At 65.0% G+C, this 112,975-nt stretch carries 103 protein-coding genes, 5 tRNA genes and 1 pseudogene (2 of these 109 cut by a window edge); 66 read left to right on the forward strand and 43 right to left on the reverse strand.

Annotation, left to right across the window (positions count from 1 at the left end; translation table 11 throughout):
- Together ADADO0_RS13545 and ribA are read right to left on the reverse strand one after the other, a co-directional pair.
- Positions 1-721: the 5' portion of an SDR family oxidoreductase gene (locus ADADO0_RS13545; protein WP_511305677.1), read on the reverse strand. It extends 26 nt beyond the left edge of the window; 721 of the gene's 747 nt are visible here — the first part of the coding sequence; its start codon is at positions 719-721; its stop codon lies off the left edge, out of view.
- A gap of 119 nt (positions 722-840) precedes the next feature.
- The gene (gene ribA / locus ADADO0_RS13550) at positions 841-1,962 is read right to left on the reverse strand and encodes a GTP cyclohydrolase II RibA (protein ID WP_511305678.1); all 1,122 of its coding nucleotides are present in this window, start codon (positions 1,960-1,962) and stop codon (positions 841-843) included.
- A 230-nt stretch (positions 1,963-2,192) separates the two neighbouring features.
- Here ribA and ADADO0_RS13555 point away from each other — a divergent pair, with 230 nt between their 5' ends.
- On the forward strand, positions 2,193-2,870 hold the full coding sequence (locus tag ADADO0_RS13555; protein WP_511305679.1) for a RibD family protein: 678 nt from the start codon (positions 2,193-2,195) through the stop codon (positions 2,868-2,870).
- Positions 2,871-3,214: 344 nt separating this feature from the next.
- Here ADADO0_RS13555 and ADADO0_RS13560 read toward each other — a convergent pair whose 3' ends face one another.
- From ADADO0_RS13560 to ADADO0_RS13575, 4 genes are read right to left on the reverse strand one after another with little or no spacing between them, the layout of a single operon-like run.
- Complete coding sequence (locus ADADO0_RS13560) at positions 3,215-4,060, reverse strand: class I SAM-dependent methyltransferase (protein WP_511305680.1); 846 nt, start codon at positions 4,058-4,060, stop codon at positions 3,215-3,217.
- Positions 4,057-5,163, reverse strand: a complete 1,107-nt coding sequence (locus ADADO0_RS13565; RefSeq protein ID WP_511305681.1) for a glycosyltransferase family 4 protein — start codon at positions 5,161-5,163, stop codon at positions 4,057-4,059. The genes ADADO0_RS13560 and ADADO0_RS13565 overlap by 4 nt, the downstream gene beginning before the upstream one ends.
- Positions 5,163-5,558 (reverse strand): 6-pyruvoyl trahydropterin synthase family protein, encoded by a 396-nt coding sequence (locus ADADO0_RS13570; RefSeq protein ID WP_511305682.1) that lies wholly within the window; start codon positions 5,556-5,558, stop codon positions 5,163-5,165. Before ADADO0_RS13570 ends, ADADO0_RS13565 begins: the two co-directional genes overlap by 1 nt.
- Before the next feature lie 59 nt (positions 5,559-5,617).
- Positions 5,618-6,640, reverse strand: coding sequence for a zinc-dependent alcohol dehydrogenase (locus ADADO0_RS13575; protein ID WP_511305683.1), 1,023 nt, complete (start codon positions 6,638-6,640; stop codon positions 5,618-5,620).
- 77 nt (positions 6,641-6,717) lie between these two features.
- Here ADADO0_RS13575 and mdoH point away from each other — a divergent pair, with 77 nt between their 5' ends.
- Positions 6,718-8,514, forward strand: a complete 1,797-nt coding sequence (gene mdoH / locus ADADO0_RS13580; protein ID WP_511305684.1) for a glucans biosynthesis glucosyltransferase MdoH — start codon at positions 6,718-6,720, stop codon at positions 8,512-8,514.
- 22 nt (positions 8,515-8,536) lie between these two features.
- Here mdoH and ADADO0_RS13585 read toward each other — a convergent pair whose 3' ends face one another.
- Positions 8,537-9,034: a DUF2165 family protein gene (locus ADADO0_RS13585; RefSeq protein ID WP_511305685.1), complete on the reverse strand. Its 498-nt coding sequence runs from the start codon at positions 9,032-9,034 to the stop codon at positions 8,537-8,539.
- Positions 9,035-9,163: 129 nt separating this feature from the next.
- Between ADADO0_RS13585 and thiM the strand changes: the two genes are divergently transcribed.
- Complete coding sequence (gene thiM / locus ADADO0_RS13590) at positions 9,164-9,961, forward strand: hydroxyethylthiazole kinase (protein WP_511305686.1); 798 nt, start codon at positions 9,164-9,166, stop codon at positions 9,959-9,961.
- Between the two features lie 365 nt (positions 9,962-10,326).
- Positions 10,327-10,911 carry a GIY-YIG nuclease family protein gene (locus ADADO0_RS13595; protein ID WP_511305687.1) on the forward strand — a complete coding sequence of 195 codons (585 nt, stop codon included), beginning with the start codon at positions 10,327-10,329 and terminating at the stop codon, positions 10,909-10,911.
- A 170-nt stretch (positions 10,912-11,081) separates the two neighbouring features.
- On the opposite strand, the gene ADADO0_RS13600 is transcribed toward ADADO0_RS13595, so the two are convergent.
- The 4 genes from ADADO0_RS13600 to ADADO0_RS13615 all read right to left on the reverse strand — a co-directional run bounded on the left by ADADO0_RS13600 (position 11,082) and on the right by ADADO0_RS13615 (position 15,165).
- A tRNA-Thr gene (locus ADADO0_RS13600) sits at positions 11,082-11,156 on the reverse strand.
- A gap of 177 nt (positions 11,157-11,333) precedes the next feature.
- On the reverse strand, positions 11,334-13,007 hold the full coding sequence (locus tag ADADO0_RS13605; RefSeq protein ID WP_511305688.1) for an MFS transporter: 1,674 nt from the start codon (positions 13,005-13,007) through the stop codon (positions 11,334-11,336).
- Between the two features lie 424 nt (positions 13,008-13,431).
- Positions 13,432-14,283 (reverse strand): 23S rRNA (guanosine(2251)-2'-O)-methyltransferase RlmB, encoded by an 852-nt coding sequence (gene rlmB / locus ADADO0_RS13610; protein ID WP_511305689.1) that lies wholly within the window; start codon positions 14,281-14,283, stop codon positions 13,432-13,434.
- A 75-nt stretch (positions 14,284-14,358) separates the two neighbouring features.
- On the reverse strand, positions 14,359-15,165 hold the full coding sequence (locus ADADO0_RS13615) for a molybdate ABC transporter substrate-binding protein (protein ID WP_511305690.1): 807 nt from the start codon (positions 15,163-15,165) through the stop codon (positions 14,359-14,361).
- Between the two features lie 236 nt (positions 15,166-15,401).
- On the opposite strand from ADADO0_RS13615, the gene ADADO0_RS13620 reads away from it, so the two are divergent.
- From ADADO0_RS13620 to ADADO0_RS13680, 13 genes are all read left to right on the forward strand, one after another.
- A tRNA-Tyr gene (locus ADADO0_RS13620) sits at positions 15,402-15,486 on the forward strand.
- A 56-nt stretch (positions 15,487-15,542) separates the two neighbouring features.
- Positions 15,543-15,616, forward strand: a tRNA-Gly gene (locus ADADO0_RS13625).
- 166 nt (positions 15,617-15,782) lie between these two features.
- Entirely contained in the window at positions 15,783-16,973 is a 1,191-nt protein-coding gene (tuf, locus tag ADADO0_RS13630) for an elongation factor Tu (protein WP_511305691.1), read from the forward strand.
- Positions 16,974-17,183: 210 nt separating this feature from the next.
- Positions 17,184-17,260, forward strand: a tRNA-Trp gene (locus ADADO0_RS13635).
- Positions 17,261-17,432: 172 nt separating this feature from the next.
- Positions 17,433-17,630 carry a preprotein translocase subunit SecE gene (secE, locus tag ADADO0_RS13640; RefSeq protein WP_511305692.1) on the forward strand — a complete coding sequence of 66 codons (198 nt, stop codon included), beginning with the start codon at positions 17,433-17,435 and terminating at the stop codon, positions 17,628-17,630.
- A gap of 8 nt (positions 17,631-17,638) precedes the next feature.
- Positions 17,639-18,169, forward strand: coding sequence for a transcription termination/antitermination protein NusG (gene nusG, locus ADADO0_RS13645; protein ID WP_511305693.1), 531 nt, complete (start codon positions 17,639-17,641; stop codon positions 18,167-18,169).
- A 435-nt stretch (positions 18,170-18,604) separates the two neighbouring features.
- The gene (gene rplK / locus ADADO0_RS13650) at positions 18,605-19,054 is read left to right on the forward strand and encodes a 50S ribosomal protein L11 (protein ID WP_511305694.1); all 450 of its coding nucleotides are present in this window, start codon (positions 18,605-18,607) and stop codon (positions 19,052-19,054) included.
- Between the two features lie 5 nt (positions 19,055-19,059).
- Positions 19,060-19,767 carry a 50S ribosomal protein L1 gene (gene rplA / locus ADADO0_RS13655; protein ID WP_511305695.1) on the forward strand — a complete coding sequence of 236 codons (708 nt, stop codon included), beginning with the start codon at positions 19,060-19,062 and terminating at the stop codon, positions 19,765-19,767.
- Positions 19,768-20,402: 635 nt separating this feature from the next.
- Positions 20,403-20,921, forward strand: a complete 519-nt coding sequence (gene rplJ / locus ADADO0_RS13660; RefSeq protein WP_511305696.1) for a 50S ribosomal protein L10 — start codon at positions 20,403-20,405, stop codon at positions 20,919-20,921.
- 51 nt (positions 20,922-20,972) lie between these two features.
- Entirely contained in the window at positions 20,973-21,344 is a 372-nt protein-coding gene (rplL, locus tag ADADO0_RS13665; RefSeq protein WP_511305697.1) for a 50S ribosomal protein L7/L12, read from the forward strand.
- 237 nt (positions 21,345-21,581) lie between these two features.
- Complete coding sequence (gene rpoB, locus ADADO0_RS13670; protein ID WP_511305698.1) at positions 21,582-25,718, forward strand: DNA-directed RNA polymerase subunit beta; 4,137 nt, start codon at positions 21,582-21,584, stop codon at positions 25,716-25,718.
- Between the two features lie 121 nt (positions 25,719-25,839).
- Positions 25,840-30,018 (forward strand): DNA-directed RNA polymerase subunit beta', encoded by a 4,179-nt coding sequence (gene rpoC, locus ADADO0_RS13675; protein ID WP_511305699.1) that lies wholly within the window; start codon positions 25,840-25,842, stop codon positions 30,016-30,018.
- Positions 30,019-30,156: 138 nt separating this feature from the next.
- Complete coding sequence (locus ADADO0_RS13680; protein WP_511305700.1) at positions 30,157-31,392, forward strand: S1 family peptidase; 1,236 nt, start codon at positions 30,157-30,159, stop codon at positions 31,390-31,392.
- Between the two features lie 53 nt (positions 31,393-31,445).
- On the opposite strand, the gene ADADO0_RS13685 is transcribed toward ADADO0_RS13680, so the two are convergent.
- The 4 genes from ADADO0_RS13685 to ADADO0_RS13700 all read right to left on the reverse strand — a co-directional run bounded on the left by ADADO0_RS13685 (position 31,446) and on the right by ADADO0_RS13700 (position 36,456).
- On the reverse strand, positions 31,446-33,506 hold the full coding sequence (locus ADADO0_RS13685) for a DUF4114 domain-containing protein (protein ID WP_511305701.1): 2,061 nt from the start codon (positions 33,504-33,506) through the stop codon (positions 31,446-31,448).
- A gap of 306 nt (positions 33,507-33,812) precedes the next feature.
- Positions 33,813-35,198, reverse strand: a complete 1,386-nt coding sequence (locus tag ADADO0_RS13690) for an ATP-binding protein (RefSeq protein ID WP_511305702.1) — start codon at positions 35,196-35,198, stop codon at positions 33,813-33,815.
- Positions 35,195-35,914 (reverse strand): response regulator, encoded by a 720-nt coding sequence (locus ADADO0_RS13695; protein ID WP_511305703.1) that lies wholly within the window; start codon positions 35,912-35,914, stop codon positions 35,195-35,197. The genes ADADO0_RS13690 and ADADO0_RS13695 overlap by 4 nt, the downstream gene beginning before the upstream one ends.
- Positions 35,914-36,456 (reverse strand): MarR family winged helix-turn-helix transcriptional regulator, encoded by a 543-nt coding sequence (locus ADADO0_RS13700; RefSeq protein WP_511305704.1) that lies wholly within the window; start codon positions 36,454-36,456, stop codon positions 35,914-35,916. The genes ADADO0_RS13695 and ADADO0_RS13700 overlap by 1 nt, the downstream gene beginning before the upstream one ends.
- A 210-nt stretch (positions 36,457-36,666) precedes the next feature.
- On the opposite strand from ADADO0_RS13700, the gene ADADO0_RS13705 reads away from it, so the two are divergent.
- The gene (locus ADADO0_RS13705) at positions 36,667-37,554 is read left to right on the forward strand and encodes a branched-chain amino acid aminotransferase (RefSeq protein ID WP_511305705.1); all 888 of its coding nucleotides are present in this window, start codon (positions 36,667-36,669) and stop codon (positions 37,552-37,554) included.
- An 84-nt stretch (positions 37,555-37,638) separates the two neighbouring features.
- Here ADADO0_RS13705 and ADADO0_RS13710 read toward each other — a convergent pair whose 3' ends face one another.
- The 7 genes from ADADO0_RS13710 to ADADO0_RS13740 form a co-directional block, all read right to left on the reverse strand.
- Positions 37,639-38,142, reverse strand: coding sequence for a GNAT family N-acetyltransferase (locus ADADO0_RS13710; RefSeq protein WP_511305706.1), 504 nt, complete (start codon positions 38,140-38,142; stop codon positions 37,639-37,641).
- A gap of 629 nt (positions 38,143-38,771) precedes the next feature.
- The gene (locus ADADO0_RS13715; protein ID WP_511305707.1) at positions 38,772-39,593 is read right to left on the reverse strand and encodes a DsbA family protein; all 822 of its coding nucleotides are present in this window, start codon (positions 39,591-39,593) and stop codon (positions 38,772-38,774) included.
- A gap of 54 nt (positions 39,594-39,647) precedes the next feature.
- Entirely contained in the window at positions 39,648-43,475 is a 3,828-nt protein-coding gene (locus ADADO0_RS13720; protein WP_511305708.1) for a YncE family protein, read from the reverse strand.
- Positions 43,475-44,779, reverse strand: a complete 1,305-nt coding sequence (locus ADADO0_RS13725; RefSeq protein WP_511305709.1) for a hypothetical protein — start codon at positions 44,777-44,779, stop codon at positions 43,475-43,477. Before ADADO0_RS13725 ends, ADADO0_RS13720 begins: the two co-directional genes overlap by 1 nt.
- A 177-nt stretch (positions 44,780-44,956) precedes the next feature.
- Positions 44,957-45,355 carry a hypothetical protein gene (locus ADADO0_RS13730; RefSeq protein WP_511305710.1) on the reverse strand — a complete coding sequence of 133 codons (399 nt, stop codon included), beginning with the start codon at positions 45,353-45,355 and terminating at the stop codon, positions 44,957-44,959.
- A gap of 212 nt (positions 45,356-45,567) precedes the next feature.
- Positions 45,568-45,699, reverse strand: coding sequence for a hypothetical protein (locus tag ADADO0_RS13735; RefSeq protein WP_511305711.1), 132 nt, complete (start codon positions 45,697-45,699; stop codon positions 45,568-45,570).
- A gap of 69 nt (positions 45,700-45,768) precedes the next feature.
- Entirely contained in the window at positions 45,769-47,943 is a 2,175-nt protein-coding gene (locus ADADO0_RS13740) for a primosomal protein N' (RefSeq protein ID WP_511305712.1), read from the reverse strand.
- Positions 47,944-48,080: 137 nt separating this feature from the next.
- Here ADADO0_RS13740 and obgE point away from each other — a divergent pair, with 137 nt between their 5' ends.
- The 20 genes from obgE (at position 48,081) to ADADO0_RS13840 (ending at position 65,787) form a co-directional block, all read left to right on the forward strand.
- On the forward strand, positions 48,081-49,115 hold the full coding sequence (obgE, locus tag ADADO0_RS13745) for a GTPase ObgE (protein ID WP_511305911.1): 1,035 nt from the start codon (positions 48,081-48,083) through the stop codon (positions 49,113-49,115).
- Positions 49,116-49,154: 39 nt separating this feature from the next.
- Positions 49,155-49,373 carry a hypothetical protein gene (locus ADADO0_RS13750; RefSeq protein ID WP_511305713.1) on the forward strand — a complete coding sequence of 73 codons (219 nt, stop codon included), beginning with the start codon at positions 49,155-49,157 and terminating at the stop codon, positions 49,371-49,373.
- A 44-nt stretch (positions 49,374-49,417) separates the two neighbouring features.
- Positions 49,418-49,795 (forward strand): type II toxin-antitoxin system Phd/YefM family antitoxin, encoded by a 378-nt coding sequence (locus ADADO0_RS13755; RefSeq protein WP_511305714.1) that lies wholly within the window; start codon positions 49,418-49,420, stop codon positions 49,793-49,795.
- Complete coding sequence (locus ADADO0_RS13760) at positions 49,792-50,187, forward strand: type II toxin-antitoxin system VapC family toxin (RefSeq protein WP_511305715.1); 396 nt, start codon at positions 49,792-49,794, stop codon at positions 50,185-50,187. The genes ADADO0_RS13755 and ADADO0_RS13760 overlap by 4 nt, the downstream gene beginning before the upstream one ends.
- Before the next feature lie 73 nt (positions 50,188-50,260).
- Positions 50,261-51,391, forward strand: coding sequence for a glutamate 5-kinase (gene proB, locus ADADO0_RS13765; RefSeq protein ID WP_511305716.1), 1,131 nt, complete (start codon positions 50,261-50,263; stop codon positions 51,389-51,391).
- A gap of 126 nt (positions 51,392-51,517) precedes the next feature.
- Complete coding sequence (locus ADADO0_RS13770) at positions 51,518-52,846, forward strand: glutamate-5-semialdehyde dehydrogenase (protein WP_511305717.1); 1,329 nt, start codon at positions 51,518-51,520, stop codon at positions 52,844-52,846.
- Positions 52,846-53,496 carry a nicotinate-nucleotide adenylyltransferase gene (locus ADADO0_RS13775; protein WP_511305912.1) on the forward strand — a complete coding sequence of 217 codons (651 nt, stop codon included), beginning with the start codon at positions 52,846-52,848 and terminating at the stop codon, positions 53,494-53,496. The genes ADADO0_RS13770 and ADADO0_RS13775 overlap by 1 nt, the downstream gene beginning before the upstream one ends.
- A gap of 162 nt (positions 53,497-53,658) precedes the next feature.
- Positions 53,659-54,021, forward strand: coding sequence for a ribosome silencing factor (gene rsfS / locus ADADO0_RS13780; RefSeq protein ID WP_511305718.1), 363 nt, complete (start codon positions 53,659-53,661; stop codon positions 54,019-54,021).
- Between the two features lie 41 nt (positions 54,022-54,062).
- Positions 54,063-54,545, forward strand: a complete 483-nt coding sequence (rlmH, locus tag ADADO0_RS13785; protein WP_511305719.1) for a 23S rRNA (pseudouridine(1915)-N(3))-methyltransferase RlmH — start codon at positions 54,063-54,065, stop codon at positions 54,543-54,545.
- A gap of 81 nt (positions 54,546-54,626) precedes the next feature.
- A complete protein-coding gene (locus ADADO0_RS13790) occupies positions 54,627-55,943 on the forward strand; it encodes a murein hydrolase activator EnvC family protein (protein WP_511305720.1) in 1,317 nt (438 codons plus the stop codon).
- Positions 55,940-57,289 carry a S41 family peptidase gene (locus ADADO0_RS13795; RefSeq protein ID WP_511305721.1) on the forward strand — a complete coding sequence of 450 codons (1,350 nt, stop codon included), beginning with the start codon at positions 55,940-55,942 and terminating at the stop codon, positions 57,287-57,289. The genes ADADO0_RS13790 and ADADO0_RS13795 overlap by 4 nt, the downstream gene beginning before the upstream one ends.
- Before the next feature lie 295 nt (positions 57,290-57,584).
- Positions 57,585-58,373, forward strand: coding sequence for a transporter substrate-binding domain-containing protein (locus ADADO0_RS13800; RefSeq protein WP_511305722.1), 789 nt, complete (start codon positions 57,585-57,587; stop codon positions 58,371-58,373).
- A gap of 178 nt (positions 58,374-58,551) precedes the next feature.
- Complete coding sequence (locus tag ADADO0_RS13805; RefSeq protein WP_511305723.1) at positions 58,552-59,226, forward strand: amino acid ABC transporter permease; 675 nt, start codon at positions 58,552-58,554, stop codon at positions 59,224-59,226.
- Positions 59,223-59,882 carry an amino acid ABC transporter permease gene (locus ADADO0_RS13810; protein ID WP_511305724.1) on the forward strand — a complete coding sequence of 220 codons (660 nt, stop codon included), beginning with the start codon at positions 59,223-59,225 and terminating at the stop codon, positions 59,880-59,882. Before ADADO0_RS13805 ends, ADADO0_RS13810 begins: the two co-directional genes overlap by 4 nt.
- Positions 59,860-60,585: an amino acid ABC transporter ATP-binding protein gene (locus tag ADADO0_RS13815; protein WP_511305725.1), complete on the forward strand. Its 726-nt coding sequence runs from the start codon at positions 59,860-59,862 to the stop codon at positions 60,583-60,585. The genes ADADO0_RS13810 and ADADO0_RS13815 overlap by 23 nt, the downstream gene beginning before the upstream one ends.
- Before the next feature lie 263 nt (positions 60,586-60,848).
- Entirely contained in the window at positions 60,849-61,403 is a 555-nt protein-coding gene (locus ADADO0_RS13820) for a F0F1 ATP synthase subunit delta (protein ID WP_511305726.1), read from the forward strand.
- Positions 61,403-62,932 (forward strand): F0F1 ATP synthase subunit alpha, encoded by a 1,530-nt coding sequence (atpA, locus tag ADADO0_RS13825; protein WP_511305727.1) that lies wholly within the window; start codon positions 61,403-61,405, stop codon positions 62,930-62,932. The genes ADADO0_RS13820 and atpA overlap by 1 nt, the downstream gene beginning before the upstream one ends.
- 29 nt (positions 62,933-62,961) lie before the next feature.
- Positions 62,962-63,831, forward strand: coding sequence for a F0F1 ATP synthase subunit gamma (locus tag ADADO0_RS13830; RefSeq protein WP_511305728.1), 870 nt, complete (start codon positions 62,962-62,964; stop codon positions 63,829-63,831).
- Positions 63,832-63,863: 32 nt separating this feature from the next.
- The gene (gene atpD / locus ADADO0_RS13835) at positions 63,864-65,300 is read left to right on the forward strand and encodes a F0F1 ATP synthase subunit beta (protein ID WP_511305729.1); all 1,437 of its coding nucleotides are present in this window, start codon (positions 63,864-63,866) and stop codon (positions 65,298-65,300) included.
- Between the two features lie 67 nt (positions 65,301-65,367).
- Entirely contained in the window at positions 65,368-65,787 is a 420-nt protein-coding gene (locus ADADO0_RS13840) for a F0F1 ATP synthase subunit epsilon (RefSeq protein ID WP_511305730.1), read from the forward strand.
- Between the two features lie 441 nt (positions 65,788-66,228).
- On the opposite strand, the gene ADADO0_RS13845 is transcribed toward ADADO0_RS13840, so the two are convergent.
- Together ADADO0_RS13845 and ADADO0_RS13850 are read right to left on the reverse strand one after the other, a co-directional pair.
- A complete protein-coding gene (locus ADADO0_RS13845) occupies positions 66,229-66,819 on the reverse strand; it encodes a protein-S-isoprenylcysteine O-methyltransferase (protein WP_511305731.1) in 591 nt (196 codons plus the stop codon).
- Positions 66,816-68,051: an alpha/beta fold hydrolase gene (locus ADADO0_RS13850; RefSeq protein WP_511305732.1), complete on the reverse strand. Its 1,236-nt coding sequence runs from the start codon at positions 68,049-68,051 to the stop codon at positions 66,816-66,818. The genes ADADO0_RS13845 and ADADO0_RS13850 overlap by 4 nt, the downstream gene beginning before the upstream one ends.
- Positions 68,052-68,175: 124 nt before the next feature.
- Between ADADO0_RS13850 and ADADO0_RS13855 the strand changes: the two genes are divergently transcribed.
- Both ADADO0_RS13855 and dxs read left to right on the forward strand, forming a co-directional pair.
- Positions 68,176-69,021 (forward strand): glycosyltransferase family 2 protein, encoded by an 846-nt coding sequence (locus tag ADADO0_RS13855; protein WP_511305733.1) that lies wholly within the window; start codon positions 68,176-68,178, stop codon positions 69,019-69,021.
- A 336-nt stretch (positions 69,022-69,357) separates the two neighbouring features.
- A complete protein-coding gene (gene dxs, locus ADADO0_RS13860; protein WP_511305734.1) occupies positions 69,358-71,280 on the forward strand; it encodes a 1-deoxy-D-xylulose-5-phosphate synthase in 1,923 nt (640 codons plus the stop codon).
- Between the two features lie 12 nt (positions 71,281-71,292).
- On the opposite strand, the gene ADADO0_RS13865 is transcribed toward dxs, so the two are convergent.
- Together ADADO0_RS13865 and ADADO0_RS13870 are read right to left on the reverse strand one after the other, a co-directional pair.
- A complete protein-coding gene (locus tag ADADO0_RS13865; RefSeq protein WP_511305735.1) occupies positions 71,293-71,751 on the reverse strand; it encodes a hypothetical protein in 459 nt (152 codons plus the stop codon).
- Between the two features lie 88 nt (positions 71,752-71,839).
- Entirely contained in the window at positions 71,840-72,367 is a 528-nt protein-coding gene (locus tag ADADO0_RS13870) for a hypothetical protein (protein ID WP_511305736.1), read from the reverse strand.
- A gap of 244 nt (positions 72,368-72,611) precedes the next feature.
- On the opposite strand from ADADO0_RS13870, the gene ADADO0_RS13875 reads away from it, so the two are divergent.
- The 3 genes from ADADO0_RS13875 (at position 72,612) to ADADO0_RS13885 (ending at position 75,226) form a co-directional block, all read left to right on the forward strand.
- A complete protein-coding gene (locus tag ADADO0_RS13875) occupies positions 72,612-73,340 on the forward strand; it encodes a TlyA family RNA methyltransferase (RefSeq protein ID WP_511305737.1) in 729 nt (242 codons plus the stop codon).
- Entirely contained in the window at positions 73,340-74,560 is a 1,221-nt protein-coding gene (locus ADADO0_RS13880; RefSeq protein ID WP_511305738.1) for a class I SAM-dependent RNA methyltransferase, read from the forward strand. The genes ADADO0_RS13875 and ADADO0_RS13880 overlap by 1 nt, the downstream gene beginning before the upstream one ends.
- 99 nt (positions 74,561-74,659) lie before the next feature.
- On the forward strand, positions 74,660-75,226 hold the full coding sequence (locus ADADO0_RS13885) for a DUF4142 domain-containing protein (protein WP_511305739.1): 567 nt from the start codon (positions 74,660-74,662) through the stop codon (positions 75,224-75,226).
- 16 nt (positions 75,227-75,242) lie between these two features.
- Here ADADO0_RS13885 and ADADO0_RS13890 read toward each other — a convergent pair whose 3' ends face one another.
- From ADADO0_RS13890 to aroC, 3 genes are all read right to left on the reverse strand, one after another.
- On the reverse strand, positions 75,243-76,076 hold the full coding sequence (locus tag ADADO0_RS13890; RefSeq protein WP_511305740.1) for a DUF1194 domain-containing protein: 834 nt from the start codon (positions 76,074-76,076) through the stop codon (positions 75,243-75,245).
- A 181-nt stretch (positions 76,077-76,257) separates the two neighbouring features.
- On the reverse strand, positions 76,258-77,568 hold the full coding sequence (ribB, locus tag ADADO0_RS13895) for a 3,4-dihydroxy-2-butanone-4-phosphate synthase (protein ID WP_511305741.1): 1,311 nt from the start codon (positions 77,566-77,568) through the stop codon (positions 76,258-76,260).
- A gap of 55 nt (positions 77,569-77,623) precedes the next feature.
- Complete coding sequence (gene aroC, locus ADADO0_RS13900) at positions 77,624-78,748, reverse strand: chorismate synthase (RefSeq protein WP_511305742.1); 1,125 nt, start codon at positions 78,746-78,748, stop codon at positions 77,624-77,626.
- 143 nt (positions 78,749-78,891) lie between these two features.
- On the opposite strand from aroC, the gene ADADO0_RS13905 reads away from it, so the two are divergent.
- A complete protein-coding gene (locus tag ADADO0_RS13905; RefSeq protein WP_511305743.1) occupies positions 78,892-80,211 on the forward strand; it encodes a hemolysin family protein in 1,320 nt (439 codons plus the stop codon).
- Positions 80,212-80,244: 33 nt separating this feature from the next.
- Here the strand turns inward: ADADO0_RS13905 and ADADO0_RS13910 are convergent, their stop codons facing one another.
- The 4 genes from ADADO0_RS13910 to fabI are packed head-to-tail and all read right to left on the reverse strand — an operon-like array spanning position 80,245 to position 82,565.
- The gene (locus ADADO0_RS13910; RefSeq protein WP_511305744.1) at positions 80,245-80,826 is read right to left on the reverse strand and encodes a histidine phosphatase family protein; all 582 of its coding nucleotides are present in this window, start codon (positions 80,824-80,826) and stop codon (positions 80,245-80,247) included.
- A complete protein-coding gene (locus ADADO0_RS13915; RefSeq protein WP_511305745.1) occupies positions 80,823-81,230 on the reverse strand; it encodes a hypothetical protein in 408 nt (135 codons plus the stop codon). Before ADADO0_RS13915 ends, ADADO0_RS13910 begins: the two co-directional genes overlap by 4 nt.
- On the reverse strand, positions 81,227-81,724 hold the full coding sequence (locus ADADO0_RS13920; protein WP_511305746.1) for a hypothetical protein: 498 nt from the start codon (positions 81,722-81,724) through the stop codon (positions 81,227-81,229). Before ADADO0_RS13920 ends, ADADO0_RS13915 begins: the two co-directional genes overlap by 4 nt.
- Positions 81,725-81,737: 13 nt before the next feature.
- Positions 81,738-82,565, reverse strand: coding sequence for an enoyl-ACP reductase FabI (gene fabI / locus ADADO0_RS13925; protein ID WP_511305747.1), 828 nt, complete (start codon positions 82,563-82,565; stop codon positions 81,738-81,740).
- 142 nt (positions 82,566-82,707) lie between these two features.
- Between fabI and ADADO0_RS13930 the strand changes: the two genes are divergently transcribed.
- Together ADADO0_RS13930 and ADADO0_RS13935 are read left to right on the forward strand one after the other, a co-directional pair.
- Positions 82,708-82,784 (forward strand) — tRNA-Pro (locus ADADO0_RS13930).
- A 341-nt stretch (positions 82,785-83,125) separates the two neighbouring features.
- Complete coding sequence (locus ADADO0_RS13935; protein WP_511305748.1) at positions 83,126-84,172, forward strand: FUSC family protein; 1,047 nt, start codon at positions 83,126-83,128, stop codon at positions 84,170-84,172.
- Between the two features lie 104 nt (positions 84,173-84,276).
- On the opposite strand, the gene ADADO0_RS13940 is transcribed toward ADADO0_RS13935, so the two are convergent.
- The 3 genes from ADADO0_RS13940 to ADADO0_RS13950 form a co-directional block, all read right to left on the reverse strand.
- Positions 84,277-84,789 carry a hypothetical protein gene (locus tag ADADO0_RS13940; protein ID WP_511305749.1) on the reverse strand — a complete coding sequence of 171 codons (513 nt, stop codon included), beginning with the start codon at positions 84,787-84,789 and terminating at the stop codon, positions 84,277-84,279.
- A 138-nt stretch (positions 84,790-84,927) separates the two neighbouring features.
- A complete protein-coding gene (locus tag ADADO0_RS13945) occupies positions 84,928-86,076 on the reverse strand; it encodes an MFS transporter (protein ID WP_511305750.1) in 1,149 nt (382 codons plus the stop codon).
- Entirely contained in the window at positions 86,073-87,431 is a 1,359-nt protein-coding gene (locus ADADO0_RS13950; RefSeq protein WP_511305751.1) for an HdeD family acid-resistance protein, read from the reverse strand. The genes ADADO0_RS13945 and ADADO0_RS13950 overlap by 4 nt, the downstream gene beginning before the upstream one ends.
- A gap of 169 nt (positions 87,432-87,600) precedes the next feature.
- Between ADADO0_RS13950 and ADADO0_RS13955 the strand changes: the two genes are divergently transcribed.
- Positions 87,601-87,852: a hypothetical protein gene (locus tag ADADO0_RS13955; RefSeq protein WP_511305752.1), complete on the forward strand. Its 252-nt coding sequence runs from the start codon at positions 87,601-87,603 to the stop codon at positions 87,850-87,852.
- Between the two features lie 22 nt (positions 87,853-87,874).
- On the opposite strand, the gene ADADO0_RS13960 is transcribed toward ADADO0_RS13955, so the two are convergent.
- Positions 87,875-88,516: a carbonic anhydrase gene (locus tag ADADO0_RS13960; RefSeq protein ID WP_511305753.1), complete on the reverse strand. Its 642-nt coding sequence runs from the start codon at positions 88,514-88,516 to the stop codon at positions 87,875-87,877.
- 473 nt (positions 88,517-88,989) lie between these two features.
- Between ADADO0_RS13960 and urtA the strand changes: the two genes are divergently transcribed.
- The 14 genes and pseudogenes from urtA to ADADO0_RS14030 all read left to right on the forward strand — a co-directional run bounded on the left by urtA (position 88,990) and on the right by ADADO0_RS14030 (position 102,506).
- On the forward strand, positions 88,990-90,282 hold the full coding sequence (urtA, locus tag ADADO0_RS13965; RefSeq protein ID WP_511305913.1) for an urea ABC transporter substrate-binding protein: 1,293 nt from the start codon (positions 88,990-88,992) through the stop codon (positions 90,280-90,282).
- A gap of 121 nt (positions 90,283-90,403) precedes the next feature.
- The gene (gene urtB, locus ADADO0_RS13970) at positions 90,404-92,041 is read left to right on the forward strand and encodes an urea ABC transporter permease subunit UrtB (protein WP_511305754.1); all 1,638 of its coding nucleotides are present in this window, start codon (positions 90,404-90,406) and stop codon (positions 92,039-92,041) included.
- Positions 92,038-93,165, forward strand: coding sequence for an urea ABC transporter permease subunit UrtC (gene urtC, locus ADADO0_RS13975; protein WP_511305755.1), 1,128 nt, complete (start codon positions 92,038-92,040; stop codon positions 93,163-93,165). The genes urtB and urtC overlap by 4 nt, the downstream gene beginning before the upstream one ends.
- Positions 93,166-93,170: 5 nt before the next feature.
- Entirely contained in the window at positions 93,171-93,941 is a 771-nt protein-coding gene (gene urtD / locus ADADO0_RS13980; protein ID WP_511305756.1) for an urea ABC transporter ATP-binding protein UrtD, read from the forward strand.
- Positions 93,942-94,128: 187 nt separating this feature from the next.
- The gene (gene urtE / locus ADADO0_RS13985; protein ID WP_511305757.1) at positions 94,129-94,824 is read left to right on the forward strand and encodes an urea ABC transporter ATP-binding subunit UrtE; all 696 of its coding nucleotides are present in this window, start codon (positions 94,129-94,131) and stop codon (positions 94,822-94,824) included.
- Complete coding sequence (locus tag ADADO0_RS13990) at positions 94,799-95,638, forward strand: urease accessory protein UreD (RefSeq protein WP_511305758.1); 840 nt, start codon at positions 94,799-94,801, stop codon at positions 95,636-95,638. Before urtE ends, ADADO0_RS13990 begins: the two co-directional genes overlap by 26 nt.
- A gap of 26 nt (positions 95,639-95,664) precedes the next feature.
- Positions 95,665-96,285, forward strand: a complete 621-nt coding sequence (locus tag ADADO0_RS13995; protein WP_511305759.1) for an urease subunit gamma — start codon at positions 95,665-95,667, stop codon at positions 96,283-96,285.
- Positions 96,285-96,638 (forward strand): GFA family protein, encoded by a 354-nt coding sequence (locus ADADO0_RS14000; RefSeq protein ID WP_511305760.1) that lies wholly within the window; start codon positions 96,285-96,287, stop codon positions 96,636-96,638. Before ADADO0_RS13995 ends, ADADO0_RS14000 begins: the two co-directional genes overlap by 1 nt.
- Positions 96,639-96,648: 10 nt before the next feature.
- The gene (ureC, locus tag ADADO0_RS14005; RefSeq protein WP_511305761.1) at positions 96,649-98,361 is read left to right on the forward strand and encodes an urease subunit alpha; all 1,713 of its coding nucleotides are present in this window, start codon (positions 96,649-96,651) and stop codon (positions 98,359-98,361) included.
- Positions 98,362-98,392: 31 nt separating this feature from the next.
- Positions 98,393-98,884 (forward strand): DUF29 domain-containing protein, encoded by a 492-nt coding sequence (locus tag ADADO0_RS14010; protein WP_511305762.1) that lies wholly within the window; start codon positions 98,393-98,395, stop codon positions 98,882-98,884.
- Positions 98,881-99,600, forward strand: coding sequence for an urease accessory protein UreE (ureE, locus tag ADADO0_RS14015; protein WP_511305763.1), 720 nt, complete (start codon positions 98,881-98,883; stop codon positions 99,598-99,600). The genes ADADO0_RS14010 and ureE overlap by 4 nt, the downstream gene beginning before the upstream one ends.
- A 304-nt stretch (positions 99,601-99,904) precedes the next feature.
- Complete coding sequence (locus tag ADADO0_RS14020) at positions 99,905-100,492, forward strand: urease accessory protein UreF (RefSeq protein ID WP_511305764.1); 588 nt, start codon at positions 99,905-99,907, stop codon at positions 100,490-100,492.
- Entirely contained in the window at positions 100,489-101,115 is a 627-nt protein-coding gene (gene ureG, locus ADADO0_RS14025) for an urease accessory protein UreG (RefSeq protein ID WP_511305765.1), read from the forward strand. Before ADADO0_RS14020 ends, ureG begins: the two co-directional genes overlap by 4 nt.
- A 141-nt stretch (positions 101,116-101,256) precedes the next feature.
- Positions 101,257-102,506, forward strand: a pseudogene (locus tag ADADO0_RS14030) (MFS transporter).
- A 13-nt stretch (positions 102,507-102,519) separates the two neighbouring features.
- Here ADADO0_RS14030 and cydB read toward each other — a convergent pair.
- The 4 genes from cydB to efp all read right to left on the reverse strand — a co-directional run bounded on the left by cydB (position 102,520) and on the right by efp (position 106,237).
- Positions 102,520-103,521, reverse strand: a complete 1,002-nt coding sequence (gene cydB, locus ADADO0_RS14035; RefSeq protein WP_511305766.1) for a cytochrome d ubiquinol oxidase subunit II — start codon at positions 103,519-103,521, stop codon at positions 102,520-102,522.
- A 12-nt stretch (positions 103,522-103,533) separates the two neighbouring features.
- On the reverse strand, positions 103,534-104,928 hold the full coding sequence (locus ADADO0_RS14040) for a cytochrome ubiquinol oxidase subunit I (RefSeq protein ID WP_511305767.1): 1,395 nt from the start codon (positions 104,926-104,928) through the stop codon (positions 103,534-103,536).
- A gap of 207 nt (positions 104,929-105,135) precedes the next feature.
- Entirely contained in the window at positions 105,136-105,558 is a 423-nt protein-coding gene (locus ADADO0_RS14045) for a response regulator (protein ID WP_511305768.1), read from the reverse strand.
- Between the two features lie 109 nt (positions 105,559-105,667).
- The gene (gene efp, locus ADADO0_RS14050; RefSeq protein WP_511305769.1) at positions 105,668-106,237 is read right to left on the reverse strand and encodes an elongation factor P; all 570 of its coding nucleotides are present in this window, start codon (positions 106,235-106,237) and stop codon (positions 105,668-105,670) included.
- 141 nt (positions 106,238-106,378) lie between these two features.
- Here efp and epmA point away from each other — a divergent pair, with 141 nt between their 5' ends.
- A complete protein-coding gene (gene epmA / locus ADADO0_RS14055) occupies positions 106,379-107,431 on the forward strand; it encodes an EF-P lysine aminoacylase EpmA (protein ID WP_511305770.1) in 1,053 nt (350 codons plus the stop codon).
- A 6-nt stretch (positions 107,432-107,437) separates the two neighbouring features.
- On the opposite strand, the gene ADADO0_RS14060 is transcribed toward epmA, so the two are convergent.
- Positions 107,438-108,580, reverse strand: coding sequence for an alpha/beta hydrolase (locus tag ADADO0_RS14060; protein ID WP_511305772.1), 1,143 nt, complete (start codon positions 108,578-108,580; stop codon positions 107,438-107,440).
- Here ADADO0_RS14060 and ADADO0_RS14065 point away from each other — a divergent pair.
- Entirely contained in the window at positions 108,579-109,799 is a 1,221-nt protein-coding gene (locus ADADO0_RS14065; RefSeq protein WP_511305773.1) for an NUDIX hydrolase, read from the forward strand. The genes ADADO0_RS14060 and ADADO0_RS14065 overlap by 2 nt on opposite strands.
- Before the next feature lie 20 nt (positions 109,800-109,819).
- On the opposite strand, the gene ADADO0_RS14070 is transcribed toward ADADO0_RS14065, so the two are convergent.
- Positions 109,820-111,274 carry a hypothetical protein gene (locus tag ADADO0_RS14070; RefSeq protein ID WP_511305774.1) on the reverse strand — a complete coding sequence of 485 codons (1,455 nt, stop codon included), beginning with the start codon at positions 111,272-111,274 and terminating at the stop codon, positions 109,820-109,822.
- A gap of 289 nt (positions 111,275-111,563) precedes the next feature.
- On the opposite strand from ADADO0_RS14070, the gene ADADO0_RS14075 reads away from it, so the two are divergent.
- The 3 genes from ADADO0_RS14075 to ADADO0_RS14085 all read left to right on the forward strand — a co-directional run.
- Positions 111,564-111,842, forward strand: coding sequence for a PqqD family protein (locus ADADO0_RS14075; RefSeq protein ID WP_511305775.1), 279 nt, complete (start codon positions 111,564-111,566; stop codon positions 111,840-111,842).
- The gene (locus ADADO0_RS14080; RefSeq protein ID WP_511305776.1) at positions 111,842-112,279 is read left to right on the forward strand and encodes a lasso peptide biosynthesis B2 protein; all 438 of its coding nucleotides are present in this window, start codon (positions 111,842-111,844) and stop codon (positions 112,277-112,279) included. Before ADADO0_RS14075 ends, ADADO0_RS14080 begins: the two co-directional genes overlap by 1 nt.
- An 80-nt stretch (positions 112,280-112,359) precedes the next feature.
- Positions 112,360-112,975 carry the 5' portion of a phosphoenolpyruvate carboxykinase (ATP) gene (locus ADADO0_RS14085; RefSeq protein WP_511305777.1) on the forward strand. 227 nt of this gene lie beyond the right edge of the window, so only the first 616 of its 843 coding nucleotides appear in the window; its start codon is at positions 112,360-112,362; its stop codon lies off the right edge, out of view.

Raw genomic sequence — 112,975 nt, forward strand, 5'->3', positions numbered from 1 at the left:
TGGTGGCCATGACCGTCATGAATTGCACGTTCGCTGACAGCGGCAGGCCAGCCATGTAGACCACCGCATCCGCCACATGCTTGGCGTCCATGACCGGCTCGATCTTAATGGAGAGGTCGGCCTGGGGCACCCCTGCCTTCATCCGCTGGGCCATTTCGGTGTCGGCATTGCCGATGTCGATCTGCCCGCAGGCGATGTCATAGGCGCGGCCATCCAGCGAGGTGGATTTGGTGAGGCCGGTGATGGCGTGCTTGGTGGAGGTGTATGGCGCGGACCAGGGCCGGGGCGCGGTGGCCGAGACGGAGCCGTTGTTGATGATGCGACCGCCGCGCGGGGACTGGTCCTTCATGATGCGCATGGCTTCCTGCGTGCATAGGAAGGGGCCGGTGAGGTTGGTGTCGACCACTCGCCGCCACTCCTCGTAGCTCAGTTCGTCCATGGGGACGGCGCGTGCGCCGGTGCCGGCATTGTTGAACAGCACGTCGAGCCGCCCAAAACGGTCTTTTACAGCCTGAAACAAGGCCTTAACCGAGGCGGGGTCGGTCACGTCGGTGGCGACCGGCAGGAACGTGCCTTTGCCGGCCGCGGCCGTCGTGTCGAGGGCATCTTTGCGGCGCCCGGCCAGTGCCACCGCATATCCTGCTTCGGCCAGCGCCAGCGCAACGGCGCGCCCGATGCCGCTGCCGGCGCCGGTGACGATCGCGATCCGAGGGGTTTCCATAGCGTCTTCTCCCGACCTTGTTCGCTCGCCGCCTCGCCGGGCCGGCTTGAGAACGCTGTAGCCGAGAAGCGGGGCGGGGCGAAAGAGCTGTGTCGGGGTAAGGCTTTACGGGACGTTTTTTATTCGGAGGCGCGGGCGGTCAGGGCGTCGAAATCGATGTGGTGGCCGGCGCGGTCGCGCTTTGAGGCGAGATAGCGCACGTTTTCCTGGGTCGGTCGGCCAAGCACGCGCTGTTCGGCCGCGACATCAAGGCCCGCCGCCTTGAGTGCGGCGATTTTCAGCGGGTTATTGGTGATGAGCTGCACCGAGGTAATCCCCAGTTGCCGGAGCATTTCCGCAGCAAAATCAAAGCGCCGCTGGTCCAGGCCGAAGCCAAGAACCTCGTCGGCGTCGTAGGTGTCGTAGCCTTGGGACTGGAGTTTGTAGGCGCGCATTTTGTTGGCGATGCCGTTGCCGCGCCCTTCCTGGTCGAGATAGAGCAGCACGCCACCTTCGCCCTTTGCCATGCGCTGGACGGTGTCACGGAGCTGGTCGCCGCAGTCGCATTTCAGGCTGCCGAACAGGTCGCCGGTCAGGCAGGCTGAGTGCAGCCGCACCGGAACCGAGCCCGACAGATCGGGCTGCCCAACGATGATAGCCACTTGATCCCGCAGGCCTTCTCCGCCTCGGAATACGACGAATTCGGTTTCCGGTGCGCCTTCGAGGGGCACCGGGGCGCGGCCGACCATGCGCATCGCTTTTACCTGCCGACCCCTGTGGGCGAGGATGTCGCAGACCTCAACGTGCAGGGCATCCGCGACCTCTCCGTCCACAGGCGCGATCACGGCGGCGGGCAGCACGAGGGCGAGGCGAAGCAGTTCTAGGGCGCCGATGTCGAGTGGATCTGCGCTTGTAATAGGACCGTCAACACGTTGATCAACCCGCATGGCGAGCATGTCAACGCGATCAATGTCGAAGCCGGGAAGGGCGATCGTGCCGGGCAGTGTGCGCGGCGCACCGAGATGGGTGAGGCGGGGCGCGGGAAGCGCCAGCCGACCGCGCAGGGGGGCCGCGGCGGCGAGGGCAGCCGCGGTCTCGGGATCAAGGGCTTCGGCGCCGAGGACGAGCGCCCGTTCGGTTCCCGCCTTGAGCATGACGGGACGGCCGGAACGCAGTTCCGATATGGCGCGTTCCACCGCTGTATGGCCGGCGCGCTCGTCGGGACCTAATGTATGCCGGATGCTGGGCCGCTCGAGAGACATTCAAACCTCACCAAACGATTTTTACTTGTGCGGTGCCACAGGGATATTCAAGCCTTTGGTCATCGGCTTGTGACATCCCCATACACCTGAAGCAGACACGCGTGACAAACGGCCGAAACGTCCACCCGTTCCAACGATGACCCAAATGGAAGCTGAAGGCTAAGTCTATGCCGTACTCCACGCCGTTATACGAGAGAGGGGGGCATTTTGGATTTGCGGATCGCTCGCTTGTGATCGGCCAATTGGGCCAGTCGCTTGATGGGCGCGTCGCCACCTTATCGGGGGAGTCCAAATACATCAGCGGGGCGTGCGCATTGGATCATTTGCACCATCTGCGTGCGGCGGCCGATGCGGTGGTGGTGGGGATCGGAACGGTGCTGGCGGATGACCCGCTGCTGAACGTTCGCCGTGTGCCGGGGCGAAACCCTGTCCGGGTCGTCATCGATCCCTCGGGCCGCCTGGATGCCGGGGCGCGATGCCTTCAGGAGGACGGAACGCGCCGGATCGTGCTGCGGCGCGCCGGGGCGGAAGGGGCTTCAGTGCCCGGCGTGGAAACCCTTGGCATCGCCCCGACATCCGATGGGCGCCTTCCGCCCCATGCCATCCTCGCGGCGCTTAAGGCCGCCGGCTTGCACCGCATCCTGGTGGAGGGCGGGCCGGCGACGCTGGCGGCGTTCCTCGATGCCGATGCGGTGGATTGCCTGCATATTCTGGTCTCGCCGGTGATCCTCGGGTCGGGCCGAACCGGGCTTGATCTTCGCCCCATAGCCCGGCTGGGGGATGCGCTTCGCCCGGCCAGTGAGGTCACGGTGTTTCCGGACGGCGACGTGCTGTTCGCCTGCGACATGCGCAGGGGCGCGTTGGCGGCGGAAATGCCGGTGGGTGATGGCGTGTTAGTTGGGAACTGAGGCCGTTCGGTGGGATCGGGGCTGTCGCGTTATGCGCGGCGACTCCCTCTGCCGCCTGCACGACCTTTGCGAAACGGACCTCTCAAGCACTCAGGAAGCATCGCAATTCGTTAGGCGCAGAGGCTGGGCAGTTTTCACCTCGCCCCAAGGGGGAGAGGTCGGCTGCGAAGCGGCCGGGTGAGGCGGCTCCGACATTTCAGGACTGGAAAGGGTTCCCCCCCTCACCCCAGCCCTCTCCCCGTCGGGGAGAGTGGGCATGGCGCTGTCATTCGAGAAGCACCACCAATCCCACTCCAATCCCCTCCCGACCCCCTCCCCCGCAAGCGAGAGAGGGAATGAGGCAGTCAGGAAAGCTCCGTGCCCAAGGGCCATGCCAGAAAATCCGTGTGGCCGATGGTGCAGACGGTCTTGCCGCTTGCCCATGAGGCGGCGACTTCCGGGCTGATCTGCCCGCTTTCCACCGCCGCATTGGCTGTCCCGAGCGCGAGGGCTTCAAGGAGGCCGGCGCGATCGGGGCCGACCTGCCACGGGCTGTCGGCGCGGGCGCTCTGGTAGCCGAGGGCGTGAAAGGCGGCCTCCAGGCGGTCGGAACAGGCATTGCCGAGCGCCGGGCCAAAGCCCTTGTCCTTTGCCTGATCGGCGCGGAACGCGGCGGCAATCGCCGCGTCGGCGGCATGTTCCGGCACCCAATGATCGCGGCCATCGCAGCTGAGCACGGTGAAGAACACGGCGCCGAGCCTCGCCACCTCCTCGGCGAATCCGTCGATGAAGCCTTGCGAGACAAGATCGAAGAACGCCGAGGCTGTGACCAGATCGGGCGCGGAACGGCCGATTTCCGCCAGCGAACACGAGAGATCCGCCTCTGCGAAATCGACGCTGATCCGGCGGCCTTCGTGCACAAGCTTCAGGCTTTCGCCGTCCGCCGCACTCTCGTCCGCCCAGGCGGCGAGGGCGATGCGGGCCTGCGCCAGAAGTGCGGGGTCGTAATCGAGTAGGCGCCAGTGCTGAACCGGGCCGAACAAATGGGCTGAGGCGCGCAGGTTCGATCCCGTGCCGGCGCCGAGATCGACGATCCCCACGCTGTCACGTCCCGCCAGAAGGCGCCCAGCGCGGTCCGCCAGGTCCGAATTGCGGGCGCGGATGTCGGCGGGTTCACGAAGGGCGAGCCAGTGGGCGGAAAAGCCGGTCATGCCACCACCTCTGCACGCCCGGCGGCCGCTTCGGTTCGCCCGGCAGTCCCCTGGTCTCGCTCGCCCATGGCCTTCAGCACATGCGCGATGCCCCGCGCGGTGTGCGACCATGAGGGAAGCCTCCGTCCCGCCGCGAATGCCGCATCCGCCAATCGACGGCGCGCGTCCGCATCGCTCAACAGGCCGCGCAGCGCGCCTTGGAGCGCCGCCGCATCGCCCGGCGGTACTTTCACGCCGGCGCCCTCAGGCACCGTCTCGCCGGCAGCCCCGCCGGTGGTGCAGACCAGCGGGAGGCCCCGCCGCAAAGCTTCGGCGAGCACCATGCCATAGCCCTCATAGAGCGAGGGATGAACGAACAGGTCGGCGCTTTCATAAGCGCGCGCAAGTTGCTCGGGCGTGGCCGCACCGAACAGCTTGATGCGCTGGGACAGGCCGGCGGCGGCGATCCGATCGCGGACCTGATGGGCCTCCTCGGGGTCGAAATCGAGCCCGCCAATGATGGTGAGGGTCCACGGTAGGTCGCTCAAGGCGCTCAGCGCCGCGATCAGAATGGGATAACCCTTCCGGGGAATGACACTCCCCACAGCCAGCAGGCGCGGCGGGTTGCCGTCGGCGCGGGCACGCGGCAACGGCTCAGTTCCAGGCTCCGCGACGGTGATGCGCGCGGGGTCTACGCCGAAATCCGCCACCAGGGTGCGGGCTGTGGGGTGGCTGGTCGTGATGATGGGGCACCCCATCCCGAGGATCGCCCGCTCGCTTGCCAGCAGCTTTTGCCTGTCGGCGGTGTGAAGCCCTTCTTCCAGGCCCAGGGGATGGTGGATGAGGGCGACCAGCCGGCCCCTGATCTTGTCTGTCCGGTCGGCCGGCAGGGCACCAAGGGCAAGGCCATCCACCAGGAGGATCGCTGACGGGTCCGTGCCCTCCAGCACACCAATGGCGTCATTCACCGCTTGCGCGCTCGGGAACGGGAAGCCGCCGGGCAGGGGAAGCGGTTTGGCGGCGATGCCGTGCTGGGGCAGATGGGCAAGCACCTGCCGGTCGTAGGCATAGCCGCCGGTGGGCGTTTGGAGGTCGCCGGGGAAGGCGAGATACATCCGCGTCATCAAGCGATATCGCTCTCGTACCAGGCGCGCGCGACATGGGATTCGTGCAGCGTCACCTTGAGGCGGGCGGGACGGTCCGGCCCCAGTCCGCCGGTGCGCGCGGCATCCGCCATGCGATCGAAGATATGGCGGCACAGGACTTCGGTGGTGGTGTTGCTGCCCGCGAATTCCGGCACCTCGTCGAGGTTGCGATAGGCGAGCGGTGCGAGGATCTCCTTCAGCACCTCATGGGCGCGGCCGATATCCACCACCACGCCATCGGCATTGAGGTCCGGGGCAAGAAAGGCCACGTCGACCACGAAGGTCGCGCCGTGCAGCGCCTGCGCGGGGCCGAACATGGCGCCCCTGAAACTATGGGCGATCATGATGTGATCGCGCACTTCGACCGCGTACATAGGACCCCCGGTGTCCAGATTTCCGGACCAAGATTTCAAGATTTCAAGATTTTAAGACTTCAAGATGGATAGCGCACCACGGTGGCGACGTCAGCCGCGATGCCGTCGAGGATGCCGCCGAGCACATCGGGGAGTTCTGCGAACGGAACTTCGGATGTGATGAGGGCATCCAGCCGTTCGTCGCGCAGCAGGTCCAATGCCTTCAGCAGCCGCCGGCGATGGGTCCAGCGCGGTCGGCGCGATGGGGGGAGGGCGCCGACCTGCGAGGAAATCAGGCGCAGGCGCTTGCAGTGAAACGGGCCGCCGAGGCCGACCATCACCGCTTCGTCGCCATACCAACTCACTTCCACGAGGCTCGCCTCGGTGCCGCAGCAGGCAAGCGCGGTTTCCAATCCCTGGGCGGTGGCGCTGGCGTGGAACACCACGTCGGCTTCCTTCCCCTGTTGCGCGCCTTCGCTGAAGCGGGCGCCGAAGCTTTCCACCAGGGCACGGCGCGCCGGGTTGGGATCGAGCACCGTGACCTCCGCGCCGGGCAGGCGGGCGGCGAGGTAGGTAATCAGCAGCCCGATCAGCCCCGCGCCCACCACGGCGATGCGGTCTCCCGCCCCGGCGCCGGAATCCCACAGCGCATTCAGGGCGGTTTCCATGTTTGCAGCGAGGGTGGCGCGGCGCGCCGGAATGCCAGTCGGGATCACCGCAACGGCATTCGCCGGCACCACGAACAGATCCTGATGCGGATGCAGCACAAACACCTCGCGCCCGATCAGCGTGGCATCGCCCGCCTCAACCCGGCCGACGCTGCAATAGCCGTATTTCACCGGGAACGGGAAATCCCCCACCTGCATGGGCGAGCGCATGCGCTCGCGATGCGCGGGGTCCGACAGGCCGGCATAGACCAGCCGCTCGGTGCCCCGGCTGATGGCGCTCCAGGAGCTGCGGACGAGCACATCGCCTTCCCCAGGTCGCGCCAAAGGCTCGACCTCAAGCTGCGCGGTGCGCGGCGCCACGTACCACAGCGCAGCGGCGGTGGCCTCGTGTTCTGACGCTTTGGCGTGGCGTTTTGCCACGGTGGGCATGTTCATGGTCCCGGCCTCGTGATTGCCGCCTTCGCGGCCCACTGACTTAACGTCCCCTCCGCCCCCAGGGGGACGGAGCCTTCATGACGCTGCGCATCAATCCGGTTTTGCTTGTTCCTCACGACCCCGATGTTCCCTCTTCGGAGGCGCGCCGGCTCCGGCGCCGGCGCATTCTGATGCTGGCGCTCAACCTTGCCACCCTCATTGCCGTCGCGGTGGCGGCGGCAAGTCTGGCATCAGCGGGCGGGTGGAGCGTTTCGCGGATCATCCTGTGCCTTTGTGTCGTGGCCATAACGCCATGGAATGCGATCGGTTTCTGGAATTCGCTGATCGGCCTCGTTCTGCTCCACCGCACCCGTTCCGGTGTCGCGGCCGCCGCGCCGTTTTTGACGGCGGGCGACGGCGAGGGTCCGGTGCTGGTGCGTAGCGCAATTCTTATGACGCTCCGCAATGAAGATCCCGAACGCGCCGTGTCACGTCTTCGTGCGGTCAAGGCGGAGCTTGATCGCACGCCCTATGGCGGACAGTTCGATTATTTCCTTTTGAGCGACACGTCGCACCCCGAGGTGGCCGCGGCCGAGGAGGCTGCGGTCTCCCGTTGGCGGGCGGAAGCGGGCGCACGCGGCATTATCTATCGGCGCCGCCCCGACAATGCCGGCTTCAAGGCCGGGAATGTCCGGGATTTCTGCGGCCATTGGGGCGCGCATTACGAATTCATGCTGCCGCTGGACGCCGACAGCCTGATGGGCGCCGCGACCATCCTGCACATGGTGCGCACGATGCAGGGCGAGCCGCGCATCGGCATTCTCCAGAGCCTGGTGGTCGGCCTTCCCAGCGCCAGCGGCTTCGCGCGCATGTTCCAGTTCGGCATGCGCGCCGGCATGCGCTGCTACACGCTGGGCGGCACATGGTGGGCTGGGGATTGCGGGCCGTTCTGGGGCCACAATGCGCTGATCCGCATCGCGCCGTTCCGCGCCCATTGCGACCTGCCCCTGCTGCCGGGAGAGCCGCCGCTGGGCGGGCAGATCCTCTCGCACGATCAGGTGGAGGCGGTGCTGATGCGCCGCGCCGGCTATGAGGTGCGGGTGGTGCCGGTGGAAAGCGAGAGCTTCGAGGAGAACCCGCCGACCCTGCCGGATTTCCTCGCCCGCGACGCCCGCTGGTGTCATGGCAATCTGCAATATCTCAAGCTGCTGAACCTGCCCGGCTTACATGCCATGGGACGGTTCCAGCTCGCTTGGGCGGTGCTGATGTTCCTGAGTGTTCCGGCCCTGCCGCTGGCGCTTCTGGTTCTGCCGTTCGCCGCCTCCGGCATGCCTGAGGGGAGTGCGCCGCTGGCGATCGGTCTCTACCTCGCATTGCTGCTGCTGTGCCTGGCGCCGAAGCTGGCGGGATATCTCGATGTGGCGCTGACGCCGGGCGGGGTGGCGCGCTATGGCGGGGCACGGCGCTTTGCCATCTCATCCGTGATCGAACTGGCCTTCTCCTTTTTGCTCAGCGCGATCAGCGCGCTTGCCACCACCGGCGTGCTCGTCCGCCTTCTGCTCGGCCGCGTGACCGGGCAATGGGGCGGACAGGCGCGCGATGCCCATCGCGTGCCCTGGCGCATGGCGGCGCGGGCGATGCTGCTGCCGAGCGCCTATGGCGTGCTGGTGGCGGGATTGCTCCTGGCTCTGGCGCCGGCCCTGCTGGCCTGGGTGGTGCCATTGATCGCCGGCTGTTGGCTCGCCATCCCGTTCGCCGTGTGGACCGCCGATCCGCGCCTGGGTGCGTTTCTGGTCCGCCACGGCCTGTGCGCCACCCCCGAGGAGCACACCCCCCCGGCAGTGCTGCGCCGCCTCCGCCCGGAGAAGACGGCTGGCCTGGACCGGGCGGCTTGAGGGCTGCGCTGCCTGAGGCTCGCTATGATGCGGGATGCTCGCCATCCGGTAGGTGAAGAAAGATCAGCACCACCGAGATCATCATGATGAAGCCGAACGCTTTGGTCTGCCCATTCCACGCGGGAGACTGCCACATTACGAACCATTCAGCGCCCACGACGATGAAGCCCACCACGTAAAGCAGCAATCCCAGCGTCAAACCTGCCACGGCAAGGCTTTTCGCGGGCGCAAAATCCGGCGAGCGAATATTCTTAAGCAGCCGGGCCACGCCTATCCACAATATCACAGTGGTGGCAAGCTCAATGGCAATTATAAGCCAGTAAGCGATCTTCTGTAAATTGGGGTTTGTGATGGCCCGCCAGTGCAGGGAAGAGTTTGCAAAGGTCGTGTCCATCGACAGGGTGTGAACGACGAACTGCCAATTGCTGTCATATTCGGTGATGTTGCCGAACGTCACAAGCGTGAAAAAGAAAGCAATGGAAGCCACAAGTGCGACCTTGCATAAACGAACGACAACCATTGGTGCCCCCTTCGGTTGAGCGCCGATTATTTGCCACCGCTAGACCAAATCCCGGGGTAGGGGAAGGGGCGTGACTTTAATCGGCTTCAACGTGGTTGGCCCTCGATCAAGCCTCAGTGGGAACGGCTCATGATGATCACCAGCTCAGATCTTCTCGCCAAACTTCGCACCGACCAGCCTCTGGTTCACTGCATCACCAATTACGTCGCGATGAACATCGCGGCGAACGTGGTTTTGGCGGCGGGGGCATCGCCTGCGATGGTCCATTCCTCCGCCGAAACGCGCGAGTTCGTCGCCATATCCGGTGCGCTCACCGTCAATATCGGCACCTTATCTCCAGATTGGCTGTCGGGCATGCGGGAGGCGGCAGAGGCTGCCAATGCCATCGGCAAGCCCTGGGTGCTCGATCCTGTCGCGCACTTCGCGACGCGCTTTCGCCGTGCGGCCGTGGCCGAATTGCTGTCCCTTCGCCCCACCATTATCCGGGCCAATGCGTCTGAGATCATCGCGCTTGCCGGTGGCTCCATGTCCGGCCGGGGCGTGGACAGTGGGGATGCCGTGTCGCTGGCCGAAGCGGCCGCCACGGACCTGGCGCGCGTGCATGGAGCGGTCGTTGCCGTGACCGGGGAGGTCGACTTCGTGACCGATGGGGCGCGGGCTGTACGCATTCGCGGCGGCTCCCCTCTGATGCCGCGTGTCACTGCGCTCGGATGCTCTCTCACGTGTCTCGTCGGAGCATTCGTGGCGGTGGCGCCGACCCAGCCTTTCGAGGCCGCCATCGCCGCACTGACCATGTTCAGCATCGCCGGTGAGCGCGCGCATCCCAAATCCGAAGGACCGGGCTCATTCGCGTGGCAATTCCTCGACGCGCTTGCGCAGGTCAGCCCGTCAGATTTGGAGTCCGCCGCGCGCGTCGAGGCGTTGTAGGGCCGATAGTTCAGCTCCCGCGCCCCGAGCGCGTTGCATGAAGGTTTTTGGTGCCAGATGGGGGGATTGTCTGGGACTGGAAGGCGAGTTGGTCCAGGGCATGACTCAGAGGCGTGCTGCCAAGCACCGGGGCAGGCACCGGCAAGGGCAGACCCACGCAGAAAACACCGACTTCCCGCTTGGAACAGGCGCGGCTCCTAGGGCCTCCGCATGCCGCGAGACCGCCGCGGTTTGGGAGGCGCCGTGGGGGCTGAATGCTGGAAAAAATGCGAAGCCCGCACGATGGCGTCCCGCGACCTCCGCAAATCGCAGTTGAATCGGTATACGCAAGGTGCATCATCGGCTGCAGTCACGGGGGCGTTCACATGAGTGATTTAGACGAAGAAGCACTGGCCCGAGAGCCAATCCTCTCAGACGCTGGTTTCATTAAGTTCTACGGCCTCTATTGGAGAAAAGCTGCTGTAAAGTGGGGCGAGTCCCAATTATTAGGCCAACCTCAGGGATGGATGGGGAAAGGCAAGACCAGCAGGGATTTCGATGCAGCTACAGTTCAAATGAATTTTTGGAAGCAGAAGGGAGTCTATATACTGTACGATGATAGCCTAAATCCTGTTTATGCAGGCCAAGCGGGACTCACTCGTAAAAATGCGGCGGGCGGACAATCAATTGGCAATCGACTTAATGCACATAGTCACGGAATATATAGAAATGGCTGGTCAATTTTTTCATGGTTCGGATTTTTAGGTAAAGATAAAATTGCACTCAAGACTGCCGTAGAGAAGGATCGTTTGGAGCCAGAATGGTCATTTCAAAGTCTTTCTGACAGCACACTGAATCAATTGTTAGCATCTTTTGAAGCAATTTTGATCGAAGGATTCGCGCCACGTTTCAATTCGCGAGGCGGAGATTTAGGTAAGGCAGTTCTGGTCGATCAATACGATCCCAATTGACCTTGCCGCACGATGGCGTCCCTTATAGAGGCTTTACCAAACTTTCCTGCGGCGCTGTACCACGCAGTTCACTCTTTCAGGATTGCGTCGCCAGCCGCCTTCCGAGACCAAGAGCGCAGGGCGTCTCTCACTTGGGCGGCTGAAGCTGCTTTAGTACCGCGATTTTGGGATGGTGCCGGATGAGGGGATTGAACCCCCGACCTTCGGTTTACAAAACCGCTGCTCTACCGCTGAGCTAATCCGGCACTTTGGGCGCTGATGGGCCGCGTGGACGCTTTTAATGCGTCGCGGTGCGATGTTCAATCGACCTTGCAGAGACGGCGGGGGCGCAGTGCCGCATCCCGCCGGATCAAACGCAAACGGCCCCGCAATGCGGGGCCGTCCGGTGTCTGAGTGGCGGGCGAAGACGCCCGCCGCAGGCGTCAGTGCCAGTTGTCGAGATCGCGGTCCTTGGTCTCCGGAAGGAGGAAGAAGCCGATGATCAGCGTCATCACGGCGATGACGATCGGGTACCAGAGGCCGGCGAAGATGTTGCCGGAGGCCGCCACGATCGCGAAGGCGGTCGGGGGCAGGAAGCCGCCGAACCAGCCGTTGCCGATGTGGTAAGGCAGCGACATGCCGGTGTAGCGGATGCGGGTGGGGAACAGTTCCACCAGTAGGGCGGCGATCGGGCCGTACACCATCGTCACGTACAGGACGAGGATGAAGAGCACGCCCACCAGCTTGAGCGAGCGGGAATCCGTCAGCATGGCGCCGACACCCGGCTGCTTCAGGATGGTGGCATCACCCGCCTTGGGATAGCCGGCGGCCTGGGCGGCCGCGACGATCGGCGCGGACGCCTTGTCCTGGTCCGCGATCACCACCGCAGTGCCGTTGACGGTCGCCGTGAGCGGCGCGCCGGCCGGGCCCTTCACGAGGTCATAGTGCATGGAGTTGGTGGCAAGCGTCCGGCGGACCACGTCGCAGGGCTTGGTGAACACGCGCACGCCGACCGGGTCGAACAGCATGCCGCAGTTCGCGGGATCGGCGGAGACCTGGATCTTCACCTGCTCGGTGGCGGCGAGCAGCTTGGGATTGCCCAGTTCGGCGATCATGTGGAACAGCGGGAAGTAGGTGACGGCAGCGATGAAGCAGCCGAACAGCAGGATCGGCTTGCGGCCGATCTTGTCGGAGAACCAGCCGAAGAAGATGAAGAACGGCGTGCCCAGCAGCAGGGCGAAGGCGATGGCGAGGTTCGCCGTCGTGCCGTCGATCTTCAGGGTCTGGGTGAGGAAGAACAGCGCGTAGAACTGGCCGCAATACCAGACCACGGCCTGGCCGGCGGTGCCGCCGAACAGCGCGATCAGGGCGATCTTGGCATTGTCCCAACGGCCGAACGCTTCCTTGAGAGGGGCCTTCGAGCGCGAGCCCTCGGCCTTCATCTTCTGGAACGCGGGCGACTCGCTGAGCTGCAGGCGGATCCAGATCGAGAAGCCGAGCAGGATGATCGAGAGCAGGAACGGAATGCGCCAGCCGTAAGACGCGAAGTCTTCGGGCGTCATGGTGAGGCGCAGGGTCAGGATGACCAGCAGCGAGAGGAACAGGCCGACCGTGGCGGTGGTCTGGATCCACGAGGTGTAGAAGCCGCGGCGGCCGTGGGGCGCGTGCTCGGCCACATAGGTCGCGGCGCCGCCGTATTCACCACCCAGCGCAAGGCCCTGGAGCAGGCGGCAGATGATGAAGGCCGTGGGCGCGAGATAGCCGATGCTCTCATAGCTCGGCAGCAGGCCGACCACGAAGGTGGCGATGCCCATGAGCGTCATGGTCACGAGGAAGGTGTACTTGCGGCCGATGAGGTCGCCGAGGCGGCCGAAGAACAGCGCGCCGAACGGGCGAACCGCGAAGCCGGCGGCGAAGCCGAACAGCACGAAGATGAACTTCGCGGTGTCGTTGGTGCCGGGCACGAAGGTCTGGGCGATGTTGGCGGCAAGCGAGCCGGCCAGATAAAAGTCATACCACTCGAAAACGGTGCCGGCGGAGGAGGCGATAATCACCTTCCTCTCTTCTTTCGTCATGGGCGCCGTCGATGCGGCTCTGCCCGGGGTCGTTACTGCCATGGATTACTCCTCCCCAAAAAACTCAGCCTCCCGCCGCAAGCACGGGCAGGCAATTTCGGTCGCGCGCACCGGCGACTGATGCAACCAGATGGGGATGTGATCCGTGGCCCGCGCCAATGAGCGCGCTGAGACCTGGGGCTTCCTCCAACGGTCTTATCTGTCCGTGTCTTGACGCACGGATGAATCGAACCGGACGCTTGTTGCGCCTTGCCACAAGAATGGCTGGATTTCGCCGAAGTTTCGATTGGTAAAAGGTCTTAGTTGGACACGGTTTTATCTTGCGCGACACCGCCCAGTGGAGGGGCGGCGGCGCAAATCAAGTCCTTGTACGAAAAGAGAGTTTTCAAAATCCGCGCGCATTTTCAGCATTTCTTGCGCACTGCAAACTGTATTTGTGCAGTCGCGAAGAAGCCTTAATGCGACTTCAACTGCCACGCTTCAGGGCGCGACGGGCGATTCCAAGCGAAAGCGCCGCCGCGTTGGAGACGTTGAGGCTCTTGATGACCCCCGGCAGGTCGATGCGGGCCAGCACGTCGCAGGTTTCGCGGGTGAGCTGGCGCAGGCCCTTGCCCTCCGCGCCCAGCACAAGTGCCAGCGGCGCGCGCATAGGCGTGTCCTCGATCTCGGCCGAACCCTCGCTGTCGAGGCCGATCACCAGCATGCCGTTGTCCTTCAACTCGGTCAGGGCGCGCGCGAGATTCGTGACCAGGCAGAAGGGGACGTGCTCCAGGCCGCCCGAGGCGCTCTTGGCGAGCACGCCGGTGGCCACCGGGCTGTGCCGCGCCGTCGTGACGATGGCGCCGACGCCGAACGCTGCGGCGGAGCGGACGATCGCACCCACATTGTGCGGGTCGGTGATCTGGTCGAGCACCAGGACGAGTTCGTGCTTGGCAACTTTCGACAAATGCGGGGAGGGCAGGTGGTCGCTTTGCGCGAGCAGGCCCTGGTGCACCGCGTCCGGGCCCAGCAGCTTGTCGATTTCCGAGGGGCGGACCATTTCCGGCTCGATCGGAAGGGTAATGCCTTCCTCCGACAGGCGGTTCAGGCCGTTCTCGGTGGCCATGATGCGGCGGAAGCGGCGCTTGGGATTGCGCAGCGCCTCGGAGACCGTGTGCCAGCCGTAGAGCAGGGCAACATCGTCCTCGCCTTCCCATGCCGGCGGGCGCCCGGTCTTACGGCCCTGCCCGGGGAACGGACGCGGGCCTCCCTTCGGGGCCCCCTTGTCGAAGGGGCGGCGGGAACCGGGGCGGGGAGAACGGTGCGGAGGCTCGGACATGCCACAGCAATTGTCAGAGCGGGACGCGCCACGCAAGGGCGCTGAAGGGAACCGCCGGCGAATCAGAGCGCGGAATCAGCGCGCAGGCGGCAACATGCCCTTGGCTTCGAGCACCGGGCCCGCCTCCGGGCCGGCCAGCAGCTTCAGGAAACGGCCGGCCGCGTCCTCGCGGGTCGTGTTGGAAAGCGCCCCGGCATAGATCGTCTCATTCTGGATCTCGCGCGGCAGTGGGCCCACCAGCACCGCTCCCTTCACGGCGAGGATTTCGCTGATCTGGTGGATGGCGATGTCCGCCTCGCCGGAGACCACGCGCGTCGCCACCAGCCCGCCGGGGACGAGCACAGCCTTGCGCTTCATCTCGTCGGCTATCCCCATGCGCTCGAACAGCTTCTCAAGATAAATGCCGCTGGAGCCACCGGAGGCTGGATCGATCATCGCCACCTTGTTCGCCGCCAGCAGCGTGCGCTTGAAGGCGTCGACGCTCGATATGTCCGGCTGGGGTGCGCCTTCTTTCACCGCCACGCCGATGGCGACCCGCGCCAACTCCATCACCGGAGGCGCCACTTTTCCATCGCGCACGAAGGCGGCGAGGGCGCCGGGGGTGAGAATCACCACGTCGAACGCTGCACCTGCCTCGATCTTGCGGGTCAGCGCGCCGGCGGTGTCGTTCTCGACCGTCACCTTGGTGCCGGTCGCGGCCTCGAACTTGCTCGCCATCTCCGCCGCCACCGGCTTGAACGCGCCCGTGGTCAGCACCTTGATCTCGGCGGCACCCACGGCGGATACGCCCATGGATACGCCCACCAAGGTTGCGAGAAGTGCGCCAACAAGGCGGCGGGCCTGCAAGGTCCGGGGCGTGCTACGGAGCATGATCGTGGGCATGGTTGCGACTTCCGGGCTGCGAGCGTCGGCAGGCATCATAGGGGTGTGGCGGGTCTGCCGCTACGGTAGCAACGGTTTGCGACGCCGGTTTGGCCGGCCTGTGCGGCGCGTTCATTTCCGGTTGACTTCATCGAACCGCTTCCACATAAAACCGCTCCTTGAGGCGCCTGGGTCGAACCGGGCCGCCACACCTTCGCGGTGCTGGTGCCTTGGCCTTTGGATGACGGGCTGACAGTGGAGGGGTGCCCGAGTGGTTAAAGGGGACGGACTGTAAATCCGTTGGCTCTGCCTACGTTGGTTCAAATCCAACCCCCTCCACCACCCGTCGTTCAAGTGCTACAAGCTGCGGCCCGGCCGCGGCGCGCAGGTCGCTCAATGCGGGTGTAGCTCAATGGTAGAGCAACAGCCTTCCAAGCTGATGACGAGGGTTCGATTCCCTTCACCCGCTCCAGCGTCCTTACGGCTCCCAAACCGGCACCCGTGACCTCGCCGAACACCGCTTCCCTACACCGCTGCTCTTGCGGTTCGGGCGGAAACCCCCTATCCCACGGCGTCTTTTTTTCCGCCCCTCGGGGCGAGCCGTGGACTGATCTCAGCCAGGATACCGAGAGAGAACGATGGGCAAAGCAAAATTTGAACGCAACAAGCCGCACTGCAACATCGGGACGATTGGTCACGTCGACCATGGCAAGACGTCTTTGACGGCTGCGATCACGAAGGTCCTTGCGGAGTCCGGTGGGGCGACGTTCACGGCGTATGACCAGATCGACAAGGCGCCTGAAGAGAAGGCGCGTGGCATCACGATCTCGACGGCGCACGTCGAATACGAGACCAAGAACCGCCACTACGCCCACGTCGACTGCCCAGGCCATGCGGATTATGTGAAGAACATGATCACCGGCGCGGCGCAGATGGACGGCGCGATCCTGGTGGTTTCGGCCGCCGACGGCCCGATGCCGCAGACCCGCGAGCACATCCTGCTGGCCCGCCAGGTCGGCGTGCCGGCGCTGGTGGTGTTCCTGAACAAGTGCGACATGGTCGACGATCCGGAACTGCTCGAACTGGTCGAAATGGAAGTGCGCGAGCTGCTCTCCAAGTACGACTTCCCGGGCGACGATATCCCGATCATCCACGGCTCGGCGCTGATGGCGCTCGAGAACAAGTCCCCGGAACTCGGCCACGACGCCGTGCTGAAGCTGATGGAAGCGGTCGACGCCTACATCCCGCAGCCCGAGCGGCCGATCGACCTGCCGTTCCTGATGCCGATCGAAGACGTGTTCTCGATCTCGGGCCGCGGCACCGTGGTGACCGGCCGCGTCGAGCGCGGCATCGTCAAGGTGGGTGAAGAAGTCGAAATCGTCGGCATCCGCCCGACAGTGAAGACCACCGTCACCGGCGTGGAAATGTTCCGCAAGCTGCTCGACCAGGGCCAGGCCGGCGATAACGTCGGCGTGCTGCTGCGCGGCACCAAGCGCGAGGACGTGGAACGCGGCCAGGTCGTGTGCAAGCCGGGTACGGTGAAGCCACACACCAAGTTCAAGGCCGAAGCCTACATCCTGACCAAGGAAGAAGGCGGCCGTCATACGCCGTTCTTCACCAACTACCGTCCCCAGTTCTACTTCCGGACAACGGACGTGACCGGCATCTGCACACTGCCCGAGGGCACCGAAATGGTGATGCCCGGAGACAACGTGTCGATGGACGTGGCGCTGATCGTGCCGATCGCCATGGAGGAGAAGCTGCGCTTCGCCATCCGTGAAGGCGGCCGCACCGTCGGTGCAGGCGTCGTCGCATCCATCATCGAGTGATCACACCCCTTTGGGGTTGATTGGCGGGCCGGCCTTGTGCCGGCCCGTTGCTTTTCAAAAAGAGGTCCGTTCGAAGGACCCTCGCCTTGGTCTGGGGAAAGCGCGAAGTGCCCCTTTACAGTTTCTCTTTCGCTGACTAGACACACGTTCCCGACGCGCTGGATCGATTTTTCCGGCGCGAGGGCGCACACCCTCGAGTGCTCAGGCAGTAGGAGTGTAGCTCAACTGGTTAGAGCACCGGTCTCCAAAACCGGGGGTTGGGGGTTCGAGTCCCTCCACTCCTGCCAGCACACCGAGGGTAAGGCGGACGGCGAAACGTCCCCGACGATTTACAAGCCGCTGGCGCCGTCGGCGCGCGGCAGAGTTTCATGACGGTCGTTTGCGAAGCTCCGCTTCGTCGGCGCGCCGTAACCGAGGAGAAGGCAAACGCGGGCGTCAGCCGGCCGGAGCCGAGGCGATATGGCGAAGATCAGTCCCGTCGAATTCTTCCAGCAGGTCCGCAACGAGACCGCGAAGGTTACGTGGCCGACCCGGCGTGAGACGCTCATCACCACCGGCATGGTGTTCCTGATGGTGCTCATGGCTTCGCTGTTTTTCCTGGTTTCCGATCAGGTGATGCAGTTCGGCGTCAGCCAGATTCTCCGTATAGGTCATTGAGAAACGCCATGGCGAAACGCTGGTACATCGTCCACGCCTATTCCAACTTCGAGAAGAAGGTATCGGAATCGATCCGCGAGCAGGCCGACCAGCGCGGCCTCGGCGATCTGTTCGAGCAGATTCTCGTGCCCACCGAAAAGGTGGTGGAAATTCGTCGTGGCCGGAAGGTGGACGCCGAGCGGAAATTCTTTCCAGGCTACGTGCTGGTGAAGATGGACCTCACCGACGAGGCGTTTCATCTCATCAAGAACACCCCGAAGGTGACCGGCTTCCTGGGCGCCGACAACAAGCCCATGCCGATCTCCGAGAACGAGGCCATGCGCATCCTGCAACAGGTGCAGGAGGGCATCGAGCGCCCCAAGCCGTCGATCACCTACGAAGTGGGCGAGACGGTCAAGGTGGCGGACGGCCCGTTCGCCTCGTTCAACGGCATCGTCGAAGAAGTCGACGAGGCCCGTTCCCGCCTCAAGGTCGCGGTCTCGATCTTCGGCCGCGCCACGCCTGTCGAACTGGAGTTCGGCCAGGTGGAGAAGGTTTGAGGGACATAGTGTTGTCCCGGACCAGCGACGGCGTAGCCGAAGCGCAGATCCGGGACCCAGCGCAGAAGTTCTGCGCAGCAGTCAATTCGCGACCAGCGTAAAAGAGCATTTCCGCCGCGTGGCGTCGGAAATGAAGTGAAGCGCCTTCGGCGGCGCTTTGCGCTGGATCCCGGATCTGCGCTCAGCCTTTGGCTTCGCTGGTCCGGGACAAGAGAGGGCAGGGCACCCTTGCCTCTCTGTCCTTTATCAATTAAGTGAACGCCCTCCCGAAGCGCCTCGCGTTTCGGGAGACGACCTTCGCGGGCAAGCTTGCGAAGGCAGAACGTGGGAGGTGACGGAGCGTCTCGCCAACGCCCCTGAGATCCGCACCACGGACCCAGGCCGATTTGCCCTGCTCAGCGAGCGGGCGGTCGGCCATTATTTTGGGAGTTAGATATGGCGAAGAAAATCACCGGCTACATCAAGCTGCAGGTCGCAGCTGGCAGCGCCAATCCGGCGCCGCCGATCGGCCCCGCGCTCGGCCAGCGCGGTCTGAACATCATGGAGTTCTGCAAGGCGTTCAATGCCGCCACGCAGAAGGAAGAGAAGGGGATGCCCATCCCCGTCGTCATCACGGTCTACCAGGACCGCTCCTTCACCTTTGAACTCAAGACCCCCCCGGTCTCCTACTTCCTCAAGAAGGCCGCCGGCCTCGAGACGAAGAAGAAGCCCGGCTCCGGCTCGAAGACCCCCGGTAAGGGTGGCTTCGCCGGCAAGGTGACCCAGGCGCAGCTTGCTGACATCGCCGAGAAGAAGATGAAGGATCTGAACTGCGATACCGTCGAAGCGGCGGTGCGCATGCTCGAAGGCTCGGCCCGGTCCATGGGCCTCCAGGTTCAGGGGTGAGCACGATGGCGAACCAAGGCAAGCGCATCCGCGCAGCAAACGAAGGCGTCGACCGCCTGAAGCTCTATCCGCTGGACGAGGCCCTTTCGCTCCTGAAGGAGCGGGCCACGGCCAAATTCGACGAGACCATCGAAGTTGCGGTGAATCTCGGCGTCGATCCGCGCCACGCCGACCAGATGGTCCGCGGCGTGTGCAACCTGCCCAACGGCTCCGGCCGTACCGTGCGGGTTGCGGTTTTCGCCCGTGGCGCCAAGGCTGATGAAGCCAAGGCGGCCGGCGCGGACATCGTCGGAGCCGAGGACCTCCTGGAGAGCATCCAGGGCGGCACCATCGACTTCGATCGCTGCATCGCGACCCCTGACCTGATGCCCCTCGTCGGGCGTCTCGGCAAGATACTCGGCCCGCGCGGCCTGATGCCGAACCCGAAGGTCGGTACCGTGACCATGGACGTGAAGGGTGCTGTCGCCGCCGCCAAGGGCGGCGCGGTGGAATTCCGCGTCGAGAAGGCCGGCATTATCCACGGCGGCATCGGCAAGGCCTCGTTCCCGGCCGACAAGCTTGCGGAAAACATCCGCGCGTTCGTCGACGCCGTGGTCCGGGCGCGTCCGACCGGCGCGAAGGGCACCTATGTGCAGCGCGTCGCGGTGTCCTCCACCATGGGCCCCGGCATCAAGGTGGAACCGGCTTCCGTGCTGGGTACCGTGACCGCGTGATCGCCGATTCGGTGAGATATGGCCGGGCACTGCCCGGCCATTTTCATGTCCGGTCACGCTGAGCCACATGGGATATCGGCCTGATTGCCGGCGGATGCCGGGATCTCGGCTGCTTCCAAGTGGAGAAGTTAAGGAAAGGGCGTGACATCGCGCCCTTCACCCTCTATAGAACCCGTTCCTGTTCTGCGGAAACGCGGGCGGGAATTTTAGGCTTCCACGCTGGAGACAGCGTTGGAGGGGCTGGGAGGGTTCGCCCACCCGGCCTTTAAGTTCGTCTCAAATTCCGGTTTCGACCGGCAGGCGTGGCGAACTGAGTCCTGTCCGAGACTGCAGGCGCCATGCCCCGTGCATGGCTTAATCCTCGCCACCCGCCTCGCCCGAGGCGGCCTTTGGAGGGCCAGCATAGACGGGGAAGACCGGATTTTCAGGCGGCGCGCAAGCGTCGCTGCCAAGATCGGTTCGAACCAGCACCTTGTGGCCGGTGACCCGGATCCCGAGGGGACAGGGCATGTGAGCGTCGCGCGTTCTCGCGCTTCGGCATGTCCCTTTGTGGACGGTCCGGAAGCGGACGTACGGCAAGGTGCAACCGGTGGAGCCACTCTTTGGTTCCACCACAGGCTTAAAGAGAGCCAGACGTGGATCGAGCGGAAAAAAAGCAGCTCGTCACGACGCTTACGGACGTGTTTCAGAACACCTCCGTCGTCGTGGTGGCCCACTATTCCGGCCTCACCGTGGCCCAGATGTCGAAGTTGCGTCGGCAGATGAAGGCCAGCGGTGCGACCGTGAAGGTGGCTAAAAACCGCCTCGCCAAAATCGCTCTGGAAGGCTCCGACGTCGCCCATGTGGCGTCCCTTCTGAAGGGACCCACCGTGATCGCTTATTCAAACGATCCGGTGGCGGCGCCGAAAGTTGCCGTCGATTTTGCCAAGGCGAACGACAAGTTCGTCATTCTTGGCGGAGCGATGGGCAAGACGGCCCTCAATGTTGATGGTGTGAAGGCTCTGGCCACCATGCCGTCCCTGGATGAACTGCGTGCGAAGCTGATCGGCCTGATTCAGGCCCCGGCGACCAAGATCGCCCAGCTCACCACCGCGCCGGCGGCGAAGCTCGCCCGCGTGTTCGGGGCCTATGCCAACCAGGACGAGGCCGCGTGAGGCGGTTGGATCTCGCAATCCTGAAAATCGAACCTATCTTAGGAACATACAATGGCTGATCTGACCAAGCTCGTTGACGAGCTGTCCTCCCTCACCGTCCTCGAGGCTTCCGAGCTTGCCAAGCTCCTCGAAGAGAAGTGGGGCGTTTCCGCCGCTGCCGCCGTTGCGGTTTCGGCCGCTCCCGCCGCAGCTGCTGCCGCTGTGGAAGAGCAGACTGAGTTCACCGTGGTCCTCGCGGCCGCCGGCGACAAGAAGATCGAGGTCATCAAGGAAGTCCGCGCCATCACCGGCCTGGGCCTCAAGGAAGCCAAGGATCTCGTTGAAGCCGCTCCCAAGGCCGTCAAGGAAGGCGTGACCAAGGACGAAGCCGAGAAGCTCAAGGCCCAGCTCGAGAAGGCTGGCGCCAAGGTCGAGCTTAAGTGAGCTTTTGAATACGAGCGGCTCCGGAGTTCTCCGGGGCCGCTCACCCTCGTTTCAACGGGGAATAAAGACGGTTCTCCAGGCAGCCTTGTCGGGCTGCCCGGCGAGCCGTTTCGGTGCGGAAAGGGATGGCGTCACGCCCCCACCTTTCCGCTGTAGCGGTGATGGGTTCACGGGCCGGTGCGGATCCCTTCCTAGCGGAGGACCGGGCCCAAGGAACCAGGACGGACGAGGATCGAGATGGCGCAGACGTTCACCGGTCGCAAGCGTATCCGCAAATTCTTCGGCAAGATCAAGGAAGTCGCGGAGATGCCGAACCTCATTGAGGTTCAGAAGGCATCCTACGACCAGTTCCTGCAGATCGCCGAGCCGAATGGCGGGCGCGCCGACGACGGGCTCCAGGCGGTGTTCAAGTCGGTATTCCCGATTTCAGATTTCTCCGGCGCCGCCATGCTGGAGTTTGTGCGCTACGAGTTCGAGCCGCCGAAGTATGACGTTGACGAGTGCCGCCAGCGCGGAATGACCTTCGCTGCCCCGCTGAAGGTCACGCTGCGTCTGATCGTGTTCGATGTGGATCCGGACACCGGCGCGAAGTCCGTCAAGGACATCAAGGAGCAGGACGTCTACACGGGCGACATCCCGCTGATGACAATGAACGGCACGTTCATCGTCAACGGCACGGAGCGCGTGATCGTCTCGCAGATGCACCGCTCGCCGGGCGTGTTCTTCGACCACGACAAGGGCAAGACCCATTCGTCCGGCAAGCTGCTGTTCGCGGCGCGGATCATCCCCTATCGCGGGTCCTGGCTCGACATCGAGTTCGACGCCAAGGACATCGTGTTCGCCCGCATCGACCGTCGCCGTAAGATCCCGGTGACGAGCCTGCTCTATGCGCTGGGCCTGAATGCCGAGGAAATCCTCGACACCTTCTACAACAAGATCCCTTACAGCCGTGGCAAGGACGGCTGGCGGATGCCGTTCGATCCCAAGCGGATGAAGGGCTACAAGGCCGTCTCCGACATGATCGACGCCGACACCGGCGAAGTGGTCGTGGAAGCGGGCAAGAAGCTGACCGTGCGCGCCGCGCGCCAGCTCGCCGAGAAGGGCCTGAAGGCCCTGAAGATTTCCGACGAGGAGATGGTCGGCCAGTATATCGCGGAAGATCTGGTCGATGTCGCCACCGGCGAGATCAACGCCGAGGCCGGCGACGAGATCACCGAGAAGACGCTGAAGCTACTTGAAGAAGCCGGCTACAACGACATCCCGATCCTCGACATCGACCACGTCAACACCGGCGCCTACATCCGCAACACGCTCGCCGTCGACAAGAACGTGGCGCGCGAGGATGCGCTGTTCGACATCTACCGCGTGATGCGTCCCGGCGAGCCGCCGACCATCGATTCGGCCCAGGCCATGTTCCACTCGCTGTTCTTCGACAGCGAGCGTTACGACCTGTCCGCGGTCGGCCGCGTGAAGATGAACATGCGCCTCGACCTCGACGCCGAGGACACCGTGCGCACGCTGCGCCGCGAGGACATCCTGGCGGTCATCCGGACCCTGGTGGAACTGCGCGACGGCAAGGGCGAGATCGACGACATCGACCATCTCGGCAATCGCCGCGTGCGTTCGGTGGGCGAACTGATGGAAAATCAGTATCGCGTCGGCCTGCTCCGCATGGAGCGCGCCATCAAGGAGCGCATGTCCTCCGTCGACATCGATACCGTGATGCCGCAGGACCTGATCAATGCGAAGCCGGTTGCGGCGGCTGTGCGCGAGTTCTTCGGCTCGTCCCAGCTCTCGCAGTTCATGGATCAGACCAACCCGCTCTCCGAGATCACCCACAAGCGCCGCCTTTCGGCGCTTGGCCCGGGCGGCCTCACCCGCGAGCGGGCCGGCTTCGAAGTGCGCGACGTGCACCCGACCCATTACGGCCGCATCTGCCCCATCGAGACGCCGGAAGGCCCGAATATCGGCCTCATCAACTCGCTGGCGACCTTCGCCCGCGTGAACAAGTACGGCTTCATCGAGACTCCCTACCGTAAGGTGGTGGACGGGCATGTCACCGACGAGGTGGTCTATCTCTCCGCTATGGAGGAGGGGAAGTATCACGTCGCGCAGGCCAACATCCCGCTCGACGCCAACAACCGCTTCGAGGAAGACCTGATCGTCTGCCGGCATGCCGGCGACGTCCTCCTGGTCTCGCCCGACCGCGTCGACTTCATGGACGTGTCGCCGAAGCAGCTTGTCTCGGTCGCCGCCGCGCTGATCCCGTTCCTTGAGAACGACGACGCGAACCGCGCGCTCATGGGCTCGAACATGCAGCGCCAGGCGGTGCCGCTGGTCCGCTCCCAGGCGCCGCTCGTCGGCACCGGCATGGAAGCCATCGTGGCCCGGGATTCCGGCGCCGCCATCGCGGCCCGCCGCACCGGCGTGATCGACCAGGTGGACGCCACCCGTATCGTTATCCGCGCCACGGAAGAGAGCGACCCGTCCAAGTCCGGCGTCGACATCTACCGCCTGATGAAGTTCCAGCGTTCCAACCAGTCGACCTGCATCAACCAGCGTCCGCTGGTGCGCGTGGGCGACATTGTGCGCAAGGGCGACATCATCGCTGACGGTCCCTCGACCGAACTCGGCGAGTTGGCCCTTGGCCGGAACGTGCTCGTCGCGTTCATGCCGTGGAATGGCTACAACTTCGAAGACTCGATCCTGCTCTCGGAGAACATCGTCAAGGAAGACGTGTTCACCTCGATCCACATCGAGGAATTCGAGGCCATGGCGCGCGACACGAAGCTCGGGCCTGAGGAAATCACCCGCGATATTCCCAACGTCTCGGAAGAGGCGCTGAAGAATCTCGACGAAGCCGGCATCGTCTACATCGGCGCGGAAGTGCGCGCCGGCGACATTCTGGTCGGCAAGATCACCCCCAAGGGCGAAAGCCCGATGACGCCGGAAGAAAAGCTTCTGCGCGCCATCTTCGGTGAGAAGGCCGCCGACGTGCGCGACACCTCGCTCCGCCTGCCCCCGGGCACGACGGGCACGATCGTCGAAGTGCGCGTGTTCAACCGCCACGGCGTCGACAAGGACGAGCGTGCCCTGGCGATCGAGCGCGAGGAAATCGAGCGTCTCGCCAAGGATCGCGACGACGAGCAGGCGATCCTGGACCGCAACGTCTACGGCCGCCTGACCGAACTGCTGGACGGCAAGGTCGCGATCGCGGGCCCGAAGGGCTTCAAGAAGGACACCGAGATCACCCGGGCGATGTTCGGGGATTACCCGCGCTCGCAGTGGTGGCTGTTCGCGGTGGCCGACGATGCGCTCATGAGCGAGATCGAGGCCATTCGCGCCCAGTACGACGAAGCCAAGAAGCGGCTTGAGCAGCGGTTTCTCGACAAGGTCGAGAAGCTGCAGCGCGGCGACGAACTGCCCCCGGGCGTGATGAAGATGGTCAAGGTCTTCGTCGCGGTGAAGCGCAAGATCCAGCCGGGCGACAAGATGGCCGGCCGCCATGGCAACAAGGGCGTGGTCTCGCGCATCGTGCCGGTGGAAGACATGCCGTTCCTCGAGGACGGCACCAATGTCGACATCGTGCTGAACCCGCTCGGCGTGCCGAGCCGCATGAACGTCGGCCAGATCCTCGAGACCCACCTTGGGTGGGCGTGCGCGGGTCTCGGGCGTCAGGTCGCTGCGGCCATGGAGGCGTATTACGGGAAGAACAATAAGGACCAGGGTCCTTTGCGTGCCACTCTCGTGAACATCTACAGCAAGGAAGAGATCGACCCGCTCAAGGACGACGAAATCCTCGAGCTGAGCGAGAACCTACGCAAGGGCGTGCCGATGGCCACCCCTGTGTTCGACGGGGCGCACGAGGCGGATATCGAAATCGAACTGGAAAAGGCCGGTCTCGACCGGTCTGGCCAGTCGACGCTGTTCGACGGACGCACCGGCGAGCCGTTCGATCGTAAGGTCACGGTCGGCTACATCTACATGCTGAAGCTGCACCATCTGGTGGACGACAAGATCCACGCCCGTTCCATCGGTCCCTACTCGCTCGTGACCCAGCAGCCGCTGGGTGGCAAGGCGCAGTTCGGCGGCCAGCGCTTCGGCGAAATGGAAGTGTGGGCGCTGGAAGCTTACGGCGCGGCCTACACGCTGCAGGAGATGCTCACCGTTAAGTCGGATGACGTCGCCGGCCGCACCAAGGTCTACGAGTCCATCGTGCGCGGCGAGGATACGTTCGAGAGCGGCATCCCCGAGAGCTTCAACGTGCTGGTGAAGGAAATGCGCTCGCTCGGCCTCAACGTCGAGCTGCTCAATTCCAAGACCGGGCGCAATGTCAGCCCCGGCACCCGCGAAAACCTGCCCGCGGCCGAGTAAGGCCTCGCTTTTTAAGGACGGAGGCTCTGTGCCTCCGTCTTCGCCGCTGCGCTTGTGAATTTTCCGGCCGGTACCCCTCAGCGGCATGAGGGGCGTGCTGGCTGAGCCGAAGGAGACGGTCATGAATCAAGAGGTGATGAATCTCTTCAATCCGGCAACCCCGGCTCCGACCTTTGATCAGATCAAGATCTCGATCGCGAGCCCGGACAAGATCGCGTCGTGGTCGTACGGCGAGATCAAGAAGCCGGAGACCATCAACTACCGCACGTTCAAGCCCGAGCGTGACGGCTTGTTCTGCGCGCGCATCTTTGGTCCGATCAAGGACTATGAGTGCTTGTGCGGCAAGTACAAGCGCATGAAGTACAAGGGCATCATCTGCGAGAAGTGCGGCGTCGAAGTCACGCTGTCGCGGGTGCGCCGCGAGCGCATGGGCCATATCGAACTGGCCGCGCCCGTCGCCCACATCTGGTTCCTGAAGTCGCTTCCGAGCCGCATTGGTCTGCTGCTCGACATGACGCTGAAGGATCTCGAGCGCATCCTGTACTTCGAATATTTCGTCGTGCTGGAGCCGGGCCTGACCCCGCTCAAGTATCGCCAGCTTCTGTCCGAAGACGATTATATCCGCGCCCAGGACGAGTATGGCGATGACAGCTTCACCGCCATGATCGGCGCCGAAGCGATCCGCGAGATGCTGCGCTCCATGGACCTGGACAAGATCGCCGCGGACCTGCGCGTCGAGATTTCCGAGGCCACCACCGAGCTGAAGCCGAAGAAGCTCGCCAAGCGTCTGAAGATCGTCGAGGCCTTCCAGCTCTCCGGCAATAAGCCGGAATGGATGATCCTGACGCACGTTCCTGTCATCCCGCCGGACCTGCGCCCGCTCGTCCCGCTGGACGGCGGCCGGTTCGCGACCTCGGACCTGAACGATCTCTATCGCCGCGTCATCAACCGCAACAACCGCCTCAAGCGGCTGATCGAACTGCGCGCGCCTGACATCATCATCCGCAACGAGAAGCGCATGCTTCAGGAAGCGGTCGATGCGCTGTTCGACAACGGCCGTCGCGGCCGCGTCATCACCGGCGCCAACAAGCGCCCGCTGAAGTCGCTCGCCGACATGCTGAAGGGCAAGCAGGGCCGGTTCCGTCAGAACCTGCTCGGCAAGCGCGTCGACTATTCCGGCCGCTCCGTCATCGTGGTCGGTCCGGAGCTGAAGCTGCACCAGTGCGGCCTGCCCAAGAAGATGGCGCTCGAGCTGTTCAAGCCCTTCATCTACGCCCGCCTCGACGCCAAGGGCCACTCGGCCACCGTCAAGCAGGCGAAGAAGCTGGTGGAGAAGGAGCGTCCCGAGGTTTGGGATATCCTCGACGAGGTGATCCGCGAGCATCCCGTGATGCTGAACCGCGCGCCGACGCTCCACCGCCTCGGCATCCAGGCGTTCGAGCCGGTGCTGATCGAAGGCAAGGCGATCCAGCTTCACCCGCTGGTCTGCGCCGCCTTCAACGCGGACTTCGACGGCGACCAGATGGCCGTGCACGTCCCGCTCTCGCTGGAAGCCCAGCTGGAAGCGCGCGTGCTCATGATGTCCACCAACAACATCCTGCACCCTGCCAACGGACAGCCGATCATCGTGCCGTCCCAGGACATCGTGCTGGGTCTCTACTATCTCTCCCTGATGCGCGAGAACGAGCCCGGCGAGGGCATGATGTTCGCGGACATGGGCGAGATCGACCACGCGATCGCCGCCAAGGCGATCACGCTGCACACCAAGATCCGCGGCCGCTACATCGGCGTCGACGCCGACGGCCGTCGCCAGTCGAAGATCTTCGAGACCACCCCCGGTCGCATGAAGATCGGCGAACTGCTGCCCAAGCACCCGAAGGTGACCTACGACGTCGTCAACAAGCTGATGACCAAGAAGGAAATCTCCAACATGATCGACGCGGTGTATCGCCACTGCGGTCAGAAGGAGAGCGTGATCTTCTGCGACAGGATCATGTCGCTCGGCTTCTACAACGCGTTCCGCGCCGGCATTTCGTTCGGCAAGGACGACATGGTCGTGCCGAAGAAGAAGTGGGCGCTGGTCGAGGAGACCCGCACCCTTACCAAGGAATACGAGCAGCAGTACAACGACGGCCTGATCACCCAGGGCGAGAAGTACAACAAGGTCGTCGACGCGTGGGGCAAGTGCACCGACCGCATCGCCGACGAGATGATGAAGGAAATTTCCTCCGTCAAGAAGGACCCGAAGACCGGACGGGACGCGCAGATCAACTCGATCTACATGATGTCCCATTCCGGAGCGCGTGGGTCGCCGGCGCAGATGAAGCAGTTGGCCGGCATGCGCGGCCTCATGGCGAAGCCTTCCGGCGAGATCATCGAAAGCCCGATCATCTCGAACTTCAAGGAAGGCCTGACCGTGATGGAGTACTTCAACTCCACCCACGGCGCTCGTAAGGGCCTCGCCGACACCGCGCTCAAGACCGCGAACTCGGGCTACCTCACCCGTCGTCTCGTCGACGTGGCGCAGGACAGCATCATCACCGAGGTGGATTGCGGCGGCGAGAGCGGCATTCACATGCGCGCCATCGTGGACAGTGGCCAAGTGGTCGCCTCGCTATCGTCGCGTGTTCTCGGCCGCACCGCGGGCGAAGACATCGTCGACGTGGTCTCCGGCGCGATCATCGTGCCCAAGGGCACCATGATCGAGGAATGGCATGTCGAGCGGATCAACAAGTCCGGCATCCAGGAGATCAAGATCCGCTCGGTGCTGACCTGCGAGACCCGCAACGGCGTCTGCGGCACCTGCTACGGGCGCGATCTCGCCCGCGGCACGCCCGTCAACATGGGTGAAGCGGTCGGCGTCATCGCGGCGCAGTCCATCGGCGAGCCGGGCACCCAGCTCACCATGCGCACCTTCCATATCGGTGGTGCGGCGCAGCTTGCGGACTCGTCCTTCGTGGAGTCGAACTTCGAAGGCGTCGTCCGTATGCGGAATCGCAATGTGGCGCGGAATTCCGAAGGCGAACTCATCGTCATGACGCGAACCCTCGCGGTCGTGATCGGGGACGCCGACGGCACCGAGCGCGCGGTTCACCGCATCCAGTACGGCTCGCGCCTGAAGGTGGACGAAGGCGACACCATCAAGCGAGGCCAGCGCATCGCCGAGTGGGATCCCTACACCCGCCCGATCATCTCCGAAGTGGACGGCACCGTCGGCTTCGAGGATCTGGTCGAAGGCCAGTCCCTGAACGAAGTGATCGACGAGGCCACCGGCATCGCCAAGCGCGTGGTCACGGATACCCGTGCCGTGCGCGGCGCGGACCTGCGGCCCGCCATTCTCATCAAGGGCAAGGACGGCAAGATCCTGAAGCTGGCCCGTGGCGGCGATGCCCGCTACTCGCTGCCGGTGGATGCCATCATCTCGGTCGATCCCGGCCAGGTGATCAAGGCCGGCGACGCGGTTGCCCGCGTTCCCACGGAAAGCGCCAAGACCCGCGACATCACGGGCGGCCTGCCGCGCGTGGCGGAGCTGTTCGAGGCACGGCGTCCGAAGGATGCGGCAATCATCGCCGAGATCTCCGGCACCATCCGCTTCGGCCGCGATTACAAGAACAAGCGCCGCCTGACCATCGAGCCGGGCGACGGTGGTGACACGGTCGAGTACCTGATCCCGAAGGGCAAGCACATCCATCTCCAGGACGGCGACGTCGTGGAAAAGGGCGACTTCCTGGTGGACGGCAACCCGGCGCCGCACGACATCCTGGCGATCAAGGGCGTGGAAGAGCTTGCCGCCTTCCTCGTCAACGAAATCCAGGAGGTCTACCGGCTCCAGGGCGTGAACATCAACGACAAGCACATCGAAGTCATCGTCCGAAACATGCTCCAGAAGGTGGAGGTTGATGATTCGGGTGAGACCGAGTTCCTGGACAACGAGCAGGTGGATCGCATCGAGTTCGTCGAGGCTAACGAGAAGGCCGTGGAGGAGGGCAGGAAGCCCGCCACCGGGCATCCCGTGCTCCTCGGCATCACCAAGGCGAGCCTCCAGACCCGGTCCTTCTTCTCGGCGGCTTCGTTCCAGGAGACCACCCGCGTCCTCACCGAGGCGGCGGTCAACGGCAAGGTCGATCCGCTGGACGGCCTGAAGGAGAACGTCATCGTCGGCCGCCTCATCCCGGCCGGTACCGGTGCGCAGATGAGCAAGCTGCGCACGGTGGCGAACTCCCGCGACGAACTCATCCTCGCGACCCGCGAAGGGGACAACGCCTCTCTGGTGGAAGGCTCCGCCGACGCTGCCGAGTGACCGAGACGGTCTGAACAAACGAAAGGGCCGCCCGAGAGGGCGGCCTTTTTCTTTTGTCAAAGGGCTCGCGTGTAAATGCCGTCTTTTCAACCTCGCTACCGCTGAGTAATATAAACTTGGGGTTGCAGGGGGGCGGTAATGTCGGTCTTGCGGGGGCTTCTGGTCCTGGTGGGTGCGCTGGCTCTGGGGTGGGCGGACGCGGCCAGCGGGCGCGAACTGGCCGTCTTCCATGTCAATGGATGGCATATCCAGGCCTTTTCGAGTGAGAGGACCGGCAAGTTCAGCGATTGCGTGGCCATCCGCGAATATGGCACCTCCGTCCTCGGCTTCGATCTCACCGACGGCGCGCGGTGGTTCATGGCATTCAAAAACACCTCGGTGAAGGTGAGGAAGGGCCAGAAGCTCGAGATCTCGTTCGTGGTGGACAAGGGCATGGTCTACAGGACCACAGGCGAGGTGGGCCCGAAGGGCCTTGTCCATCTCCCGCTCCTGGGGGATGCGCGTCTCCTCGATGCCTTCAGGCAAGGCGAGATGCTGCGGATCGCCTTCAAGGAGGTGACGATCTCCTACAAGCTCGAAGGCATGGCGCCGATGATGAAAGCCCTGCAGGAGTGCCCCCAGCGGTTCGCCAAGGTCGCCGACACCGTTCCAGCTCCCGTTTCCACGCCCGCTTCCGCTTCCGCGTCCAAGCCTCAGATGGAGGCATCAGTGGAGCGGCCGGCCGCAAAGCCTGAAAAAGGCGCGGGCAAGGAGCGGGTCTATACCGGAAGCGGCTTCTTCGTGAGCCGCGACGGCGCAGTTCTCACCAACGCCCATGTGGTGGAGGGATGTGCGGAGGCGACGATCACCGGCTTCGGCAAGGCAGCAATTATCGCTGCGAACAAGAAGGACGATCTTGCGCTGCTGAAGCTTACGACGGCGGCGAAGACCGAGGGGGTGCGGTTCCGAAAGACCGGCGCCCAGCTCGGGGAGGCCATTTATGTGCTGGGCTTTCCGCTCGCGGGGCAATTGGACAACGGGCTGAACTTCACCAGTGGGGTCATCAGCTCGTTGGCGGGACCGGGCAATGATCCCCGCGCCATTCAGTTCTCCGCGCCCGCTCAGCCCGGAAATTCGGGCGGGCCGGTTACGGACGGCTCGGGTCTCGTGGTCGGGGTCACGCAGTCGAAGCTCAACGAGGTCGCCGCCATCAAATCGGGCGGAGCATTTCCGCAGAATGTGAATTTCGGCATCAAGTCGCCGCTCGCGACCAGCTTTCTGCGCGCGAACGGCATCGAGCCGCAGGAGGTGGATTCCGGCAAGCCCATTCCCTCCGTGGCGATCGCTAAGGAAGCGGCCAGCTATACGGTGCAGGTCATGTGTCGCCCGAAATGAACGCGCCTGCGGCCTGAGCCACGTCAGGGCTCAGTGCCGCCTTCGCGTCCGGGCTAGATGACGAACAGGTCGTCCGAGCTGGCGTGAACGGTGAACACGACGTCCTGGAAGTCGTTGTCGCCGATGCCCGAGAACAGATCCTCGAAGCCGATCCGCAGTCCTTCGCCGCCGAGCGCCGTGCCGGACAGAACCTGCTGTGCGCCATCGAAGTTGAAGGCGGAGAACGAATGGAAGACCTGCGCGCTGCTCAGAAGCCCCAGCGAGGAGCTGTAGAGTGAGAACGGGGAGCTGGTGCCCGGCTGGAAGAACAGATCATCCGGCAGGTCTCCGTACAGGCTGAAGCCGTCCTGAATCAGGAAGAAGCCGATCTGTGCGTCAGCGTCCGGCGTGCCGAGGTCGATAGTGTGTCCCACGGACGATGGGGCGAGCGTGTTCTCGAACGCGAGATGAACGTCCGAGATCGAGCCGTCCACCGACAGATTGTAATAGCCGAGCATGTTCTTGTAGCTGGAGACGGCGGTTTCCATCTGCATCGTGAAGCTGACGGAACCATCCCCGGTCAGGAACGGCTGGTTGGCGATGCCGTTTATGGCGGCGAGATCCACCTGCACCCCTTCCGAAAGGGTCGGCAGGAAGTTGACGTAGCTGATCTCGGTATGCGCGCCGCGCGCCGCCGCCATGAAGTCGCCGGCTGAGAAGTCGCCATAAAGCTGGACTGTGGATGCGCCGATGGTGAGGCTGGACAGGCCGCCATCCGTCGCCACCCCAATGTTGGAGCGCCCCACCAGGGTGTCGAGAATATCGAGCGTGCTGGTGAAGCCGAGGCCGTGGACGCTGTCGCCGTTCATGTCCGCGAGCAGGTCGCGCAGCACGTTGTGCCCGCTGCCGAAATAGACCGTATCGGCCCCGGCGCCGCCGCTCACCGTGTCGCTGCCTTCGCCGCCAGCGATGATGTCGCTGCCGGCATTGGCGGTGATGATGTTGTCGAGGTCGTTGCCGGTGATCTGGTCGTTGCCGCTGCCGGTGATGAGGTTGCTCACCATCGAACGTGTGTCGCCACCATAGAGCAGGGCGTTGTAGATATTGCCCTGGGCCTGGTATTGGGGCGTGCCGGCCGCGGCCATGCTGTTGAGATCGGCAATCTGGCTGGAGGAAAACGTCAGCCAATATCCCGGCCGCATGTCGTCCACCTGATCATCGCTGAAGGCGCTGAGGTCATAGGTGGTGGTCGCGCCCTCGGTCCATACGGTGGAGAATATCTTGCCGGTGCTGCTGGCGCCGGTGAACTCGGCGACTTCGCCGTTGATGTATTGCTGGCCGGAGATCGTGTCCCAGGTATAGACGGACGTGGTGCCGAGCCGGTCGAAATTGGCGCCGTAATAGGCCTGCAGCGCCGCGATGTCGTACATCATGTAGCTCTGCGGGGCCGAGCCGACCCAGGCTTCCGTCGCGCCTTCGGTGTCTGCACCGAAATAGCTCGCATAGGTCATGACAGAGAATTCGTTGTCATTGAACTGCGGCGCGAGCGTTCCGTTCAACGACGGCTCATGGCCGTGCTTGAGGCCGAAGGCATGACCCATCTCATGCATGATGGTGTTGAAATGGTCGGTGCCGAAATAATTGGCCGGCGGCTCGCCATTGCCGCCCAGGAAGGTATCTCCAGCCGAGCGGGAGTCATTGTAGCCATAGCCCGTGCCGGCGGGGAAATTGGATTCCGAGCCGCCATCCGCATAGCGCGCGAAACGGAAGGTCGCATCCACCGCCAGACCCGAGGCGACTTCCTCGAACGTCAGCTGGGTGTAGGAGGACACGAGACCGAATGCGGTCCGGGCAGCCTCCTTCTGGAAGCTGGTCACCTCGGAGAATGTCGACACCAGCGAGGGGTCGGGATAGCCGCCCTCGACACCAGTATAGTCGGTGGCGGATGTCGGGAAGGAGAAGGTGATGTGGGTCGCGGGCTCAGTCCCGTTCAGGGCGAGCGTCCAGCGGGCATCCATCACCACGGAGCGGGTATTCGGGTCAAGCCCCGAGGAATCGAAGGCGCCGCTGTAAAGGCCGCCCTTCGGGGTTGTGGTGGTAAAGCCGGGAGGGGGGACTTCAGGTTCGTCAGCCATGGCGCCAGCCACTCCAGCAATGTTGGACGGGCGCAATCGGATGGTATCTCGCAACCTTTTGGTTTTCTGAGAAAATTGCCATCCGCCGAGCCCCGATGGGCTTCGTGCCATCAATTACAAGGGCACATCAAGTCGCTTGAATCCGGGTGCATCACCCAGGGGTACACCTTGATTGGCCGTGAGTCAGTATTCGCAGGGTGTTTGAGCTGAAGTGCCGGCAAAGAGACGTCAGGCGCGGTGTGTTGTCTCACCTCACCTTGCGGTAAATTGGTAAATGATCTTGCAGTCACGCTTTAGCTTATGGTTTTACACCGGCAAGCGCACCGTTGCTTTCAGGCCACCCATGGGGCTGTCGGCTAGGATGACATCGCCGCCATGGGCGCGGGCGATGTCGCGGGCGATGGAGAGGCCGAGGCCCGAACCGCCGGAATCCTGGTTGCGGGCATCGTCGAGCCGCAAAAACGGCCGGAACACGTCCTCGCGCTTGTCGGCGGGAATGCCGGGGCCGTCGTCGTCCACGCTCACCATCAGCCAGCGGGCATCCCGTGAGCCGGTGATCTCCAGCGCGCGGGCATAGCGCGTGGCATTTCCCACCAGATTGCCGATGCAGCGGCGCAGCGCCTCTGCCTTCACCTGAACCAGAGGCGGCCCCATGAAGCTGGCGCGCGCGATCGCGCCGGAGCGTTCCGCATTGGCGCGCAGATCCTCGATCACCTGCGCCATGTCGGTGAGCGCGGCCTGCTCGCCGGCATCGCCCCGGGCGAAGGCAAGATAGGCCTCAAGCATGCCCTGCAATTCGTCCACGTCCTTGCGCAGCGCGTCCACCTCCGGCCCCTCGGGGAGGAAGGCGAGTTCCAGCCGGAAGCGGGTGAGAATGGTGCGCATGTCGTGGGAGACGCCCGCGAGCATGGTGGTGCGCTGTTCGATCTGCCGCTCGATGCGCCGCTTCATCTCCAGGAAGGCAATGGCCGCGCGCCGCACCTCGCGGGCGCCGCGCGGGCGGAAATTCTCCACGTCCCGCCCCTTGCCGAAGGCCTCGGCGGCGTCCGCCAGGTTCTCGATCGGCCGGATCTGGTTGCGCAGGAACAGGATGGCGACGGTGAGCAGCACCAGCGAGGTGCCCACCATCCAGAGCAGGAAGATATGCGAGTTCGACGCGGCGGCGGAATTGCGCGGCGCCAGGATGCGCAGCACCGCGTCGGGCATCTGCACCCGCACTTCGATGAGATCGGAGCGCCCCACCGTGTCGAGCCAATAGGGCTGCTTGATGCGCTCGCTGATCTCGGTGGAGAGCACGTTGTCGAGAATGGAGAAGAACGGCTTGCTGCTGGTGGTGGGCAGCGGGCCGGGCGGCAGCACGTCGACGGCGAGCTGAAGGTTCTGCCACGCGACGCGGCGGATGGCGGCGCTTTCCTTCTCCTGCGGCAGTGCCGTGTAGAGCGCGGCAACGGCGGCGACATCCCGGCTCACGGCGGCGGAGAGGCGGCGCGTCACCATGTTGTAGTGCCGCTCCATGAACACGAACGCCACCACCGACTGCAGCAGCACCATGGGAATGACGATGATGAGCAGCGAGCGGGGATAGAGCCCCTTAGGCGTCACGCGGTTGAACCACGCCCCGATCCGCCCGTGGAGGTCGCGCAGCCGCGCGCTGAACCCTTTCCGGCTGCTGCTGCTGGCGGCGAGGGTCACGGCGTCACCACCAGCCGATAGCCGATGCCGCGCACCGTCTGCACATGGGTCGGGTTCGCCGGGTCGCGCTCGATCTTGCGGCGCAGCCGGTTCACCTGGACGTCCACCGCCCGTTCGCTGGCGGTGCCGTTGCCCGCGAGGGCGAGGCGCGGCACGGTTTCACCCGGCGCCTCGGCCAGCGCGCGCAGCATGTCGCGCTCCCGCTCGGTGATGCGCACGGGTTCGCCGGCGCGCAGCAGTTCGCCCCGGCCGAGATGGAAAGTCAGCTCGCCGAACCGAACCTCCTCGATGGCTTTCTGCGGCGCGGGCGAGGCGCGCTTCAGGATGGAGCCCACCCGCAGCAGCAGTTCGCGCGGCTCGAACGGCTTGCCGAGATAATCGTCGGCGCCCACTTCGAGCCCGGCGATGCGGTCCTGCGGCTCGGAGCGGGCGGTGAGCATCAGGATCGGGACGCTCGATTCCTTGCGCAGCGAGCGCGCCAGATCGAGTCCGGATTCCCCCGGCATCATCACGTCGAGCACCAGGAGATCGAACGAGAGCCCTTCCAACCGCCCGCGCGCCTCGGCGGCGGAGGCGGCGGTGGTCACGCGGTAGCCGTGCTCGCTGAGGAAACGCGCCAGCAGGGAGCGGATGCGGTTGTCGTCGTCCACCACCAGGAGGTGGGGGGCATCGTCCGCCAAGGGCGGCGGTGCGGGTCTGGAAGCAGGCAGGTTCATCAGCGGGTCCGCCGGTTGCGCTCGGCGCGCTGGATCAGCCGCTCGACGTCGGGTCGATCCTCGGGGTCGATCATGGCGATAAGAAAGCGCCGGGCCGCGTCCTGCGAGCCCTCGCCGCATTCCTCCAGCGCGGCGCCGATGCGACGGCTCTGGATGGCGATGAACTCGCGCGCCAGCGCCTCGCCTTTCGCTGTGGGAAACAGCAGCCGCTGGCGCCGGTCGGATGCTCCGGCGCGGCTCTCGACGAAGCCCTCATCCACCAGTTCGCGCAGCACCCGGCCCAGGCTCTGCTTGGTGATGCGCAGGATGTCCAGGAGGTCGGTGACGCGCATGCCGGGATGCCGGTTCACGAAATGCAGCACGCGGTGATGCGCGCGACCGAAACCGAGCGGCGAGAGAATGTCGTCAGGATCGGCCACGAAATCGCGATAGGCGAAGAAAAACAGCTCGATCAGCTCGGTCAGGGGCTCGGCTGCGGGCTCGGTCGCAGGCGTCGCCGGATCTCGCCGGGCCATCACATGGTTGGGATTTATGTCAGTCATGTTGACTTTTTTCGATCCGATCGTTACTCACATCCCCGCGGCGGCGAAAGGATCGGTCTCCAATCCTCGTTTTGGAGTTCGATCATTGCGCCGAAGCCGGCCAGGCGTCATATGTCAGCCGGGAAATTATATGTACAGGATACGACTGCAAAGGTGTGGTCGTTAGGGGTCAAAGGCCGCCTTGAAGACGGCCCCATAGGAGTGAAGATCATGAGCGGAGAGCCTTTCGACAAGCGTGACGGTTGGATCTGGTATGACGGCGCCCTGGTGCCCTGGGCCGATGCCAAGCTGCACGTACTCTCTCATGGCCTGCACTATGGCAGTTGCGTGTTCGAGGGTGAACGCGCCTATGGCGGCGAAATTTTCAAGTCCACCGCCCATTCCGAGCGCCTCAAGGCCTCGGGCGAGCACCTGGACTTCACCATTCCCTATTCGATTCAGGACATCGACGCGGCCAAGCGCCTGACCCTGGAGAAGAACGGGCTCGTGGACGCCTATATCCGCCCCGTCGCCTGGCGCGGCAGCGAGATGATGGGTGTCTCGGCGCAGTCCAACAAGATCCATCTCGCCATCGGCGTGTGGGAATGGCCGAGCTATTTCGACCCGGAGCAGCGCCAGAAGGGCCTGCGCCTCGACCTCGCGGAGTTCCGGCGGCCGGATCCGGCCACCATTCCCTGCAAGGCCAAGGCCGCCGGCCTCTATATGATCTGCACCATCTCCAAGCATAAGGCGGAGCGGCGCGGCTTTGCGGACGCGCTGATGCTGGATTATCGCGGCTTTGTCGCCGAGTGCACCGGGGCGAACGTCTTCTTCGTTAGGGATGGCGTGATCCACACGCCGACCCCGGACTGCTTCCTCGACGGCATCACCCGCCGCACCGTGATCGAACTGGCGAAGCGCCACGGCATCGAAGTGGTTGAGCGGCACATCCTGCCGGAAGAACTTTCCGATTTCACGGAATGCTTCATCACCGGCACGGCCGCCGAAGTGACGCCCGTGGGTGAAATCGCCGATTGGCGCTTCAAGCCCACCGGCATCACCCACCAGCTCATGGATGCCTACACCCAGGAAACGCGGCCGAAGAAGGTCGCCGCCTGATCCCACGGGGTCTCGCGTGATGTGAAAACGGCCTGATCTTTCAGGCCCGATGCCCCGGCTCAGGCCGGGGCATTTTCTTTTTGGTTAAGCCGCCGTGCCGCGCGCGGCGCCGCTCACGTCGGCAAAGGCGCCCGCCACCAGTTCCGCCACCAGCAGGCGCGCCGGGTCCACCGGGCCGGGCAGGGTGACGCGGCCATGGGGCACCGGCTTGAAGCCGAAGCGCCGGTAATAGGGTTCGTCCCCCACCAGCAGCACCAGCTTGTGCCCGGCCGCCTTGGCGGCCTGCATGGAGACCTCCATCAGCCGCGCGCCGATGCCCACCGAGCGGAACGGCGGCTCGACGGTCAGCGGGCCGAGCAGCACGGCGGGCTTGGTGCCGATGAGGATCGGCGTGAGCCGCACCGAACCGACCATCATGGTGCCGATATGGGCGGTGAAGGAGAGCGCCAGATCGTGCGTCGCCTGTTCGCGCAGGCGGAACGCGGTGCGCGAGAACCGCCCCGGCCCGAACGTGCGGCGGTGGAGTTTTTCGATCGGGTCGGCGTCGGCGGGTTTTTCGGTCGCGATGGCGATGGGCAATTCGGTCATGTCGGGGAACCGGGCAGGGACAAACGACCCGCTCCGGTGCGATGACCGGTCAGGCGGGCAGGCGAAGAGAGACGCACGCCGGAAGGCGTTCGCTGCTCGCTCGTCGTCGCTGCATCCTCAAAACCATGAAACCCTCGCAAAGGCGCTGCGGCCGATACCATGGCGGCAACGTAGGGTCCAGTGTTTGGCTTGGGTGTTGGCTGGTGTGGTGAGGGGTCGTCGGGTTTCCCCGCACCATTTCCCCCTCCCAACCCTCCCCCGCTTGCGGGACCTCTGCGAAAGGAGCCGGCACGGAGTCGGTGGTATCTCTTGAGTGACCGCGTTATGCCCCCTCTCCCCGACGGGGAGAGGGTTGGGGTGAGGGGGCAACCCTCTCCAGTTTTGAAATGTCGGAGCCCCCTCACCCGGCTGCTTCGCAGCCGACCTCTCCCCCTCGGGGCGAGGTAAAAACAGCCCGGCCTCTGCATCTAACGAACCGCGGAAGTTTGTGAGATCTCTTTCGCAGAACTCTCGCAAGCGGGAGAGGGCTTTGTTAGGCGCGATCGCTCCCTCTCCCGCTTGCGGGGGAGGGCTGGGGAGGGGGCAGGGGTCTTAGGAAAAGCTCCGTCCTTACTGCCCGCGCCCCGCAGCTACTGCCCGCGCGCCGCGGCGATCCGGGTCTTGAGCGCGGCGGTGCCGACGGCGCCGGGGATGATGCCATTCACCAGAGCGTAGCCCGGTGTGCCGTTGATGCCGAGGGCGCGGGCAAGATCCCGGGTTTCCGCAAGCGTCTTGTCCACCTCGGGGCTCGACACGTCCTTGTCGAGGCGCGTCATGTCGGCCCCCGCCGCCTTTGCCGCCGCCAGTGCCGTCTCGCGGTTTGCCTGTCCGCGCCCGCCCAGCAGCTTCTCGTGGAAGGCGAGATACTTTTGCCCCGTGGGGTCCTGCATGCTCAGCGCGATGCCGATGCGTGCCGCCTCGGCCGAGCCGGGGCCGAGGATCGGCAGTTCCTTCAGCACGATCTTGAGTTTGGGGTCGTCCTTCAGCAGCGCCTGCGTGTCGCCGAGGGCGCGTTTGCAGTAGCCGCAATTGTAATCGAAGAACTCCACCAGCGTGACGTCGCCCTTGGGGTTGCCGAGCGTCACCTGCCGGGGGGAATTGAACAGCAGGTCCGCATTCTGCTTCAACGCTGCGGACTTGTCGGCGGGCGGCGCGGGAGCGGCGGCCTGGGCTGGGGCACCTGGGGCACCTGTGGCGCCCCGCTTGCGCATCATTTCGATGATCGCCTGCTGGAGCACTTCCGGGTGGTCGGCCAGATAGGTCTTCACGGCCTCGCCCACCTCGTCCGGATGGGTCGCCAGATACTCCTTGATGATGCCCTCGATCTCGCCGCGCAGGGTCTGCGACGATGCCGGCGCAGCCCAGGCAAGGCCAAGAGCCAGCGCCAGAGCAGTGCAGGTTTTCCTCATCATGCTTCAGCGTCCTTATCGGTCTTGATGAGGCGGGGGCGCGGGAGCCCCCGCCGGTCAGCGGATATCCGGCAGCGCATTCGGGTCCCGCGACGGCGGCTTGCGGGCCGGCGGCGGCGCCTGGGTCTGCGGTGCCGCGCGGCCGGGCTGGGTCTGCTGCGGAGCGGAACGGCCGGAGGGGATGCCGCCGCCGCCCGATGCGCCGGGGATGGCGCGGATGATGGTGTTGATCGCCCCTGGCAGGATGGGCGCGATGACGTTGGGCTGGGCGGCGGGCGCGCGTTCCGCCGGCCGCTGCTGCTGCGGGCGCGTTTGCTTCGGCCGGTCGGGCTGGGGCCGTGCCGGCTCGCTCTGTTGCGGCCGGGTTTGCTGCGGGCGGGTCTGTTGGGGCCGCGTCTGCCTGGGTGGCGTCTGCTTGGGCGGCGTTTGGCTGGGCGGCGGCCGGGTGTTCGCCGGTGGTGGGGGCGGGGGCACCCGCAGCGGCGGCTGCATCAGCCCCGGCACCGGAATGATGATGCCGGTCGGACCCTGAATCGGGCCACCCTGCGCGAGGCAACGGCCATCCTTCACGAAGGCATTGGCGCAGCAAGAGCCGTCGGCCGTCTTGGTGTAGCCGGGCGCGCACGCCGAGGGCACCATGGTGTTGTTGCCGCCCTGGATGTTGCCGCCGCCTTGTGGGCCGCAGGTGCCGTTGGCGTTGAGGCCGGCGGCGCAGCATTGCTGAGCGCCGGCCGCGTCGCTGTAGATCTTGTCGCGCCGGCAGCAGGCGCCGTTCAGCAGCGTATCGCGCGGGCCGCATGTCGGGACGGTGATGCAGACGCGGCGGTTCCTGGGGTCCGGCGTCTGGCCGGCGGGGCAGCACATGCCACCCGATGTGAGCTGGCTGACGGCGCAGCACGACCCGCCCGCCAGCGGCGTGAAGCCTGCCGCGCAGCAGGAATTGGTGGTCGGAGGCGAGGGTGGCGTGTCGCCGGAGGGCGGCTTTCCGCCACCGAACGTCGGCGCGCACGCCGCCTTGTCGGTGCCGGTGGGGGATTGGCCGGCGGGGCAGCAGATGCCGGTGGAGGTCATCTGGCTGGTCAGGCAGCAGGTCTTGCCGCTGCCGGTATAGCCCGCCGGGCAACAGGCCGGATCGGTCGAGCCGGGCGCGCATTTCGAGCCCACGGTGTCGCCGGTGAGCGGGCCGTCGCCTTCGCATTTGCCGTTCGCCAGCGGTTTGGCGCAGCAGGTTTGGACACCACGGATGTTGTCGTAGACCCGATCCGAGGGGCAGCATGCGCCGGAGGCACCGGTGGGTGCGCCCGCGCCGCACAGACTGACGGCGCAGGCTCCGCCGAGCTTCAGGTCGTCCGGCGAGCAGCATTTGCCGCCGGTCAGCTTTCCGGGTGTCGGGCAGGCCGTGAAGGTGCAGGCGCCATTCGCGTTCGCAGATTGTCCAGGCGGGCAGCAGCCGCCGGTCACTGTGTTCTGATTCCAGCTGGCGGGGCAGCCCTGCGGCGGGGGCGGGCAGTTCGGCCCCGAGCACCCGGTCTGCGTGGTGCATCCCGGCGATCCCGGCACGCAATTGGGCGGCGGCGGGGGCAGGCACTCGCCATTGGTGCCTGAGGGGTAGAGGCCCGGCAGGCAGTCATACTGGATCTTCTGGCACTGGCCGGATTTCGCGTCCGCCGTGAAGCCGGGCGGGCAATCGGTGGTGGGCGGGGTGCAGCCCTTCACCGGATCATAAAGCGAGCCCGGCGCGCAGCCGATGATGATGCGGCTGCAGGCGCCGGTCTTCGGGTCCACTGTCGAGCCGAAGGGGCAGCATTGCCCGGTGGGCGTGACGGCGGAGCCCGCGGCGCAGCACTGGGTGGTGGGCCATGCCGTGCCGCCGAGGCACAGCGCGCGGCAGTGTCCGTCCAGACCCACCTGCTTGCCGGGCGGGCAGAACAATTGCGATTTGCTCGGCGCGCACACCGTGCCGATGCCGGGGATGGCCTGCTTGGTCCAGCCTGCCTGGCAGACGCTCGCGCTCAGCACCGGGGAGGCGCCGACGCAGCTCAGGGCGCCGTTGTTGGCCACCGGCATGCCCCCGCCGATGCAGCGAAGCTGGCCGGGCGCTGCCGGCTTGTAGGTGGCGGCGTCGAAGCCGAGCGCGCACAGCTTGAGGCTTTGCGGGTCGTTGGCGCCATTGGGGCAGAGCGGGCGGCACTGGCCGCCCGGACCCGGCGTCGTGCCATTCGGGCAGCATTGGAAGCCGGGTTTCTGAAGATCCACCGGGCAGGTGAGCCGGGGCGGCGGCAGGCGGCCGCCCCATTCGGCGGTCCACCACCAGCCGATCCAGCCGGGCAGCATCCAGCCGCCGCGCAGCGTCGGCCCGCAGGCCCGCCAGATCTCCATGTCGCCCATATGGCCGCGCGCGGTCGGGTCTTGGAAGCGGCTGTCGGCGTCCAGGAAATAAGAGCGCAGCGGCGGCGCATTCATCGGCCGCACGGTCCAGATCGGGTTGCCCTGAAGGCCCTGAACATTGGGCGGGCCGGAGCGCGTGAGCTGTTCCGCGAGCTTCGGGTCGGCGGCGTGGCGCAGATCCTCGCCTGTCATCCAGAGGAAGCCGCCGCAGGAGCCGCGCGATATCTTGCCGTCGCGCTCGTAATCATAGCCCAGCGCGAGGCCGCCGTTGGAATTGCGCAGCTCGCCGGGAAAGCCGACGGCATATTCGTCCGGCACCGGCTGCCAGGTGCGGGCGAGGCCGGGTTGGGGCTCGATCAGCTGATAGCGCAGCACCCGGCCGATGCCGGGCAGCGCCAGCGCCTGGAAATCGAACGCGCCGGTGGGGTCGGGGCGTTCGGCCAGCAGCATGCGGCCTTGGTCGTCGAAGGTGATCTTGGAGATTTCCACCGGCCCCGCGCCCGGCGGCACGCTCAATTCCCAGGTGGGATCGCCGAACGCCGGGGGCGCGCCCGGCTGGGTGAAGGCCACCGACCAGACCTGCTCGCTCTCCGCCACCCCATAGAACAGCCGCCCGCCGCGCACCGCGAGGCCGTAGACCCGGCGTTCGGGCGCCGCATAGTTCCAGGTGGCCGGCTGGTCCGGGGCGAAGGCGGGCTTGGTGATGTCGAGGCGGACAGCGGGATCGAACGCCACCGGCGGCAGGCCCGCCGCCGTGCGCGCTTGCGTGCCATGATCGTAGCGCGCGATTTCCGCGCCGCTCATGTCGAGGCGGTGGATCAGCCCGGTCTCGCGGTCGGACACAAACAGCGTGTTGCTCTCGCCGTCGAAGGCCAGATTGCCGAGAGCGGCGCCGGAATTGGCCCGCCCTTCCGGCGCGACGGAGGAGAACAGGGTAACGGCGCCGGTGATGCCGTCCACCTTCCAGATCGAGCCCGCCCCGCCATTGGGGTCGGCCCCGCCCCACAGGCCGGGCATGAAGGCGGCGCTGGGCGCAGCGGCATTCACATGGGTCCAGGTGCCGTCCGGCTGCGGCGCGACGATCGGCAGGCCGTAGGCCGAGGTGGCGGAGACGTAGATGTTGGGCGGCACCTGGTTGTCGAGCGTGACGCCGAACACCTGACCGATCAGGCTCGCGGGGAAGGCGAAGGGCGCGCGGGTCGGCACCAGTTGCGCGTCCGCCGGCCCCTGCATGTCCTGGAGGTCGATGACCCGCAGCGATGCGCCGTTCGGATCGATGAAGGTATAGGCGTTGGGGTCGATGCCCGGCGGGATCTGGATCGGCGGCAGGGCGCCGGAAAATCCCGTGACCGCCGCGTCCCCGGGCGCCAGCAGCCCACGCGGCGCCGGCTGCGCCTGGGCGCTGCATAAAGCGGAAAACGCGACTGCGGCGATGCCCAGGGCAAGCCACCCGCGGGCGGCGGGGCTGTGTGCGCGCATCACGGCACCCTTTGTCATCACGGCACCCTCTTGGGAGTGATCTTTCCAGGGATGATCTTTTGCGGCCTGACAGGGTCTCTGGACGGCGCCGGCTTGGGTGGCGGGGCGACGCAGTTTCCGCTCGTCGCATCGGGCACCATGCCGGACGGGCAGCATTCCCCGCATGCGGCGGCCTGAGCGGGATTGCAGCACTGGCCGTTGCCCAGCATCACCTGGGTGGGATCGGCACAGGGCGCGAGACATTTGTCGCCGATGAGATTTTCACCTTCCGGACAGCCGCAGGTGAAAGCGCAGGTCTGTGGGTCCTTATCGTGGACCACTTGGCCGGCGGGGCAGGTGAAGTCGCAGACCGGCGGTGGCTTCATACAGACGCCGTCCGGGCCCAGCGGCATGCCGTCCGGGCACATGCAGACATAGGCGCCGGCGCCCTGGTCGCTCAGAGGCTCGGTGCCCGAGGGACAGCCGCAGGTGAGATACTGATAACAGGAGCCGACGTCCTGCATGAAGTAATTGGCGTGCTGCATGCCGGGCGGGCAGTAGCAGTAATTGCCGGTGCCTTTGGAGGCGATGCTGTTGGCGAAGCAGAAGCTGCCCTCGCAATGATATCCCGTGACATAGGAGCCATTGGAATATTTGTCGAAACACTGCCCTTCCTCGCCCACCACGGGAATGGAGTAGTTGAAGCTCCAGTAGGCGTCATTGGTGTTTTTCGTCGTCGGGTCCGGACGGCAGTCGATCAACTGGGGCGGCGGCGGCGGCTCGCCGTCCTCGCAGGAGGCGAAGGCGCTGGAGACATTGTCGTGGAACCAGTCCTGCGCCTCGCACAGCGCCGAGGCGACGCAGTTGCTCAGTGCGCCATAAAGCGCAGCCGGACCTTTCCACTGCGCCACCTGGCAGGCGCAGGAAACAAGATCGAGGCCGTCGGTCAGTTCAGCCGCGCCGGAACTGGCAGAGGCGATGGCCGGGACGTATTGCTCGAGCTTCGCCTGCTGGTCGGCGGAGAGCTTGTCCCAATAGCCCGCGACCTTCTTTTGTGTGTCGGAGGCGGAATCCTTGGCGTCTTCGACCGCCGCACAGAACTGCTTGCCTTCTGGGGCCTGTGTCGCGGCAATCAGATAGGCCGTGAGGGCATAAAAGACCGGGTTCGCGGTCTGGGACGCGCAGGAGGCTGGGGCCGAGTTGAATGTGTCTTTTCCAGCCTGTGCGATATCGGCAATGCTGCAGCTATAGGCGTGTGCGCTGGCAGCGTAGCTGCACATCAGCATCGCCAGGGCGATGCGCCAGAGACTGCGTTTGAACGCTTGCCCGGAACGCTCGGCCACGTTTGCCATCCCAGCGCAAGCGGGGCGATTGGTTCGCCGCGTCGCCCCCGACGCTGCGTCAGTATTGCGCAGTTCTCAAAAGCTGTCTCGGGGACGAGACGAATTTTTTGCCTTATTTTTCAACCGGAAGCTTCGCCTTAACCTTGCGATGCTTCCGCACCGATGCTCCCCCGGCGATCAGGTCTTGGTGCCGTCGTTGCCCTTATCCACGGGTGCTGAAGCGGGCGGGGGCACCGGGGTCGCGGGCGCCGTGTTTGCGGTCCCGGTCTTGGGAGCTTCGGGCGCGCGGCGGATGAGGATGTCGCCGTTCGGCAGAAATTCGGGGGTCTGATAGGGCACCATGGTTTCCACCGTGGACGTCAACAGGTCCAGTCCCCGCTGGAGATAGTCCGTCAGCGTCTTCTCGATTTTCGAGACGGTGGTTTCTTGCTGGGACGAGGGGCCGGAGGGCTCGGTCGTCTGGGCCATGGCGAGAGAGGCGGGGCCGCAGAACAGGCTGCCGACAAGGCCAACGGCAATAAGATGTCGGACTGTGAACATGACCATCTCCTTCGGGGCGGCGATGGACGCCACCATGTCTCGATCTTCAATTCCAAACGCTTGAGGCGTGTGGGCGCGTTCGGACTGAATGCGTGAGAAAGAAGACCCAGGAATCAGGCTTGTTCCAGGCGAGGACGATGTAACGCGTCAGTTTGCGTGTGGCATAGGCGCGCGATGGGACATTCGAAACGTTACGTTAGGGACCGGCGATAGCTCTCAAAGATCTGTACGCGAGGACCGCGCCAAAGCTATTTGGGCAGAGGTTCAGCGCTGCAGCTATGGGGCGTGGGGGAATATTTGAACCAGTCCCCGCACTTGTCGCAGGCCGATACGGACAGGCCGAGCGCGACCACCACGGTGATGCGGAAAAGACTGCGCACGGAAAACTCCCACTCCGGTTCGCCCACACGATAGGCCATCGCCGCCCGTGTGTCACAGGAATGGGTGTGTCACAGGAAGCTGATGGGGTCCACATCGATGGCGACCCGCAGGTTGCCGGTCACCTTGGGCGCCACCGCGCGCCACGCGCTGAGATAGGCGGACAGGTCGAAGCCGCGCGGCGCCCGCGCGAGCAGCCGCCAGCGGTGGCGGCCGCGCAGCACGGCGAGCGGCGCCTCTGCCGGGCCGAGCACACGCACCTCCCGGCTGATCGGCGCGCAGGCGGCAAGGCGGCGGGCATGAGCTTCGGCGGCATGCGCGTCGGTGGCGGAAATCACCAGGCTCGCCATGCGTCCGAACGGGGGCAGGTGCGCTTCCTCCCGCGCCGCGATCTCGGTCTCGTAGAAGGCCGCGCGGTCGCCCTTCACCAGTGCCTGCATCACCGGGTGCTCGGGCATGTGGGTCTGAATGAAACCGCGCCCCTCGGCCGCGCCGCGCCCGGCGCGTCCCGCCACCTGATGCACCAGTTGGAAGGTGCGCTCGGCGGCGCGCGGATCGCCATGGCCGAGACCCACATCCGCGTCCACCACGCCCACCAGAGCGAGACCGGGGAAATTGTGGCCCTTGGCAACCAGCTGGGTGCCCACCACGATGTCCACTTCACCGCGCGCCACAGCGTCCAGTTCCGCGCGCATGCGCTCCACCCCGCCGGTAAGATCGCTAGAGAGGACGAGGCTGCGCGCCTCGGGGAACAGCGCCTGCACCTCCTCCTGGAGCCGCTCGACGCCGGGGCCGACGGGGATCAGGCTGTCCTTGGCGTTGCAGCTTGGGCAATTCTCCGGAACCGGCGCCTGATAGCCGCAATGGTGGCAGGAAAGGCGGCGGCGAAAGCGGTGCTCCACCAGCCAAGCCGAGCACGAGGGGCAGCGCATGCGATGCCCGCACGACCGACACACGGTCAGTGGCGCATAGCCGCGCCGGTTGAGGAACAGCAGGGCCTGCCCGCGGTCCTCCAGGGTTTGCGAGATTTCCTCCACCAGACGCGGCGCGATCCAGCGTCCGCGCGGCGGTCCTTCCTTGCGCAGGTCGATGGGGGAGAGACCGGGCACCTTGGCGCCGCCGAACCGCTCCGGCAGCGCAAGCCTGATATAGCGCCCGCGCCGGGCGTTCACCTCGGTCTCGATGGAGGGGGTGGCCGAGGCGAGCACGATCGGCGCGCCGGCAAGCCGGGCCCGCACCACCGCCATGTCGCGGGCATGATAGGCGACGCCCTCGTCCTGCTTGTAGGCGGGGTCGTGCTCCTCATCGATGATGGTGAGCGCCAAATCGTGGAACGGCAGGAACAGGGCCGAGCGCGCGCCCGCCACCACCCTTACCTCGCCGCTCGCCACGCCCTGCAGGATGCGCGCTCGCCGCTTGATGGACACCGCCGAATGCCATTCCGCCGGGCGCACGCCGAACCGCCGCGTGAAGCGGTCGAGGAACGCCTGGGTGAGGGCGATTTCCGGCAGCAGGATCAGCGATTGCCGCCCTTGCCGCAGCGCCTCCGCCACCGCCTCGAAATAGACCTCGGTCTTGCCCGAGCCGGTGACACCGTCCAGCAGGTGCACGGAAAAGCTCCGCGCCTCCACCGCCGCGCGCAAAGTCGCGGCGGCTTCCGCCTGCGCTTCGGACAGATCGGGCGCGGCGTGGTCGGGATCTGGCCGTTCTGCCGCCGGTTCCGGCGGCAGAACCACGGTTTCCAACGCCCCGTCGTCGACGAGACCATCGACCACGGAGGTTGAAACCCCGGCCTCGCGCGCCACATCGCTCTTGGCGCGCAGGAAACCGTCGGCCAGCGCCTCCAGCAGCTTTTCGCGTGCGCTGGTCATGCGGCCCGGCACCTTGCCGGTGGCGCGCACCCCGACCCGCTCGCGGGCGACGCCGGGGCTCTCCCCATGCTTGAGTGCCAGGCGCAGCACCATGCCGCGCGGCGCGAGGGTGTAGTCCGCCATCCAGTCGATCAGCTTCAGAAGCTCGGCTGGGAGGGGCTCATAATCGAGCCGTGCCTTCACTGACTTGATCTTCGCGGTGTCCACGGCCTTGCCGTTGGATCGGCTCGGCCACACGCAGCCCAACATACTGCGGTTGCCGAGCGGCACTTGCACGAGGTCGCCGGGCTGAAGCTCCAGCCCGTCCGGGACGGCGTAGGAATAGGGGGTGTCGAGCCCGAGGGGCAGGAGGACATCGACGAAGCGCGGGCTCATGTTCTTCTTTTGATCCAAGCCGGGTAAAACGTCAAAGCGGCGCGAGCGCACATTCGCGCGCCTTATCGTGAGGCTTCTTGCGGGTTGAGACCTTCTGCGGCCTTGCCTTCGCCATCACCCGAGTCTACCTCCGGGCCATGAAATTCCTCGATCAAGCCAAGGTCTATGTGCGGTCCGGCGACGGCGGGGCGGGATGCGTCTCGTTCCGGCGTGAAAAGTTCATCGAATTCGGCGGCCCCAACGGTGGGGACGGCGGACGCGGTGGCGATGTCTGGATCGAATGCGTGGATGGGCTCAACACCCTCATCGATTATCGCTACCAGCAGCACTTCAAGGCCAAGAAGGGCGAGCACGGCATGGGCGCCAACCGCACCGGCGCGCGCGGCACCGATGTGGTGCTGAAAGTGCCGGCCGGAACAGAAATCCTCGACGAAGACGAGGAGACGGTGCTCGCCGACATGACCGAGGTGGGCCAGAAGGTGAGATTGCTGGCGGGCGGAAACGGCGGTTTCGGCAACGCGCAGTTCAAGACCTCCACCAATCAGGCTCCGCGCCGCGCCAATCCCGGCCTTGAGGGCAAGGAAAAGTGGATCTGGCTGCGCCTGAAGCTGATCGCGGATGCCGGCCTCATCGGCCTGCCCAATGCCGGCAAGAGCACGTTCCTGGCGGCGACCACCGCCGCCAAGCCGAAGATCGCCGACTATCCCTTCACCACGCTGCACCCCGGCCTCGGCGTGGTGCGGGTTGATGACCGCGAGTTCGTGCTCGCCGACATCCCCGGCCTGATCGAAGGCGCGCACGAGGGCGCCGGCATCGGCGATCGCTTCCTGGCCCACATCGTGCGCTGCGGCGCGCTGCTCCATCTCGTGGATGGCACCTGCGATCACGCGGGCAAGGCTTACAAGACGGTGCGTGCGGAACTTGCCGCCTACGGCCACGATCTCGTGGACAAGCCTGAAATCGTCGCCCTCTCCAAGTGCGATGCGCTCTCGCCCGAACTGCTGAAGCAGCAGAAGGAGCGGCTGCAACGGGCGGCAAAGCGCAAGCCGCTGCTGCTCTCCGCCCAGTCCGGGCAGGGCGTGCAGGAGGCGCTGCGCCTGCTGTTCGACATCGTAAAGACCGCCCGAGCCGAAGAAGTCGAGGCCCATCCTCGGCCGGAATGGAGGCCTTGAGCTGAATGTGCTAGCATTCCTCGTCGAGGAGCTAGCACCATGGCGCGGCAATTGAACATCCGCACCGACGAAGCGGTGGAAACCGCCAAGCGGCTTGCTGGCCGCGTAGTTTCGGCGGGTTCTGAAAACCTGACCCCGGAACAAGCGGCCGCCATTCAAGCCCTTTGCAAACTTGGCGAGGAAGCCGCCAAGTATAAGCTTCCTGGTGCTACTTCCGACCATAGCGACATGTACGACCAGAACGGTCTTCCGTTGTAATGGATCCTCATTTGTGTACACTGTGTACACATTGAGGTCTGGCGATGGCATCTAATCAAGTCAGGATCGGTGTGCGGGAGTTCCGCGCGCACATGGCGGACTACCTGCGCCAGGCCCAGGAGGGACGCTCCTTCGTGGTGTTCTCACGCGGCGAGCCGATTGCGAGCCTCGGCCCGCCGGCGCCGCCCGCATCGCGAAAGGCGGGTGCTTTGGCGGGGCGTCTGCATATGGCGCCGGATGTCGACACCCTGCCGGATGATTTTTCCGGCGAGGATCGAGGGGCGACATTCAAGGACCTGACGCCGGCTCAGAAGTCCTTGCATCAGCGGCTTTCGGAACTGTCCCAGAAAGCGCGTGCGGCAAATCCCGATGCGACATCCGATCATGACTGGCTTTATGGCGAGGACGGCGCACCGAAATGATTGCGGTGGATTCGTCCGTTCTCATCGCCACATTCATGGCTGAGCCGGACGCAGACAAGTTCCTGCCCATACTGATCGGCACCCCCTGCCTGATTGGCGCGCCGACGCTTCTGGAAACCCATCTCGTGCTTCGGGGCCAGCGGCATGCCTACGCGACCGACGCCGTGGAACTGTGGCTGGCGGAAACCAGCGCGACCATTGTGGCCTTCGATGCAAGGCTCCTTCGCATCGCCCGCAACGCGTTCGACCATTATGGCAAAGGCCGGGGACATCCCGCGGCTCTGAACTTCGGGGATTGCATGTCATACGCCGTAGCCAAGGCCCATGACGTTCCTCTTCTCTTCAAGGGCGAAGACTTCACCCACACGGATATCCGGCCCGCCGTCGTCTGATCGCATCCGCCCCTGTTCCTCCGGCCCCGCTTGGAGTATCGAGGCGGCCCGCTTCCTCTAAAAAAGCCGCGCCGTGACCGCCCGAACCCCAGCCCTCGCCGATTTCCGCCGCATCGTCATCAAGGTGGGCTCCGCGCTCCTCGTGGATTCCGCGCGCGGCAAGGTGCGGCTGGCGTGGCTGACCTCGCTGGCCGAGGACATCGGCGCGCTGCACCGGCAGGGCAAGGAGATCATGGTGGTGTCCTCCGGCGCCATCGCGCTCGGGCGCACGGTGCTTTCCCTGCCGCGCGGGCCGCTGAAGCTTGAGGACAGCCAGGCGGCCGCAGCGGTCGGCCAGATTTCGCTCGCCCGCACCTGGGCCGAGGCGCTGGCTCATGAGGATATCACGGCCGGGCAGATCCTGCTCACCCTGGGCGATACCGAGGAGCGCAGGCGCTATCTCAACGCCCGCTCCACGCTGGCACGGCTGATGGAATATCGCGCCGTCCCCGTCATCAACGAGAACGACACGGTCGCGACCTCAGAGATTCGCTATGGCGACAATGACCGGCTCGCCGCCCGCGTCGCCACCATGGCGAGCGCTGACCTGCTGATCCTGCTCTCCGACATCGATGGCCTTTATACGGCTCCGCCGGCGCAGGACCCGAACGCGCAGCATATTCCCGTGGTGCCCCGCATCACCGCCGAGATCGAGGGCATGGCCGGCGCCGCCGGCTCGGAACTCTCGCGCGGCGGCATGCGCACCAAGATCGAGGCCGGCAAGATCGCCACCTCGGCCGGTACCCACATGATCATCGCCTCCGGACACGGAAAGAACCCGCTGCGCGCGATCCAGGATGGCGGCCGCTGCACCTGGTTTCTCACCGGCGCCACCCCGGCGCGCGCCCGTAAGGCGTGGATCGGCGGGGCGCTGGAGCCGCGCGGCATTCTTCATCTCGATGCCGGCGCAGTGGCCGCCTTGCAGCGCGGAGCAAGCCTGCTGCCGGCAGGCGTCACCCACGTCGAGGGCGTGTTCGAGCGCGGCGATGCGGTGCTGTTGCGCGGGCCGGACGGGGCTGAGATCGGACGTGGCCTCGTCGCCTACGACAGCGACCACGCCGAGCGGATCCTCGGGCGTGGAACGCCGGAGATCGAGGATATCCTCGGCATGTCGGGCCGGGCCGAGATGGTCCACCGCGACGACATGGTGGTCGGCGCCAAATAGGTGGCTTCTGGCGCTTTTTCCGGGCCGGGGCCATATCTCGCTGAGCCGGGCCCAGGCTGTTGCAGCTTCGCGCGCGGTGGTAAAGATGCCCGAACGGCCGTTCCGGCCTTACTTGAGAGACGTGTCATGTCCCAGTCCAGCGCCGCCCGTGTCGCCGCCGCTTTCGCGGATCGCGTCGCGCCGCCGGCCGCGCCTGCCGATGTGGCGGGGACCATGCTCGACATGGGCCGCCGCGCCCGCGTCGCCGGTCGCGCCCTGGCGCTGGCATCTGCCGAAGTAAAGACGCGCGCGCTTCGCGCCGCCGCTGCCGCCATCCGCTCTGCCGCGCCCCAAATCCTTTCGGCCAATGCGCAGGATCTGGAGCGCGCCCGCGCGGACGGCATGAGCGCCGCTTTCCTCGACCGCCTCGCGTTGGACGAGAAGCGCGTTGAGGGCATCGCGGCGGGCGTCGATATGGTGGCGGGCCTGCCCGATCCCGTCGGCGCTGTGACGGAAAGCTGGGCGCGGCCGAACGGCCTGCAAATCGAACGCGTGCGCACGCCGCTCGGCGTGATCGGCGTGATCTATGAGAGCCGCCCGAACGTGACCGCCGACGCGGCCGCGCTGTGCCTGCGCGCCGGCAATGCGGTGATCCTGCGCGGCGGTTCGGACAGTCTCCTCTCTTCCCGCGCCATTCACGCCGCTTTCGTTTCCGGCCTCGCCGAGGCGGGATTGCCGGTGGATGCGGTGCAGTTCGTGCCGTTTGCGGACCGCGCCGCCGTGGGTGCCATGCTCGCGGGGCTGAACGGAACGCTCGATGTGATCGTGCCGCGCGGCGGCAAGGGATTGGTGGGCCGGGTGCAGGCGGAAGCCCGCGTGCCGGTGTTCGCCCATCTCGACGGCATCGTGCATGTCTATGTGCATGCGGATGCCGACCTCGACATGGCCAAGTCCGTCCTGCTGAACGCCAAGATGCGCCGCACCGGCGTCTGCGGCGCCGCAGAGACGCTGCTGGTGGATCGTGCGGTGGCAAGTGAAATGCTCGCGCCCCTGGTGAAGATGCTGCTGGATGCCGGTTGCGAGGTGCGCGGCGATGCGGCGACCCTGGCGGTGGACCCCCGCGTCGTCGCGGCAACGCCGGTGGATTGGGACACGGAATACGAGGACGCGATCATCTCGGCCCGTGTGGTGGAGGGGATCGATGACGCCATCGCCCATATCGAGGGCCATGGCTCCCACCACACCGATTCCATCATCACTGCGAATGAGGCCGCGGCCGCGCAGTTCCTGGCGGAGGTGGATTCGGCCATCGTCGTCCATAACGCCTCGACCCAGTTCGCGGACGGCGGCGAATTCGGTTTCGGCGCGGAGATCGGCATCGCTACGGGCCGCATGCATGCGCGCGGGCCGGTGGGCGCCGAACAACTCACCACCTTCAAATATCGCGTGCACGGCTCCGGCCAGACCCGTCCGTGATGGCGGAGGGGGAGGGGAGCCCGGCAGCCGTCGCGTGCGCCGCCCTGCGCCTGCCGCCTGCCGCCCGTGGCATGCGTATCGGCCTGTTCGGCGGCAGTTTCAATCCGGCGCATGAGGCGCACCGCGCCTCTAGCCTCCTGGCGCTGAAGCGCCTCGGGCTTGACCGGGTGTGGTGGCTGGTGACGCCAGGCAACCCCTTGAAAGACAACAGCCATCTACCGGCGCTCGCGGCGCGGGTGGACTATGCCCGGGAGGTCGCGCACCACCCGCTGATTGACGTCACCGGGGCGGAGGCGACGCTTGGCACCCGCTACAGCTACGAGACCGTGGCGGTGCTGACGCGGCGCATGCCGCAGGTGCGCTTCGTCTGGATCATGGGCGCGGACAATCTGGTGCATTTCCACCGGTGGCAGCGGTGGCGCTCATTGGCGGATCTCGTGCCGATCGCGGTGGTGGACCGCATGGGCGCCAGCCTCGGGGCGACCGCCTCCCTGGCCGCGAAAGCACTCGGGCGCTATCGCATCGACGAGAGCGATGCCGCGATACTTCCAACCCTCAAACCGCCGGCCTGGGTGTTCCTGCACGGCATGAAATCGCCGGTCTCTTCCACCGGCATTCGCGCCGCGCGCCAGGCACGGGAGACGGCCTGAAGGGCGGGGTTGGTTAAGAAGTCTTGATATTTGCCGGTTTTGCAGCCATTCTAGCTGAGCAGCCTCCGGGGGGGCGGCGTCGCCGGTTCCTCAGGTCGCTGTTCATGAGCGAGAGGACCTGGACCCCTGTCTACATCGGCTTCACTGGCGGCCACCACCCAAATGGCGCCCGCATCGGTCTCCCAAGCGCAACCTGACGCCGAGGAGATCCTCGCCCTGGTTCTCGCCCGCCTGGATGACGATAAGTCGGAAGACATCGTCCCCATTGAGCTTCGTGGCAAGACCTCCATCGCTGACTTCATGGTGGTTGCTTCCGGCCGTTCGCAGCGGCACGTCGGCGCCATCGCCGAGCACCTCATCGAGGCGCTGAAGGCAGTCGGCATCAAGCGCGTCCGTGTCGAAGGCCAGCCGGCTTGCGACTGGGTGTTGATCGACGCCGGGGACGTGATCGTCCACGTCTTCCAGCCGGAAGTTCGCAGCTTCTACAACATCGAGAAGATGTGGTCGGGCACCTCTCCCTCCTGATCGGGGCGGGTGCACCTGTCTTGATCATCTGAGGGCGCGCCGTGCGCATTCTGATCGCCTGCGTCGGCCGCATGAAGGCCGGCGCCGAGCGCGACTTGGTCGCGCGCTATCTCGACCGCGCGAAGGCGGGGGGACGCTCCCTCGGCCTCAGCGGCTTCGACGTCATAGAATTTTCCGAATCGTCCGCCCGCCGCTCCGAGGACCGCATGGCCGAGGAAGGCGCGAGCCTGATCGCCGCGCTGCCGTCTGGTTCGCGGCTGGCGGTGCTGGACCCGCGTGGGAAAAGCCTGTCTAGCGAGGACTTTTCGGCTCGAATCGGCAACGACCGAGACGCGGGGGCGGGTGCCTTCTGCTTCATGATCGGCGGCGCCGACGGGCTGGCTGATGTCGCCCGCAGCCGCGCCGACCTGATGATTTCCTATGGCGCCGCAACCTTTCCCCACCAATTGGTGCGGGTGATGCTCGCGGAACAGCTTTATCGCGCCACCACGATCCTCTCGGGCCACCCCTACCACCGGGCCTGACGGCGCAGAATTGTGAAACCGGCGACAGCAGGCGTCGCATGGTTTACGTCTGCTCAACTTCGCAGGCTTAAGCTTCCGTTCATGGTTCACCGCCTCGGCCCGTTTTTCCGCGCATTGGCGCTCGTGTGCGCGCTCGCAAGCGGCGATGCATTTGCGCAGGTGCCGCCGACGCCTCTGCCGCGCCCCGCCGCTGCGCCGCGTGTCATGCCGAACGTGGACACCGATGCGCTGCGCGGCGATGTCAGCCGCAATGAGAAGCTCCAGGCGCAGATTCGGGCCGATCTCGAAGCCGCCCAGGGCGATCGCGGCAAGCTCTCCCAGCTTCTCGTCGACACCACCAGCCGCGTACGCGACGTGGAACAGCAATTGATCGAGGTGGAAGGGCGGATGACGGAGTTGGATCGCAGCGGCTCCGATATCCGGGCGTCGCTGGTCCAGCGCAAGGCGGTGCTGGCGGACGTGCTGGCCGCCCTGGTGCGCATGGGACGGAACCCGCCGCCGGCGATGCTGATGCGGCCCGATGATGCGCTGGACGCGGTGCGCTCCGCGATCCTGTTGGGTGCCATCCTGCCGGAGATGCGGGTGGAGGCGGAAACGCTGGTATCTGACCTTGGGGAACTCTCCCGTGTCAGAGGCGAGCTTGCCGCCGCGCGGGAACGTTTGACCACTCTGCGCGCCTCGCTGGAGGAGGACCGCACCCGCATTGCCGCCCTGGTGACGGAACGTCAGCGCAGGCAGGCGGAGGCGAATCCCTCCCAAACAGGGGATAAACTGCAGGCGGAAACCCTGGCGAAGAGCACCGGAGACGTGCACGATCTCGTGACCCGTCTGGAGGCGGAAGTGGCGCCTGCGGCACGCGCGGCGGATGCCGCGAAGGCGCAGCCGGCAAATCCGATAGCCACCGCCGAGCCGGGCCGCACCCAGCTTGCCGCCCTGACGAATCCCGGCCGCATGGTGCCAGCCATGCCGTTTACGGCAGCTAAGGGCTTGCTGCCGCTGCCGGTTGCCGGCGTGCGACTGAAGGATTTCGGCGCGTCCGACGGGCTTGGCGGCGCAGAAAAGGGCCTGACGATCGCCACACGGTCCGGCGCGCAGGTCGCGGCGCCGTGCGATGGATGGGTTGTTTACGCCGGACCGTTCCGAAGCTACGGGCAACTCTTGATAATCAATGCCGGCGGTGGGTACCATGTCCTGATGGCGGGAATGGAACGCATCACCGTCGACCTCGGCCAGTTCGTCCTCACAGGCGAGCCGGTCGCGGTGATGGGAGGAGGGCCCCGCGTGGCGAATGCGGCCTCGGGGCAGCCTCAATTGTATGTGGAGTTCCGCAAAGACGGTATTTCGATCGATCCCGCCCCTTGGTGGGCGGCAACGGATAGTCAGAAGGTGCGCGGATGATGCGTCGTACGTCTCTTTTTCTTTTCGGCGTCGCGGCCGGTGCCTTGGCGACTGTGGCTGCGGTCCAGCCGAGCATTCTGTCGGGAATGGCCGCCGAGGCGGCGTCTTCCGACACGTACCGGCAACTGAACCTGTTTGGTGACGTGTTCGAGCGGGTGCGCTCGGACTATGTGGAAAAGCCGGACGACGCCAAGCTGGTGGAAGCCGCCATCAACGGCATGCTCGCCGGCCTCGACCCGCACTCCTCCTACATGGACGCGAAAAGCTTCCGCGACATGCAGGTGAGCACCAAGGGCGAGTTCGGCGGCCTCGGCATCGAGGTGACGATGGAGGACGGCCTGGTGAAGGTCATCACCCCCATAGACGACAGCCCGGCCGCCAAGGCTGGCGTGCAGCCCGGCGACTTCATCACCAAGCTCGACAATGACCCCGTGCAGGGCATGACGCTCAGCCAGGCGGTCGACAAGATGCGCGGCGGCATCAACACCCCGATCACGCTCACCATCGCCCGCAAGGGCGCGGACAAGCCGATCGAGATCAAGCTGGTGCGCGACACCATCCGTCCTCAGGTGGTGCGCTCGCGCATCGAGAACGGCGATGTCGGCTATGTCCGAATCACCTCGTTCAACGAGAAGACCTACGAGGGCCTCAAGAAGGCGATCGAGGATCTGACCGCCCAGATCGGCCCCGACAAGGTGAAGGGCTACGTCATCGATCTGCGCAACAATCCCGGTGGTTTGCTGGATCAGGCGATCGCGGTGTCGGACACGTTCCTGGAGCGCGGCGAGATCGTCTCCACGCGTGGTCGTAACGCGGACGAGACCCAGCGGTTCAACGCCCGCGGCGGCGATCTGACCAAGGGCCGGCCGATCATCGTGCTGACCAACGGCGGTTCGGCCTCTGCCTCCGAAATCGTGGCTGGCGCCCTGCAGGACCACAAGCGCGCGACCATTCTCGGCTCGCGCACCTTCGGCAAGGGCTCGGTTCAGACCATCATCCCGCTGGGCGGCAATGGCGCGCTCCGGCTGACCACGGCGCGTTACTACACGCCGTCGGGCCGCTCGATCCAGGCCAAGGGCATCGAGCCGGACATCGTCCTGATTCAGGATCTGCCGGACGAGCAGAAGGCGAAGATCGCGGCCGCCGGCGGCGACACGACCCGCGGCGAAGCCTCGCTCAAGGGCCATCTGAAGAACGGCGAAGACGAACAGACCGGTTCGCCGTCCTACGTTCCCGCCGATCCCAAGGACGACACCCAGCTTAAGATGGCGGTCGATCTTCTGGAGGGCACGCAGAAGAACGCGGCCTTCCCGCCGAACCCGAGCAAGACCAGCGTCGCGAACTGACGCTGGGCCTCGCCGCATCCTACGGGGCGGCACGGTAGATTTAGGGACCCCTCCGGGCGCTGCTCGGTGGGGTCTTTTTTGTTTCGCGGGTTGAGCGTTGGGTGGCGGACCACGTCGAGAGCACAAGAATCGCGCTGCAAGGCATGTCGATATTGCCTATTTATTGGGCGTGTGGTCTCGGGGCGGTGCCGTGGGTGCGCAATCTCTATCCCGCGCCTTGGGTCGCAAGCCCTCAAACCCATGGCACGCCTTTTGCTATTCCTGAGGGGAGATTTTCCCCCCAGGAGAGTGTTTCATGTCGTTCACCCGCCGCTTTGTCATCGCAGGTTGCATCGGGCTCGCAATCGGGGCGGCACCGCTTTCCGCCAGCGCCGACAGCCTTGACGACATCATGAAGGCTGGCGTCCTCAAGGTCGCCGTGCCCCAGGATTTCCCGCCCTTCGGCTCTGTCGGTCCGGACCTCACCCCCCTTGGCTATGACATCGACGTCGCCAAGCTGATCGCCGCCAAGCTCGGCGTTAAGGTGGAATTGGTGCCGGTCTCTTCGGCCAACCGAATCCCCTACTTGCAGACCAAGAAGGTCGATCTGGTGATCTCCTCGCTCGGCAAGAACGCCGAGCGTGAGAAGGTGATCGACTTCACGACCGCCTATGCGCCGTTCTTCAACGGCGTGTTTGGCCCGGCCGACCTGAAGGTGACGAAGGTCGAGGATCTCGCCGGCATGACGGTCGGCGTCACGCGCGGCTCGGTCGAGGACCTGGAACTGGCGAAGGTCGCTCCGGCCACCACCGACATCAAGCGTTACGAGGACAACAACTCCACCATCTCCGCCTTCCTGGCGGGCCAGGTGAAGGCGATTGCCACCGGCAACGTGGTGGCGGCCGCGATCATCGCGCGCAACCCGCCGAAGAAGCCGGAAGTGAAGTTCCTGATCAAGAACTCGCCCTGCTTCGTCGGCCTCAACAAGGATGAGCCGAAGCTCCTCGCCAAGGTCGATTCGATCCTTGCGGCGGCGAAGGCGGACGGCTCGCTCAATACGATCTCCCAAAAGTGGCTCGGTGCTCCGCTTCCCGCGGACATGTGAGTCGCTTGAGGACGGTTCGCTCCCCCTCCCAATTGCGGGGGGAGGGCGGGGGAGCGGACCGTTTCCATCAAGCGTGCGCGGGCGGCGCACGTCGCCGGGCACAGCGGGGCATTTCCTCCCGGTATCGGGTGAGACCGCTCTTTCAGGAGCGGGGGCAGGCAGGGGGATATATCGGCGCATGGCTTACAGCCTGGATTTCAGCACGCTGACAGAGTACGCGCCCGTTTTTGCCAAGGGCGTGGCCATCACCGTCGAGTTGATCGCGGTGGGCGGAACGCTGGGGGTGTCCCTCGGCATAGCCTGCGCCTGGGCGCGCACGCAGGGTCCAAAACTGCTTCGGCCAGTGGTATCTCTCTATGTGGAGCTGATCCGCAACACGCCGTTCCTGATCCAATTGTTCTTTATTTTCTTCGGACTGCCGTCCCTCGGCATTCAACTGACGGAAATGCAGGCGGCGATCCTCGCCATGGTGGTCAACCTCGGCGCCTACGCCTGCGAGATCATCCGCGCCGGCATCGAAGCCACTCCGCGCGGCCAGTTTGAGGCGGGATCGAGCCTTGCCATGTCGCGCCTGCAGATTTTCCGCCATGTGGTGCTGACCCCCGCGCTCCAGCGCATCTGGCCGGCCCTGTCCTCGCAGATCATCATCGTCATGTTCGGCTCGGCGGTGTGTTCGCAGATCGCGGTCGAGGACATCACGTTCGCGGCCAATTTCGTCCAGTCCCGCAACTTCAGGGCGTTCGAGGCCTATATCGCCGCGACCTTGCTCTACCTGTTGCTGGCGCTAGTGCTGCGCCAGTTGATGCGCGGCCTCGGCATCCTGATCTTCCCCCGCCGGAGGGCCGCGCGATGAGCCAGTTTTCCACCTGGGATATCGTCCGCAATCTGCTGTACGCGGCGGAATGGACCGTGCTCCTGTCCGTCATCGCCTTTATCGGCGGCAGCGTGGTGGGCCTGTTCGCCCTGTTCGCCCGGACGGGCAAGGGCAAGATCCCGCGGCGGCTCGCGGCGTTCTACATCGAGCTTTTCCAGGGCACGCCGCTGCTGATGCAGCTGTTCCTGTTCTTCTTTGGCCTCTCACTCATCGGCATCAATGTTCCGCCCTGGCTTGCCGCTGGCCTGACGCTGACGCTTTGGACCGGCGCTTTCCTCGCCGAAATCTGGCGTGGCTGCGTTGAATCGATTCCCAAGGGCCAATGGGAGGCCTCCTCCAGCCTCGCCATGAATTATTTCGAGCAGATGCGCTACGTCGTGCTGCCCCAGGCCCTGCGCATCGCCGTGCCGCCCACCGTCGGCTTCTCGGTGCAGGTGGTGAAGGCGACCGCGCTCACCTCGATCATCGGATTCGTGGAGCTGTCCAAGGCCTCCACCATGATCACCAACGCCACCTTCGAGCCGTTCGTCGTCTATGGCTTCGCCGCGCTCATGTATTTCGCCCTTTGCTGGCCTCTCTCGAAGAGCAGCCAGCTTCTGGAAAGGAAGCTGAATGTCGCTCATCGCAATCACTGAAGTGCGCAAAAGCTTCGGCAGCAATGAAGTCCTGAAGGGAATCAATCTCGACGTCGCCGCCGGCGAGGTGATCGCCATCATCGGCAAGAGCGGATCGGGCAAGTCGACGCTGCTGCGCTGCATCAATGGGCTCGAAACCATCAACGATGGCTCGATCATGGTGGCGGGCGCCCAGCTTGCGCCGGACGAACTGCACCTGCGGGCGCTGCGCCTGAAGGTCGGGATGATCTTCCAGGGCTTCAACCTGTTTCCCCACCTCACGGCAGGGCGCAACGTGATGCTCTCGCCCATGGTGGTGAAGAAGGTCTCGGCCAAGGATGCGGAGGCCGAAGCGCGGCTGCGATTGGAGCAGGTGGGCCTCGGCCACAAGTTCGACGCCTATCCTGACGAGCTTTCCGGCGGCCAGCAGCAGCGTGTCGCCATCGCGCGCGCCCTCGCGATGAAGCCGCTCGCGCTGCTGTGCGACGAGATTACCTCGGCGCTCGACCCGGAACTGGTCAACGAAGTGCTCGCCGTCGTCGGCAAGCTCGCTGCGGAAGGCATGACCCTGTTGATGGTCACGCACGAAATGCGCTTCGCCCGCGAGGTGTGCGACCGGGTGGTCTTCATGCATCAGGGCAGGGTGCATGAGATCGGCCCCCCGCAAGAGGTGTTCGGCTCACCCAAGACGCTGGAATTGCAGCAGTTTCTCGGCGTCGCCTAGGGAGAAAATACACGCTTTTCAAGGTTTGAGTCTGCCGTAGCGTGAGGGCGCGGGCGGTCGGCTGTGGCGACGGTGCGGCAATGCGGCGCTTGGGGAGAAACCCGGTCGTGTTGCCGCTTCGCCAAGCCTGTGTTAGGCAACCGCAACTTCCCGGAAGCGGTGTTTTCTGCCTTCGGGTTTGGGGCAACGATATTCCCAACAGATCAAGGGTTTCAGCTCTTAGGTGGTTCTCACCAAAGGGCGTGGACCCGAGAGAGGCGCGGGTGGCGGAAACGATCGTGTCAGGCATGGCGGGGCGCTACGCGACCGCACTGTTCGAGCTGGCCGACGAGGCCGGGTCTGTCGATGCCGTAAAGGCTGACATGGATACCGTGACCGGCTTGATGGCAGAGAGCGCCGATTTCTCGCGCTTGGTGAAGAGCCCTGTGTTCTCCGCCGATGAGCAGGAACGGGCGATCACCGCTGTCCTCAATGCGGCCGGCATCGCCGGGCTTTCCGCGAAATTCCTGAAACTGGTGACGCAGAACCGGCGCCTGTTCGCGCTGCCTGCGATCATCAAGTCCTACGCCGCGCTGGTCGCCGCCAAGCGTGGCGAAGTCACCGCGCAGGTGACGGTGGCCGAGCCCCTCAGCGATGCCCATGTGGCGACGCTGAAGCAGTCGCTCGCGGCAACGACCGGCAAGGATGTGAGCCTCGACGTGACTGTCGATCCCTCCATCCTCGGCGGTCTCATCGTCCAGCTCGGCTCCCGCATGGTCGACGCTTCGCTGAAGACCAAACTCAATTCTATCCGGCATTCGATGAAAGAGGTTCGCTGATGGACATTCGAGCCGCTGAAATCACCGCGATCCTCAAGGAACAGATCCAGAATTTCGGCCAGGAGGCGGAAGTCTCGGAAGTCGGTCAGGTTCTGTCCGTCGGCGACGGTATTGCGCGCGTCTATGGCCTCGACAATGTCCAGGCCGGTGAAATGGTCGAGTTCGAGAACGGGACGCGCGGAATGGCGCTGAACCTCGAAGTCGACAACGTCGGCATCGTGATCTTCGGGTCCGATCGCGAGATCAAGGAAAGCCAGACGGTCAAGCGCACCGGCGCCATCGTCGACGTTCCCGTCGGAAAGGGCCTGTTGGGCCGCGTCGTCGACGCGCTCGGCAATCCGATCGATGGCAAGGGCCCGATCATGTACACCGAGCGTCGCCGCGTCGACGTGAAGGCCCCGGGCATCATTCCCCGCAAGTCGGTGCATGAGCCCATGCAGACCGGCCTGAAGGCCATCGACGCTCTGATCCCGATCGGCCGTGGCCAGCGCGAACTGATCATCGGCGATCGCCAGACCGGCAAGACCGCCGTGGCGCTCGACGCCATTCTCAACCAGAAGCCCATCAATCAGGGCACGGACGAGAAGGCCAAGCTCTATTGCGTCTACGTCGCGGTCGGCCAGAAGCGGTCCACCGTCGCGCAGTTCGTGAAGATTCTGGAAGAGCAAGGCGCGCTGGAATATTCCATCGTCGTCGCCGCCACCGCCTCCGACGCCGCGCCGATGCAGTTCCTGGCGCCGTTCTCGGGCACCGCCATGGGCGAGTTTTTCCGCGACAACGGCATGCATGCCCTGATCATCCACGATGACCTGTCCAAGCAGGCCGTCGCGTATCGTCAGATGTCCCTGCTGCTGCGCCGTCCTCCGGGCCGCGAAGCCTATCCCGGCGACGTGTTCTATCTCCACTCCCGCCTGCTCGAGCGCGCCGCCAAGCTCAATGACGCGAACGGCGCCGGTTCGCTGACCGCCCTCCCGGTCATCGAGACCCAGGCGAACGACGTGTCGGCCTACATCCCGACCAACGTGATCTCGATCACCGACGGTCAGATCTTCCTTGAATCCGACCTGTTCTACCAGGGCATCCGCCCGGCGGTGAACGTCGGCCTCTCGGTGTCCCGCGTCGGTTCTTCCGCGCAGATCAAGGCGATGAAGCAGGTTGCCGGTAAGATCAAGGGCGAGCTGGCCCAGTATCGTGAGCTGGCGGCCTTCGCCCAGTTCGGTTCGGACCTCGACGCCTCGACGCAGAAGCTGCTCAACCGCGGCGCCCGCCTCACCGAGCTGCTGAAGCAGAGCCAGTTCTCCCCCCTGAAGGTGGAAGAGCAGGTCGTGGTGATCTACGCCGGCACCAACGGCTATCTGGACGGCCTGCCGGTGTCCAAGGTGCGCGAGTACGAGCAGGGCCTCCTGCTCGCCATGCGCTCGCAATATGCGGACATCCTGGACGCGATCCGCACGTCTAAGGAGCTTTCCAAGGATACGGCGGCTAAGTTGACGAAGGCGCTCGACACCTTCGGCAAGAGCTTCGCCTGACCCCCTGAATCAGTGAAGGGGCGGATGCCATGGCGAGCCTGAAAGAACTAAGAAATCGCATCGCCTCGGTGAAGGCGACGCAGAAGATTACCAAGGCGATGCAGATGGTCGCCGCGGCGAAGCTGCGTCGCGCCCAGATGGCGGCGGAAGCGGCGCGGCCGTTTGCCGAGCGCATGGAAACCGTGCTCGGCAACCTCTCCTCCGGGATCACCACCAGCGCGGACACCCCGCTGCTGATGTCCGGCACGGGAAGCGACGAGCGGCACCTGCTGGTCGTGTGCACCTCCGAGCGCGGCCTTTGCGGCGCCTTCAACACCTCGATCGTCCGGCTGGTCCGCGAGCGGGCGAATGCGTTGATGGCGCAGGGCAAGAAGGTCGAGTTCTTCTGCGTCGGCCGCAAGGGATACGACCAGATCCGCCGGACCTATCCTAAGCAGATCGTCGAACTGGTCGATCTGCGCGCGGTGCGCGTTCTCGGATACGACAATGCGCACGACATCTCTCAGAAGGTGATCGCGCTGTTCAACAAGGGCGCGTTCGACGTCTGCACCGTGTTCTTTTCGCACTTCAAGAACGTGGTGACGCAGATCCCGACCGCCCAGCAGGTGATCCCTGCGGTGTTCGAGGCCAAGGCCGGCGAGGCCGTGCCCTATGACTACGAGCCGGAAGAAAGCGAGATTCTCGCCGACCTCCTGCCGCGCAACATCGCCATCCAGATCTTCCGGGCTCTCCTGGAAAATCAGGCTTCGTTCTACGGCGCACAGATGAGCGCCATGGACAATGCGACCCGGAATGCGGGCGACATGATCAAGAAGCAGACGCTGATCTATAACCGGACGCGTCAGGCCATGATCACGAAGGAACTCATCGAAATCATCTCCGGCGCCGAAGCTCTCTGACGGCTGCGGGACGAGGATAAAGGACCACGAGAATGGCGAACCCCACCGGACGCATCACCCAGGTCATCGGCGCCGTCGTCGACGTGCAGTTCGACGGCCACCTGCCGGAAATCCTCAACGCGCTGGAGACCACCAACCAGGGCGGGCGCCTTGTGCTGGAAGTTGCCCAGCATCTCGGTGAGAACACCGTGCGCACCATCGCCATGGACTCTTCCGAGGGTCTGGTGCGCGGCCAGCCGGTCAGCGATACCGGCAACCCGATCATGGTTCCGGTCGGCGAAGCCACCCTCGGCCGCATCATGAACGTCATCGGCGAGCCGGTTGACGAACTGGGCCCGGTGGTCGGCGACAGCCTGCGCTCGATCCATCAGCCCGCGCCGTCCTATGCCGAGCAGTCCACGGAAGCCGAGATCCTGGTCACCGGCATCAAGGTGGTCGATCTGCTGGCGCCTTACTCCAAGGGCGGCAAGATCGGCCTGTTCGGCGGCGCCGGCGTTGGCAAGACTGTGCTGATCATGGAGCTGATCAACAACATCGCGAAGGCGCACGGCGGTTATTCCGTGTTCGCCGGCGTCGGCGAGCGCACCCGCGAGGGCAACGATCTCTATTACGAGATGATCGAGTCCAAGGTGAACGTGGACCCGCACGAGCACAACGGCTCGGCCGCCGGCTCCAAGTGCGCCCTGGTTTACGGCCAGATGAACGAGCCCCCCGGCGCCCGCGCGCGCGTCGCTCTGACCGGCCTGACCGTCGCCGAGCATTTCCGCGACCAGGGCCAGGACGTGCTGTTCTTCGTGGACAACATTTTCCGCTTCACCCAGGCCGGCTCGGAAGTGTCGGCGCTTCTCGGCCGCATTCCTTCGGCGGTGGGCTATCAGCCGACCCTCGCGACGGACATGGGCGCCCTTCAGGAGCGTATCACCACCACCACCAAGGGTTCGATCACCTCGGTGCAGGCCATCTACGTGCCCGCCGACGATCTGACCGACCCGGCGCCTGCCGCCTCGTTCGCCCATCTGGACGCGACCACCGTGCTTTCGCGTTCGATCGCGGAAAAGGGCATCTACCCGGCGGTGGATCCGCTGGACTCCACCTCGCGCATTCTCTCCCCGCTGGTGATCGGCGAGGAGCACTACAACGTGGCCCGGCAGGTTCAGCAGACCCTGCAGCGTTACAAGGCGCTCCAGGACATCATCGCCATCCTCGGTATGGACGAGTTGTCCGAAGAGGACAAGATGACGGTGTCCCGCGCCCGCAAGATCGAACGCTTCCTGTCCCAGCCGTTCCATGTGGCGGAAGTGTTTACCGGCTCGCCCGGCAAGCTGGTCGACCTCGCCGACACCATCAAGGGCTTCAAGGGCCTAGTGGACGGCAAGTACGATCATCTGCCGGAGCAGGCCTTCTACATGGTGGGCTCCATCGAGGAAGCCATCGAGAAGGGCAAGAAGCTCGCTGCCGAGGCGGCGTGAGGCACGCCGCGCTGCTGGCGCGGCGGTTCCTTACGGCAAACCTTGAGCGCGTAGCGGAGAGATCGACATGGCCACCTTCACGTTTGAACTCGTCTCCCCGGAGCGGCTGGTCTTCTCCGGTGCCGTGACCTGGGTGGATGTGCCTGGTTCGGAAGGCGACTTTTCGGTCGGCGCCGGCCATGAGCCGTTCATCGCCACGCTGCGGCCCGGTATTCTGACCATCCGCGGCGAGGGCGCGCCCAAGCGCCTGTTCGTACGCGGCGGCTTTGCCGAAGCCAACCCGACCGGCCTCACGGTTCTTGCGGAGCGGGCCACGCCGGTGGAGGACATCCACACGGATCACCTGCGCCAGCTCATCAAGGACGCTCAAGAGGACGTCGCCGACGCCCGCAGCGACGAGGCCAAACAGAAGGCCTCAGCCGTTCTGGCCGACCTGAAACAGGTGGCCGAGGCGCTCGGCCAGGGTGCCGCCGCCAAGGCGCACTGAACCCATCTCCATCGCATGATCGAAAGCCGGGCCTCGCGCCCGGCTTTTTCGTGTTTGGGGTGATGTCGGGAACTATCGGTGAACCGGGTTGATCTATGTCCGTTCGAAAGCGGTGCGTTATCTTCTCGCCCGCTGCTTCGCAGCCGACCTCTGGCGCTTCGAGACCGCTGCGTTATCCCCTCTCCCGCTTGCGGGGGAGGGTTAGGGAGGGGGAATTGGTGAGAAATGGCCGGGAGACAAAACTTCTCCTGAGGCTCCTGCCCCCTCCCCAACCCTCCCCCGCAAGCGGGAGAGGGAGCTACTGTTAGGGGAGCGGCCGCTCGCAGCGCAACTGTCCCAATTCGGGACACGTCTGTTCGCCCCACCGCACAAGGCGGGAACGCGGCGTGAGCGAATCGCTGATATCCACAGGCCGCATTTTGTTCTCCGGCACGGGACTGCTCAGTAGATGAAGGGGATCACCCGCTTGGTGCGGGCACTGTAGGCGTCATATTCCGCGCCGAAGGTCTCGCGCATCATCGCCTCTTCCTCGCCCACCCGAAAGAAGAACAGGATGCCGAAGCCCACCAGGCCGGAAAGCCCGGCGACCGGGTTCGGCAGCAAAAGGGCTTGCGCCACCGCCCAGAGGAAGAAGGCGGTGTACATGGGGTGGCGCACATGGGTGTACACCCCTGATGTCACGAGCCGATGCTGCTCGCGAATCTCCAGCGTCACCGACCATTGCCGGCCGAGCGCCTTGTGGGTGAGCCAGAACATCCAGAGGGCCACAAGGAACACCAGGATGCCGGCCGCCACCTGCAAGGGGGAGGTGGCATAGGTCAGCCCAGCCGGAAACCCGGTGATGGCGAACACCGCCGGCACCATGCCTAGCCCCAGGGTGGAAATGAACAGCAGGATGGTTTCCTGCGTGGTGCGCCGACGTGCGTCGGTCACGCGGGTGCGGCGGGATTTGATCTGGAACGGCAGGCGGATGAGGAACCACGCGGCCACCCCGATGGTCCAGGCGATCTTCGCAACGAAAAGCAGGCTCATGCGGCGCCTCGATGTTCTGGAGTGTTCAGGCCGCCATCCTCGCCGAATATGGCGAGAGGTCCGGTCATCTGGGCCGCCAGCACCTCGAACGGCACAGGCGCGAAGACGAAGGCGTAGAAGTCGTATGCGGCGCGCCGGTCGTTTGCCAGGAAGAATTGGCAATGCAGGCGCATAATATCGAGCCGATAGCGCGCGAAGGTCTCCGGGGTGAGGAGTTCGCGAATCAGCACCTGACGCACGAAGGGCCGCAGCAGACCGTTGGCGTTGCCGGCATGCCTCAGGGTGACAGGGTTCACCTTGTAGAAGCTGACGATGTCGTCACGCGCCTGGAACTCGACCCACTGGATTTCCGCCGCGTCGTAGACCTTCTGCGCCGCCCGCCGCAGCCGCCCGCCCGCAGGGTGCAGCGCGAACTTGGCCGAGGTCGAGCCCACCGTCAGCAGGCGGATGGGAATGCGCTGGGGAAAGGTGGGGTCCTTCTCCACCGCGCGGGCGATCAGGCTGGTGGCGTGCAAGGCGCCGAAACTATGCCCGGCGATGACGATCTCCTCCACGCCGCCCTGAGCCGCGACATCCAGCAGCCGGTCGGCGAATGCGTCCATCCGAGCATCGACGGCGGGATGCCGCCCGCGCACGAAATCCACGGAGAATTCCGCGAGGTCGAGGGATTGCTTCAGCCGCACGCGGGCGCCGAGCGTCGCCATGAGCGCGAAGAACACGCCGGCGGCCGCAAGCAGCGCAAGGGCGGCTGCGTTCCATGCGCCGAGGGACGCCGCAAGACCCGAGACCAGCCAGCCGGCACCGAGCGCTGCGGCGAGAATGACCAGCAGGGCGACATAGGTGAGCAGGAAGAAGATGCCGTAGCGGTGGCTGAAGCGGAAATAGCGCACGATCGTCCCGGTGGCGATCATGTCCGCCAAGGCGCGCACGCCGCCTAGAATATGGGACCAGCGGCTGCGCCGCATGTCGACGCGCACCAGATCGTCCCAGGAGAACAGTTCGAACCGCGTCTGCGTGCTCCATCCTGGGCCAGACGCGGACGCGTCCCACAAGGCGCCGGTGGGTGTGCGGCGCGCGCGCGTCTCTGCCTCCGTCGCCACGTTCCAGACGGAACCGAAGCGTACCATCTCGCGCATGAAAATGCGTTGATGGCCCTCGACATCCATGGGATCGAAGCCTGCCACGAAGAAGAAATGGCGGCGAAGCGTCGGTTCTTGATCGCGCAGCGGCATGGTGCGCTGGTTTCTACCGGAGGAGGGGATGCGATGAAAGGGCCGGGTGCCGGTTTGATCCCGAGGGGCCAGATGCTACCTATCGCGGGCGGCATGCCGCCGCATTTTGGTTGAAGGGGTGCCCGTGCAGGCGTTGGATTCCGTCTCGGTGGTCCTGGTCTCCTATGATAGCGGAGCGGTGATCGGCCGAGCGGTGGCCTCGATTCCCTCGCAATGCGAGGTGATCATCGTCGACAACGCGAGCCCGCAGGGCACCGGCTTCATGGCAAGCCTGACGCGTCCCGCCACTTTGATCCCGCTGCCGCGCAACATGGGGTTCGGCACCGCCTGCAATGCGGGTGCGCGCGCCGCGTCGCGCCAGAACATCCTGTTTCTCAATCCCGATGCTGCGCTGGAAGCGGGGACCCTCACCACCTTGCTGGAGGCGTCCGCGCGGTATGCCCCCGCCTTGCTGATGCCGGCCATTGTCGGAGAAAACGGGCGGCTGATGCGCAAGGAAGGCTCGATCCTGGAGCCTGTGCCGCGTCACCGGCGCCTTCGCGAGGAGGAAGTCGCGGGCGACTATTGCACCCGCTTCGTGCACGGCGCGGCTTTCCTGGTGGAGCGGGCACTGTTTCTCGACATGGGCGGGTTCGACGAGCGCATCTTCCTCTATCACGAGGACGACGACCTCGCCTTGCGGGCGCAGGCGCGCCGCGTGCCGATCATCGTCGTACCCGCGGCGCGGGTGACGCATGCCGGTGGCAAGTCGAGCACACAGCATTGGCGCCGTACCTTCGCCGTCAACCGCCTGAAGAAGCAGTCAGAACTGTACCTGCGCCGAAAATATTATGCGCCCATCGGCATGTGGGCTGATGTCGCGAAGCTGGGGGGAGGGTGCATCTTGGCTGTCCTGATGCTTGACCGTCACCGACTGATGATCCGTGCCGGCAAGCTTGCAGGGCTCCTGGGTTCGCACGCCGCGCGGTAAGGGCGGCCTCCAGCTTGGGACACAGCACGCACGCAAACCCGCGCCGGGCCACGCATCCCTGAAACACGCCCTCAAAAGACCACATGATGCCTGCGTCCCGACGCGAGAGCGTCCTATTGTTAGCCGACGAATGCGCTTCGGAGAGGCCGCAATACGAGGCGATACCGCCTCGGGAGCGGCGAAACCCTGGCATGTCCTTGATGCGTTGCGCGTTTCCCTGAGGACGTGTAAGCCTCAGAGGCCAGCAATGCGGGAGAAGCCGCCGGCCCGGCCTGCCCTATCGGATTGGCCATATCTCCTCCAGCGCGTTAGACGGCCGGAAAGGGCGAAGTTTTCGTGACGGCTTCCAGGACACCGCTTCTCGACACGATCAAATCCCCAGCCGACCTGCGGGCCTTGCCGGATGAGAAGCTACACCAGGTGGCGGACGAACTGCGCGCCGAGACCATTGATGCCGTGTCGGTCACAGGCGGCCATCTTGGGGCGGGGCTGGGGGTCGTTGAACTCACCGTCGCCTTGCATCATGTGTTCGATACCCCCCACGATCGGCTGATATGGGACGTGGGCCACCAGGCCTATCCGCACAAGATTCTCACCCAGCGGCGGGACCGTATCCGCACCCTGCGCCAGGGCGGTGGCCTCTCCGGCTTCACCCGCCGCAGCGAGAGCGAATACGACCCGTTCGGGGCAGCGCATTCCTCCACCTCGATTTCCGCCGGCCTCGGCATGGCCGTCGCACGCGACCTCGCGGGTGAGGAGCGCAATGTGGTGTGCGTGATCGGCGATGGCGCCATGTCGGCGGGCATGGCCTATGAGGCCATGAACAATGCCGGCGCCATGGACAGCCGCCTGATCGTGATTCTCAACGACAACGATATGTCCATCGCCCCGCCCACGGGCGCGATGTCTGCTTATCTCGCGCGGCTGATTTCCGGGCGCACCTATCTCTCTCTGCGGGAGCTGGGCAAGCAGCTCGCCGGCCATATGCCGAAGTTCGTCGAACGCGGCGCCCAGCGCGCCGAGGAGTTCGCACGCGGCTTCTGGACCGGCGGCACGCTGTTCGAGGAGATGGGCTTTTATTATGTGGGCCCGATCGACGGGCATAATTTGGAACACCTGCTGCCGGTGCTGCGCAATGTGCGCGATGCCAAGACCGGGCCGATCCTGGTTCACGTCGTGACCCAGAAGGGCAAGGGCTACGCGCCGGCTGAGGCGTCGGCCGACAAATACCACGGCGTGGTGAAGTTTGACGTGGTGACCGGCGCGCAGGTCAAGGCCAAGTCCAACGCGCCCTCCTATACCAGGGTGTTCGCGGAAAGCCTGATCGCCGAGGCCAAGCACGACGACAAGGTGGTCGCAATCACCGCCGCCATGCCCTCAGGCACCGGCCTCGACCTGTTCGGTCAGGCCTTTCCCGACCGCACGTTTGATGTCGGCATCGCCGAGCAGCACGCCGTGACGTTCGCCGCCGGGCTGGCGACCGAGGGCTACAAGCCGTTCTGCGCCCTCTATTCGACCTTCCTACAGCGCGCCTACGACCAGGTGGTGCACGACGTCGCCATCCAGGGGCTGCCGGTGCGCTTCGCGATAGACCGCGCCGGGCTGGTGGGGGCGGACGGGGCGACGCACGCCGGCGCGTTCGATATTTCCTTCCTCGCCTGCCTGCCGGGCTTCACCGTGATGGCGCCCTCGGACGAGGCGGAACTGACCCACATGGTCGCGACCGCCGTCGCCTTCGATGAGGGGCCGATTGCGTTCCGCTTCCCGCGCGGCGAGGGCATCGGCATCGAGCGGCCGGAGCGCGGCGAGATTCTGGCCATCGGACGCGGGCGGGTGATGCGCGAGGGCACGGATGTCGCCATCGTGTCGCTGGGCACCCGCCTTGTCGCCTGCCTGGAGGCGGCCGATCGCCTTTCCGCTATGGGACTGTCCGCAACCGTGGTGGATGCGCGGTTCGCCAAGCCGATCGATAGCGCGCTGATCCAGCGGCTGGCGCGCGAGCATGGCGCGCTGATCACGGTGGAAGAAGGATCGGTTGGCGGCTTCGGCAGCCAGGTGATGCAATTGCTGAGCGATGCCGGCGCACTGGATCGCGGGCTGAAGCTGCGCGCCATGGTGCTGCCGGATATCTATATCGATCACGACAGCCCGGCGTACCAGATCGCGCTTGCCGGACTGGACGCGGATGCCATCACCGCGAAGGCGCTATCGCTGCTGAACCCCGCCGAGGCCCGCGCGCCGATCCCCCGGCGCGCGTAAGGCCGGAAGGTCTTACTTGCAGGCGCTCTCGAACTGAGCAAAGGCCTGAGGTGCGCCGTCGAGCGCGATCTGCTGCTTTACGCCCTTGGTCTCGATCACCAGGGCCTTGCCGCCGGCGAGGGCGGCCTTGATGTCTGCCAGCTTGCCGCCGGCATCCACGTCAACCGAGCTGGCCTCGTCATTGGCGACGCCTTTGCCGGAAAATTCCTTCTTCACCTTGCCGGCGGTCAGGATGACCTTCGTAGCTTCATCCGCCTTCAGCCCCTTTGAGCCGAGGTGCGTGCTGATGAGCACGTTGGCGTTGCCGCGATCGCAGGTGAAGGAAATGGCGGAGTTGTCGGTTTCCGATGTCCCGAAGAACAGCACCGATCCGGTGTCGGTGTCGGTGGTCCCCCAGGTCGAGCCGACCTGGGCTGCCGCCGGCAGAACCGAAGCGGCAACGAGAAGTGTGGCGAGTGCCGCGCGTTTCATGGCGTGTTCCTTATCTCAGCGCGCGCGATCATAGAGACACGACCGCAAAGGGAAAGGGCAAGTCGCCAGCTTGGTTAGCGGCCCGAAGTTAGCGGCGTCCCAGGCAGACATTCTCGAAATCCGCCAGCCGTGCCCGCGCGCCGGCCAGGGGATAGCTCTGGGTGGGGGCGGCCGTCTTGGGATTTGCCGCAGGCATTTTGACAACCAGGGTGTCGCCGCCACGGAATAGGTCAAACACGCGCGGCTCCAGGGAGACCGCCGCCTCCACCACCAGAGCGCCGTCGGACCCGAGGAAGGCGGTGGCCGCCAGTTCCAGGCGACGCTTCCCGTTGATCAACGAGATCGGCACCCCGTCCCCCGAGGAGAACGGCTTGCCCACCACCTCGATGGCAATTTGCAGAAGCCGCCCCGAAGGCTGGCAGGTGAGTGCAAAATCGGGGTCGAGATCGCGTGGCTGCGCATAGCGCAGCACATAGGTGCCCTCGCCCTTCGCGATGGTCCACACCCGTGTGTCCACCGGGGCGGCGACTTTCTGGGGTTTGGCGGTGGCCGCCTCGGCTGCGCCGGGGCCGACAATGAACAAGAGCGTCGCAAGAAACGCAGACACCAGGCGCATGCAGGCTCCGATCACAATGGCCAACCAATCCGTAACGCTCGTCCGTCTGGCGGACGCACAACCACGCATTCCAGCGATGGTTCAGTCAAAGTCCCGCCGTGTGCCAAGGTGTAGCAGGTCCGGCGCAGCCGATGGAATGTCGACCATGCCTTGTTGCCGCCCGGGCATCCTTTAGAAGAGTGACAATGGCCAGATGGTGGCGCGGCCTCCATCTTTAAAGACGCCTGCATCGGAGTGAGAGCATATGGCGCGCCAGCGCATCGACAAGCTGCTCGTGACGCGCGGGCTGTTCGACAGCCGTGCTCGCGCCCAAGCCGCCATTCTGGCCGGCCTGGTGCTGGTGGACGGCCGGCTTGTCACTAAGACTTCGGAGGAGGTGGCCGAGGAGGCCGTGATTGATGCTCAGCATCCACACCCCTTCGTTTCGCGCGGCGGCGTAAAGCTGGCTGCGGCTTTGGACGCATTCGGCTTCGATCCCAGCGGCAAGGTGGCGCTGGATGTGGGCGCTTCGACCGGCGGGTTCACCGATGTTTTGTTGTCGCGTGGCGCCGCCCGCGTCTATGCGGTGGATGTGGGCCGGGACCAGTTTCACCCGAGCCTGCGCGAGCGCCCCGAGGTTCGCCTGTTCGAGGGGACGGATGCGCGCGTGCTTTCCCGCGAATTGGTGCCCGAAGAGGTGGATCTGGTGGTCTTTGACGTGAGCTTCATTTCCCTGTCCCTGGTCCTTTCTCCCGCGCTCGCCCTGGCAGGACCAAAGGCGCGCCTTGTGGCCCTGGTGAAACCCCAGTTCGAGGCGGGTCGCGCCAGGGTCAAGAAGGGCATCGTGCGGGACGCGCTGGTGCACGAGGAGGCGTGCGCGCGGATATCGGCGGAGGTGGCCGCGCTTGGTTGGCGGGTGGTGGGGCTGATTCCGTCGCCCATCGAAGGCGGCGACGGCAACCGCGAATTCCTGATCGGGGCGGAGCGAGCGTGATGGAAGCGGTGGTTGCCCGCATGGGCGCGCAGGGCGACGGCATCATCGAGACCGAGGAGGGCCCGCTGTTCGCACCCTATACTCTGCCGGGCGAACGAGTGGCCGGTGCGCGCGACAAGGACAAGTTGAAGGTCGAGCGCATTCTTTCGGCAAGCACGGATCGGGTGACGCCGGAATGTCCCCATTTCGGCATCTGCGGTGGATGTCTGCTGCAACATTGGGAGCGGAGCGCCTACGCCAGTTGGAAGCGCGATCTGGTGGTCTCGGCACTGAAATGGGAAGGGATTGAGACCGAGGTTGCACCGCTGGTGGATGCCCATGGCGCGGGGCGGCGCCGGGCGATCTTTCATGCTCGCCAGATTGGTGCGCGCACCATCGTCGGCTTCGCCGAGCGCAAATCGCACGCCATGGTGCCGATCTCGGTTTGTCCGGTTCTCGCGCCCGGTCTCGACCAATCGCTGCCGGCGGCGCGGGCGGTGGCGGAAGCGCTGGCGCCGCTGAAGAAGCCGCTTGACCTGCATGTGACCGCCACGGAGGCGGGGATGGACATGGACGTGCGGGGCTCCGGGCCGTTGCCGCCCATGATCGCCATGGATATTGGCGCCCTCGCCGAGACCTTTCGGCTCGCGCGGCTGACCCGGCACGGCGAACTGGTGGTGCAGCGCGAGGCGCCGTTCGTCACCATGGGCCGCGCGCGGGTGCAGCTTCCGCCCGCCTCGTTCCTTCAGGCAACGCAATTGGGAGAGGAAACGCTGGCCGGGCTGGCTCTCTCGATGGTCGAGGGCGCGCGGCGGGTGGCGGACCTGTTTTGCGGGGTCGGCACGTTCGCGCTGCGCCTCGCGGCCTCAACGCGGGTCGCGGCTTATGAGAGCAATGCGCCAGCCATCGCCGCCCTGGCGCGTGCCGGGCAGGCCGCGCCGGGGCTGAAGGGCATCGATAGCGAAGTTCGCGACCTGTTCCGTCGCCCGCTCACGGCGGACGAGCTTGGCGCTTTCGATGCTGTGGTCATCGACCCGCCCCGCCAAGGAGCCGAGGCGCAGGCGCGGGAACTGGCGCGGGCGAAGCTGTCCCGCATTGCTTACGTCTCGTGCAGTGTCACCACCTTTGCACGCGACGCGCGGATATTACGGGATGGCGGCTTCCGGCTCCGCGACGTCACGCCGGTGGATCAGTTTCGATATTCTCCGCATGTGGAACTGGTTGGCCGTTTCGAGAGATGAACCTGCGGTCTAGTATCTTTATCGCGCATAACGCGCAGGGTTGGTTCGGTGCGCGCACCCCATGAGCCGGGGCAAGCGGCATCTTTTCGGGAGAAGACGATGAGGGCTGTGATTCTTGCCTCGGCCGTGGCCTTGGCTTTCAGCGCGACGCTTGCGTCCGCGCAGACCATGAACATGCCGGCCGCCTCCACAGCGGGCCCCGCGCCGAGCGCGCTGGCCGCTGCCGCCACCGTGCCCAGCACAAAGGCGTTCGTCGAAACCGCTGCCGCCGCGAACCAGTTCGAAATCGTGTCGAGCCAACTCGCTCTGACCAAGACCAAGGACAAGAAGATCGTCGCTTTTGCCAAGATGATGATCAAGGACCACACCAAGATCGGGAAGAACTTCGTGGCCGCGCTCGGCAAGGCCAACACCGGCGTCACCCCGCCTCCTGGCCTTGGCGATGAACTCGACAAGATCATGGCGCGGCTGAAGTCCGAAGAAGGCGCGACCTTCGAGGCGGACTACATCGCCGCCCAGACCAAGGGCCACCAGGACGCCGTGGGCCTGTTCGCCGGCTATGCCAAGGGCGGCGAGAACAAGGTGATGCAGGCCTTCGCCAAGAAGACCTTGCCGATCATCGAGATGCATCTGAAGATGTGTTACGAGCTGGCGGCTAAGAAATAGCCTTCGGCTTTCACCCCTAGTTGTTCCAGTGCTCCTGCCACATGCGCTCGCCGATCAGGCAGGACACGCGGGCAGGCTCCACGACAGGGATGACACGCAAGGTCGTCGGCGCGGGTTTCACGCCGGCGACTTCTAACACTAGCTTGGTCTTGATGGCGCGTGCGAACTCCGCAGTTGAGCGCACCGGGATGACGAATGCCCCGGCGCCGCCGATCACGCAATCCTCATAATAGAGATCGAGTTCCGGCACATCCATGGCGGCGTTGTTGCTCTGCTTGAGCAGCAAGGGCAACCCATTGATCGTTACGCCACGGCTGACGACATCGTCTCTCACCCGTGTCACCGGCGGGCCCTGGTTGTTCACGCCGTCGCCGGAGACGTCGATGACGTTTCGCAGCCCGCGATAGCCGCTGGTCTGGAATAGCTTGGCCGAGAATTGCAGCGCGCCTGAAATGGATGTGCGATAGGCGCGCCGCATCGGGGTTGAACGGATCGCGTCCGAAAACGCCCGCGCGCTTGCTGGCCCATCGATGATTTTCCAGTCGAGCACGAGGCGCTGCTCGTTTTCACCCGCCCATTCCACATAAGCCAGCGCGATGCGCCCGCGGGGGCCGAGTTTCAGGGCATTGAGGAATTCATCCGAGACCAGTGCGGACGCGTAGCCGTCCCGCTGAAGCGCCTGTTCATCGGGGTCCATGGAATAGGAAATGTCCACGGCGAGGACGAGTTGCACGTCAACGATGTTGTCGGCTTTTTGAGCCTGGCCCCTCTGGGCGGAAGCCGGGGCGGACAGCCAAAGTCCCGCCAGGGCCGCCAGAAGGAAAGTAACGCCGAACTTCCGCTGAGCCATGGCGTCCTCCTAGGGAACGGCAGCAGGAATGATGCGTCGCATCATGCTGCCACCAAGCCGGCATCAGCGGAAGGGGCTGGCGCATTTTCATGCCAACGGGACGCGGCCCCGCGTGAAGAAAATGAGACAGCCCCGTTCAAACCTCCGTCTTTCACAGGAAAGGCGGAGGCTCTTGGAAAAATCAGGGCTCCACTGCCTCGGTATCGATGATCTCGATGCCGAAACCGTTGAGGCCCACATAGGTGCGCGTCTTGGACGCGAGCAGGCGGATGGAGACAACGCCGAGATCCCGCAGAATCTGCGCGCCAAGGCCGACTTCGCGCCAGTGGCGATCCCGCTCCTCCTCGCTCGCGCTTTTTTCCGACTGGCCCATGGCGGTGGCGGGCACGCCCGAGGTGCCATCGCGCAGGTAAACCAGGACGCCGCGCCCTTCCGCCTTGATGCGCTCCAGCGATTTCTGCACCGTCTTTGCGCCGCCGAAAGCGTCCGCGATCGGGTCGGCGCGCTGGAGGCGCACCATGACATTCTCGCCGTCGCCGATGCGGCCAAGCACGACCGCCAAATGGTTGACGCTCTCGAACGGCGTCATGAAGGAATAGCCCTTCATCTCGCCGATGGAGGTGGGCACGGGAAATTCCGCCGAACGGGACACCAGCTTCTCGCGGGCCTGCCGATAGGCGATGAGGTCCGCAACCGAGATGCGCTGAAGACCATGCTTCTCCGCGAACGCCGTCACCTGGGGGCCACGCTGCACGGTACCGTCATCGTTCACCAGTTCGGCGATCACGCCGATGGGGGGAAGCCCCGCCAACCGGCACAAATCCACTGCCGCTTCGGTGTGGCCGGAGCGCATGAGCACGCCGCCTTCCTTGGCGATCAGCGGGAAAACGTGACCGGGACGAACAAAATCGGCGGCACCCATGTTCGGATTGGCGAGCGCGCGCACCGTGTTGGTGCGCTCCTCGGCCGAGATGCCGGTGGTGGTGCCGTGCCGCACGTCCACGGAAACGGTGAAGGCGGTGCCCATGGGGGCGTCGTTGTTGGCAACCATGGGCTCAAGCCGCAGGCGGCGCGCCTCGGAGGGCGGAACCGGCGTGCAGACGATGCCGGAGGTGTTGCGGATCACGAACGCCATTTTTTCCGGCGTGGTGAGGGAGGCGGCGAGGATGAGATCCCCTTCATTCTCCCGGTCGTCATCGTCGGTGACGACGACGATGTCGCCCCGCGCGATGGCCTCGATGGCGGATTGAACGCGGGATTGGGCGGTGTCTGTCACGGGAATACCTCGAATACGCGGCGGACAAAGGCCGAGAAGGTCGTTCGGCGTGACGGCATGCCCGGTGGCCTGAGCAATCCGTTCCGCCGTCTCACGGGAGACCCAGGCGCGGGCGTCGTTGCACAGTGCGGTCACGCTAGCCGGGGACAAGCCCACCTGCCGCGCGAAGGCGCTTCGCCTGGTACCCGTGCTTGCCAGCCACTCCGTCAGTTTCATACGTAAGGCTTAGCAGACGGATTTTTCAGTCACAATGAAATTTTGAAAAATTCAGTTATGCTGAATATGGGCGCTCAAAGGGCCAATTTCCGGTCTCGCCCACCTGTCCGCGATGACGTAGGGCATGGTCCGCCAGCACGCACCACAGCATGCCCTCGCCCACCGGCACCGCACGGATGCCGACGCAGGGATCGTGCCGTCCCTTGGTCATGAGGTCGGTTTCCTCGCCGAATTTGTCCACCGTCATTCGCGGCGTAAGGATCGAGGAGGTGGGCTTCACCGCAAACCGGGCGATGATCGGCGCCCCGGTGGAGATCCCGCCCAGTATGCCGCCGGCATGATTTGCCAGGAACACCGGGCGCCCCTCATTGCCGCGCCGCATCTCGTCGGCATTCTCCTCGCCGGTGAGGCGCGCGGCATTGAAGCCTTCGCCGATCTCGACGCCCTTCACCGCATTGATGCTCATGAGGGCCGCGGCGATGTCGGAATCGAGCTTGCCGTAAATCGGCGCGCCGAGGCCGGGCGGAACACCTTCCGCCACCAATTCCACCACAGCGCCCACCGAGGAGCCGCGCTTGCGGACCGCATCGAGATATTCGGTCCAGAGCGGCACGGTGCCCGGGTCCGGGCAGAAGAAAGGGTTTTGGGACACCTCGTTCCAATCCCAGCGGCTGCGGTCGATCTCGATGTCGCCGATCTGCACAAGAGCGCCGCGCACGGTGGCACCGGGCAAGACCTTGGCCGCCAGGGCGCCGGCCGCAACCCGCATGGCGGTCTCGCGCGCCGAGGAGCGACCGCCGCCGCGATGATCGCGGATGCCGTATTTCACGTCATAGGTGAAATCGGCGTGTCCCGGTCGGTAGCTGCCGGCGATGTCGTTATAATCCTTGGACCTTTGGTCCACGTTCTCGATCAGCATGGCAACCGGGGTGCCAGTCGTCACCAATCCGCCTTCGGGATGATCGAGGGTGCCGGAGATGAGTCGCACCGTGTCGGGCTCACGCCGCTGCGTGGTGAAGCGCGACTGTCCCGGCCGGCGCCGGTCGAGCGCCGCCTGGATATCCTCAAGCGAAAACCGCAGGCCGGGCGGGCACCCGTCCACGACGCAGCCGATCGCCGGCCCATGGCTCTCACCAAAGGTCGTGACCCGAAACAGATGTCCGAACGTGTTGAACGACATGCGCCTGCTTTCCACTCTGCCAGCGCTGTCTAGATGAATTTCCGCCGAAATTGAAGGCTGTGGCGTGTCGCCGCCGCTTCCCTTCGCGCATCCGCCCGGCACTGTGCTATGAAGCACCGACGAAAGGCTCTCTTCTCTTCGCCATGCCTATTATCGAAATCCTGATTGTACTTTTTCTCGTCGGGCTCAACGCCGTACTTGCCGCCGCGGAGCTGTCCATCGTTTCCTCCCGCCCCGCGCGGCTGCGTCCCATGGTGGATCGCGGCCACAAGGGCGCGAAGGCCGCGTTCGCGCTGGGCGCGGAACCGGGGCGATTTCTATCCACGGTTCAGGCCGGCATCACCCTCATCGGCATCCTCGCCGGCGCCTTTTCCGGCGCCAGTCTCGGGGAGTGGCTGGGTGGCGTGCTGGTCAACTGGGGGATGCCGCACAATTTCGCCGACCCCGTCGGTTATACCCTCGCGGTTGCCGGCATCACCTACATCTCGCTGGTCATCGGTGAACTGATCCCCAAGCGCCTTGCGCTGCGAAATCCTGAAAAGCTCGCCTGCATCCTCGCGCCTCCCATGCTGGCGCTGTCCAAGATCGCGGCGCCCGCCGTCTGGCTTCTGGACAGGTCCACGCAGTCGGCCCTGCGCCTGCTCGGCAGCAATGGTCGGGAAGGCAGCGGCGTCACCGATGAAGAGATTCGCGCCATCATCGCCGAGGCGGAAGGGGCCGGCGTCATCGAGCCCGCCGAGCGGCGGATGATTTCGGGCGTGATGCGCCTCGCCGACCGTCCGGTGACGGCGATCATGACGCCACGCCCGGATGTCGAGTGGGTCGACATATCAGGCAGCGCGGATGAGATTCGCCAGGCTCTGCTGGATGCGCCCCACAGCCGCATGCCGGCCTGTGACGGATCCCCCGAGGAAACGCTGGGCGTGATCCAGGCCAAGCGGCTGCTGAACGCCTACTTGAAGGGGGAGACACCAGATCCGCGCGCCTATGTGGATGAAGTGCCGTTCCTGGTCGAGGCGGTCGGCGCGCTGGAGGCGATGCGTGTGCTTCGCGGCGCCAATGTGCCCATGGGCATCGTGGTGGACGAATATGGAGACATGGTCGGCGTCGTTACCGGCTACGACCTTCTGGTGGCGATCACCGGCTCGATCCCCGAGACTGATGTGCTGCATGAGCGCCATGTGGTGGTGCGGGAGGACGGGTCGCTGCTGATCTCCGGCGAAACCCCGGTGGATGAATTGCGCGAAGTGCTGGACGTGGAACTTCCGGTGGATCGCGGTTTTCACACGGTGGCGGGATTCGCTTTGGCGCAGATCAAGGAATTGCCGCAGGTGGGCGCTCTCTTCGACGCCTATGGCTGGCGCTTCGAGATCGTGGACATGGACGGCCGGCGCATCGACAAGCTGCTGGCGTTCCGCCCTCCGGTGCTGCACCGGCAGAAGGCGGATGGCGCGGGCGTTTGACCCGTACCAGCACCTAACTCATTGTGTGTGAAGCTATTCCGCGACCTGAAACTTGCCGCCTGCCAGCAGATAGACCGCGCCCTGGCGCACCGGCACCAGCGCAGCCTCGCTTTGGGGCATGCCGGCCTTGGCGTGGAGCAGGGCGCGGATGACCCCGCCGTGCGTCACGACGACGGTGTCCTCTTCGATACGGTCGATGGCCGCCACCACTCGCAGGCAGAGTTCCACATAGCTCTCGCCCGCCGGTGGCGCGAAATTCCAGGGATCGAGATCACGCGCGCGCACCTCAGACGCATAGCGCCGGCGCAACTGCGGCCACGTCTGGCCCTCCCATCGTCCGAAGGAAAGTTCCGCAAGATCAGGGTCTTGCGTGAAGTCTCCTGCAGGCAGATCCAAAGCCGTGCGCAAAATCTGCATGGTTTCCAGCGCGCGTTTCTGCGGGCTTGAGACGTAGCCCACGGCGCGCACGTCGCCGGTCAGTTGCATCAGCACGCGAGCGACTTGCGCCGCCTGAAGTCGGCCCAATTCGTTCAGGGTGATGTCGTGGCGGCCCTGGAGCCTGCCAGCGATGTTCCAGTCGGTTTCGCCGTGGCGAACCAGGAAGATGCGGCTCATCGGCCTGTCAGGGTGATTGTGTGGTCGTACCACTGGCCCATCGGCGGGTAGGTGACGCGGAGTGTGACCTGGCCGGTTCCGGTGCCGGTGACGATGGTTCCGGGGATGCGTTGGCCCTTGCAGACCAGATAACCATAGTCGGTTCCGGTCACGACAAAGCTACCCGGACGTATGTTGATCTGGACGCTCGGCGATGCCGACAACACGTTGATCTGCGCGGCACCGAGATTCATGCATTGCTGGTTGGCGGTCCCGGCCGCGAACAGCACGCCATCGCTTCCCCCGCCGGTGTAGAAATTCACCACATAGGCGTCGGGGTCATTGTCCATCCACGCAGACGCGCTGCCGGCACCCAGCAGGGTGGCACCGGCGACGAGACATTGGAGGATACGGAGGGCTCTCACCGGGCTGGGACCTCTACGACGTGGTCATACCATGCGCCGAGGCTGGGGTAGGTGACGCGCAGCGCGATCTTGGCGCCCCCCTTGGGAGGACGGCCGACATAGCGCACCACCGCACCGCTCACCTCACGCCCGAGGCAGAAGGTCGAGCCGGCGTCGGTGCGGCTGGCGGTGAAGGTTCCCGGCGAGACCACCACCTTGCCCTGCGCCGGGGCGCTGAGCACGGTGATCTGCGGGCGCTGGCTGGTCTGGCAGAGGAAGTCCACCGTCGCCGCCCCGAACGCCGCACCCTTCGGCCCACCGGCGCCGCCAGTGAGAAAGGCGATGCTCGATTCGGAGGGCGTGACGTAATTCGGGAACACCGCGCCGCCCGATCCGAACACCCGCTCGCGCAGCGGATATTCCTGCAAGCTCGGCGGGCTCTGGGCCAGCGCGGACGAGGCCGCGCCGACAGAAAGGATGAATGCCGCGAAAAGGGTCTTCTTCAGCCGGTCCATCCCGAACCTCTCCTCAGTCGCGCACAAGCGCCAGATCCGGCGCGTCGGGGTGCTTCATGCCGACGATATGATAACCCGCATCCACATGATGCACCTCTCCGGTGACGCCGCGCGACAAATCGGAGAGGAGATAGAGACCGGCGTCGCCCACCTCGTCGGTGGTCACGGTGCGGCGCAGCGGCGAGTTCAGCTCGTTCCACTTGAGAATATAGCGGAAGTCGCCGATTCCCGATGCGGCCAGCGTCTTGATCGGGCCGGCGGAAATGGCGTTCACGCGGATGTTCTTCGGCCCGAGGTCTGCGGCCAGATAGCGCACGCTCGCCTCAAGCGCCGCCTTTGCGACACCCATGACGTTGTAGTGCGGCATCCATTTCTCGGCGCCGTAATAGGTGAGGGTGAGCAGCGAGCCGCCCTCGGTCATCAGCCGCTCCGCGCGCTGTGCCAGCGCGGTGAAGGAGTAGCAGGAGATGAACATGGTCTTGGTGAAATTGTCCGCCGTGGTGTCCACATAGCGGCCGTCCAGCTCGTCCTTGTTCGAGAAGGCGATGGCGTGGACCAGGAAGTCCAGCTTGCCGAACAGCTTCTCGGTCTCCGCGAACACCGCGTCCATGGTGGCGGGCTCGGTCACATCGCAATGGCCGACCACATGCCCGCCGAGTTCCGCCGCCAGAGGCTCCACCCGCTTCTTCAGGGCTTCGCCCTGGTAGGTGAGGGCGATCTCGGCGCCATGGGCGCGAGCGGACTTGGCGATGCCGTAGGCGATGGAGCGATTATTGGCGACGCCGAGGATCAGCCCGCGCTTTCCCTTCATGAGACCGCTCGCGCTGCCGTCGTTCGCCATTTCTCATTACTCCTGTGGCCGCTCATCGTCCCTGTCCGGGCGGGCTCCGTATGACACGCGGGCGAAGGGCGTTCAAGCGATGCCGCAGCAGATCGGCCTTGCCACCCTCCCGCGACGCATGCTAGAGGCTCGCGCCTTAGTTCGGAGTGTAGCGCAGTCCGGTAGCGCACCACGTTCGGGACGTGGGGGTCGCAGGTTCAAATCCTGCCACTCCGACCAAGATCAATTCCTTCCTGCTCCCGACAGGAACGCCCTGAAAATACCCCGCATAAATTCAGAGTGTACGCGCGGCAGGCCGCGTTGACGCGCCAGCGAATACCCGCACCGCGCTGTGGCGTGTGGCGTGCGCGGGCAATGCAAACGCCCCCCTCGGCGCTATGCTACGCTTGCGCTTTCCGCCCCATTCGCACGACGCCTGATAGTTTGGGTGCCCAGATGACGATCCCATCCCCCGCGCCGGATTTCATTTGCGATTCGCACATCGGCCGAACCGGACTCAACGTTTCCGCCGGGCGCTGGCGTGAAGCGCCGCTTGGCGCTTGTCCTGTGGAAAAGCGCCTGTGAACCTGTCGGTTTCTGATACGGCGCGGCTGCGGCGCTTCCTCAGTCAAGAGGTGAACAGCCGGGAATTGCTGCGGGGGCTCGTCGTCGTCGGGCCCGTGGTCGTTGCCTATCTTCTGCTGCGCGATCTGGCGCTGATCAATCTGGGTCTTATCGCCGTTTCCCTTCTCATTCCCGCGCTGAAGCTCCGGCTTCGTCCAGGAGCGGTGGCGATCCATTTCCTGGCCATCCTCGCCACTTTCGCGCTGCTGTTCTTCGCCTTTCCCATCAAGCTTCTTTTTGTCGTGCTGGTCGCGCTTGCGGCTTTTCTCGCGGTGGCGGTGACGCGTTATGGCGCCGCTTTGCGAAGCCTGGGCAATTGGGTGTTCATTCCCGCCCTCTATCTCGCCTGCGAAGTCCACGAGGGCGTGAGCGGCGCCGAGGCCATGCGCCACGCCCAATTCATCTTCGCCTATTCGCCGGCCGCACTTCTTCTGGTGTGTGCGGTGCAGGCTTTTGACGGCAGGGGCGGCAGACTTTCCGCGCAGAAATTGGGGTCCCCGGTCCCCGACTGGCGGCTTCCGGCCAGCGCGACGGCCCTCGCGGTGTTCGCCGCCGCGGCCCTGGCGGAGGGCCTCGAACTGGCGCAAGGCCAATGGGTCATCTGGTCGGCGGCGAGCGTGGTGGTGGGCGATCTGTCCGCCTCCACCGGCAAACTGAAGCTCAGGGCCATCGGGGCGATCGTCGGCGCGCCGCTGGGCCTTCTGATCGGGCTCGCCCTACCGGAAAGCCGGATCGGCTATTCTCTGGCGGTTCTGGGGGCCATTCTGACCCTGATCGCCTTCACCCGATACGTCGTAGGCTTCGGATCGCGCTGCTTCCTGATCGCGCTCGCAGCGGCCTTCGCGGGCGGTTCGAGCGGTATCGCCGAGGAGCGGGTGATCAATGTGCTGATCGGCGGCGCCTTCGGGCTGCTTGCCGTGGTGATCACCGAAGCCGCCTGGCGGCGCTATGCGCGCCCGCATGGAGGCCGGCAAAGTGACGGGGCGGAGAAAGCGCCGCCTTAGTCCTGTGCCACCGCTGGCCTCTAAGGGCCATTGCCGGGGGCTCCTCTGGCCACAAAGAAAACCCCGCTCCGGTGAGGGAGCGGGGCATTCAAAACAGCAGAGACTCAGTAGTTGCAGTGCAGGCCGCCGTAGGGGCCGCGCCAGCACCGGCCGGGACCCGCGACCCACCAGTCGATGAACAGGGTCGCCGAAGTACCGGAAGCGGGCTTCTCCTCGCTCAGCACCTTGATGGTGTAGGTGAGCGTATCACCCGACACCACCGGATCGCTGATCTCGATCACGGAGGTCGAAGACTTGCCGTCCGGCGTCGTCACCGCGAGGGTGGCGTTCGGCGGGTCCTTCTGGAAGCTGTCCTTGCCTTCGTTCCACATCTTCACGAAGCCGGCCGTTGTGGTGTCGCCGGTCATGCGCTCCGGACGGTCCGCGAACATGATGGTCTGGGGAGCGACACCCTTCAGAACCAACTTCGAGCCGTCGATTGTCGCGGAATCCGCCGCCTGGACGAACAGCCAGTTCGCTCCAGGTATGGTCACCATCGTGCCGGCGGTATCGGCCATGGCAGGCGCCGCAACGGCAAGCGTTGCTGCGACGATGGCGGCACTCAACCAAGATTTCATCAGAACCTCCCAACTATGTCTTTCGACGAGAGGTACAATAGCAGAGGCTGGCGGGAAGTGAATGTGCGAACAGAAGTATTACAGTAATTTAACATCAGTCTTACTTACGAATATAAGCCGGCTTCATCTGCCCTATCGTCATGTATCGCGCTTCAAGAAAATCGCCGCGAGAGCGAACCCGCCGCAGGCGATTGCTGCGACATACGCAAGCCCGTGCGTGAAGGCTTGCATGGCAACGCCGGCGGCGAGCGGGCCGATCAGGGCGCCGCCGCCCCACACCAGCCCCATCACGGCGTAAATGCCCACCAGTTCGCCGCCCTTGAAGCGGCTGCCCACCACGGTGAGCATGATGGTGGCGACGCCCACGAACGAGCCGCCCCACACGAACAGCAGCGCATAGGCCGCCCACTCGTGCCCCATGGTCAGCGGCCAGAGCACAGCCCCGAGGGTGGCGATGACCGCCAAAATGATCACCAGCCGGCGCCGGTCCATCTTGTCGCCCAGCCAGCCGATGGGAAGCTGGAGCAGGATCGCGCCCACCATCATGCAGGTGATGAGGCGGGTGGCGTCCATCTCGCTCCAGCCGACATTGACGGCATAGATGGCGAGGAAGGACAGGCCGGCTGCTTCCAGGCCCGCGTTGAGCAGGGTCGCCGAGAGCGCCAGCGGGGCGAGCCGCATGTAGTGGATCGGATTGGAATGGTGCGGCGCCTCGAACACCGGCGCCACCACCTTGGGCGAGGCCACGAACAAGGCGGAAAACAGGGCCAGCCCGGCGCCGATGGCATAGGGCAGGGCGCCGTCCGTTCCGGTCACGGAGAGGATCAGCGGGCCCATAGCGAACCCGACCGAAAGGGCGGCCGTGTAGCTCGCCATGGCCCGGGCGCGGGTTGATTCCGTGCTCAGGCTGTTGATCCAGGTTTCCGAGATCACGAACAGCGTCTCGGATGCGACGCCGAGGATGAAGCGCAGCGGGAACCAGAGCCAGATGTACGGCACCAGCGGAAAGCCCATCAGCGTCACGGCGGCCAGCCCCAGGGCGGCGAGCACCAGCTTGCGGGGGCCGAACAGAGCGACGATGCGGGGCAGAACCATTGCGGTGGCGAGGATGCCGATGGCATGCATCGCCGCGTTGGCGCCGATGACCATCTCGCTCATGCCGAGTTGGGCGAGATCCAGCGCGATCAGCGCGGCGCTCAGGCTGTAGGTCAGCCCGAACATCATAGCAGTCGCGATTACCGCCCCGCGCGAGAGCAGGTGCGAGGGGGCAGGGCTGTCGACAGTCACGAGGCGGTTTCCCTGTCTGGCGTGGGAGCGGCGTGGGGGTCGATGCCCTTCTGGGCGCGATGGAAATGCCGGAGCGCATCGCGCAGCCGCTTGCCCCAGGACACCTCGACCGGCTCGACCAGCCGATGCATGGCGCGGGCATAATCAAGCGCGTAGCCGGGCGTCCAGGTCATGGTTTCCGCGCGCTGGCGCAGCATGACGGCGACCCAGAGGTCGGGGTTGATCAGCAGGCTGAACAGGCGGAACCAGGGATATTTGGTGGCAAGCGAACCTTCCAGCGCGGCATCCAGCGCGGACGCGACCGCCACCGAGCAGTTCCGGTTGGTGAGATTGTAGGTGTTTTCCTGGTGGTAGCCGGCCCAGAAGGCGCGCAGCCGCCGATAACTGTAATTGTGGAAGACGACATTGGAGTCGGAGTCGCACCAGCCTTCCGATTCCACCTTGTAGGAGGGTTGGAAACGGCCCTGGAAGTCGTTCTCTTTGGTCGCCTTGAACATTGCCATGAAGTCGCCGGAGCTTCGGTCGATCTCTACCGCGGGATAATGGCTGATGTAGATGTCCGGCAGGGCTTCCAAAGCGGCGTGGCCGGTGGAGATGACGCCGTTGCGGTCCACCGCCGCGATGTAGCGATCGAGAATGAGCCGCCGTCGGGCGATGTCCGCCGATCCCACCGGGGTCCAGACCCGCACGGTCATGGGGTTTTCCGGCTTGCCTTCATCTTCCAGGCCGACGAGTACCGGGGCGTTGTCGTACCAGGCGCGCTGCCCGAACATGGGCAGCGCGAGGAGGGCGACCTCCGGCTCCAAATTCTTCAGCAGGAGGCTCATGCGCAGGAGCACCCAGCCGGAGAACAGGAGGCTGAGGCTGACGCAGAACGGAATGTTCTTCTCACGCGGGATCGGCCAGTCGGTGATGATCAGCGCGGCGATCACGAACTCACAGAGCGCGAAGGCCACCACCGCCTTCCACGCGGAATAGCGCAGGGCATTGGCGGTGAGGATGCGCAGGACGCCGTCCAGGATGAAGGCGAACGCGAACAGGGCGGTCACCGCGAGATTGTTCCTCCAGGGAAAATCCAGGATCAGGCAGGCAATGATGATGAGCATGAGGCCGCGCGCCAAGCTTAGGTAGCGGCCGATATCCGGGGAATAGGTGAGCAGGGAGAGCAGGGCGAAAATGCCCTGAAGCAGGAACACCAGCCCGAACACCTGCGTGGTGACAACGGTGACGCCGTCCATGGCGTCGCAGATGATCAGGACGCCCAGGATCACCAGGGCCGCGCCAAGCGCCGCCATGACGAACCACCTGCGGCGCAGCGATTCAGAACCGATGAGCAGGAATGCAAGTTGACCCAACGCGATCCTCGCCCGTTCCAGGTCTCGCGTCTCCCAGCGAAATCCCGTCCGATACCCCGCCCCTTCCTATCGCAAGCCGTCTTCAGGGCCAAGCCATGGGGCGGTGCGAGGGGAACCGCCTTTGCCGCACTCCGTTAAAGCTACGCATTTAAGCAAAAAGGAGCGCGGAATGAGCACCGAGGACATCGAGCGGCTGAAGGCGGACGCATCCGGCAATACCGCGCTGAGCGAGGTTCTGGCCGAGGCCATTTCAAGTTTCGCCAGCACTGAAGATGCGATCAATTTCCTGGAAAGCCGCGGGTTCAATATCTCGGCACGGGAACTCGCCCAGGCCGCCTCCGACGAGGCGCGCGAGCACGAGCCGATCGGCGAAGGGGAGGGTGGATACGGCGCGCTGTTGCGGTTCGTCTCCAGCCACTAGCCCAAAGGCGGCCGCGCGTCCTCTAAGGATTCGGCCAGCTTGGGCCGGGCGCATCGACGGCGTGGAACTGCTGGTCTTCCCCGAGCAGTTCCAGCCGGCCCGTGGCAACGCCGAAATAGGCGCCGTGAACCGCGAGGGAGCCGTCCTCCACCCGTTCGGCGACCCAGGGAAAGGTGGAGAGATTATCCACCGAAAGACGCACGCAGCAGTGTTCGCAGAAACGCTGGCGCTCCTCCGGCGGCAGGTCCGCCTCTTGCGTCGCGCGGCGGGCAGGTTCTGCGATCTCGATCCACGGGCCGACGAAGTCGCGTGCGCCGGGAGGGGCGCCGGAGAGTAGCGCGTTGACGCCGCCGCACTGGGCATGCCCCAGCACCACGATCTTCTTTACCTTCAGCACCCGCACCGCGAATTCCAGCGCCGCGCTGGTGCCGTGATAATTCGAATCCGGCTGATACGGCGGCACCAGATTGGCGACGTTTCGCGCCACGAACAGTTCGCCGGGCCCGGCATTGAAGATCAATTGCGGATCGACCCGGCTGTCCGAGCAGGCGACCACGAACGTCTCGGGCTTCTGCCCACGCGCCGCGAGACGCTCGAACAGCGCCTTATGTTCAGGCCATGCCACTTCGCGGAAGCGCCGGTAGCCGGCAATCAGGTCATCCATGTCGGGCCCCAGAGAACAGAGTGCTAGTGAAGGCTGCGCGGCGGTCGCGGTCAAGATCGTTGCGCCGCAACATCATGGAGTTCGGTGGCTTTCGGAACGCCAAAGCCCGTGCCGCGTTGTCAGCGCAGGAAATACTCACGAGAGGAGTTTACAATGCGTGGCTTGGTTATGTGGCTCTTGGGCGTGCCTTTTTCAGTCATCGTCCTGCTGTACCTTTTCAATGTTCTTTGACGTTACGTCATGAGCGGCGGGCGGGCAAAATATGCGCGTTCGCCGTTTTCGCCTAATTTATAGGCGAAAGATTATCAATTAGCCATTCATCAGAAATTGTATGCCGCTGGCATTGTCGTTTCTTATTGCGCCGCACCGTCTCCGGTTCTTCCTCCCGCCTGCTTGGCCGTGGCATGCTGTTTGCTGTGTTGTGGCGCTGGCCCGAAGCCAGCCGACGAACACGGAGAGAGCGCATGCTCGGTATGCTGGGACGGGCCGCCAAGGGTTTAGGGGCATTGGCGGCTGTTGCGACTGTCGCGGGAACTATCGGAACTGCGTCGGCGCAGGAAACGATCAAGGTAGGTATCCTGCACTCACTTTCAGGCACCATGGCCATCAGCGAGACCACGCTGAAGAACGTGATGCTCATGCTCATCGAAGAGCAGAACAAGAAGGGCGGCCTCCTCGGCAAGAAGCTGGAAGCCGTCGTGGTCGATCCGGCCTCCAACTGGCCGCTGTTCGCCGAAAAGGCGCGCGAGCTGATCACCAAGGACAAGGTCTCGGCCGTGTTCGGCTGCTGGACCTCGGTGAGCCGCAAGTCGGTTCTGCCGGTGTTCAAGGAGCTGAACTCGATCCTGTTCTACCCGGTCCAGTATGAGGGCGAGGAGAGCGAGCGGAACGTATTCTACACCGGCGCCGCGCCCAACCAGCAGGCGATCCCTGCGGTGGACTACCTCGCCAAGGAAGAGAAGGTTCAGCGTTGGGTGCTCGCGGGCACCGACTATGTCTATCCCCGCACCACCAACAAGATTCTCGAAGCCTATCTGAAGTCCAAGGGCGTGAAGTCCGAGGACATCATGATCAATTACACGCCGTTCGGTCAGTCCGATTGGCAGACCATCGTCGCCGACATCAAGAAATTCGGCTCCGCCGGCAAGAAGACCGCCGTGGTCTCCACCATCAACGGCGACGCCAACGTGCCATTCTATAAGGAACTGGCGAACCAGGGCATCAAGGCCACCGACATCCCCGTCGTCGCCTTCTCGGTCGGCGAAGAAGAGCTGGCCGGCATGGACACGAAGCCCCTCGTCGGCCATCTGGCGGCGTGGAACTACTTCATGTCGATCAAGACGCCTGAGAACGACGCGTTCATCAAGCAGTGGCAGACCTTCATGAAGAACCCGAAGGCCGTCACCAACGATCCCATGGAAGCCTCCTATATCGGCTTCAACATGTGGGTCCAGGCGGTCACCAAGGCCGGCACCACGGACACCGACAAGGTGATTGCGGCTCTGCCCGGCACGAAGCAGCCGAACCTGACCGGCGGTATCTCAGAGATGCTCCCGAACCACCACATCACCAAGCCTGTCTTCATCGGCGAGATCGAGGACAACGGCCAGTTCAACGTGGTGTGGAAGACGGAAGGGCTGATCCCCGGCGAAGCCTGGTCCAAGCAGCTTGAAGGCTCCAAGGATCTGGTCGCCGATTGGGTCCAGCTCAATTGCGGCAACTACGACTCGGTCAAGAAGACCTGCCTCGGCGCAGCCACCAAGTGATCTGAAGGCCCGCCGCCACAAGCGGCGGGCCTCTCATTTTCGAGCCATATCTTCTCCTCGGAGGTCATCTGGTCGCGCACGCGCGGCCATCCTCTCGGCAGCGGCGGGATTGCAGACCGACATGATGATGCAAAGCCTGAGGCGTGCCGCCATCCTTCTGTTGACATGGATGGCGTTGGCCCTCTCCCCGGCCCTTGTTCTCGCACCGGCATCGGCGCAGACGGCCTCCGACAATCTTTCAACCCCTCTCGCCCAGCTTGGAACCGACAGCTACGGCGACACGGAAGCGGCGCTAGGCGCGCTTTCGCTCAGCACCAATCCCCAGGCGCCGGCCATTGTCGACGCGATCCGCGATGGCCGGCTGCTGTTTGATCCCGTCAGCAAGGCGGTGTTCCTGAAGACCGTCGCAGGAGCGACCACCGACGCCGCCACCGGCGTCGTGGTGGCCACGCCCCCCGCCGGTCTCAAGCCGGTGCGCCTCAACAATCGCGTGCGCCGCGCGGTGGATGCCGCCGCCGGCGCGCTCGCGCTGCTGAGCCCCAATCCGCAGAAGCGCCTGGAAGCGGCGGCTGCGGTCTTCAAGTCGCGTGACGCCACGGCGCTGCCGACCCTGAATGCCGCCATCGCCAAGGAAACCGTCGCCAGCGTGAAGACCGCGATGGTGCAGGCCCGTGCCGCCATCATCATCAGCAGCAGCGCGGTGTCCGAGCCGGAGCGGGTGTCCGCCGTCCGCCTTATCGCCGCGCGCGGCGACCAGGACGCGCTCGCGGTCCTCGCCGGCCTGCCGGCCGACAGCCCGGCTGCCGTGAAGGCCGCTGCCGCCGATGGCATCGCCACGATCCAGCGCTCGCTCGAAATGTGGGGCATCGCCCAGAATGTCTGGTACGGCCTCTCGCTGGGCTCAGTGCTGCTCCTGGCCGCGATCGGCCTTGCCATCACCTTCGGCGTCATGGGGGTCATCAACATGGCCCACGGCGAGATGGTGATGCTCGGCGCCTACACCACCTACGTGGTGCAGGAGTTCATCCGGAACAGCGCGCCCTTCCTGTTCGACTGGTCGCTCACCATCGCCCTGCCGCTGGCCTTCCTCTTCACCGGCATCGTCGGCATCATCATTGAGCGCACGGTGATCCGCTTCCTCTACGGCCGTCCGCTGGAGACGCTGCTGGCGACCTGGGGAATATCGCTGATCCTCCAGCAGGCGGTGCGCACCGTGTTCGGGCCCACCAACAAGGAGGTGGGCGCGCCCTCATGGATGTCCGGCTCGTTCGACCTCGGGCATCTCGCCATCACCTACAACCGCCTGTGGATCATCGTGTTCTCGCTGGTGGTGTTCTTCGCCCTGCTGACGGTTCTGCGGCGCACGTCGCTCGGCCTTTATGTCCGGGCAGTGACGCAGAACCGCCGCATGGCGGGGGCCATGGGCATCCGCACCGGCCGCATCGATGCGCTCACGTTCGGCCTCGGCTCCGGCATCGCCGGCATCGCCGGGGTGGCGCTCTCGCAGATCGACAATGTGAGCCCGAACCTCGGCCAGGGCTACATCATCGACAGCTTCATGGTGGTGGTGTTCGGCGGCGTCGGAAACCTCTGGGGCACGCTGGTCGCGGCCTTCGGGCTCGGCATCGCCAACAAGCTGCTTGAACCCTTCGCGGGCGCGGTGCTCGGCAAGATCGTGATCCTCGTGCTGATCATCCTGTTCATTCAGAAGCGCCCGCGCGGCATGTTCGCGCTTAAGGGCCGGGCGGTGGAAGCATGAAGGGTCTCGGCCTCATCGATCGTCCGGGCACGATCTTCCTCGTCCTGGTTCTCGGCGCGGCGGTGCTCGTGCCGGTCGCCAATCTCATGGTTCCCGCCGGCAGCGCCTTCCACATCTCGGACTATCTGGTGCCGCTGCTCGGCAAATACCTTTGCTATGCGCTGCTGGCCGTCGCGGTGGACCTCGTGTGGGGCTATTGCGGCGTGCTCTCGCTCGGCCACGGCGCCTTCTTCGCGCTCGGCGGCTATGCCATGGGCATGTATCTGATGCGCCAGATCGGCGCGCGCGGCGTCTACGGCAACCCCACCCTGCCGGATTTCATGGTGTTCCTGAACTACAAGGAACTGCCCTGGTTCTGGTGGGGGTTCGACTGGTTCCCGTTCGCCATGATCATGGTGCTGCTGGTGCCGGCGGCCCTGGCGTTCGTGTTCGGCTGGTTCGCCTTCCGCTCACGGGTGACGGGCGTCTACCTCTCCATCATCACCCAGGCGATGACCTTCGCCCTCCTGCTGGCCTTTTTCCGCAATGACATGGGCTTTGGCGGGAATAACGGCCTCACCGACTTCAAAGACATCCTCGGCTTTTCCATATCGGCCGGCGGCACCCGCGCGGCGCTGTTCGCGGCCTCGGCGATTGCACTGGCGTTCGGCTATCTTGTTTGCCGTGGTCTGGTCACTTCCAAATACGGCAAGGTGCTGGTGGCGGTGCGCGACGCGGAGAGCCGCACGCGGTTCCTCGGCTACCGGGTGGAGAACTACAAGCTGCTCTGCTGGGTGGTCTCGGCCATGCTGGCGGGTGTCGCAGGCGCGCTCTACGTGCCGCAGGTGGGCATCATCAACCCCGGCGAATTCTCTCCCGCCAACTCCATTGAAATGGTGATTTGGGTGGCGGTCGGCGGGCGCGGCACGCTGGTGGGCGCGGCGCTCGGCGCGCTGATCGTCAATGCCGGCAAGACCTGGTTCACCGGCCTGATGCCCGAGGCGTGGCTGTTTGCTCTGGGCGCCTTGTTCGTGCTGGTGACGCTGTTCCTGCCGCGCGGCGTGCTCGGCCTCTGGGGCAGCATCACCGCCAAGCGCCGCAAGCGCGAAACCAGCGCGGTCCCCGCCGCCAAGCCAGCGGAGTGAGGACGATGGAAGCCAGCCAGCCTCACACCCAGACACTGACCCAATCGCTGCTTTATCTCGACAACGTCTCGGTGGTGTTCGACGGCTTCAGGGCGCTCAACGCCCTCTCGCTGACCATCGAGGAGGCCGAGATGCGGGCCATCATCGGCCCAAACGGCGCCGGCAAGACCACCATGATGGACGTCATCACCGGCAAGACCCGCCCCACCAAGGGCGAAATCATGTTCGCAGGCGTCCACGATCTCACCAAGATGGACGAAGCCTCGATCGCCCAATTGGGCATCGGCCGCAAATTCCAGACCCCCACCGTGTTCGACATGCACACGGTGGAGGACAATCTGCTGCTGGCGCTGAAGGAAGACCGGCGCGCCTTCGCGAACATCTATTGGCGCCGCACCGCCTATGAGAAGGAGCGCATCGAGGCCCTGCTCGAGCGCATCCGCATGACCGACCACCGCAAGCGCAAGGCGGCGGAACTCTCCCACGGCCAGAAGCAATGGCTGGAGATCGGCATGCTGCTGGCGCAGGAACCGCGCCTGCTGCTGGTGGACGAGCCGGCCGCCGGCATGACCGACCAGGAGACCGCCGACACCGCGGACCTGCTGCGCGACATCGCGAAGACCCGCTCGGTGGTGGTGGTGGAGCACGACATGCAGTTCGTCCGCGACCTCGACGTGAAGGTGACGGTGCTGCACGAGGGCTCGGTGCTGGCCGAGGGCTCGCTGGACCAAGTCAGCTCCAACGAGCGTGTCATTGAAGTCTATCTGGGGAGGTGAGGATGATTGAATTCAAATCCTGCACCGCCTCCCGCGGCGATTTCCCTCCCCCCTTGAGGGGGAGGGCAGGGTGGGCGGTGTCTCTCCACTCAATTCGACGGCGGTGGTTCGCGCGGCACGATACCCCCCACCCCCACCCTCCCCCTCAACGGGGGAGGGAGCTTGGTTTGCGGAACGGAGGCCACCCATGCTGAAGGTCGAAAATCTCGATCTCTATTACGGCGCCGCCCACACGCTGCGGAAGGTGTCGGTCGAGGCGGTTCCGGGGCAGGTGACGTGCGTGCTCGGCCGCAACGGCGTGGGCAAGACCTCGCTGCTTCGGGCCATCGTCGGCCAGCGCGCCATCGCGGGCGGGACGATCACGTTCAACGGCCGCGACATCACCCGCCTGCCGACGCCGGAGCGCGCTGCACTCGGCATCGGCTTCGTGCCGCAGGGCCGCGAGGTGTTCCCGCTGCTCACCGTGAAGGAAAACCTGGAAACCGGCTTCGCGCGCCTTGCGAGCAAGGACAAATACGTGCCGGACGAGATTTTCGAGCTGTTCCCGGTGCTGAAATCCATGATGGGCCGGCGCGGCGGCGATCTCTCCGGCGGCCAGCAGCAGCAGCTCGCCATCGGCCGGGCGTTGGTGACGCGGCCAACCCTGCTGGTGCTGGACGAGCCGACCGAGGGCATCCAGCCCTCCATCATCAAGGATATCGGCCGGGCCATCTCCTATTTGCGCGACAAGGGCGATATGGCGATCATCCTGGTGGAGCAGTATTTCGACTTCGCCAAGGAGTTGGCGGACCGTTTCATTCTGATGGAGCGGGGCGAGGTGGCTGCAAGTGGAGACCGGAGCGGGCTCGATGGGGATGATGTCCGCCGCCTTATGGCCATCTGAAAAGCCGGCCCCGGCGCGCCAGCGCAGCGAGGGACAGGTTCGGCTGAAGGCGGACGGCGCGCGCGGGCGCACCCATCTGTCGGAGCTTGCCGAAAGCGGCGCGCTGCGCGCCCGCCTGCCGCGCACCGATGGTGCTGCTTTGGAGGCCGTGCTGGTCAACACCGCCGGGGGCGTCGCTTGCGGCGATGTGTTTTCAATCGCGGCGGAGGCGGGGGCAGGGGCAAGCGTGCTCGTGACCACGCCCGCGGCGGAAAAAGTCTATCGCTCCGACGGGCCGCTGGCGCAGATTTCGGTGCGCCTCACCCTCGGCGAGGGGGCGAGCCTGCATTGGCTGCCGCAGGAAACCATCCTGTTCGACAGCGCGCGCCTGGCGCGCCGCTACGAGGTGGACCTGTCCGGCTCCGCGCGTTTCCTCTCCTACGAGGCCGTCATGTTCGGCCGCGCGGCCCATGGCGAGGCGATGGCGACGGGCCATCTGAGCGATCAATGGCGGCTGCGCCGTGACGGCGCCCTGGTGTTCGCCGATGCCCTGCGGATATCGGGGCCGATCTCCGCGCTGCTGGCGCGGCCGGCCATCGCCGGCGGGCATGCGGCGCTTGCCACCTGCCTGTATGTCGCCCCCGACGCCGAGGCGCGGCTGGAGCAGGCGCGGGAGTTGATCGCGCACGCGGATTGCGAAGCGGGGGCGAGCGCCTGGAACGGCATTCTCGCCGTGCGCTGGCTGGCGCGCGACATTGAAACATTGCGGCGCGACGCCGGGTCGTTTCTCATAGGCTTTCGGGGCACGCCATTGCCCCGCGTCTGGGGTTCTTAAGTCTCAGGATTTTTTAGGAGGACGCCGTGCTGCTCACGCCGCGCGAAAAGGACAAGCTGCTCATCGCCATGGCCGCCGAGGTGGCGCGCAAGCGCCTGGCGCGTGGCGTGAAGCTCAATTATCCCGAGGCCATCGCCCTCATCACCGACTTCGTCGTCGAGGGGGCCCGCGACGGGCGCACGGTGGCGGAACTGATGGAGGCCGGCGCCCATGTCCTCACCACCGCGCAGGTGATGGAGGGCATCGCCGAGATGATCCACGACATCCAGGTGGAGGCGACCTTTCCCGACGGCACCAAGCTGGTGACGGTGCACCACCCCATTCGCGGCGCCGCCTCCGACGACGTGCCGGGTGAGATCGTCACGCGCGAGGGCGACATTCACTTCAACGCGGGCGCCGAGCGGGTGACGGTGAGCGTCGCCAACACCGGCGACCGGCCAATCCAGGTGGGTAGCCACTACCATTTCTTCGAGACCAACCCGGCGCTTGCCTTCGACCGCGCCAAGACGCGCGGCATGCGCCTCGACATCACCGCCGGCACCGCCGTGCGGTTCGAGCCTGGCTCGACCCGCGAGGTCACCTTGGTGCCGTTCGGCGGCAAGCGTGAGGTCTACGGCTTCCGTGGCGATGTGATGGGACGTTTGTGATGGCTCAGCATTATTTCGGCGGATGCCAGTGCGGTGCCGTGCGGTTCGAGGTGGACCTTGATCTCGGCCACACCGTCACCTGCAATTGCTCGCGCTGTGGCAAGCTCGGCAGTATTCTCGCGTTCGCGCCCGAGACGGCGTTCCGGCTGGATAAGGGCAGCGAGGCGTTGAGCGAATATCGCTTCAACAAGAACGTCATTCGCCATCAGTTCTGCAAGGTCTGCGGCATCGAGCCGTTCGCCTTCGCCACGGCGCCGGACGGGACGGCAACGGCCGCGATCAACGTGCGCTGCCTCGACGGCGTCGACCCGGCGAGCCTCACACCCACACCTTATGACGGCGCGAGCGCGTGAGGACCGACCGATGATCAAGTCCCATCTTCCCCGCTCCGCCTATGCCCACATGTTCGGCCCCACCGTGGGCGACAAGATCCGCCTGGCCGACACCACGCTCATGATCGAGGTGGAGAAGGACTTCACCATCTATGGCGAGGAGGTGAAGTTCGGCGGCGGCAAGGTGATCCGCGACGGCATGGGCCAGAGCCAGGTCACGAATGCCAACGGCGCGGTGGACACCGTGATTACCAATGCGGTGGTTCTGGACCATTGGGGCATCGTGAAGTGCGATGTCGGGATTGCCGGCGGGCGGATCGTCCGGCTCGGCAAGGCGGGCAATCCGGACGTGCAGGCCGGCGTCGACATTATCATAGGGCCGGGCACCGAGGTGATCGCGGGGGAGGGCAAGATCCTCACCGCCGGAGGTTTCGACAGCCATATCCATTTCATCTGCCCGCAGCAGATCGAGGAGGCGCTGGCCTCCGGCATCACCACCATGCTCGGCGGCGGCACCGGGCCGGCCACCGGCACCTTCGCCACCACCTGCACGCCAGGGCCCTGGCACATCGCCCGCATGATCGAGGCGGCGGACAGCTTCCCCATGAACCTCGCCTTCGCCGGCAAGGGCAACGCCTCCCAGCCCGCCGCGCTGGAGGAGATGGTTCTGGCCGGCGCTTGCGCGCTGAAGCTTCACGAGGACTGGGGCACCACGCCGGCCGCCATCGACTGCTGCCTCTCCGTGGCGGATGCGTTCGATGTGCAGGTGATGATCCACACCGACACGCTGAACGAGAGCGGGTTCGTGGAAGACACCATCGCCGCCTTCAAGGGCCGCACCATCCACGCCTTCCACACCGAAGGCGCGGGCGGCGGGCATGCGCCCGACATCATCAAGGTGGCGGGCCTGCCCAACGTGCTGCCCTCGTCCACCAACCCGACCCGGCCGTTCACCCGCAACACCATCGACGAGCATCTCGACATGCTCATGGTGTGCCACCACCTCGATCCCTCGATCGCCGAGGATCTGGCCTTCGCAGAAAGCCGCATCCGCAAGGAGACCATCGCAGCCGAGGATATCCTGCACGATCTCGGCGCGCTCTCCATGATGAGTTCCGACAGCCAGGCCATGGGCCGGGTGGGCGAAGTCATCATCCGCACCTGGCAGACCGCGGACAAGATGAAGCGTCAGCGCGGCGGGCTGCCCGGCGAGGGCAACAACGACAATCTGCGGGCGCGCCGCTACATCGCGAAATACACCATCAACCCCGCAATCGCCCACGGCATGTCCAAGCAAATCGGCTCGGTGGAAGCGGGCAAGCTCGCCGACCTCGTACTCTGGACGCCGGCCTTCTTCGGCGTGAAGCCGGATCTGGTCATCAAAGGCGGCGCCATCGCCATGGCGCAGATGGGCGACCCCAACGCGTCCATCCCGACGCCTCAGCCGGTGCATTACCGCCCCATGTTCGGCGCCTATGGCCGGGCGCGCACCGCCACCTCCTTCACCTTCGTCTCCAAGGCGGCGGCGGAGAACGGGCTCGCCGCCAGGCTCCAGACCGGCAAGCTTCTGGTGCCGGTGGAGAATGTGCGCGGCGGCATCTCCAAGAAAAGCATGATCCTCAACGACGCCACCCCGCATATCGAGGTGGACGCCGAGACTTACGATGTGCGCGCCGACGGAGAGCTTCTGGTCTGCGAGCCGGCTGATGTCCTGCCCATGGCGCAGCGCTATTTCCTGTTCTGAGCTATATTGAAGCCTGAACAGGAGCCCTGCCATGCCGAAGCACGCAGCCAAGGCGCCACCGTCCAACGATCTCTACGAGATGGATTTCTACGCCTGGACCCAGGAGCAGGTGCGGATCATCCGTAGCGGCCACGTCGCCGACGCCGATATCGTGAATCTGGCCGAGGAGATCGACAGCGTGGGGCGGACGCAAAAGGTCAAGATTGCCAGTAATCTCAATATCGTGCTGATCCACCTTCTGAAATGGATCTACCAGCCATCGGCGCGCAGCCTGGGGTGGCGCGGGTCCATAGATGAGCATCGGGATCGCGTGCGTCGCATTGTGGAAGCGAGCCCTAGCCTGGTGGAATTTCCCGAAAGTGTTCTAGATGTGGAATACAGGCGTGCGCGTATCAAAGCGGCACTACAGACGGGCCTTCCACGCGCTGCCTTCCCCCAGGAATGTCCTTTTTCCCTTAACGAGATTCTAGACGAGGCTTTTCCCTCAGACCTTTGGGATGAGCTTCCCGGAGCCAGAATATGATCCGCGCCACTGCTATCGTCCGCCGCCCCGCCGTCAAGGAAGACCGGGTGGTGGATTTCGTCACCCTCGATCATCAGGCGCGGCATCGCCGCCGGTTCGTGATGACCGGGGAGGGCGGCACGCAATTCCTGCTCGATCTGGAAAAGGCCACGGTGCTCGATCACGGCGACGCCCTGAAGCTTGAGGACGGGCGGCTGGTGCGGGTGGAAGCCGCGCCGGAAAAGCTGATCGAAGTGCGCACCACCAGCCCACTGCGCCTGCTCAAAGCGGCCTGGCATCTGGGCAACCGCCATGTGCCGGCGGAGATCACCGAAGAGGCGATCTATTTCGGCGAGGACCATGTGCTGCTGGAAATGGTGCGCGGCCTCGGCGCCATCGCCACTCCGGTGGTGCGCCCGTTCCGCCCGGAAAAGGGCGCCTACGAGGCGGCTGAGGCGCATGGTGGGCATGGGTCGCACGGGCACGGCTCGCACGGGCACGGGTCGCATGATCATGGGTCGCATGATCATCATGACCATGGTTCGCACGCCCACGCCCACGGCCACGCCGATGCGCATGTGCACGGCCCCGATTGCGGGCACGATCATGCGCATGAGGCTCATTCCCACGCTGAAGCCCATTCCGAAGCCCACGCCCATTCCCATGGGGACGAGCACAAGCACAAGCATGCTCACGGCGCCGACTGCGGCTGCGGCCATCACCATCATCATGGCTGACGCGTCAGGTGCGTCATCTGTCGTGACGCCGGGCGGAGGTTCGCCACCCTCACCGCTCGCACCCTCCCCCCTTGAGGGGGAGGGCAGGGTGGGGGGTATCTCTCCACTTGGTTCGGTCGCGGGTGTTCCAGGCGGTGACATACCCCCCACCCCGACCCTCCCCCTCGAGAGGGGAGGGGGTGAGGCTGGCAAGGCGGCGGGTGCGGCACAGACGCCACCCACCAGCCTGCTGCCACTCTTTGCGTGGCTGTCGCCGTCTTTTCCTGTGGGGGGGTATGCCTATTCCCATGCCCTGGAATGGGCGGTGGAGGCGGGAGATGTCAGGGATGAGGACAGCCTGCGTGACTGGCTGGGGGATATTCTGGTCCATGGCTTCGCCCGCAGCGATGCCATCCTGCTGTGCCACGCCTATGACGCCGCCGCCGCCGGGAACGACGCGGTGCTGGGCGATGTGAACGCGCTTGCCGTGGCCCTGGCGCCCTCCGGCGAATTGCGGCTGGAAACCTGCCAGCAGGGGCGCAGCTTTCTCGATGCGGTGATGGCGTCCTGGCCCCACCCGACGCTCGACGCGCTGGCGCCGGCCCTGAAAGGCGAGGTGGCCTATCCCGCCGCCATGGGGCTGGCGGCGGCCGCCCACGGCCTACCGAAGCCGGTGGTGATCGAAGCCTTCCTGCTGGCGCTGATTCAGACCCTGGTGTCCGCCTGCATCCGCCTCGCGCCGGTCGGGCAGACCGCCGGCACGCGGGTTCTCTCCGCGCTGGCGCCGCGCGTGAGCGCGCTGGCCCTGGAAGTCCCGACCCTTACTCTGGACGATGTCGGCAGCGCCACCTTCCGCGCCGATCTCGGCTCGTTCCGACACGAAACCCAATACACAAGGCTGTTCCGGTCATGAGTGCATCGAACAACGGACCCCTGCGGGTCGGCATCGGCGGCCCGGTCGGCTCCGGCAAGACGGCGCTCATGGAGGCGCTGTGCAAGGCATTCCGCACCCGCTACGACATTTGCGCCATCACCAACGACATCTTCACCAAGGAAGACGCGCGCATTCTGACAGTCGCGGGCGCCCTGGAGCCCGAGCGCATTCTCGGCGTCGAGACCGGCGGCTGTCCCCACACGGCGATCCGCGAGGATGCATCCATCAACCTGCGCGCGGTGGCAGACATGCAGGCGAAGTTCCCGAACCTCGACATCGTGCTGATCGAGTCCGGCGGCGACAATCTCGCCGCGACCTTCTCGCCCGAACTGGCCGACATCACGGTCTATGTGATCGACGTGGCAGGCGGCGAGAAGATCCCGCGCAAAGGGGGACCGGGCATCACCCGCTCCGACCTGCTGGTGGTGAACAAGACCGACCTTGCCCCGATGGTGGGCGCTGACCTCTCGGTGATGGAGGCCGACACCCAGCGCATGCGCCAGGGGGGGCCTTATGTCTTTGCCTCGATCCGCAACGGCGTGGGCGTGGATGTGGTGGTTAAGTTCATTGAGGCGGCGGGCGGATTGTCCTCGGCCGCGTAGGCCGGGCGGATTGCGTAACGACAAGGCAAGCGGTACCCACCTTCCCGCGTAACGGCATGCGGGGAGGTCGAGGTGGCGCAGGCGATATCAGCGGTTGAGCAGCGCGCCTACGCCAAGGCCCTGCGGCGCCTCATTCCCCTGATGATGACGCTGTATCTCGTCAGCTTTCTCGACCGGGTGAATGTCGGCTTCGCCGCCCTTACCATGAATGCCGACCTGGGCTTCACCCCGGAAGTCTACGGCTGGGGCGCCGGCATCTTCTTCCTGGGCTATTTCCTATTCGAGGTGCCGAGCAATCTCGCACTCGAAAAGGTGGGCGCGCGGATCTGGATCTGCCGGATCATGGTGACCTGGGGACTGATTTCAGCGGCAACCGCCTTCGTCTCCGGGGGCGAACAGCTTCTTTATCCTGCGCTTCCTGCTGGGTGCGGCGGAGGCCGGCTTCCTGCCGGGCATGATCCTGTATCTCGGCTATTGGTTTCCGCTCGCCGTGCGGGCGCATTATGTCGCGCTGTTCATGGCGGCGGTGCCGATTGCCAGCGCGGTGGGGGGCGCCGCTCTCGGCCTTCATTCTGGATGCCACGCACGACGCCTTCGGGCTGGCCGGCTGGCGCTGGCTTTTCATTTTGGAGGGGCTGCCAGCCTGCGTACTGGGGATCGTGGTTCTGGTGCTTCTGCCTGATAGTCCCGCCTCCGCGCCATGGCTGGATGCGCAGGAGAAGCAGGCGATCCAGGCCCGTCTGGCCGCTGACCAGGCCGAGCATGCCGCCGTCGCCCGGCACGCGCTCTGGCCGGCTCTGACCGATGCGCGGGTGATCGTGCTCGGCCTCGTCTATCTCGGCCTGGTCATCGGTCTCTACGGGGTCGGGCTGTGGCTGCCGCAGATCATGCAGGGCATGGGGTACGCCACCCAGCAGATCGGCTTCATCCTGATCATCCCATACGGCCTCAGCGCGGTGGCGATGCTGGCGTGGGGGCGGCATAGCGATCGCTCGGGCGAGCGCATTTTTCATGTGGCCGGGGCGGCGCTGGTGGGGGCGATCGGGCTGATCGCCAGCGTCCACGCCGGCAACCATCTGCTGGCGCTGGCGGCGATAACGCTCGGCTCCATGGGCATCTACGCGGCGCTCGGCCCGTTCTGGACCGTGCCGCCGCTGTTCCTGCGCGGCACGGCTGCGGCGGCCGGCATCGCCCTGATCAATTCCATCGGCAATCTGGGCGGCTTCTTCGGGCCCTATCTGGTGGGCTGGATCAAGCAGACCAGCGGGCGCTTCGAGGCCGGGTTCGAGGCATTGGCGGCGGCGCTGCTGGCCGCCGCCATCCTGACGATCGCGCTTGGCCGCATGCTGGCGGCCCGCCGCGCTTCCGCGAAGCGCGGCGCCGAGGGCTGAGACAGCCTGCCGCTCAGTGGTAGCCTTCGCCCTCGCGGACCTTGCCCCGGAAGATCCAGTAGACGAACACCACATAACCCAGCACGACCGGCAGCAGGAAGATCACCCCGAACAGCATGAAAATCTGGCTGGGCGGCGCGGCGGCGGTCTGCCAGAGCGTGAGCGAGGGCGGCACCAGATAGGGGAAGGTGGAAATCCCCAGCCCCAGGAAGCCCAGCACGAACAGTGCGATGCAGCCGAGGAACGGCCACACCTCCGAGGTTCCCTTCAACCCCTTCCAGACGAACCAGGCGATGGCGGCCGTGATCACGGGAATGGGCGCGAGGTAGAAAATATTCGGCACCGTGAACCAACGCTGTGCAATGCGGTCGAACGCGAACGGCGTCCACAGGCTGACGATGCCCATGGCGACGATGACCACCGGCAGAAGGAGGGTGGCCGTGCGCCGGGCCTGCGCGGCGACTGCCCCGTCGGTTTTCATGATGAGCCAGGTGCTGCCGAGCAGGGCATAGCCCACCACCACGCCGATGCCGCACATGAAGGCGAACGGCGTCGCCCAGTCGAACGAGCCGCCGGCGAACTGGCCGTTCTTGACGTTGATGCCCTGGATCAGCCCGCCGAGCACCACGCCCTGGGCGAAGGCGGCGATGGTGGAGCCGGCGGAAAAGGAGATGTTCCACCCCATGCGTCTGCCCGCCAGCCAGCGGAACTCAAACGCGATGCCCCGGAACACCAAAGCGAGAAGCATGATGATGATCGGCAGATAGAGCGCCGGCATCACCACCGCGTAGGCCTTGGGAAAAGCCACCCACAAGCCGCCGCCGCCGAGCACCAGCCACGTCTCGTTGCCGTCCCAGAAGGGCGCGACGGTGTTCATCATCTGGTCGCGATGACGCTCCTGCTTGGCGAATGGGAACAGGATGCCGATGCCGAGATCGAACCCGTCCATGATGACATACATAATCACCGCGACCGCTATGATGAGCGACCAGATGACCGGCAGATACCATTCCATGGTGCGGCCTCCTCACTCTGCGATGGCGTCGCGACCGGCGTCTTGCGCGGCGGCGATGGGACTGCTGGGACGATCTTGGCGCGGTGGGTCGAGGGCGGAGCCGGACGGCCCCTTAACGATCAGCCGGTTGATGAAGTAGATGCCGGCCGAGAATACGAAGCCGTACACCAGCACGAACAGGATCAAGGTCGTGAACACCGCCGCGCCGCTGACCGGCGAAATGGCGTCCGCTGTGCGCAGGATATTGTAGGCGACCCAGGGCTGGCGGCCCTGCTCGGTGACGACCCAGCCGGCGAGAATGGCCATGAAGCCGAGCGGCCAGGCACAAGAAGCCGGCCAGAGATACCAGCGGGTCTCATAGGCCTTGCGCTTGAACAGCAGCCACGCGCCGACCCAGCCGAAGAGGATCATCAGCACGCCGATGCCCACCATGATCCGGAAGCCGAAGAACGGGCCGATCAGCGGCGGGCGATCTTCCGGCGCGAACTGGAGCAGGCCGGGGAAGGTGCCGTCGAAGGAATGGGTGATCAGCAACGAGGCCAGATTGGGGATCGAGACCTCGTAGTAATTCTTCTCCGCCTTCGCGTCCGGCCAGGCGAACAGGACCAGGGGCGCGGGCTTGGTGCCGTCCCAATGGGCCTCGATCGCGGCGATCTTGGCAGGCTGGTATTTGGCGGTGTTCAGCCCGTGGGCATCGCCCACATAGGCTTGGATCGGCGCGACGATAGCGAGCATGCCGATCGCCATCTGCATCATGACACGCGATTCCTCGTGGAACCGCCCGGCCAGCAGATAGCGCGCACCCACCGCCAGCACCACGAGGGAGGTGGTGAGATAGGCCGCCAGCAGCATGTGCGGCAGGCGATGCAGGAAGCTCGGATTGAAGATGATCTCCAGCCAGTCCAGCGGATAGGCGAGGCCGTCGCGCATCTCATAGCCGGTGGGGGTCTGCATCCAGCTGTTGGCGGACAAGATCCAGAACGCCGACATGGCGGTTCCCGCCGCGACCATCACGCAGGACAGGACGTGGAGCCAGGTGGGCACGCGGTTCCAGCCGAACAGCATGATGCCGAGGAAGGTCGCCTCCAGGAAGAAGGCGGTGAGCACCTCGAAGCCGATGAGCGGGCCGATCACGCTGCCGACCACTTCGGAGAAGCGCGACCAGTTGGTGCCGAATTGGTAGGACAGCACGATGCCGGACACCACGCCCATGGCGAAGCTGACGGCGAATATCTTGGTCCAGTAGCGGGCGAGGCGGTGGAACACCTCTCGTCCGGTCTTCAGCCAGAGCAGTTCGAGCGTGGCGATGAACGCCGAGAGCCCGATGGTGAAGCTCGGGAAGATGATGTGGAATGAAACCGTGAACGCGAACTGGATACGCGCCAGCAGCACCGGATCGAAATCCATTGCTCCTCCCCATCGGCAGCAGGGGCGGCCTGTGGGGTCGCCCTTCAATCACCGCCCGTCGGTGAGGCAACCTTAGCGAAGTTCCAGTCTGATCTCTATGGGGAACGCGGCTGATATCAGGTCATCCGCTACGTCATCATGCCGCCCGGCCAAAGGTCGCGCGACAGCTTGGCAGGAAGCATCGCGATGTTCGGCCCGCGCGCGGTCTCAAACGTGCGAGTTGCGCCGCTCGGGCCGTGCGATGAAGGCCGCCTCGTGGTCCTCGTCCTTGCGGTTAAGGATGTCTTCCAGGGCCTTGGCGATGGCGCGGCTGGTGTAGGGCTTGGGCACACGCGGCGCGTCACTGAACCGGCCCGGAACCGGCATGGCGCCCGAAAAGCCGCTGCAGAAGATGAAGGGGATGCCGCGCTCCAAGAGGATTTGGGCGGCGGGGTAGACATATTCGCCGCGCAGATTCACATCGAGAATGGCAACGTCCACGTCCACTGTCTCGGCCATTCGAACCGCTTCTGAGAGGGTGGCGACGGGGCCGAGGATGTCATGGCCCAGTGATTTCAGATTGTCTTCAAGTCCGAGAGCCACGAGAAGCTCATCTTCGACGATCAGAACACGCTTTCCTGAAATGCCCATATCAATGCGCCCTCTTCCCCCGGTCCTGGCGCATTAACGAATGATAATCGTCTTCGGTTCCCGCCTTAGTCTAATGTCCATGGCGGGAACCGAAGGGGCACGCGTGCGCTCAGTCCTTGGCGCGTTCCACGTAGGAGGCATCTTCGGTCATGATGACGACGCGGGTGCCCGCCGAGACGTGCGGGGGAACCATGGTGCGCACGCCGTTGGAGAGCATCGCGGGTTTATAGGACGACGAGGCGGTCTGCCCCTTAACTGTCGGCTCGGTGTCGACGATCTCAAGGGTCACGCGCTGCGGCAACTGGATGGCGATTGCCACTTCGTTGTGGAGCGAAATGATGCAGGCCATGCCTTCCTGGAGATAGACCTTGAGGTCGCCCATCACGTCCGCGGAGACGGTGATCTGGTCATAGGTCTCCGGATTCATGAAGGTGAAGCCGTCGCTGTCCTGGTAAAGGTAGGTATGCGTGCGATCCTCGACATAAGCGCGTTCCACCTGCTCGGTGGTGCGATAACGTTCGGAGATCTTCACCCCGTCCGAAATTCGGCGCATGTCCATCTGCGTGACGGGCGTGCCCTTGCCGGGGTGGATGTTCTCCGCGCTGAGAATGACGTAGAGCTTGTCGTCGATATCGACCACGTTGCCTTTGCGCAGAGAGCTTGCGATTACCTTGACCACGTCGCGTCTTCCTCGAAATATTGGCGGCGTGCGGCCACCTTCTGTCGGCGCGCAACATAGCGATCTTCGCGCCTTTCGCCAGTGTTTCGGCGTTATTTTGCGCGCCGGGGCTCCATTGGCCCCGTTTCTGGGATGTCCCAGATGACCACGACGCCCACAGCGAGCGATTGGTGGGATGCCGGCAGGCATGCGGACCGCCGGCCGTTTCTGTTGGCGCGCGGGCGTGTGGTTGCGGCTCTGCGGGGCTATTTCGCGGACGAGAATTTCATCGAGGTGGAAACCCCGGTGCTTCAGCGTTCGCCAGGGAATGAGGCGCATCTGCATGCCTTCGCGACCCAATGGCATGCGCCGCAGGGCGGCGCTGTTCCCTATTATCTCCGGACATCGCCGGAGTTCGCCGCCAAGAAGCTGCTGGCGGCGGGGGAAAAGCGGATTTTCGAACTGGCGCGGGTGTTCCGCGACCGGGAGCGGGGCATCGCGCACCATCCCGAATTCACAATGCTCGAATGGTACCGCGCCGCGGCGCCTTACGAGGCGCTGATGGCGGATTGCACCCGCCTGCTGGGCCTTGCCGCTGATGCCGGCGGAACCACCACCTTCAGCTATCGCGGCATGTCGTGCGACCCCTTCTCGGCGCCCGAAAGGCTGACGCTGGCGCAGGCGTTCGGCCGGTTTGCCGGGCTTGATCTCCTGCGCTTCCTTGCAGCGCCGGGGGAGGAGCCTGAACCCGGCCCGTTCGCTGAAGCGGTGGTGGCAAAGGGCATCCGTGTCGCGCCCGATGACACCTGGGCCGATGTGTTCAGCCGGGTTCTGGTGGAGCGCATCGAGCCGCATCTGGGGCAGGGGCGCGCGACGATCCTGTGCGAATACCCCACCAGCGAGGCGGCGCTGGCCCGTCCCAAGCCGGGGGACCCGCGTGTCGCGGAACGTTTCGAGCTTTATGCCTGTGGGCTGGAACTGGCGAACGCCTTTGGCGAACTCATAGACCCGGTAGAGCAGCGCCGCCGGTTCGAGGTGGAGATGGCGGAGAAGGCGCGGCTATATGGCGAACGCTACCCGATCGACGAAGGGTTCCTGGCCGCGCTCGCCCATATGCCCCCCGCAAGCGGCTGCGCCCTGGGGCTCGACCGCCTCGTGCTGCTGGCGTCCGGCGCTCGGCGCATTGAGGATGTGCTCTGGGCGCCGGTGGAATAGCCGAGCCTACTCGCCGGGCGGTGTGAAGCCCCGCGTGATGCCGCTGATCTGAATCTGGCCGAACTTCACAGATTCCGGCACCGCGCCGCCATTGTTGGCGACATCTCGCTCCACCGATTGGCGCATTTTGCCGCGAAGACCGGCGAGTTGGGCAAACTTGCCGTGGTTGAGGTCGTCCCCTTCGGACTTCAGATCCGTGAGATCGACCACCACGGCACCGAGTGCCACCAGTTCCTTGTCGCTGGAGAAATTGCCGAGCCGCTGCTTCCCGCCTGCGATGAAGTCGGAGATGCCGAGCGCCTTGTCATCGCGCGAGACGATGACGACGAACGGCTTCGCCGGCGTTCCGAACCGCTTGAGCTGCGACTTGAACACATCCACGTCGATATCCGGGGCCGCCAGGATGATATTGCCAACCCGTTGGGGCGGAATGCCGGTGCCGGCGATCTTCATCTGGCGCAAGGCTTCCACCGTCACCCAATTGCCCATGGAGTGGGCCATGACCGTGATCTTCTCCGCATTGCTCTGGGCGACGAGCGTCAGCGTGCGCTCGAGGCTGTCGCGCGCGGCGGTCGCACTGTTGTTGTCATAGACATAATCCTCAGTCTTGCCGCGCGAGGCCCAGGTAAACAGGACCGGCACTGCGGTCGCGTCGGCGTCGTGCGCCATCTGGGTGAGGCGGAACAAGGCTTCGGAGAATTGCGTGTTGTAGCCGTGGACGAACACGAACACGTTCTTCTCGCCCCGTGGCCGCTTGGCGAGTTCGCTGTTGATGTCCTGGACGAATTGCGCGTCGGTGTCGCGATAGAAGGCTTCGTGGACCACCATATCGGTCTTGGGATTGCCGGGCGCCTGGCTCGGCCATTCGATGCCGCCCGCCTTGTGGGTCGGCGGCACGGTGATGGAGACGGCGGCAAAGTCCAGCTTGTCCGCCCGTTCGCCGTTGAACAGCGTGCCGGGCCTTGCATCACGGGCGCGGGTGGTCGCGACAAGGATGGTGTGGGGCGTGGCACCGGGTGCCTCGCTGAGCGTCGGGGTCAGCACATCCGGCCCCGGACGTGAGGCACACCCGCTGATCGTGCCGCCGAAAGCGAGCATAGCCACTATGAGGAGGCACGCGCGGCCGCGTGAACCGATCGTCCCGGTCATGAGCGACGATCGGGCATTTTCGCCGGAGCATCGTGGCCCCCGCTCTCATTCAACGCACGCAACACTGCCCCCGGCACAATCCCCGACAGCGCGGAACATATCAGCGAAATTTCGCCTTCGGGAGATGGTGTTTTTTGATGGAATGCCATGGTTTTGGCCAGACGAAGAGAGGGCGAGGGGGCAGGGGGTTTTCCTGTTGTCGGTAAATTTAGACAAATTGCGTTGCCATGACATGAACATGACGCTTCGCCGGGGCATAATGCGAATCATGCAGAGCGTGTCCGAACTCGACCCTCCTCGCCGTATCCAATACGCGGCCTTGCCCTATCGCCAACGGCAGGATGGGGAGGTGCAGATTCGGCTGATCACATCGCGCGAAACCCGGCGCTGGGTGATCCCCAAGGGATGGCCGATGAAGGGCCTGCCGCCGCACAAGGCGGCCGAGCGCGAGGCGTTCGAGGAGGCGGGCCTGCTGGGCAGCATTTCGCCCACCTCGATCGGGCTCTACACCTATGAGAAGAGGCTCTCCGTGAAGCGCAGCGTGACCTGCGACGTGATGGTCTTTCCGATGAAGGTGAAACGCTATCTGAAGAAGTGGCCTGAGCGCACCCAGCGCATCGGCTTCTGGTTCACCATCGAGGGCGCCGCCGCCGCGGTTCAGGAAGAGGAGTTGCGGGACCTTATCCTGCGCTTCGGAGTGACGATGGCCGTGCGCTTTGCCGCCAAGGGCGAGAAGACAGCTATGACTGAAGATGCGCGCCCCGCTGACAAGCCGGCTGCCAAGGACAGAAAAGCGCCTTCCAAGGACATCGCGGCCAAGGCGCCTTCGGCTAAAGCGAAGAAGGACGATGCTGGCCTGCGCGCCGCCAAGTCGAAGGTGTCGGCCGCGACATCTGATGCCGCTGAAAGCGTCGCTGCGGCCCACCTGGTGAAGAAGGCGTCGGCCAAGAAGGCCGAGACAAAGGCGGCGACCAAGAAGGCGGCTGCGCCCGAGAAGGCTCCCCCGGCTAAGAAAGCCGCAGCCGGCAAAGCAGCCAAGCCGGCGGAGGGGGGTGCGCTCGCTGCGGACCCGAAGAGTAAAGCTGCGCCGGTGCCTACCAAGAAGTCGGGAGCGTCCAAGAAGGCGGCAAGCCAGAAGAAGCCCGCCAAAGCGAAAAAGTCCGCCAAGGCCGAACTGTCGGCCGGCGGCGATTTGGCCATGCCCCGGACCACGCACTAACCGGCAAAGGCCCGAGGGCCTTATTTGTCGGAGGTCAGCGCCACTTGGGGGCGCGGTGTGTCCATGGGCGCGTTAAGAGACATCTGCGGCGCAGGAGAAACCGGTTGGGACGCCGTTGGCGCGGCCGGGGCGTTTGCGGTGACGGCGGGGTTGGGGGGGCTGGCCTGCGGCGCGGCCGCCGTGCCGGCGGGGGCACCGAAATCCTTGTTCAGCGTGCTCATGAGGCTCATCATCTTGCCAAGCACGAGTTCCAGGCGGGCGGCATCTGTCGAGCACATATCCATCGCGGCGGTCGGGCTGGAGGTCGCGGCATAGCGGATGGCGCTGAGGTTCTTTTGATAATCGCGGGTGGCTTCCTGCCAGATCTGGTCGGTGTTCAATTCCCCGCTGAACTTTTCCTCGATCTGCCGCATGCGCTGTTTGAAGGATTCCATCCGGTTTTGCGGAATTCCTTCGACGCGCGTGCCCTTCAGGGCCTCACCGCACGCCAGGATGCGGGAATATTGGAAATAGACCTTCTGGATAGAGGATGCCTGCCCGGCGCGGATCGCGGCCTTTTCGGCAAGTTCAAGGGCAGGGAGGTTCCGCACCTGCCAGTCATCCCTGAGGCTGGTGTAGATTTCCTCCGCCAGTGGCACCTCGTCGGCGGCTTTCACGAACGCCATGTAATCGAACGTCAGCGCCGAACTGGCGGCATCTGTGGCCGCCTTCGCAATGACCGGCTGCGAGAGGCTCGCGGGGACAAAGCAATCGATGCGCTCCCGCGTCGGGTATTTCACCACCCAGGCGAATGATTTCTGCCGTTCTTCACGGAACGTCCGACCCATGGCCGCCAACGCATCGTAATATTTATAGAGGTTGAGGCACGCGCCCTTCATCTCCAGCGGCGTGAGGGGTTGCTGAAGCTGCATGGTCAATTTGCCGAGGGCGGAGGAATATCCCGAAAATTCCAGGCACTTAGCGATTTTCTCATTTGTGACGTGACTGACGTCGATCTCCGCCACGTATTTCTTGCCGCCGAAATCGGCGCCGAGAAATTTGGAGGTGATGACCTGCAAGAGCACAATGCGGCTCTGGCTCGTCAGGGCGCGCTGGCGCTCGACCGGACCCATGCCGTTTTCGGCCGCGAAAGAGGCAAGCGCGATGAAATAGCCGGGGTCAATTGCGGAGTCCGAAAGGTATTCCCAATTCTTCGGCAGCGGGACAATGCCGCGCCGGGCGCGGTTGTCCACGTCGAAGTAATTGGAAAGACGAATAAAATCCGAGTTGTTGAAGAAGGTGACATCACCCTTCGGCGGGCGGCCCACACTGGATGTGTTGATGAATGGCCCGACCATGCCGTCGCGGCGGCAGACAAGCTCCACCGCTATATTGCCGTCCTGGACTTTGGATAGCGGGATAGAAATGCGGTCTTCCGAGGCGTAGCCAAGGGTGCACGCGATAAGCGTGAACAGGAGGCTTGCCCATATGCGCATCCACTAACACCCCTCAGGGGTACTACTATAATACCAATGTTACCAAAGTCTTTATTTCTCCGCAATGTAAAATATTTGGCCAACATCATTGTGACACTAATTTGATCGCGAAACTGCCTGAAGCACTTTAAATACGCTTTAAGGTAGAGGTGGCGGTCGGAATTTCATCGCTGATGTGCATGTTGGCCTTGCATCCCACCGGCTAGAAAACATGAATTCCTAAGCGGGAGCATTGCTGTGCCACCTGTCGCGCGTTATGCGGGCTGAGTTGGAAACAAGCGGGCGGGCGATGCAACTCCACCTGGGCAGCACTGTTGTGGCGGAGCCGGCCATTCTTTCCGCCGATGTGAATGGCGAACTGGTCCTCATGGATGCGGTATCCGGCAAGTATTTCTCATTCGAAGGTGTGGGCGCTGATATCTGGCGTGCCCTCAATGCGCCCATGAGCGTGGACGCCCTCTGCGCGAAGCTGACGTTGGAATATGACGCGCCCTCCGAGCAGATCAGGCAAGCAACTCTCAAGTTCCTTGAGGATATTGCCGGTCGCGGCCTGATCAAGGTGGTGTGATGCGCGCGCGGCTTCAGGCAGCGGAGGTTTTCCTGGCCCTTGCCGTGGCGTGGCTGTTGGTGTTCGTGCTGCCGTTCCGCCTGCTGTCCCGGCGGCTCGGAACGGCTCCGCCGACGGCGGAACATGCCAAGGCGCCACCGCCACGCAATCTCGAAGCGGCGCGCGCACTCTCGCGGCGCATTGTACGCTTGGCTCCGCGGTTTCCCGGCAAGACCACCTGCCTGGTCCGCGCGGCCGCCGGCTGGCTGCTGCTGGCGCGGCGCGGGGTGCCCTGCGTGGTGCGGTTCGGGGTGCGAAAGAGCGACGGGGTCTTGGAAGCCCATGCCTGGCTTCTGGTGGGAGATCACGAGGTTCTCGGCGGCGAAGGCGCGCAGGGCTTCGTGCCGATCGCTGATCTTGGCGGCGCGCGCCGCGCGGTGCCTTTGCCATGGCGCTGATGAGCTATCGCGTATCCGGCCTGACACTCAGGTCCGCGCGGCCCCTACCATATCTGACAGCCCTGCCGGATCGCGCGGGGGTGCCTGACGTGCTCATCGACTTCGCGCCGCTTCCTCCGCTTTCCCAGGTGCGAACCGTGGGGCTGTTCCGCCTCCACGCGGGCGATGTCGTGGATCTTGTGGTGTCGGATGCGCTGGCGATCCGCATCTCACAGGGCGGCAGGATGACCGTCGATGCCGGCGAGGGCGTTCCCTCCGGCGATTTGCAGACCTTCCTGTTCGGTCCGGCCTTCGCCGTCCTGCTCCACCAGCGCGGCCAGCCGCCGCTGCATGCCGGGGCGGTGCGGATCGGCGATGGAGTGATTGCCGTGGCGGGGCACAGCGGCGCGGGCAAGTCGACACTGGTGCGCGCCTTGATGCGCCGGCACCACCTGTTGTTCAGCGACGACCAGATGGTGGTCGAGGCGGCGACCGGCCTTGCCCACGCGGGCATGCCGGCAATGAAGCTGTGGGGCAAATCGGCAGCCCTGTTCGGGCAGGCGACCGAGGGGGCGCCGCGGGTGCGGGCCGACCTCGACAAATATCATTTCGACGCCGCCGCATCCTTTGCCGGGCAGAGCGCACCCTTGAGGCTGATCTGCGTGCTCTGCGCCGACCCTTTGCTCACGCATCCCAACGCGGTGCGGCTGGCAGCGG

The sequence above is a fragment of the Aquabacter sp. genome (assembly GCF_965279295.1).
In the GTDB taxonomy this organism is placed as follows: Bacteria; Pseudomonadota; Alphaproteobacteria; order Rhizobiales; family Xanthobacteraceae; genus Aquabacter.

Bases quoted from the DNA above. Each gene is read 5' to 3' on its own strand.
- ribA (WP_511305678.1), bottom strand. From the start codon at position 1,962: ATGTCTCTCGAGCGGCCCAGCATCCGGCATACATTAGGTCCCGACGAG.
- ADADO0_RS13560 (WP_511305680.1), bottom strand. From the start codon at position 4,060: ATGACCGGCTTTTCCGCCCACTGGCTCGCCCTTCGTGAACCCGCCGAC.
- ADADO0_RS13565 (WP_511305681.1), bottom strand. From the start codon at position 5,163: ATGACGCGGATGTATCTCGCCTTCCCCGGCGACCTCCAAACGCCCACC.
- ADADO0_RS13570 (WP_511305682.1), bottom strand. From the start codon at position 5,558: ATGTACGCGGTCGAAGTGCGCGATCACATCATGATCGCCCATAGTTTC.
- ADADO0_RS13575 (WP_511305683.1), bottom strand. From the start codon at position 6,640: ATGAACATGCCCACCGTGGCAAAACGCCACGCCAAAGCGTCAGAACAC.
- mdoH (WP_511305684.1), top strand. From the start codon at position 6,718: ATGACGCTGCGCATCAATCCGGTTTTGCTTGTTCCTCACGACCCCGAT.
- ADADO0_RS13585 (WP_511305685.1), bottom strand. From the start codon at position 9,034: ATGGTTGTCGTTCGTTTATGCAAGGTCGCACTTGTGGCTTCCATTGCT.
- thiM (WP_511305686.1), top strand. From the start codon at position 9,164: ATGATGATCACCAGCTCAGATCTTCTCGCCAAACTTCGCACCGACCAG.
- ADADO0_RS13595 (WP_511305687.1), top strand. From the start codon at position 10,327: ATGAGTGATTTAGACGAAGAAGCACTGGCCCGAGAGCCAATCCTCTCA.
- ADADO0_RS13605 (WP_511305688.1), bottom strand. From the start codon at position 13,007: ATGGCAGTAACGACCCCGGGCAGAGCCGCATCGACGGCGCCCATGACG.
- rlmB (WP_511305689.1), bottom strand. From the start codon at position 14,283: ATGTCCGAGCCTCCGCACCGTTCTCCCCGCCCCGGTTCCCGCCGCCCC.
- ADADO0_RS13615 (WP_511305690.1), bottom strand. From the start codon at position 15,165: ATGCCCACGATCATGCTCCGTAGCACGCCCCGGACCTTGCAGGCCCGC.
- tuf (WP_511305691.1), top strand. From the start codon at position 15,783: ATGGGCAAAGCAAAATTTGAACGCAACAAGCCGCACTGCAACATCGGG.
- secE (WP_511305692.1), top strand. From the start codon at position 17,433: ATGGCGAAGATCAGTCCCGTCGAATTCTTCCAGCAGGTCCGCAACGAG.
- nusG (WP_511305693.1), top strand. From the start codon at position 17,639: ATGGCGAAACGCTGGTACATCGTCCACGCCTATTCCAACTTCGAGAAG.
- rplK (WP_511305694.1), top strand. From the start codon at position 18,605: ATGGCGAAGAAAATCACCGGCTACATCAAGCTGCAGGTCGCAGCTGGC.
- rplA (WP_511305695.1), top strand. From the start codon at position 19,060: ATGGCGAACCAAGGCAAGCGCATCCGCGCAGCAAACGAAGGCGTCGAC.
- rplL (WP_511305697.1), top strand. From the start codon at position 20,973: ATGGCTGATCTGACCAAGCTCGTTGACGAGCTGTCCTCCCTCACCGTC.
- rpoB (WP_511305698.1), top strand. From the start codon at position 21,582: ATGGCGCAGACGTTCACCGGTCGCAAGCGTATCCGCAAATTCTTCGGC.
- rpoC (WP_511305699.1), top strand. From the start codon at position 25,840: ATGAATCAAGAGGTGATGAATCTCTTCAATCCGGCAACCCCGGCTCCG.
- ADADO0_RS13680 (WP_511305700.1), top strand. From the start codon at position 30,157: ATGTCGGTCTTGCGGGGGCTTCTGGTCCTGGTGGGTGCGCTGGCTCTG.
- ADADO0_RS13685 (WP_511305701.1), bottom strand. From the start codon at position 33,506: ATGGCTGACGAACCTGAAGTCCCCCCTCCCGGCTTTACCACCACAACC.
- ADADO0_RS13695 (WP_511305703.1), bottom strand. From the start codon at position 35,914: ATGAACCTGCCTGCTTCCAGACCCGCACCGCCGCCCTTGGCGGACGAT.
- ADADO0_RS13700 (WP_511305704.1), bottom strand. From the start codon at position 36,456: ATGACTGACATAAATCCCAACCATGTGATGGCCCGGCGAGATCCGGCG.
- ADADO0_RS13705 (WP_511305705.1), top strand. From the start codon at position 36,667: ATGAGCGGAGAGCCTTTCGACAAGCGTGACGGTTGGATCTGGTATGAC.
- ADADO0_RS13710 (WP_511305706.1), bottom strand. From the start codon at position 38,142: ATGACCGAATTGCCCATCGCCATCGCGACCGAAAAACCCGCCGACGCC.
- ADADO0_RS13715 (WP_511305707.1), bottom strand. From the start codon at position 39,593: ATGATGAGGAAAACCTGCACTGCTCTGGCGCTGGCTCTTGGCCTTGCC.
- ADADO0_RS13720 (WP_511305708.1), bottom strand. From the start codon at position 43,475: ATGACAAAGGGTGCCGTGATGCGCGCACACAGCCCCGCCGCCCGCGGG.
- ADADO0_RS13730 (WP_511305710.1), bottom strand. From the start codon at position 45,355: ATGGTGGCGTCCATCGCCGCCCCGAAGGAGATGGTCATGTTCACAGTC.
- ADADO0_RS13740 (WP_511305712.1), bottom strand. From the start codon at position 47,943: ATGAGCCCGCGCTTCGTCGATGTCCTCCTGCCCCTCGGGCTCGACACC.
- obgE (WP_511305911.1), top strand. From the start codon at position 48,081: ATGAAATTCCTCGATCAAGCCAAGGTCTATGTGCGGTCCGGCGACGGC.
- ADADO0_RS13750 (WP_511305713.1), top strand. From the start codon at position 49,155: ATGGCGCGGCAATTGAACATCCGCACCGACGAAGCGGTGGAAACCGCC.
- ADADO0_RS13755 (WP_511305714.1), top strand. From the start codon at position 49,418: ATGGCATCTAATCAAGTCAGGATCGGTGTGCGGGAGTTCCGCGCGCAC.
- ADADO0_RS13760 (WP_511305715.1), top strand. From the start codon at position 49,792: ATGATTGCGGTGGATTCGTCCGTTCTCATCGCCACATTCATGGCTGAG.
- ADADO0_RS13770 (WP_511305717.1), top strand. From the start codon at position 51,518: ATGTCCCAGTCCAGCGCCGCCCGTGTCGCCGCCGCTTTCGCGGATCGC.
- ADADO0_RS13775 (WP_511305912.1), top strand. From the start codon at position 52,846: ATGGCGGAGGGGGAGGGGAGCCCGGCAGCCGTCGCGTGCGCCGCCCTG.
- rsfS (WP_511305718.1), top strand. From the start codon at position 53,659: ATGGCGCCCGCATCGGTCTCCCAAGCGCAACCTGACGCCGAGGAGATC.
- ADADO0_RS13790 (WP_511305720.1), top strand. From the start codon at position 54,627: ATGGTTCACCGCCTCGGCCCGTTTTTCCGCGCATTGGCGCTCGTGTGC.
- ADADO0_RS13795 (WP_511305721.1), top strand. From the start codon at position 55,940: ATGATGCGTCGTACGTCTCTTTTTCTTTTCGGCGTCGCGGCCGGTGCC.
- ADADO0_RS13800 (WP_511305722.1), top strand. From the start codon at position 57,585: ATGTCGTTCACCCGCCGCTTTGTCATCGCAGGTTGCATCGGGCTCGCA.
- ADADO0_RS13805 (WP_511305723.1), top strand. From the start codon at position 58,552: ATGGCTTACAGCCTGGATTTCAGCACGCTGACAGAGTACGCGCCCGTT.
- ADADO0_RS13810 (WP_511305724.1), top strand. From the start codon at position 59,223: ATGAGCCAGTTTTCCACCTGGGATATCGTCCGCAATCTGCTGTACGCG.
- ADADO0_RS13815 (WP_511305725.1), top strand. From the start codon at position 59,860: ATGTCGCTCATCGCAATCACTGAAGTGCGCAAAAGCTTCGGCAGCAAT.
- atpA (WP_511305727.1), top strand. From the start codon at position 61,403: ATGGACATTCGAGCCGCTGAAATCACCGCGATCCTCAAGGAACAGATC.
- ADADO0_RS13830 (WP_511305728.1), top strand. From the start codon at position 62,962: ATGGCGAGCCTGAAAGAACTAAGAAATCGCATCGCCTCGGTGAAGGCG.
- atpD (WP_511305729.1), top strand. From the start codon at position 63,864: ATGGCGAACCCCACCGGACGCATCACCCAGGTCATCGGCGCCGTCGTC.
- ADADO0_RS13840 (WP_511305730.1), top strand. From the start codon at position 65,368: ATGGCCACCTTCACGTTTGAACTCGTCTCCCCGGAGCGGCTGGTCTTC.
- ADADO0_RS13845 (WP_511305731.1), bottom strand. From the start codon at position 66,819: ATGAGCCTGCTTTTCGTTGCGAAGATCGCCTGGACCATCGGGGTGGCC.
- ADADO0_RS13850 (WP_511305732.1), bottom strand. From the start codon at position 68,051: ATGCCGCTGCGCGATCAAGAACCGACGCTTCGCCGCCATTTCTTCTTC.
- ADADO0_RS13865 (WP_511305735.1), bottom strand. From the start codon at position 71,751: ATGAAACGCGCGGCACTCGCCACACTTCTCGTTGCCGCTTCGGTTCTG.
- ADADO0_RS13870 (WP_511305736.1), bottom strand. From the start codon at position 72,367: ATGCGCCTGGTGTCTGCGTTTCTTGCGACGCTCTTGTTCATTGTCGGC.
- ADADO0_RS13875 (WP_511305737.1), top strand. From the start codon at position 72,612: ATGGCGCGCCAGCGCATCGACAAGCTGCTCGTGACGCGCGGGCTGTTC.
- ADADO0_RS13880 (WP_511305738.1), top strand. From the start codon at position 73,340: ATGGAAGCGGTGGTTGCCCGCATGGGCGCGCAGGGCGACGGCATCATC.
- ADADO0_RS13885 (WP_511305739.1), top strand. From the start codon at position 74,660: ATGAGGGCTGTGATTCTTGCCTCGGCCGTGGCCTTGGCTTTCAGCGCG.
- ADADO0_RS13890 (WP_511305740.1), bottom strand. From the start codon at position 76,076: ATGGCTCAGCGGAAGTTCGGCGTTACTTTCCTTCTGGCGGCCCTGGCG.
- ribB (WP_511305741.1), bottom strand. From the start codon at position 77,568: ATGAAACTGACGGAGTGGCTGGCAAGCACGGGTACCAGGCGAAGCGCC.
- aroC (WP_511305742.1), bottom strand. From the start codon at position 78,748: ATGTCGTTCAACACGTTCGGACATCTGTTTCGGGTCACGACCTTTGGT.
- ADADO0_RS13905 (WP_511305743.1), top strand. From the start codon at position 78,892: ATGCCTATTATCGAAATCCTGATTGTACTTTTTCTCGTCGGGCTCAAC.
- ADADO0_RS13910 (WP_511305744.1), bottom strand. From the start codon at position 80,826: ATGAGCCGCATCTTCCTGGTTCGCCACGGCGAAACCGACTGGAACATC.
- ADADO0_RS13920 (WP_511305746.1), bottom strand. From the start codon at position 81,724: ATGGACCGGCTGAAGAAGACCCTTTTCGCGGCATTCATCCTTTCTGTC.
- fabI (WP_511305747.1), bottom strand. From the start codon at position 82,565: ATGGCGAACGACGGCAGCGCGAGCGGTCTCATGAAGGGAAAGCGCGGG.
- ADADO0_RS13940 (WP_511305749.1), bottom strand. From the start codon at position 84,789: ATGAAATCTTGGTTGAGTGCCGCCATCGTCGCAGCAACGCTTGCCGTT.
- ADADO0_RS13955 (WP_511305752.1), top strand. From the start codon at position 87,601: ATGAGCACCGAGGACATCGAGCGGCTGAAGGCGGACGCATCCGGCAAT.
- ADADO0_RS13960 (WP_511305753.1), bottom strand. From the start codon at position 88,516: ATGGATGACCTGATTGCCGGCTACCGGCGCTTCCGCGAAGTGGCATGG.
- urtA (WP_511305913.1), top strand. From the start codon at position 88,990: ATGCTGGGACGGGCCGCCAAGGGTTTAGGGGCATTGGCGGCTGTTGCG.
- urtB (WP_511305754.1), top strand. From the start codon at position 90,404: ATGATGATGCAAAGCCTGAGGCGTGCCGCCATCCTTCTGTTGACATGG.
- urtC (WP_511305755.1), top strand. From the start codon at position 92,038: ATGAAGGGTCTCGGCCTCATCGATCGTCCGGGCACGATCTTCCTCGTC.
- urtD (WP_511305756.1), top strand. From the start codon at position 93,171: ATGGAAGCCAGCCAGCCTCACACCCAGACACTGACCCAATCGCTGCTT.
- urtE (WP_511305757.1), top strand. From the start codon at position 94,129: ATGCTGAAGGTCGAAAATCTCGATCTCTATTACGGCGCCGCCCACACG.
- ADADO0_RS13990 (WP_511305758.1), top strand. From the start codon at position 94,799: ATGTCCGCCGCCTTATGGCCATCTGAAAAGCCGGCCCCGGCGCGCCAG.
- ADADO0_RS14000 (WP_511305760.1), top strand. From the start codon at position 96,285: ATGGCTCAGCATTATTTCGGCGGATGCCAGTGCGGTGCCGTGCGGTTC.
- ureC (WP_511305761.1), top strand. From the start codon at position 96,649: ATGATCAAGTCCCATCTTCCCCGCTCCGCCTATGCCCACATGTTCGGC.
- ADADO0_RS14010 (WP_511305762.1), top strand. From the start codon at position 98,393: ATGCCGAAGCACGCAGCCAAGGCGCCACCGTCCAACGATCTCTACGAG.
- ureE (WP_511305763.1), top strand. From the start codon at position 98,881: ATGATCCGCGCCACTGCTATCGTCCGCCGCCCCGCCGTCAAGGAAGAC.
- ureG (WP_511305765.1), top strand. From the start codon at position 100,489: ATGAGTGCATCGAACAACGGACCCCTGCGGGTCGGCATCGGCGGCCCG.
- cydB (WP_511305766.1), bottom strand. From the start codon at position 103,521: ATGGAATGGTATCTGCCGGTCATCTGGTCGCTCATCATAGCGGTCGCG.
- ADADO0_RS14040 (WP_511305767.1), bottom strand. From the start codon at position 104,928: ATGGATTTCGATCCGGTGCTGCTGGCGCGTATCCAGTTCGCGTTCACG.
- ADADO0_RS14045 (WP_511305768.1), bottom strand. From the start codon at position 105,558: ATGGGCATTTCAGGAAAGCGTGTTCTGATCGTCGAAGATGAGCTTCTC.
- epmA (WP_511305770.1), top strand. From the start codon at position 106,379: ATGACCACGACGCCCACAGCGAGCGATTGGTGGGATGCCGGCAGGCAT.
- ADADO0_RS14065 (WP_511305773.1), top strand. From the start codon at position 108,579: ATGAGCGACGATCGGGCATTTTCGCCGGAGCATCGTGGCCCCCGCTCT.
- ADADO0_RS14060 (WP_511305772.1), bottom strand. From the start codon at position 108,580: ATGACCGGGACGATCGGTTCACGCGGCCGCGCGTGCCTCCTCATAGTG.
- ADADO0_RS14070 (WP_511305774.1), bottom strand. From the start codon at position 111,274: ATGCGCATATGGGCAAGCCTCCTGTTCACGCTTATCGCGTGCACCCTT.
- ADADO0_RS14075 (WP_511305775.1), top strand. From the start codon at position 111,564: ATGCAACTCCACCTGGGCAGCACTGTTGTGGCGGAGCCGGCCATTCTT.
- ADADO0_RS14080 (WP_511305776.1), top strand. From the start codon at position 111,842: ATGCGCGCGCGGCTTCAGGCAGCGGAGGTTTTCCTGGCCCTTGCCGTG.